Here is a 113162-nt window from a genome sequence, read left to right as displayed (position 1 = left end):
CGGAAGATCACGCCCGCGGCGAGCATCGAGATCGCCATCGGCATGAAGATGATGAGCTTGAACGCCGTCTTCCACTTGAGCTTCTCGAGCAGCACCGCGAAGATCAGCCCGAGGATCGTGCACGCGGCCGGCGCGACGATCACCCAGATCACGTTGTTGCGGATCGCCGTGAACGTCGTCTCGTTCGTGAACATCGTGACGTAGTTCTCGAACCCGACGAACTGCCCGTCGTCGCGCCCGAAGAACGAGCGGATGACCGTGTAGACGATCGGATAGACGACGAACGCGCCCAGCATCAGCAGAGCGGGGGCGAGGAACGACGCGGTGATCAGCGTCTTGCGCCACGACCCGGGTTCCTTCGGGGCGCGGCGGGGAGCGGGAGCCCGCTCCGCCGCCGCGGGGACGGTGACGGATGTCATCGGTCCGAGCCCGGTCAGTAGGCCGAGGCCGCGGCGTCCTCGAGCCGCTGCATCGTGCCCTCGACGTCATCCGGGTCCTGGTAGAAGCTGATCATCTCCTGCCAGAAGCCCTGCCCCTGTGTGCCGCCGAACGCGCTCGGCGTGAGGTCCGACATGTCGAACCGGAACGTCTCGGCGCCGGTGAGCGACTCGGCGATCTGGCGCGAGATGTCGTCCGGGTACAGCGACGTGTCCACCGCGTTGTTCGGCGAGGTCAGACCGCCGTTGGGCACCCACACCTCGGCGGCCTCCGGGCTCGCCAGGTACTGCATGAGGGCGTCCGTCGCCTCGTCGTCGGTGAACGCCACGGCGACGTCGCCGCCGCCCACCACCGACGGCGCCGAGTCGTTGATCGAGGGGAACTCGTAGAACAGTGCGTTCTCGCCGACCACCGAGTTGCCGTCGGACGTGATGTTGCCGGCCACGAAGTCGCCCTCGAACACGGTGCCCGCCTGCGGGTCGGCGCCGAACACCTCGGTCACGCTCTCGGGGAACGTGCGCTGGTCGCCGCCCGACTGCACGAGGTCGGTGCCCCACAGGGTGGCGAGCACCTCGAGCGCCTCCTCCACCGACGGATCCGTCCACGGGATCTCGTGGTTGGTGAGCTGGTCGTACTTCTCCGGGCCCGCCGTGCGCAGGTAGACGTTCTCGAACCAGTCGGTGAGCGGCCAGCCGACGTCGGCGCCGACCGAGATGCCCGCGTAGCCGGCGTCCGTCAGCAGCTGCAGCTGGTCGAGGAAGCCGTCCCAGTCCTCAGGCTCGGTGGCGCCCGCCTCGTCGTAGACGTCGGCGTTGTACCAGACGGTCGACTTGTGGGCGGCCTTGAACCAGACGCCGTAGAGCTCGTCCTCGACGGTGCCGAGGTCGACCCAGCTCTCGGAGTAGTTCTCCTCCACCAGCGCGGCCGTCTCGTCGCTCAGCGGCTGGATGGCGCCGTCCGAGGCCAGCGACTGCAGCAGGGCGGGCTGCCCGATCACGGCGACGTTCGGCGGCGTGCCGCCCTCGAGCTGGCCCTGGATGTAGGTGGGTCCGTTGTCGCCGAAGCTCGTGTAGTTGACCGTGGCGCCGGTGGCGTCCTCGAACGCCTGCAGCACCGCCTCGAAGTTCTCCTGCTCGGCGCCCGACCAGGCGGCGACGACGCTGAGGGTCTGTCCCGAGAAGTCGCCCTCGATGTCGACCTCTCCACCGCCTCCGCCGCCTTCGGATCCGCCGCTGCAGGCGGTGACGGCGATCGCCGTGGCGCCGAGGACCCCGGCCACGGTGAGCACTCGACGTGTGCGGTTAGCGAACATGACGTTCCCTTCGTCCTGCCACGGGCCGCTCGGAGCGCCGCAGCGCAGACGTCGCACGGCCCTGTGGTGCTGCTGTGGTTCACTCTCGAGCGTCACCGTACGCCCGATCAGCGGGACGGGGCAACGGGTTGCACGGCGCAGCGCAGGGCGTGTAAGGGAGGGCTCACCGCGCCCGCCCGGAGGCCCGCACGCGCGTCCGGACACGACGAAGGCCCCGGGATGTCCCGGGGCCTTCGCGGCTGTCGACCGCCGAAGCGGACGAGAGGTGGTTACTTCAGGGTCACCGTGGCGCCGGCGCCCTCGAGGGACTCCTTGGCCTTCTCGGCGGTCTCCTTGTTCGCGCCCTCGAGCACGGCCTTCGGGGCGCCGTCGACGAGAGCCTTGGCCTCGCCGAGGCCGAGCGAGGTGAGCTCGCGGACCGTCTTGATGACCTGGATCTTCTTGTCGCCGGCAGCCTCGAGGATGACGTCGAACGAGTCCTTCTCCTCCTCGGCCTCGGCCGGGGCGCCACCAGCGGCACCGGCGACGGCGACGGGGGCGGCAGCGGTGACGTCGAACTTCTCCTCGAACGCCTTCACGAACTCGCTGAGCTCGATGAGGGTCAGGTCAGAGAACTGCTCGAGGAGCTCCTCGGTGGTGAGCTTCGCCATGATGTATCTCCTAGATAGATGTGTGGTTTGTGGGATGAAACGCCGGCTGCTTACGCGGCCTGGGCGGTCTCGAGCTTCTCGCGGAGGGCGTCGATGGTGGCCGCGGCCTTGCCCATCGTGGCCTTCATCATGCCCGCAGCCTTCGCCAGCAGAACCTCGCGGCTCTCGAGCGACGCGTACGTGTTGACCTCGTCGGGGGTGAGGGCCTTGCCCTCGAACACTCCGCCCTTGATCACGAGAAGAGGGTTCGCCTTGGCGAAGTCACGCAGCGCCTTCGCGGTGGTGACGAAGTCACCGTGCACGAACGCGATGGCCGACGGGCCCTTGAGGTCGTCGTCCAGCGTGTCGAAGCCCGCAGCCTTGGCGGCGATCTTCGTCAGCGTGTTCTTCACCACGGCGTACTCCGCATCCTGACGGATGTTGTTGCGCAGCTCCTTGAGCTGGGCAACCGTCAGACCGCGGTACTCGGTCAGCAGGACGGCGTTCGAGTTCTCGAAAGACTTCGTGAGCTCGTTGACCGATGCATCCTTCTGCGCCATGGTCACTCCTTGGTGTGTACGAGATGCCCCACGGCGGTGGAGCACCGACCGAGCCCGCCCACGCATGGAAAAAGCTCCGGCGCAAGCGCACGGAGCTGAGTTTCCCGAATCCGGGAGAATCGTTCGTGACACCTGCGCGGGCCCCTGCGATGCAGTGCTTCGATCGATCTGCGCTGTGCGCGTCACGACGACCGGCGGTCTTCGGCTTCGCCAACTCTAACACAGCCACGACCCTCTCACCGCCGGCGAGGATCGGGGGGCCGACCGCGATCCGTCAGTCGGAGAGGGCGAGGGCGCGGAACATGTCGCGCTCACGGAGCCGGTCGCGGTTCGAGACCGCCGGCGCGAGTGCCGGCTCGTCCGCCGGACGCTCGACGCGCTTGCCCGTCGTGCGCTGATAGAGCTCGTCGATCAGGCGCGTCGCGAGGCGCACCAGCTGCGCGATCTCGCGGTCGTCCCGCTCGATCCAGGTCGACTTGGGCTCGTCGTGCACGGGCTCGAAGTCGCGGTGCTCCTCCCACACGAACAGCGTGCGCTCCGCGCCGAGCACGTGCTGCTGCCACCAGACCTGCCGCAGGTAGGTGCGCGGGATCGAGCGCCACGGCTTGTTGGTGGTCTTGATCTCGGCCAGCGTCACGCGCCCCTGCGCGTCGAGGCCGACCCCGTCGGGCGTCGCGAGATGACGCTTCTCGACCACGGCGTGGAACAGCGCGCTCGAGGGCAGGATGCCGTGGGTGCCCGCGATCCAGGCGGCGATCTCCGGCTCGCGTCGCCGCCCGTGGTCGGTGTAGGCGTTGCCCGAGAACCGCGACCCCATCAGCTTCTGGTCGACGGCACGGGCGATCGAACGCTCGCTCGCCGTCAGCGCGGCGACATCCGTCGCCGTGATGCCCCGGGCTCGCGCACGAAGCCACGCGACCCGGTCGCGGGAGTCCGCGAGGATCCGGGCCTGCAGTTCGGGGGTCACCCGTCGACCCTAACGCCGCGAGCGGACGCGCCCCGCGCCGCAACGCCGCGACACGCGATCCGCATTTGGTTGTCGGAAGTCAACGAAAGGCGTATAGTTGACCGATCACAACTTTTCAGCGCGTCGACGGTGCCGCGCCCACCGCCCTCCCGCAGGAAAGAGCTCCATGTCAGACCAGTCCACCGCTCCTCGGATGACGCACCGCCAGGTGCTGGAGGCCATCTCCGGCCTCTTGCTGGCGATGTTCACGTCGATGATGGCCAACACCATCGTCGGCACCTCGCTGCCGATCATCGTGCCGGATCTGGGCGGCACTCAGACCGACTACACCTGGGTCGTCACCGCCGCACTCCTCACCACGGCCATCTCGACGCCGATCTGGGGAAAGCTCGCCGACCTCACCGACCGCAAGGTGCTCGTGCTGGTCGCGCTGACCTTCTTCCTTCTCGCCAGCGCGGTCGCCGGCTTCGCCACGAGCCCCGGGATGCTCATCGGCGCCCGTGCCTTCCAGGGCATCGGCGCCGGCGGCGTCGCGGCGCTCACCCAGGTGATCATGGCCGACATCATCAGCCCGCGAGAGCGCGGCAAGTACATGGGCCTCTTCGGAGTCGTCATGGGCGTCTCGACCGTGGGAGGTCCCATCATCGGCGGCCTGCTGACGGACAGCATCGGCTGGCACTGGAACTTCTTCGTCGGCATCCCGCTCGGGATCATCTCGTTCGTCGTGATCGTCCGCACCCTCCGGCTCAGCCCGCGCGCGAACCGGAAGGTGCGCATCGACTACCTCGGCATCGTGCTGCTCTCGGTCGCCGCGAGCCTGCTGCTCATCTGGGTCACGAACGTGAAGGACTACGGCTGGGCCAGCACCGAGACCTACACGATGGTGGGCGGCGCGATCGTCGCGACCGCGCTGTTCATCTGGGTCGAGACCCGCGCCGCGGAGCCGGTGGTCCCGCTCAGCCTCTTCCGCAACCGCACCTTCACGCTCTCGGTGCTGGCGTCGATCTCCATCGGCGTGGCGATGTTCGGAACCGCCGTGTACCTCGGTCAGTACTTCCAGATGGCGCGCGGGTTCGACCCGACGGGCGCCGGCCTCATGACGATCCCGATGGCGGCCGGCATGCTGATCTGCTCGACGCTCATCGGCCAGCTGGTGACGCGCTACGGGGCTTGGAAGCGCTACCTCGTGATCGGCGCGATCGTGATGACCACCGGCAACGCGATGCTCGCGACCCTGACCTACGACACCAGCCTGATCCTCGTGGGCGTCTACATGTTCCTTCTCGGAGCGGGCATGGGCATGACGATGCAGAACCTCGTGCTGGTCGTGCAGAACACCGCTCGGCCCGAGGAGATGGGCGTCGCCAGCTCGGGCGTCAACTTCTTCCGGACGATCGGCGGCACCGCCGGCGTCGCGGTCATCGGGTCGGTGCTCGCCTCGAGCATGACCGACCAGCTCGCGCAGCGGAAGGACGAGCTGACCAGCGCGATCGCTGGGCTCGGAGCCGAGGGCGCGAGCATCGCCGAGCAGTTCCAGTCGGGCACGATGCCGATCACCCGCGACCTGCCCGCGACGGTGCAGGTGATCGTCGAGCAGGTGGCGGCGACCTCGATCGCTCACGCGTTCCTCATCGGCATCCCGCTCGGGGTGCTGAGCCTCGTCGCCATCGCGTTCCTGCCCAACATCCCGCTCGGCCGGAAGAACAACGCCGAGCGCCTGCAGGAGCAGGAGACGGACGCGGTCGACGAGCTCACCGCGACCGAGGCCGCGTTCGCGCGCGAGGGGGCGATGGCCGTCGCGTCGACGGGCGCGATCCCGATCGTCGGCGAGGCGCCGGGGCAGGACGCGCCGCGTACGGAGCGCAGGCCGTGACCGACGAGGGCCCGACGGAGCGCGAGCAGGCGATGCGCGCGGTCGAGCTGGAGTTCTCCGAGCTGATCGCGCAGGTGAGGCGCATCATCATGCGCAACGCCGACCGGGTCTCGCCCGGGATGCTGCCGGGCGCCTACAAGGTGTTCACCACCATCGCGGATGCCGGCCCGCTGACCGCGTCCGCGATCGCCGACCGGCTGATGATCGACAAGGGCCAGCTCAGCCGGACCGTCCGCGAGCTCGAGGACCTCGGTCTGGTGGCACGCACCCCCGACCCCTCGGACGGTCGCGCCCACCTGCTCGAGCCGACCGAGGACGGCCGGCGCCGGCTCGCGACCGCCCGCGCCCCGCAGGAGCACGGCCTGTCGCGGGCGCTGGAGAAGTGGGACGTGTCGGATGTGCGCCGCCTGGCCGACCTGCTGCACGCCCTCACGCACGAGCAGGTGCCCGGCGCCGACTGACTCCCGCCGCGCACCGTCGTCCCGCTGTCCGTGAGCGCCGCGAAGGCGCGATCGGGCGGCGGGACGCGTCGTCTCGGGCGATCGCCGCTTCTCGTCGGTGCGATCGAGAGTGTCTCTCGACGCCAACTCGATTGACTGGTTATATCAGCATCACAGTTTCGCCAGATTCTGATATTCCGATCTCTCGACCATGTTGGAGTCCTGATGCCCGCTCTGCGCACCCGCCCATCGACCGCTCCCACCCGCCGTGGCGCCAAGGTCGTCGCCATCACGAGCGCCGCCGCGGTCGCCGCGGTGGGCGTGACCCTGAGCCTCGCCGCCTGGACCGACAACGAGTGGCTCACGAGCGGCTTCGACGGCGACGATCCCGCCATCTCGACGTCGGCCTTCGAGGTGGAGCAGTACGCCTACCCCAGCACGGGCGGCTCGGCCGGCACCTTCTCGCAGCACGAGACCAGCGACGACGCGAACGTCGTGACGTTCTCGGTCGAGGCGCTCTCTCCCCAGGTGCCGAGCTACGGCCTCGTCGGCCTGCGCACGACGGCGGGTTCGCTCGGCGGCGCCCTCACCCTCCAGGCCGCCGACGACCTGCTGAACGCCGGCACCACGACCGACGCCGCCGCCGCTGCCCTGTTCGCGGCGACCGAGGTGACCGTGTGGACGTGGAGCGAGGCCGACTCGACGCCCGCGTTCGGCTGCGACGCGAGCACGTCGTCCCAGCCCGGAGTGACGCAGATCGCCGCCGGCGCCCTCGCCGCCGCGGCAGGATCCGCGTCGCAGGAGCTCGCAGCAGAGGGCGGGGACGTCCAGTACTACTGCTACCAGCTGCTGTTCGATGTGCCCGACGGCGCCGATCCCGAGGACTACATGGGCGTCGGCCTCGTGCCGGCGTGGGAGTTCACCGCCGAGTCCGACTGACGGGACGCGCGATGACCACCGTCCCGACGCGCGGGAGCGCGGACGGCGCGGAGCTGCGTGCCCGTCACCGACGTCGCCGCCGGCTGTGGCTGCCGCATCCGCGGGACGTGCTCGTGTGGCTGCTGGGCGCCGTCGGCCTCGTCTCGATCGCGTGGCTGCTCGCCTCCTGGCTGCTCGGCCTCCACCTCGTCGTGCTCACGACCGGATCCATGTCGCCGGGGATGCCGCCGGGCACCGCAGCGGTCGAGCGGACCGTCGCCGCAGCCGAGCTGCGCGTCGGCGACGTCGTGAGCGTGCCACGCGCGGGCGACGGCGAGGTCGTGACCCACCGCATCGTCGAGATCTCGTCGAACGGCGAGCCGGATCAGCGCACGCTGACGCTGCAGGGCGACGCGAACGACGGCCCGGACACCCAGCCGTACACGGTGTCCCGCGCCGGACTGGTCGTGGTCGCGGTGCCGGCCGTCGGCTACGTCGTGACCTTCTTGGGCTCGCCGGCCGGGATCACGCTTCTCGCCGTCCTGATCCCGGCCGGTGTGCTGTGGGTGCTGTGGCCGAGGCCCGCGCGCACATGAGCACGCCGGGCGGTCGCCGCTCGGGGCGTGCGCGACGGGCGATCGGCGCGGCGCTGCTCGTGATCTCGGCCGCGATGGCGATGTCGGTGTGGTCGGCGTTCTCGGCGGAGGCGGCGCAGTACGTCCCCGATCGGGACCAGGCCACGCCGGACCGGATGCTGTCCCTGTGGACGCAGGGTGCCCCCGAGGAGGCGCGCTCGCTCTCCCCAGGGGAGCCGGTGTCCTGGCTGATCCGGGCCGATCACGACGATCGCACCGGTCCCGCGACGATCGACGTGCAGCTGCGGAAGCAGGGGGCGCTCGTGGATCATCCGCGAGGCCTGTCGGTGAGCATCGAGCAGTGCATGGTCCCGTGGGCGGGCTGGGACACGGCGACGCCCTGGTGCCCCGCACCGGGTGGTGCGCTGACCGTGACCCCGGAGCACGATCTGTCCGAGGCGCCCAGCGATCCGATGCGCATGGGCGACATGGTCAGCTCGATCCCGCACTACTTCCGCGTCACCGCCGCGCTCGAGGACTCCCCCGCCGCGCGCGCGGACGCGTCCCTGCACGGGTTGAGCGCCGTCGTGGACATCGGCGTCACCGCGACCGGGGGCGGCGGGGCGACGTCGGAGGGCCCCGAGGAGGGCGACGGCCCGCCGGACGCGGGATCGGACGGTGCGCGGGATCCGGTCGGCCTCACGCCCACGGGAGGCGATCTCGGCGACGTCGCGAGGCTGCTCGCGCTGGCCGCCGCGGCGATCGCGGCCGCCCTCGGCGCGAGGCTGCTCCGACGCCGACCGGAGCCCGCGTCATGACCCGCCGCCGGCGATTCGCGGGCCTCGGCGGCGCCGTCGCCGCCCTGCTCGTCGTCCCGCTCACGACCAGCACGTCGCTGGCGGCCTGGAACGACGCCGAATGGCTGCGGACACCCGCGCTGACGACGACGACGGTCGATTGCAGCGCCGAGTCGGGGCTCGTCGCGGAGGCGTCCGCGCGTCAGGTCGGCGGCACGCTCCTCGGCACGGACCTCGCGAGCCTGGCGGAGGTGCAGGGCGTGGGGAACGGCGTCGACGGAGACGGCATCGAGTGGTGGGAGCCCAGCAGCGCGCACGACCTCGACCCCGCAGGCACGACGACGCACACCCGCTCCACGTCGCTGAGCGTCGCCGCGCTGTCCGGGGTGCCGCTCGTCTCGCTGCCGACCCTGAACGCCGCCGTTCCCGGGATCTCGGCGGGTGCGCTGGCGCAGTACTCGCAGGTGACGGCGGCCGGCGCGGCGATCGGTGCTACGGGCCTCGTCGCCGACAGATCGGGTGTGATCACCATCGGGCCGTACGATGCCACGCCTCCCGCGTCGTCCGCCATCAGCCTGAGCGGCGTCGTCCCGGCGATCGCCGGCGTCGCCGACGCGACGCTCACCACGGGCGCGGTCTCCGCCGTGTCGCAGGTGGACGGCTGCGCCCTTCTCGCATCCGAGCTGTGGGGCGTCGGCACCGACGAGGGCACGGTGCGTCGCGAGTACGACATCGCCGGCCTGGGCCTGACGGCCTCGGCACCCGCTCTGGCCGACCTCGTGCCCGCGGTGAACGGCGCCGTCACGACGCTCGGCACCACGGTGGGAGGGCTCAGCTCGGGCCTCACCGGCGCGCTGGGGTCGACCCTGACGACCGCCCTCAACGCGCTGAACCTGAACCTGCTGGTCGGGCGGGTGAGCGTGAAGAGCAGCTCAGCGCCGGCGGTCGTGCTGACCCCGCCTGACTTCTCCGCGGCGAGCGCGCTCCTCGGCGAGACCCGCGACTCTGCCAGTGTCCTGAGCCTGAACCCCGGCGGCGGGACCGTCTCGGCCGACCTCGCAGCGCTGCTCGGCGACGACGAGGATGGCCTCAACGGCCTCCCCCCGAACACGCTGATCGACGGGGCGGAGCTCGCGGCCCTCTCCGCCCGCACGACCGGCTTCGCGGACGACTGGATCGTCGCGGTGCAGGACGCGCTCACCTCGGCCGTGGCGCAGACCGGCCTGCGGATCACCCAGACGCTCACGCTGCAGGCGTGTCTTCTGGGGACCTGCGTCGACGTCGCGACGATCGGCATCGACGTGAGGGGGACGCTCGGGGCGCTCGCCGGGAACGACACCACCCTGGCCTCGCAGATCACGATCACCGCTCTCGGCGGTGTCAACATCTCGTCGCTCCTGTCGCCGCTGACGAACACGATCGTCGGAGCGATCAGCGCGGTGCTCGATTCGACCCTCGCCAGCGCGAGCGCGACGATCACCGCGCTCGGCCCGACGCTCGACGCCATCCTCTCCCCCGTGGCGATCGGCGTGGGCGGCCTGCTCACGGCGCTCGCCCCGATCATCTCGCTGCAGGTCAACCTGCAGCCCGACGTCACCGCGCCGAACCCGCCGCCCGCGGACGCGCCGTCCTATCGACCGGCCACCTCGACGGCCACCGCCGAGTACCTCGTCACCGCACTGCGCATCGGTCTGCTGAGCGACGCCCGCCTGACGTCCCTGTCGCTGGCGACGGCGACAGCCGGGCCCGTGTCGCTCGGGTCCGAGGGCTGACCGCCCCGTCCCGGCTCGACCAGCGGCCATCCGCGTGGATCCGTAGCACCGCCGAAACACTCGCGTGATGAACTCGGGATTGACTGTCGTACACGGGTCCGCGCCGCCGCGGCCCCGAACGATCGAAGGGGGACGACCGATGAGATTCCGGCCGCCACGCAGCACTGCCGTCGTCGCTCCGGCACAACCGGCCGTCCCGCCGCCGTCGCACATGCGAGCAGTGCTGTTCGACGCTCCGGGCGACCCGTCCGCGCTGCGCGTGGACAACGTGCCCGTGCCCGCGCCCGTGATGGACGAGGTGCTCGTCCGCGTGGTGGCGGCGGGCGTGAACCCCATCGACGCCAAGACCCGCGCAGGAGCGGGCGTCTCGCCCGGCATCGCCGCCTACCCGGTCGTGCCCGGCTTCGACTTCGCGGGAGTGGTCGTCTCCTCGCCGTTCGAGGCGCACCCGCTGCAGCCGGGCGCCGAGGTGTTCGGGATGGCCGCCGTGCCGCGCACGCCCGGGTCGTACGCGGAGTACGTCGTGGCCCCGTCGCATTCGCTCGCGGCGAAGCCGGCGGCCCTCTCGCATGTCGAGGCGGCGGGCGTGCCGCTGGCGGCCCTCACCGCCTGGCAGCTGGTCGTCGAGACCGCGCACGCCCACGAGGGACAGCGGATCCTGATCCATGCCGGCTCGGGCGGGGTGGGCCACTTCGCCGTCCAGTTCGCCGCGTACTTCGGCGCGCACGTCACGGCGACGGCGTCGGGGGCGAACGCCGCGTGGCTGCGCGAGATCGGCGCGCAGGTCGTGATCGACCACACCACCACGCGCTTCGAGGACGTGGTGGCCGACGTCGACGTCGTGATCGACCTGATCGGCAACGCGAAGGCACGCACCGGCACCCGCTCGCTCGAGGTCCTGCGGCCCGGCGGCCTGCTGATCGTCGTGCCGCGCGGAAGCTGGCCCGACGTCGCGATCGACGCGGAGGCGGCAGGCGTGCGGGCGACGACCTTCGTGGTGTCCCCCGACGGCACCGCGCTGGGCACCATCGCCCGCCTGCTCGACTCCGGCGCCGTGCAGGTGTACGTCGAGAAGGTGTACGAGCTGGGCGACGCCGCCGCCGCGCATCGCCAGCTGGAGGCCGGGCACACGCGCGGCAAGCTCGTGCTGCGCGTCTCCGACGGCTGATCGGCGCGGCCACACGGGCCGTGTCATCGGGCGCCTCGCCGACTGGCGCTGTCGGGCTCAGGAGGGCTCGAGCGCAGCGTGCGCCGCGCTGACGACAGCATCGCGGATGTCGGCGAGCAGCGGTGAGCGCAGGTTCCACTGCTGCCAGTAGAGGGGCACCGAGGCGCGTGGGCCGTCGAGACGCACCAGGCGACCGTCGTCGAGCGCCGCCTGGGCCTGCATCGGGGGAAGGAGCCCCCAGCCGAACCCGAGCCGCACGGCGGTGGCGTAGTCCTCGGACGCGGGCACGTAGTGCCGAGGCGGTCGCGACGGGTCGACGCCGCGACCGGTGAGCCACTGCGCCTGCAGGTCGTCGTTGCGGTCGTAGTCGACGACCGGGGCCTTCGAGAGCGCGTCCAGCGACGACCCGGCGGGCAGCCAGCGCTCGACGAAGGCGGGCGCGGCGACGGGCTCGTACACCGTCACGCCGAGCGGCGTGACCACGCACCCGGCGATCGGAGCCTGCTGCGAGGTGACCGCCGCGGTGACGGTTCCCGCCTCCAGCAGCTCCGCGGTGTGGTCCTGGTCGTCGCGGTGCAGCTCGAAGCTCACGTCGTGCGCCCGCATGACCGGCTGCAGCGCGGGAAGGAACCAGGTGGCGAGCGAGTCGGAGTTGACGGCGATCGGCACGCGCATCCTCCCAGGTCCCTCGAGACCGAGCTCGACCCCGGCTTCGTGTCCGAGCAGGGCGTACTGGCGCGCGAGGCGCACCACCACGGCGCCGGCCTCCGTGGCGCGGGCCGGCTTCGACCGGACGACGAGCACGCGTCCCAGCTGTCCCTCGAGCGTCCGCAGCCGCTGGCTCACGGCGGAGGGGGTGATACGCAGCATGCGCGCAGCTCCGTCCAGGCTGCCCTCGTCCACGACGGCGGCGACGGTCTCGGCGAGGTCAGGCGCGATCCACATGAAGCATTCCTAACACAGGCACAGAATCATGAACGTCGCTTTGGTGAAGTCGCGGACGGTCCGTAGCGTCGTCCCGTGCTCACCACCCTCGCCCCTTACCTGACCGCCGGCCTCGCCGGGCTCGGGCTGTGCCTGTCGCTGATCATCGCGCCGGGCGCGCAGAACATCTTCCTGTTGCGCATGGGCGTGCAGCGCCGTCACGTCGTCGCCCTCGCCGTGACCTGCCTCGTGAGCGACGCCCTCCTCATCACGGCCGGCGTCGCCGGATTCGGCGTGGTGGTCGAGCATCTCCCCTGGCTGTTCGAGCTCGTCCGCTGGGGCGGCGTCGCCTTCCTGACCGCCTACGCGCTCTCGGCGGCGTGGCGCGCGGTGCGCCCGAAGCCGGAGGCCATCCGGATCGAGGAGCCGGCCGCTCCGATGCCCGGCGCAGGCACCGTGACGGATAAGGCCGTCGACCACCGCGGCGGCACGGCCACGCTGACCCGGCCCGTCCGGGTGGCGACGCCCACGGCGACGCTGCTGCCGGCGATCCTCTCCTGCCTCGCGATCACGTGGCTGAACCCCCACTCGTACCTCGACACGGTGTTCCTGCTCGGCTCCGTGTCGGCCGGCTACGGCGACCTGCGCTGGGCCTTCGGCGCCGGCGCGATCGTGGGCAGCGCCATCTGGTTCGCCCTCATGACGCTCGCCGCACGCTTCGCCGCCCGCTGGCTCAGCTCGCCGCGCGCCTGGCGCGTGCTCGACGCCTTCATCGCGGTCGCGATGCTGGCCCTGGCCTGCGGCCTCGCGGTCGCCTGATCCCGCGCGGGGTAGCCCGCGATGAAGGAGATCTCCACAACGAAGGAGCGCGAAGAGCCAATAGCTCCTTCACAACGGATTTGCACGTCATCGTGGCGCGCTGTTGCCATCCTCGGCTGACGCGAACGGGAATGCGAAGGGGCCCCGCCAGATGGCGAGGCCCCTTCGTGCACTGCGTGTTACGCGATGACGTTGACGTCCAGCGGGATGCCGGGGCCGAACGTGGTCGACACGGCGCCCTTCTGGATGTAGCGACCCTTCGAGCTCGACGGCTTCAGGCGCACGATCTCGTCGAGCGCGGCCTGCAGGTTCGCGTCCAGCTGCTCGGCCGAGAACGAGGCCTTGCCGACGATGAAGTGCACGTTGGCGTGCTTGTCGACGCGGAACTCGATCTTGCCGCCCTTGATCTCCTCGACGGCCTTGGCCGGGTTGGGGGTCACGGTGCCGGTCTTCGGGTTCGGCATCAGGCCGCGGGGGCCGAGCACCTTGCCGAGACGACCGACCTGGCCCATGAGCTCGGGCACCGAGACGGCCGCGTCGAAGTCGGTCCAGCCGCCGGCGACCTTCTCGATGAGCTCGGCGCCGCCGACCTCGTCAGCACCGGCCGCGATGGCGGCCTCGGCCGCGGGGCCGTTGGCGAAGACGATGACGCGGGCGGTCTTGCCCGTGCCGTGCGGCAGCATGACGGTGCCGCGCACCATCTGGTCGGCCTTGCGCGGGTCGACCGAGAGCTTCAGCGCGACCTCGACGGTCGAGTCGAACTTCTTCGAGCCCGTCTCCTTCGCGAGGACGACGGCCTCGGTGGGCGTGTAGAACTTGCCGGCCTCGAGCTTCTCGACGGCGGCGGCGTAAGCCTTGGACTTGGTAGCCATGATCGTTATCCCCCTCAGTCCTCGACCGTGATGCCCATGGAGCGGGCGGTGCCGGCGATGATCTTCGAGGCGGCCTCGATGTCGTTCGCGTTCAGGTCGGGCTGCTTCGTCTTGGCGATCTCGGCGACCTGCTCCTTGGTGAGCTTGGCGACCTTGACCGTGTGCGGCGTGGACGAGCCCTTCGCGACGCCCGCTGCCTTCTTGATCAGCTCGGCGGCCGGCGGGGTCTTCAGGATGAACGTGAAGCTGCGGTCCTCGTAGACGGTGATCTCCACGGGGATGACGTTGCCGCGCTGCGACTCGGTCGCCGCGTTGTACGCCTTGCAGAACTCCATGATGTTGACGCCGTGCTGACCGAGCGCGGGGCCGATGGGCGGCGCGGGGTTGGCGGCGCCGGCCTGGATCTGGAGCTTGATGAGCCCCGTCACCTTCTTCTTGGGTGCCATTTCGATTCCTTTCGACGAACGGATGCCGGTTGCATCCGCTCTCCCGCACGCAGGATGACCCTGACGAGCGGTGTGGGACGTCCGCGCAGACAGGGCGCGAACCAAGCGATTCTAGCAGAGAAGACGGAGAGCCCGACCCCGAGGGGCCAGGCTCTCCGTCGTACCTCCTGAGGAGGTCAGACCATCTTGGTGACCTGGTCGAAGCTGAGCTCGACCGGGGTCTCGCGCTCGAACAGCGACACGAGCACCGTGAGCTTGCCGCTCTCCGGCTTGATCTCGCTGATCGTGCCGGGAAGACCCGCGAACGAACCCTCCTTGATCGTGATCGTCTCGCCGGCCTCGAAGTCGACCTCGGCGGGGATGACGCGCGGCGTCGCGGCCTGGCCCTTGGGGGTGCCGCTCTTCGCCTGAGCCTGCGCCTCCTTGACCTCGACCAGCGGCTTGAGCATGTTGAACGCCTCTTCGAAGCGCAGCGGCGTCGGGTTGTGGGCGTTGCCCACGAAGCCGGTCACGCCCGGCGTGTGGCGGACGACGGACCAGGTGTCCTCGTTGAGCTCCATGCGCACCAGCACGTAGCCGGGGATGCGCACGCGAGTGACCATCTTGCGCTGGCCGTTCTTGATCTCGACGACGTCCTCCATCGGGACCTCGACCTGGTAGATGTCGTCCTCGACCTCGAGCGTCGACTTGCGCTGCTCGATGTTGGCCTTCACCTTGCGCTCGAAGCCCGCGTACGAGTGGATGACGTACCACTTGCCCTCGAGCGAGCGCAGCTCCTGACGGAACGCCTCGTACGGGTCCTCGTCGGTCTCGGCGTCGGCCTCCGCGTGCTCGTCGCCGTTCACGTCCGGGCCGTCATAGGGCGGGATCTCCTCGGCCGCTGCGGCCTGGGCCTCCGCCTGCTCCTCGGCGGCGGAGTCGTTCAGCACCTCTGCGGCGGCCTCGACCTCGTCCGCCTCGTCGATGTTCAGTGCGTCGTTCACGATCGCGTCGGCCTCCGGGTCGTCGATCTCGATGTCTTCGTCGTCGCTCGCGTCTGCCGCGCCGTCCCCGCCGTCGACGTGCATCGCGGCATGCTCGGCGGCATCGCTGGCGTGGGACTCGGCGGAGAGGACGTTGCCCTCCTGGGCCTCGTCTTCCTCGCTCGACTGCTCGGCTGCCGGCGCCCAGTCGGCGTCGTCGACATGCTTTTCAGACACTGGCGTTCTTCTCTTCCGTTCACGCGGCGGATGCGCGTGCGCTCATCCGCGAGCCCGACGAGCGGGCGGTGCATCAGTCGATCAGGCCGGCACTCCGAAGACGACCGTCGCGACCCACGAGAAGACATAGTCGAGGCCGTAGACGATCCCCATCATGACGACGACGAAGCCGAGCACGACGGCGGTGAACTTCAGCAGCTCCGAACGGGTCGGGGTGACGACCTTGCGGAGCTCGGCGATGACCTGGCGGAAGAAGATCACGATCCGCGCGAAGAAGTTCGGCTTCTTCTCGCCGGTCGTCCCTGCCGCGACGTAATCGCCGCTCGCTGCGTCCTGGACCATTGACTGCCTTTCGTGAGTCAGCTGACGCTGACGCGCAGGGCGGACAGGAATCGAACCTGCAACCTGCGGTTTTGGAGACCGCTGCTCTGCCAATTGAGCTACCGCCCTAGAGACCTTGCGATCCCGGGATCCGCATCCGACACCACCCCTCCAGGCATGGCAAAAGAATGCAGACAACTGCTGCTCCAGTGTAGGGCATATGGGCACGTCCGCCGAACCGGGCGACGTCCCGGGGCGGGCGTCTCGCCCTGCTCGCCGCCCCGCATCCGGCGCCACCACGGGGATCGGCCGCCCGCGGCACGTGTCTTTGTATAGGCTCGTGTGTCGTCGAGGGAGGGTGACGTGAGCGGCGACGTCCAGCAGTTCCAGGTCGACCTCCGAGGCGTGGTGGACCTGCTGAGCCGGCACATCTATTCGAGCCCGCGGGTGTACCTCCGCGAGCTGCTGCAGAACGCGCGCGACGCCATCACGGCGCGCGGCGAGGTCGACGGCGGAGGCGGCACGATCCGCATCTCGCCGCTGACCGACGGCGCCGGCGAGTTCGTCCTGCGCGACGACGGCGTCGGGCTCACCGCGGCCGAGGTCGCGGAGCTGCTCGCGACGGTGGGCCGGAGCTCCAAGCGCGACATCTTCGATCTGCCCCGCAGCGACTACCTCGGACAGTTCGGCATCGGACTGCTCAGCTGCTTCATGGTCGCCGACACCATCGTGATCCGCTCGCGCAGCGCTCGCGGGGGCCCGGCCGTGGAATGGACCGGCAGCGCCGACGGCACCTTCCGCGTCGCGGAGCTCGACGACGACCTGCCCGTCGGCACGAGCGTTCATCTCGCGCCGCGGTTCGACCAGGACGACCTCCTGCGCCCGGCGGCGGTCCGCGAGCTGGCCGAGACGTTCGGGGAGTTCCTGCCGGTGCGGGTCGTGCTGGAGGCGCCCGGCGGCGACGTCGACCTCACGCGCCCCGCTCCGTTCCTCGACAGCCGCGCCGACCCCGACGCCGCGGTCCGATACGGCCGAGACCTGCTCGGCGCGGCGCCCCTGGACGTGATCGAGCTCGCCGAGCCCGCGACCGGGACGCGGGGCCTCGCGTACGTGCTCCCCTTCGCGCCGCCCCCGGGCAGCCGACAGGCCACGCGGATGTACCTCGGGCGGATGCTGCTGTCGGAACGCGCCGACGAGGTGCTGCCCGACTGGGCGTTCTTCGTCCGCGCCGTGATCGACTCGACGGGCCTCGCCCCGACCGCGAGCCGGGAGTCCCTCGTCGAGGACGTCGCGCTCGAGCGCGTGCGCGAGCAGCTCGGCGCCGGCATCCGCCGCTGGGTGCTGGAGCTCGGGCTGCGTGAGCCGCACCGTCTCGCCCAGTTCGTGGCGATCCACGAGGTGGGCCTGAAGTCGCTCGTACGGCACGACGAGGAGCTCGCCCGCTTCATCACCCGTTGGCTGAGCGTGGAGACGACGCACGGGACGCTGCGCATCGGAGACCTCGTCGAGCGCTATCCGCACGTGCGCTACGCCGAGACCGTCGACGAGTTCCGCCAGGTCGCCGGCATCTCCCCCGCCTCGGAGGTCCTGGTCAACGGCGGCTACCTGTTCGACGTCGACCTGATCCGGATGCTTCCAGAGCTCTACCCCCAGGTCACCGTCGAGCGGGTCGACGTCGTCGGCGAGCTGGACCGCCTGGATCCCCCGCCGCTGGACGACCGCGCCGCCGCGATCGCGCTCGAGGATCGGGCGGGCGGCGTGCTCTCGGCGTCCGGGTGCTCGGTGGTCGTGCGCACGATGGGCCGCGACCACCTGGCATCGCTCTACGTCGTGGACCCCGACGTGCTGCGCGCGATGGACCGCAGCCGCACGAAGGGCATCACCGGGTCGCTGTGGGGAGGCGTGCTCGACCGCATCGACGACACCCTCGGCGCGGACTCGGGGGACGAGGAGCCCGGCGCCCGGCTCTGCCTGAACTGGTCGAACCGCGTCGTCCGGGCCCTCACCGGCGTCCGCGACGAGGCGGTCTTCGCACGCACCGTCCAGCTCCTGTACATCCAGGCGCTGCTCGCCGGGCATCACCCGCTCACCGACGCCGACCGGACGCTCATGACCACCGCCCTCGCCGACCTCGTGTCGCTCTCGGCCGGTCTCGACGTCGACACCGTCGACGAGCCCCGCTGAGACAGACCCGGCCGCCGACGCCACGCGCCACCGCCCGACTCCCGCCACCCGACACGACCGCCCGACGCCGATCACCCGACAGCCGTCGCCCGACCCTCGAGGACTTCCCATGGCCCGCCCGAAGAAGCAGTTCGCCCAGCTCCTGGAAGAGATCGACCGCACGCCGTGGGGCCCTCAGGAGCAGGCCCTCGTGGCCGAGGCCGTGACGCTCGCCCAGGAGATCGGCGACGACCGCCTGGAGTATCAGGCCCGCATGCGGCAGACGGCGTCGGCGAACATGGGCGGCGTCACCGACGTCATGCTGAACTCGTTCGCGTGGTGCCTCGCCCGGCACGACGCCGACCCCGCCCGTTTCCCCCTCGACATCGGCAACGGCGGCGCCGACCTGATGTGGCAGTTCAAGTGGATGGCGTCGGCCCTGCGCTCGTCGCCGGCGTTCTCGCAGGACCAGATCGCCGCCGTCCTCGACGACATGGAGGATCACTACCGCAAGGCCGGCCTGGGACTGAGCGGCGTGCTGACCGCACGCTTCGAGGACGCGTGGGAGGCCGGCCGCATGGAGGACGCCGAGCGGCTGCGCGTGCAGCTCGAGGCGACGCCCCGTGACGACTACAGCCACTGCGACGCCTGCAGCCGCAGCCAGGTCGCCGGGTTCTTCGTGGACACCGACCGGGACGACGAGGCGATCCGCCTCGTCGAGGAGATGCTCGAGGGCGGCTTCTCGTGCGGCGAGGAGCCGGAGCACGCGCTCTCCCGGGTGCTGCTGAGCTACCTCCGCGCGGGGCGGCACGACGAGGCGAAGTCGGCCCACCTGCGCAGCTACCGCCTCGCCAAGGACAACGCCGACAACCTCGCCATCGTCGCGAACAACGTCGTCTTCTGCGCCGTCACCGGCAACGAGGCCCGAGCGCTCGCGCTCGTCGAGCGGCACCTGCCGTGGCTCACCCACGACGGGCTCAACGTCGACGCCCACTTCGCGGCGCTCTCGGCCTTCGCGTTCGCCCTCGACCGGGTGACGGAGGCCGGCCACGGCTCCACTCCGGTGCGCGGGGCCGACGCGACGGCCCTGCGGGGCTTCTTCGGCGACCACGACGGCGCCTGGTCGGCCGCCGAGCTCGCGGCGGCCGCATGGGCCGCCGCCGAGCGCATCGGCGCCGACTTCGACGCGCGCGACGGCGGTGGCGCGCACGCGCAGCGCCTGGAGCACCTTCGCGGGCTCGCCCAGGCGCGCTACGACGTGCCGATCCGCTCCGACGCCTTCGCCGCGCCGTCCGCGGCCCCCGCGCCGACCGATCCGGCCGAGTGGGCGCACCGGGCGATGAGCTTCGGGCAGTACGGCGCCGAGCAGGAGACCCTCGAGGCGCTCCCCCACGCACTGGAGATCGACGACCCCGCCCGGCGCGCGCAGCTGCTGTCGCTGCAGATCGGTCTCCTCGTCGCACGCGGCAAGGCCGACGAGGCGCGCGACCTGCTGCCCGAGCGCGGCGCCGAGCTGCGCAGCGCCGGCCTCGACGCGCAGGCCGACCTCGAGACACGGGCCGGCCTCGCCACCTTCGGCGCCGACGACGCGGAGGACGTCGCCACGCTAGACCGAGAGCTCGCGACCGGTGACGCCCTGCCCGCCTGGTCGCGCGGCGACCTCGCCCTGAGCCGCGCGGCGCTGCACCTGCGCGCGCAGGAGGCGGACGCCGCGCTCGACCTCGCCGAGCGAGCCGCCCGGGAGTTCTCCGCCGACGGCGACGCGCGCATGGTCAACACCACGACGCTCTTCGCCGTCGCCGCGCTGCTCGAGAAGGACGGACCGGACGCGGCCGCCGGCGTCGTCGACGGCCTGCTCTCGCAGGACGACGTGAGCCCCGGGCACCGCGCCCGCGCGCTCGAGGTGCGGGCGCGCATCCGAGGTGGCCAGGGCGACTTCGCCGCCGGTGCGGCCGACGCCGACGAAGCGTGCCGGATTCTGGCCGACCTCGGCGCGACGAGCGCCCTCGCCCCGTCGCACCTGCTCGCCGGAGCACTGTGGGAGGACGCGGGCGAAGCCGACCGGGCGGTCTCCCGCTACCGGCTCGCCGCACGCATCGTCACGCAGGACGGCGGGGACGCGACAGGCGTCGACTTCCGGCTGGGGCGTGCCATGCTCTCCGCGGGAGACGCCGCCGAGGCCGCCGAGCTGCTGAGCGACGTCCTGCAGCGGGAGGAGCAGTCGGACGTGCCCGCCGGATCGCGCGGGCTGACCGCCACGACCCTCGCACAGGCCCTCGCCTCATCCGGAGAGTTCGGCCAGGCCGTCGGCGCCTACGGATACGCGGCGGAGCTGTACGAGTCCGCGGAGCAGGGCGCAGACCAGGCCGTGGCGCTCAACGAGCAGGCGAAGATCCTCGCGCGGTTCGGAGAGGAGGACGACGCGATCGCGCTCCTCGAGAACGCGGCGGAGATCGTTCGACGGCACCCGGACGCGCCCGGCGCCGTCACCTCGGTGCTGCACAGCCTCGGACAGGCGTATGCCGGCCGCCGTGATGATCGGGCGTTCGTGCTCTTCGACGAGGTGGAGGCCGTCGCGCGCGAGCACGAGGCCACCTGGCTGCTCGCGGACGTGACGGACTCCCGCGCCCGCGCTCTGGCGACGCTCGAGCGCACCGACGAGGCGGTCGCGGCGGCGCTCACCGCGGCGGACGGGTTCGCCGCCCTGGGCGACCTCGGCTCGGCGGGCGGCTCCGAGCTGCTCGCCGCCCGGGTGCTCGCCGGTGCGCAGCGCGCGACCGACGCGGTGCCGGTGTACCGCTCGGTGCTGGAGCACGCCGCCGAGATCCCTCCGCTCCGTCAGGTCGCCGCCCTCGAGCTGGGCGACGTGCTGGAGGGCCTCGGCCGCACCGCCGAGGCCGCCGAGGCGCGCGCCCTCGCCGAAGGCTGAGCGCGACGCAGCGGACGACGCGGGCGCCGGCCCGGATGCCCCGGCTCCCGGAGGCCTCGTCGGTGACGACTCCTCGGGGAACGGGCGCTCACGCGACGACGTCGAAGTCGGCGCTGTGGGCGCCGAGGAAGTCCGCCACGTCGCGGGCCGCCCGCGCGATGTCGTCCCGCGCGTAGTGGCCGCGCTCCCACGCCGCGTAGAGCGTGCAGGTCAGCACCTGTCCCTCGTGCACCAGCGGACGATGGACGAGCCCGAACGTCGGGGGCTCGATCACGACCGCCGGCCCATCGCCCGCCGCGGCCCTCGCCTGCGCCACCGGGGCGTTGGCCGTGCGGGTCGCCAGCTCGAGCGACAGCCCCGCCGTCTCGGCGGAGTGCTGGACGGCCCGCCACACGGCCGACCCGAGGCCCGGGATGAAGAAGGGCCGCGCCAGGAGGTCCGAGAGCTCGACCTCGGTGCTGGTCGCGAACGGATCGCCCGACGGCACCTCGCACTTCACGGTGACCGCCGCGAGACGCATGCCCTGCAGGCCTCGGGGAGGCGGGCTCGTGTTCACCGCGAAGTCGGCCCCCAGACGCAGCCTGTCGTACACCTCGTCCGGCGGCGCGGAGACGACGTCGGAGATCGCCCCGCCCTCCGCGATGAACGGCGCGAGCACGAGCACGCCGGTCATCTCGGGGCACGCCACGACGAAGTCGCGCTGGCCCGCGGCGAGTGCGGACATCACGTCCGTGGCGCGCCGCGCGCGCTTGACGAGGTCCCGCGCGAGCGGCTCCAGGCGCTCCCCCAGCGGCGTCGGCATCATGCCGGCGCTGGAGCGCCGGAAGAGCTCGCCGCCGATCTGCGCCTCCAGGGCGGCCAGCTGCCGCGACACGGTCGGCTGCGTCCGGAACAGCCGCGCAGCGGCGGAGCTCACGGTGCCCGAGTCGAGCACGGCGACGAATGCCTCGAGCGCTGGCGGGGAGAACATGCACAGATCGTATAGCAAAGACGGTTTTTCGCATTGGACGCGCATCACCTCCGCGCCGCAGCATGGATGACACCCCACCCGCGGCGTCCGCCGCCCATCCGAGAGGACCCCCATGAGCGCTCCCCAGGCTCCCGCGACACCCGCTGCCCTGCGGCAGCGACGCTCCATGATCGGCGCCTTCATCGGCACAGCCATCGAGTGGTACGACTTCTACATCTTCGGCACGGCGGCGGCCCTGGTGTTCAGCCAGACGTTCTATCCCGAGATCGCGCCCGGCGCGGCCCTGCTCGCCTCCTTCGCCACGTTCTGGGTCGGCTTCCTGATGCGCCCCATCGGCGGGATGGTCTTCGGGCACTTCGGTGACCGGCTCGGCCGCAAGAACATCCTCGTGATCACGCTGGTCATGATGGGGGCCGCGACGACCCTCATCGGCGTGCTGCCCACATACGCACAGGTCGGCATCCTCGCGCCGGTCCTCCTCGTGGTCCTCCGCGGCGTGCAGGGATTCGCCGTCGGCGGCGAATGGGGCGGTGCCGTGCTGCTGTCCACCGAGAACGCCCGCAGCGAGAAGAAGGGCCTCGCCGGCGCCTGGGTCCAGCAGGGATCGCCCGCCGGCTCGATCCTCGCCACCCTGATCTTCCTCCTGGTCGGGCTGCTGCCCGACGAGCAGTTCCTGACGTGGGGCTGGCGCGTGCCCTTTCTGCTCTCGGCGCTCCTCGTCGTCGTCGGCCTCGTCATCCGCCTGAAGGTCGAGGAGTCGCAGGACTTCGAGAAGGTGCGCAGCCGCGACGAGGTCGCCAAGGCCCCCGTGCTGGTGGCCCTGCGCACGGCTCCCGCGCTGGTCGCCCTCGGCATGTTCGCGTCGGTCATGGGCATCGGCAGCGCCTACTTCTCCAACACGTTCCTGCTGTCGTGGACCACGGGATCGCTGGGGATCGACCGCCAGCTGATGCTGAACATCCTGCTCGGCATGGCCATCGTGCAGTTCATCTGGCAGCCCATCGCCGCGCGGATCTCCGAGCGCTTCGGCGTCGAGCAGGTCATGCTGGCCGGCCTCGCGCTGAACATCGTGATGGTCGTGCCGTACTTCCTCGCCATCAGCGCGGCGAACCCCGTCTGGATCGCCGCCACCCTGTATCTCACGATCATCGGCGGCACGGCGTACTACGCGCTGCTCGCGACGCAGCTCGCGGCCGCGTTCCCCGCGCACATCCGCTACTCCGGCATCTCGCTGTCGTACCAGCTGTGCGCGACCGTCTTCGGCGGGTCGACGCCGCTGATCGCACAGTGGATCCTGAACGCGACGGGCGGCAGCCCCTGGGGCGTGGCCGCGTTCTACGCCGGCCTGCTGCTGATCACGGTCGCCGGCGTGTGGGGGCTCCGCGCGGCCGTGCGCCGCCACGCGTCCGCCGCGCCCGAGCCGTCTGCTCAGCCGAGCCGCGCCTGACACCCGGACACACAGCACCCTCCCGGTGGCGTTCCGTGGTTCCCCGCGGAACGCCACCGGGCTTCACCCCCGTCACCCTCAGAGGAGAGAAATGCGCCTCGACGCGATCTTCACCAACGGCCGGATCCGCACGATGGATCCCGACCGTCCGCTGGCCCATGCGATCGGCGTGCTGCACGGCCGCGTCGTCGGCCTCGACGCGGACCTGGACGGCCTGCGGGCCGACCGGGTCGTCGACCTCGGCGGTCAGGCCGTGCTGCCGGGCTTCCACGACGCCCACCATCACATGTCGCTCACCGGTTTCCGCCTCGCCTCGCTCGACCTCCGTCCGGGCGTCGTGGACAGCCTCGACGCCCTGTACGCGGCCGTGGCCGAGCGCGCCGCGACGCTCGCGCCGGACGCGTGGGTGCGCGGATCCGGATACGACCAGAACTTCCTCGAGGGCCATCCCTCGGCGGAGGCGCTGGACCGCGTGTCCGGTGGACGCCCGGTGCTGCTGGAGCATGTGTCGGGGCACATGATCGTCGCCAACACGCGGGCGTTCGAGCTCGCGGGCTTCCCCGGGCGCGAGGACGTGCCCGACGTGCCCGGGGGGCACATCCCCCGCGACGAGCGCGGCCGCCCGGTGGGTCTGCTCCAGGAGCAGGCGATGGCCCGGGTCTACGAGCTGGTCAAACCGATGGCCCTCGAGGACGTGCACCACAACCTCGGCCTCGCGAGCGAGCAGGCTGTGAGCTACGGCCTCACCTCGGTGACGGAGCCGGGGACGGGCGAGATCCGGCTCACCGGCAACACGCCCGTCGACTACCACTCGTACCAGCTGGCGGTCGAGCAGCGGCAGATCCGCGTGCGGATGACGCTGATGCCCTTCATCAGCACGCTGCACCCCTACGCCGACCTGCCGGAGCGCGACTGGCTCGGCCTCGACCTGGGCATCCGCACGGGCCTGGGAGACGACATGCTGCGTGTCGGCCCCGTGAAGATCGTGTCGGACGGCTCGTTCATCGGCCGCTCGGCGGCGATGCACGACTGCTTCCATGGCGATCCGGGCAACGCCGGCGTCCTTCTGCACGAGCCGGAGGACCTCACCCGGCTCATCGTCGGCGCGCACCTGGCCGGATGGACGGTCGCGACCCACGCGATCGGCGACCGAGCGATCGGGCACGTGCTCGACGCGGTCGAGATCGCGCAGCGCCGGGCCCCGCGCCCGGGCGTGCGCCACCGCATCGAGCACTTCGCGCTCGCGACCGACGAGTACATCGAGCGCAGCGCGCGGCTGGGCGTCATCCCCGTGCCGCAGGGGGTGTTCATCTCCGACTTCGGCGACGGGATGGCGGCCGCCGTCGACCCCGCGAAGCGGGATCTCATCTATCGGATGCGGTCCCTCGCCGAGGCCGGCATCGTCCTGAACGGATCGTCCGACTCCCCCGTGTCCGATGCGAACCCGCTGGTCTCGATCCACGACATGGTCAACCGGCGGACGCGCTCGGGCGAGATCCTCGGGCCTCACGAGCGCCTCACCGCCGCCGAGGCGGTGCGCGCCTACACCTTCGGCTCGGCGTACGCCGTCGGCCAGGAGCGCGACAAGGGCACGCTGTCGCCGGGCAGCCTCGCCGACTTCGTCGCGCTGACCGACGATCTGCTGCAGATCGCGCCCGAGCGGATCCGCGATCAGCAGGTGACGGCGACCGTCGTGGGCGGCGAGGTCGTGTACGGCGACCTCTGACGACCTCTGACGACAGGAGGAGGGGCCCGTCCACGGACGGGCCCCTCCTCCTGTCGTCTCCGCTCAGGAGTTCGGCAGCAGCGTGTACTTCGTCGAGAGGTACTCGTGGATGCCCTCGGTGCCGCCCTCCCGGCCGACGCCCGACTGCTTGACGCCACCGAACGGCGCCGCCGCGTTCGAGACGACGCCCGCGTTGAGGCCCATCATCCCGGTCTCGAGGCGATCGATCATGCGGTGCCCGCGCTGGAGGTCCTCGGTGTAGACGTACGAGACGAGTCCGTACTCCGTGTCGTTCGCCATCCGCACGGCCTCGTCCTCGGTCTGGAACGTCGCGATGGCGAGCACAGGGCCGAAGATCTCCTCGCGCAGGATCGCAGACCCTGCCCGCACACCCGTCACGACCGTCGGCTGGTAGAACGTGCCGGGCCCGTCCAGCCTCTCGCCGCCGGTGAGCAGCTCGGCGCCGCGACCGGTCGCATCGGCGACCAGGTCGTCCGCCTTGTCCACCGCGTCCTGGTCGATGAGCGGGCCGATCTCGACCCCTTCCTCGGTGCCGCGGCCGACCTTCATCTTCCGCACGCGGTCGGTGATCCGGCTCGCGAACTCCTCGGCGACGGACTCGTGCACGATGAACCGGTTGGCGGCCGTGCACGCCTGGCCGATGTTGCGGAACTTCGCCTGCAGCGCGCCGGTGACCGCCTTGTCGAGGTCGGCGTCCTCGAAGACCACGAAGGGAGCGTTCCCGCCGAGCTCCATCGACACCCGCAGCACGCCCTCCGCGGCCTGGGCGATGAGCTTGCGCCCCACCTCGGTGGAGCCCGTGAACGACAGCTTGCGCAGGCGTGGGTCGGCGATGATCGGGGCCGCGACGCGGCTCGACGACGCCGACGTGACCACGTTGACGACTCCCGCCGGCAGACCCGCCTCGACCAGCAGCTGCACGAAGAAGAGGGTCGTCAGCGGAGTGAGCTGCGGGGGCTTGATCACCACGGTGCAGCCCGCGGCGAGCGCGGGGGCGATCTTGCGCGTCGCCATCGCGAACGGGAAGTTCCAGGGCGTGATGAAGAAGGACGGCCCGACCGGTCGCTGCGAGACGATCATCCGACCGGTCCCCTCGGGATTGGAGCCGTAGCGGCCCGCGATGCGCACGGCCTCCTCGCTGAACCAGCGGTTGAACTCGTTGCCGTACGTGACCTCCCCCCGCGCCTCGGCCAGCGGCTTGCCCATCTCGAGGGTCATCAGCAGGGCGAGGTCGTCGGCACGTTCGCGCACCAGCTCGAACGCGCGGCGCAGGATATCGCTGCGCTCGCGCGGCGGCGTGGCCGCCCACTCGTCCTGGACGGCGACGGCGGCGTCGAGAGCCCTGATGCCGTCCTCGGCGGTCGCGTCGGCCACCTCGGCGATGACGGCGTTCGTGGCGGGGTCGCGCACCTCGAAGGTCTTGCCCGCCGAGGCGTCGACCCACTCGCCGCCGATGAACAGCCGGGTCTGGACCGCCTCGAGGAGGGCGTTCTCTCTGTCGTCCATGTCGTTCTCCTTACGTCCGGGTTCGGTCACGACGCTACGCCGCAGCGAGCGCGCCGGCGACGACGTCCAAGCCCTCGTGGAGCAGCTCGTCGCCGATGACGAGCGGCGGGAGGAACCGGATGACGTTGCCGAAGGTCCCGCAGGTCAGCACGACGACGCCGGCCTCGATGCACGCACGGGCGACGGCGCCGGTGAGGGCGGCGTCGGGCGCGCCGGTGGCCGGGTCGACGAACTCGGCCGCGACCATGGCCCCGACGCCGCGGACCTCGCCGATGCGCGGGTCGGCGACCTGCATCGCCGTGAGGCGCTCGGTCAGGATCTCCCCGATGCGGCGGGCGCGTCCGGAGAGGTCCTCCGACTCGTAGACGCCGATCGTGGCCAGCGCCGCGGCGCATGCCACGGGGTTGCCGCCGTACGTGCCGCCGAGGCCGCCGACATGGGCGGCGTCCATGATCTCGGCGCGCCCCGTGACGGCCGCCAGCGGCATGCCGCCGGCGATGCCCTTGGCCGTCGTGATGAGGTCGGGGACGATGCCGAAGTGCTCGCTCGCGAACATCGCACCGGTGCGCGCGAAGCCGGTCTGCACCTCGTCGGCGATGAAGACGACGCCGTTCGCGCGGCACCAGTCGGCGAGCGCGGGGAGGAACCCGTCGGCGGGGACGATGAAGCCGCCCTCGCCCTGGATCGGCTCGATGACGATCGCGGCGAGGTTCTCGGCGCCAACCTGCTTCTCGATGTGCTGGATCGCCCGCCGAGCGGCCTCGGGTCCCGAGAGCGCGTCCCGATACGGGTACGACACCGGCGCGCGGTAGACCTCGGGGGCGAACGGGCCGAAGCCGCTCTTGTAGGGCATGCTCTTCGCGGTGAGGGCCATGGTGAGGTTCGTCCGGCCGTGGTACCCGTGGTCGAACGCGACGACGGCGGGGCGTCCCGTGGCCTTGCGCGCGATCTTCACGGCGTTCTCGACCGCCTCGGCGCCCGTGTTGAACAGCGCGCTGCGCTTGGCGTGGACGCCGGGGGTGAGCCGGTTCAGCGCCTCCGCGACGGCGATGTACTCGTCGTACGGCGAGATCATGAAGCACGTGTGGGTGAAGCGCGTCGCCTGCTCGGCGATGGCCGCCACGACCGCGGGATGCGCGTTTCCGACGGAGGTGACGGCGATGCCCGACCCGAGGTCGATGAACGAGTTGTCGTCGGCGTCGACGATGACGCCGCCCCCCGCCGCCACGGCGGCAATCGGCACGGAGTGGCCGACGCCAGCGGCGACGGCGGCCGCCTTGCGGGCGAGGATCTCCGCGGAGCGGGGGCCCGGGATCGACGTGACGAGGCGGCGCTCCTGCGGGAGTGCGGGGCCGCCGGCGGTGGGTGCGGGGATGGTCATGCGGCGAGCGTACGGCGGCGCGGCGGGCTCGGCATTCGCCCGAGCGTCTAAACTCACCATCAGATATCGCCCCTACGTACAACGAGGAGATCCGTGGCCGCGCTCGTCCCGCCGACGCTGGGTGCCCTGCTCGACCGGGCGGATCTCAGCCTGCGCGCGGTCGTCGGCGAAGAGCGTGGCCAGCGGTTGCGTTGGATCCACAGCTCCGACCTGCTGAATCCGACGCCGTTCCTCGACGACGGCGTGGCGCTGCTGACCACCGGGACCCAGTTCTCGCGACGAGCGGATGCGTCGGCGTTCGACACGTACGTCCGACGTCTCACCGAGCACGGCGTCGCCGCGATCGGCTTCGGCACGGACGTCGCCCGAGCCCGCGTGCCCGACGGGCTCGTCGAGGCGTGCCGCGCCGAGCGCATGCCCCTGTTCGAGGTGCCGTTCGGGACGCCGTTCATCGCCGTCATCCGCGCGAACGCCGAGGCGATCGCCGCGGAGGGCTACGCGCGGCGCAGCTGGGCGCTCGCGGCGCAGCGGGCGATCTCGCTGGCGGCGCTGCGGCCGGATCCGCTCGGCGCGGTGATCGCGGAGCTCGCCCGCCAGCTGGGCGGCTGGGCCGGCCTGTTCGACGCGACCGGCGCCCTCGCGCATGCCCGGCCGGCGCGCCTGCCGCAGGCGGTGTCGGCGGCACTGCACGAGCAGACCGGCGCGATGCTCTCGCGTGCGGTGCGCGCCGCCGACCTCCTCGACGTGGAGGGGCGAACGTTCTCGCTGCAGACGCTGGGACGCGGCGGGGAGCTGCGCGGGGTGCTCGCCGTGGAGGCCGCCGCGCTCGATCAGGAGGCCCGCGGGGTGGTGACCTCCGTCGTGGCGATGGCCGGCTTCGCGCTCGAGCAGAACGAGAGCCTCACGCTCGCGCGCGGCGCCCTTCGCGCCGGGGTCGTCCGCGCGCTGCTGGCGGGCGAGGTCGCCCTCGCACGGTCGGTCGCGCAGCCCGCCTGGGGCGGCCTGCCGGAAGAGCCCGCGCTCGTCGGCGTCACGTCGCCCGCGCCGGCGTCGCTGGCGTCGTTCCTCGAGCTGCGCGCCGCGCAGCTGTCGGGGCGGCTCTTCTTCGGCGAGCTGCCCGGCGGCGAGGGCATGCTGCTGATCGTTGACGGGCGCGCGGCGGGCACGCTCGACGAGGTGTCCGCCCGCGGCGGGGTGCGGATCGGCGTGTCCCACCCGGCCGACTACGCGCGTCTGGCCGCGTCCGTGGACGAGGCGCGCGTCGCCCGCGCAGCCGGGCGCGACGGCGTGGGCGCCATCGGCGAGGTGTCCGGAGCCCTGATGAGCGCCGTCGGCGAGGAGACCCGCGCAGCCGCACGCACCCTTCTGGAGCCGCTCGCGCGTCACGATCGCGCGCACGGCACGGACCTGATCGGCACGCTGAGGGCGTGGCTCGACGCCGACACCCGCTACGAGGACGCCGCCCGCACGCTGGGCGTGCATCGGCACACGCTGCGGGCGCGGCTCGCCGATGCCGAGCGCGTGCTGGGGCACGACCTGTCGTCCTTCGGCGCCCGGGCAGAGCTGTGGCTGGCGCTCGGCTCCACCCGATGAGGCGGTGACGACGCGATCCGCGAATCTCCTCCCCGACGGAACTCCCGCGTCTGACGACGCGTCCCGCTACGCTCGGTACCGTGACCGACCGCGCTCCGCTCTCCCGCAAGCTCTCCGCCATCGCCGAATCCGCCACCCTCAAGGTGGACGCCAAGGCGAAGGCCCTGAAGGCGGAGGGACGCGCGGTCATCTCGTACGCGGCGGGCGAGCCGGACTTCGCGACACCGGACTTCGTCGTCGACGCGGCGGCCGAGGCGCTGAAGGACCCCGCCAACTTCCGCTACACCCCCGCGGCGGGCCTGCCCGCGCTGCGCGAGGCGATCGCCGCCAAGACCCTGCGCGACTCGGGCCTCGAGGTGCCGCCCTCGCGCGTCGTCGTCACGAACGGCGGCAAGCAGGGCGTGTACCAGGCCTTCCAGGCCGTCGTGAACCCGGGCGACGAGGTGCTGCTGCCCGCCCCGTACTGGACGACGTACCCCGAGGCGATCCGCCTCGCCGACGGCGTGCCCGTCGAGGTGTTCGCCGGGGCCGATCAGGACTACAAGGTGACGGTCGACCAGCTCGAGGCCGCCCGCACCGACCGCACCACGGTGCTGGTGTTCGTGTCGCCCTCGAACCCGACCGGCTCGGTCTACACGCCCGAGGAGACGAAGGCGATCGGCGAGTGGGCCCTGGCCCACGGCATCTGGGTCGTCAGCGACGAGATCTACCAGAACCTCGTCTACGAGGGCGCGCGGGCGGTGTCGATCGTGGAGGCGGTGCCGGAGCTCGCGGAGCAGACGCTCCTGCTCAACGGCGTCGCGAAGACCTACGCCATGACCGGCTGGCGGGTGGGCTGGATGGTGGGCCCATCCGACGCGATCGCACTGGCGGCGAACCTGCAGTCGCACCTGACCAGCAACGTCAACAACGTGGCGCAGCGCGCGGCGCTGGCGGCGCTCTCCGGCTCACAGGTGGAGGCCGAGCAGATGCGCGCAGCGTTCGACCGCCGGCGGCGGCTGATCGTCGAGGAGCTCGCGAAGATCCCCGGCGTCGAGGTGCCGAACCCGCTCGGCGCGTTCTACGTCTATCCCGACGTCCGCGGGCTGCTGGGCCGCGAGTGGGCGGGTCGCACGCCGACCACGACGCTCGAGCTGGCCGACCTCATCCTGGACGAGGTCGAGGTCGCGGTGGTGCCCGGCGAGGCCTTCGGTCCGAGCGGCTACCTCCGCCTGTCGTACGCCCTCGGCGACGACGCCCTGCTCGAGGGCGTGCAGCGCCTGCAGCGCCTGTTCTCCTGAGCCAACGCGCCGAGAATCCCTCTTCGCGCCGAGAATGCCGGTGTCACCCGCATTCTCGGCGCGAAGTCGTATTGTCGAGCGTCAGAGCTCGACGCCGACGAGGACCGGCTCGGGCATGAGCACGATGCCGAAGTCGGCGGCGACCCTGCTCTGCACGAAACGGGCGAGCGCCGCGACCTCCTCGGCGGTGGCCCCGCCGCGGTTCGTCAGCGCGAGCGTGTGCTTGGTCGACAGCGATGCGCGCGAGGCGGGGAGGGCGAACCCCTTCGGCAGCCCGGCATGCTCGATGAGCCACGCGGCGCTGAGCTTCACCATGGTGGGCGCGTGGGCCGGCCGCGGCACGGATCCGTCCCACTGCGACAGCGGGATCACGGACACCGTGTCGATGGCGGGCGTCATCGGCCAACGGGGGCATTCGCCGGGAAGCCCGCTGGCCACCGCCTCGGTCACGATCGGGTTGTTGAAGAACGACCCCGCGCTGTGGGTGTCGTGATCGACCTCGTCGAGCACCATGCCCTTGCCGCGCCGGATGCGGAGCACGGTGTCCCGGATCCACGCCACCGAGGCCTCCGCCCCGGGGGCGAGGCCCAGCGCCGCCCGCAGGCGAGGATCGGCGACGGGACGCGGCTCGTGCCCCACGCGCTCGAGGTCGAGGGTGAGCGACAGCACCACCGCCGACCGTTCGGGCGCAGCGCCGTAGTGATGCTTGAGCACCGACGTGCGCGGTCCGAGCCCGAGCTCGGACGCCGGCACCGCCGAGACCTCGCCGGTGCTCTCGTCGATCAGCTCGACCTCGACGAGCGTCTGGACGATCTCCTGGCCGTAGGCGCCCACGTTCTGGATCGGCGCCGCGCCCGTCGTGCCGGGGATGCCGGACATCGCCTCGATGCCCGACAGGCCCTGTGCGACGGTCCAGGCCACCAGCTCGTCCCAGTTCTGCCCCGCCTCGACGCGGAGACGCACATACCCCTCGGGGGCGCCGGGCACCTCGGTGAAGCCCCGCGTGAGGATCCGGACGACGGTGCCGGCGAACGGCTCGTCACCCGGCAGCAGGTTCGATCCGCCGCCCAGCACGAGCCACGGCTCACCCTCCGACCACGCCTCCCGCAGCGCGCCGACGAGCTCGTCGCGCGTCGTCGCGTCGACCATGCGCTCGGGAGCGGCGCCGACGCGCAGCGTCGTCAGCCGCTGCAGCGGGATCGGCTCGATCTGCGTCATCGGTCGTCGCTCACGCGAGGCGGACGCGCACCTGCGCCTTGCCGAGCACGCCGGTGTCCCCGAACGTGACGGCCAGGTCGATGCGAGCGGTCTCGTCGTCCAGCTGCCCGACCTTCGCGGAGACGACGACGTCCGCGCCCGTCTCGGCGTCGACCACGACGGGCTTGGTGAAGTTGACCCCGTAGTCGACGATGCGCCCGGGATCCCCCAGCCACTCGCCGAGGGTGGCGACGGCGAGCCCCATGGTCAGCATGCCGTGGGCGATCACGCCCGGCAGGCCGACACGAGCGGCGACGTCGTCGCGGAAGTGGATCGGGTTGAAGTCGCCCGACGCGCCGGCGTAGCGCACGAGCGACTCGCGGGTCAGGTGGACCGTCCGCTCGGCGACCACGTCGCCGACGGAGAGCCCGGTCAGCGGTGCCGACGCGCTCATTCGTCTCCCCCGATCAGCAGCACGGACGTGGCCGTGACGACGTGGTCGCCGCCGCCGGCGGTGATCTCGGTCTCGCTGGTCACCATCGCCCCGGAGCCCATCGCGCGCAGCCCGGTGACGGTGAGGCGGCCCGTCAGCTCGTCGCCCGCGACGATCGGCCGCGACCACCGGAAGCTCTGCTTCGCATGGATCGTGCGCTCGAGCGCGATGCCCGAGTCCGGCTCGGAGAGCAGCTGCTGCAGCGTCAGGTCCTGGATCACCATCGCGAAGGTCGGCGGCGCGACGACGTCGGCGTAGCCGAGGGCGCGAGCGGCCTCGGGGTCGAGATGCTGGGGCGCGTCGGCGAAGACGGCGCGGGCGAACTCGCGCACCTTCTCACGGCCGACCAGATAGGGCTGCGTCGACGGGAACTCACGTCCGAGCAGTTCGGGGTTCACAGGCACCACCTGATCCTACCGAGCCCGCCGGACGCCCGGCTGAGCGCGTCCCGCGCGAGGGCAGAGCCGACGCTCGGCCGCGGCGGTAGACTCTCAGGCGTGTTCTCGGATCGGCGGACGCCCCACGGGGTGAAGGAGGTCGTCGGCGCTCTCCGCGCCGGCAGAGGCTGACGCGCGCCCTGCGCCTCCTCTCGGCTGCTCGCAGCCGCACGGCTCCGCCGTCCCCTCTCCGCCGCCCGCGGCGATCATCAGGGATGCCGCGCATCCCGTATCGACAGGACACCTCTTCCATGCTTCCCCTCACCGAGCGCGACATCCGCGCGTCCTTCCTCAACGCCAGCCGCAAGGAGGCCTCCGACCTCTCGCTGCCGCCGGGCTTCGCCGACCTCGCCTGGGACCGGCTGGAGTACCTCGGCTGGACCGACCCGAGACTGCCGCGGCGCTCCTACGCGATCGTGGAGCTCGAGTCGGGGCCGGCCGGCGTGCTTCTGCAGCAGGCGGAGCAACGCGTCATCGCCCGCGCGCAGTGCTCATGGTGCGACGACGTGACCCTCAGCAACGACGTGCAGTTCTTCTCCGCCCGCAAGGCGGGCCCCGCGGGACGCAAGGGCGACACGATCGGCACCCTCGTGTGCGCGAACTTCGGCTGCTCGGCCGTGGTGCGGCGCCTGCCCCCGCTGGCCTACGAGGGGTTCGATCGGGAGGCCGCCCGCGACGAGCGGATCCGGCGCCTCGGCGAGCACGTGCGCGCCTTCGTCCAGGCGCTGCAGGCCTGAGCCGACGCCTCGGTCCGCGCCCTCCTGCGGGCCGTCGGGGTCACTCGCCCCGGCGGCTCGCGCGGATGGCGCGCTGCGTCATCTGGACGGTCAGCACGACGAGGAAGATCACGAAGAGGATGTTGGCGACCTGCGGGTCGACGGCGTTCGCGACGACGGCGCCGAGCGGTGTCGTGACGCACGCGGCGATGCCGAGGCAGAGGCCGGCGGCGAGGTCGACGTTCTTGTGACGGATGTTCCCGATCGTCCCCGAGAGGGTCGTCGGGATCATCATCAGCAGCGACGTCCCCTTCGCCACGAGGTCGCTCGCCCCGAACAGCAGGATCAGCACCGGCACGACGATGATGCCGCCGCCGACGCCGATGAGCCCGGACATGATGCCGGTGATGAGCCCGGTGAACACGAGGGCGACGGCCGACCAGAACGTCAGCTCGAGCTCGGCGTCGCGCGACGGGACGATGATGAAGAGGCTGATCATCACCACGACGAGGAAGCCGACGAAGATCCAGCGCAGCAGGGGCTCGGAGAGGCGATGCAGCAGGCGGGTGCCGATCTGGGCGCCGACGACGGCTCCCGCCGCGAGCAGCAGCGCGGCGATCCAGTCGACGTCGCCGTTCACCGCATAGGAGATCACGCCGACCGCAGCGGTCGGGATGATCGCCGCCGAGGACGTGCCCGACGCGAGCTTCTGCCCGAACGCCGCCAGCATCACCAGCAGCGGCACGATCACGGTGCCGCCGCCGACCCCGAAGAGACCGGACAGGAATCCGGAGAGCAGGCCGATCGCGACGAAGGTCAGGATGGCGCGGGAGCCGCGGTTGCGCAGAGCGTTGATCATGCCGTCATCACCCCTCCACGCTAGCGCCCCCGCGCCCTGGTCCGCGGCGCGACCGGCGCACCGCGTCGGGAGTCGCGCGGATGAGAGCGGGCGGACGCGCCGTATATAGCGCCGCCGAATATATAGCGCCGCGGATTGTGGCGGGGAGGCCGGCCGTCGACCTACTTTCGTTGCCGACCACCGGTTGCCCAGGCTCGACCCGATCCGATCGCGAGGACGCGTTCGGAGAGCCGTCGCACACGGCGGTGTTTGTCGCGCCCCGAACCTGCCCTGGAAGGAACCTGCCATGCGCGCTGCGATGCCTCCGAGACCCGCCCTCCGGCTGATCTCGTCGATCCTGGTCGCCCTCCTGCTCGGAGGAGTCCTCGTCCACCTGTCCGCTCCGGCAGCCACCGCCGCGACCGCCGCCGGGGCCGACGGCCTCGTGCTCGAGGTCGTTCCGGCCGATGCCGCGGACGCCGCGGACGTCGTCAAGGGCTCGCCGTATGGCTTCGTCGCGACCGTGCGCGACGCGAACGCGTCCGGAACGTCCTTCGACTCGTATCTGCTCTACGGGGTGCCGGCCGACTGGACGGTCGCGGGCGTCGATCCGATCTCCACGGATCCGGTCATCTACAAGGTGCCCCGCGCGCAGGCCGCGTCGGGCGTGCGGATCGTCGCACCGGCCGACTTCGTCGGCGCGGGACCGACGCTGTCCGTCGCGCGGGAGACGCGCGGGCCGAACCTCGTGACCGACTTCGACGGAGGCACCTTCGACTTCATCGGGACGCCCGCGCCGCAGCTGCCCGCCTCGAACACGGGCTACGCCTTCCACGATCCGCGAACGCTCGTCGGCGCTCCGGGCCAGCGCTGCTGGAACCCGCAGTACAGCCCGTGCGACGGCCAGTACTCGATCTGGCCGACGGGAGACATCCACGGTCCCAGCCGTCACTACAACAACAGGTGGGCCGACCTGCGCAGCACGACGAGGCCGCTTGACGTCGCCACGAGCACGGTGTGCGCCGGCTCCACCGGTGCGGACGGGGGCCCGGACTTCTCGGGAACCGGCACCGGCAACGCGCAGCCGACCTTCCGGGTGCCGGAGCCCCAGGACGCCGGCAAGCTCCTCGTCGTCAACGGAGCGCAGGAGCAGCCCGTCGTGCTGCAGACCACCGTGTCGGGGCTGACACCGGGGCGGTTCTACTCCTTCTCCGGATACAGCGCCAACCTCGCCGCCGTGTCGGACGGCCGCAATCCCGTCAGGATCGGCTTCTTCATCGGCGAGGAGGCGATCGGCACGTCCCAGGAGATGCCGGCGCAGGACGGCTGCCTCAACACCGCCGGGTACGGCATGTGGACCGAGGCGACCAGCGTCTTCCGCGCGGATCCGAGCGGTTCGGTGACGATGACCCTGCGCAACGCGAGCGAGACGGGGTACGGCGGCGACTTCGCCGTGGACGAGCTGGCCCTCCGCGAGCTCGCGACCGCCTCGTTGCCCCTCGCCGTCGTGCCGGGGTCGGTGTCGTGGTCGAAGGTCGATCAGGACGGCGCGCCGCTGGGCGGCTCGTCCTGGACGTTGACGGGCCCGGACGGGTACTCGGCCGACTTCGCGGACGACGGCGGTCACGCCTGGACCGCCACCGATCTCGGCTGGGGCGACTACACCCTGACGGAGCATGCGCCGGCCGGGTACGAGGCGGTGCCCCCGCGCACGTTCTCGCTGCGAGACGGCGCGGCGACGCTCGACCTCGGCGCGGTACGGAACGTGCGTCGCGAGGGGGCCGTGTCGTGGGCGAAGGTCGACCAGGACGGCGAGCCGTTGGCCGGCGCCGCGTGGCAGCTCTCCGGCCCGGACGGCTACACCCGGACGCTCGGTGACAACGAAGAGCACGCGTGGAGCGTGGAGGGGCTCGCGTGGGGCGAGTACACCCTCTCCGAGACGGCGCCCGACGGCTACACGGCGGCGGCGCCGATGGTCTTCACGATCGATGCCGCCCGCCTGCAGATCGCGCTCGGCGACGTCGAGAACGCACGGGTCCCCGGCCGGCTCGCCTGGGCGAAGGTGGACGAGAGCGGCAGCCGTCTCGCGGGCAGCGTCTGGACGCTGACGCCCTCGTCCGGAGCGCCGCTCGACGTCGACGACAACGACGGGGCGCCGGGCTACGACGGCCCGGACACCGATCCGGCCGCCGGGTCGTTCGCGATCGCCGATCTGGCGTGGGGCGAGTACGAGCTCGTGGAGACTGTCGCCCCGGAGGGGCACGTGCGGGACGCCACGCCGCGGGCGGTGCGCATCGGAGGCGCCGCGACGGAGGTCGACCTCGGCGCGATCGTGAACGTCGCGGAGCCGGGCAGCGTCTCGTGGCGGAAGGTCGACGCCGCGACGTCGGAGCCGCTGGGCGGCACCTCCTGGACGCTGACCGGGCCGGCGGGAGACGTCACCGTGGTCGACGACCGCGTCAACGACGCCGACCCGGAACCGGGAGCCATTCGGGTGACGGGCCTCGCGTGGGGCGCCTACTCGCTGGCCGAGGCCGCCGCCCCCGACGGGTACGGTCTCCTGCCCGAACCGGTGGAGTTCGAGGTCACCGCGGCGCAGCGGGACGTCGAGATCGCCGCGGCCCTCGCCGACGAGCGCCTGGACGGGAGGGTCAGCTGGTCGAAGGTCGACGGCGACGGAGCGCGGCTCGACGGATCGCGGTGGGAGCTGACGGGACCCGACGGCACGGCGCCGGTCACCGTGACCGACGCCGACCGGGCGGACGACGGCGTCTGGACCGTCGACGGGCTCGCCTGGGGCGACTACCTGCTGACCGAGACCGCTCCCCCCGTCGGGCACACCGTCCTGGCGGAGCCGCTCGCCTTCACCGTCTCCGGCGACGCCCTGGCGATCGACCTCGGGCACATCGTCAACGAGCGCGTGGCCGGCACCGTCGCCTGGCGGAAGACGGACGCCGACGGGCGCGCCCTGGCCGGCTCTGTCTGGCTTCTGACGAACGGCGAGGGATACGCGATGACGGTCGCGGACGACACCGGCGAACCCGGCTACGACGGCGCGGACGACGACCCCGCGCCGGGAGCGCTGCGGGTGGCGGGGCTGGAGTGGGCCGAGTACACGGTGCGCGAGACGACGGCGCCCGAGGGGTTCGCCCGGACGGCCGAGACGTTCTCGTTTCCTGCGCTCACCGCGGGCGCGACCCACGCGGAACTGGCGGCGTCCGTCGTCAACACCCCGCTGACGGACGAGCCGGGCGAGCCCGGCGAGCCCGGAGAACCGGGCCAGCCCGGAGAGCCGGGAGACCCTGGTGAGCCCGGCGAGCCCGGCGAGCCCGGCACACCCGGGGAACCGGGAGAACCCGGCGACCCCGGCACACCCGGCGAGCCCGGCGACCCCGGCACACCCGCTGAGCCCGGCGACCCCGGCACGCCCGCTGAGCCGGACGACCCCGCCGAGCCCGGTCAGCCGGGAGCCCCCGGTACGCCGGACGCGCCCGGCACCCCCTCCACCGACATCGTGCCGGGCGGGGATCCGGACGCATCCGGGGACGCCGGCAGCCATCTCGCGGCGACGGGCAGCGACGTCCCGGCGCTCACGGCAGGCGTGCTCGCCGCGCTCGTCCTCGCCGGCGCCGGAGGCTCCATGCTGCTGGTCTCCCGGCACCGGGTGGACGGGCGGCGACGGCAGCGATGACCGGACGGCGGCCGGCGTCGTGAGGGGCGCGCAGCGCGTCGTGGCGGGTGACGGGCCGTCCTCGCGCGCGGAGCGCGCGCTCGAGGGCGCCCCCGACCGGCTCGTCGCCGCCCGCGCCGCCGACGGCGACCGACAGGCGTTCGCCGTGCTGATCCGGCGGTACACGCCGGCGGCGAGGGCCTATGCGAGGTGGATCGTGCCCCGGCCGGACGACGTGGACACCACCGTGCGCGCCGCGTTCGTCTCGGCCTGGCGCGGGATGCCCGGTCTGGACGATCCTGCCGCGTTCGAGGCCTGGCTCCTGCGGATCGTCGGCCTCGAGGCGACGGCGGGCTGGCGGGTGGAGCCCGCCGGAGCCGAGGTCGGCGAGCCGGCCGCGGCGCCCACGCCCCCTGCTCCCCCGCGCGGAGATGCACCGGCCCCGGCGGGCGTGGCCGACATGCGCGCGGCGCTGTCGCGGCTGTTCCCCGCCCAACGCGCATGCTGGGCGCTCCACGAGCTCGGCGGTTGTGGGGAGGAGGAGATCGCCGAGCAGCTGGGGATGCCGGCGGCGACGGTCCGTCGTCATCTCGCCGACGCGCGGGCGAGCCTCGTCCGTCGGCTGCACGGATGACGTTCGGCACCCGCGTCTCAGCCCTCCGGCGGGGCCGTCCTCTCCATGCAGATCAGCCGCTCCCGCGACTCCCAGGAAGGCACCTGGACGAATCCGAGGCCCTCGTACGCCCGGACCGCAGGCGTCCGCCAGTCCCACACCGAGAGCCGGACGACCCCGGCCGCGCGATCGACGCATTCCTGCAGCAGCAGTCGCCCGATGCCCGCACGCCGGAACGCCGGGTCGACCCACAGTCGCTTGATCTCCGCGGCCACCGCGTCACCGCATGGCTCCATCAGCACCGCGACGCCGGCGACCGATCCCGCCGCCTCGGCGACCACCACGACGGCATCGGCGAAGGCCGTCGCCGGGTCGTCCACCTCGGCCTGGTACCGGGGCGGGAGACGCCCGGCGCCGCCCGGCGCCAGACCGTGCTCGGCCTTCTCACGCTCGGTCTGCCGGAGGTAGTCCTCCAGCAGACGGGCGACGGCCCGAGCGTCGGCGGGGAACTGCGCGAGGCGAGTCGTCCCGGGCGGCATGCCCCCACCCTATGACCGCGGTCGCGTCACCAGTCGTGCACGGTCCCGTCCGTGAGGCGGTTCACCGGCAGGTACGCCTTCGTGTACTCGAACGCCGATGCCGCCTCCTCGTCCAGCTCGACGCCGAGGCCCGGCGTCTCGCCGGGATGGAGGAACCCGTCCTCGAGCGTGTAGGAGGTGCGGAACACCTCGAGCGTGTCCTTGTTGTGCGGCATGTACTCCTGGATGCCGAAGTTGTGGATCGCGAGGTCGAGGTGGAGCGCGGCGGCCATGCCGACCGGCGAGATGTCGGTCGGGCCGTGGATGCCCGACCGGATGCCGTAGATGGCCGCGAAGTCGAGCAGCTTGCGCATCGCCGTGATGCCGCCGGTGTGCGTGACGGCCGAACGGACGTAGTCGATCAGCCGCTCGGTGATGAGGGTCTGGTAGTCGTACACCGTGTTGAAGACCTCGCCGATCGCCAGCGGGGTCGTCGAGTGCTGACGGACCAGCCGCAGCGCGGTCTGGTCCTCGCCCGGCGTGCAGTCCTCCAACCAGAACAGATCGTACGGCTCGATGTCCTTCGCGAAGCGCGCCGCCTCGATGGGCGATATACGGTGATGCCCGTCATGGAGGATGCGCAGATCGGTGCCGAAGTCCTCGCGGATGCGGGAGAACACCCCCGGCATGTGCGAGAGGTAGCTGCGGGTGTCCCACGTCTCCTCCGTCGGCCGGACCGCGGCGCTCCCATCCAGGCTGCGCTTGGCCGGCTCGTAGTCGTACCGCACGCCGGGGCCGGAGGACGACACGCCGTAGATCTGACCGAGACCCGGCACACCGGTCTGCACCCGCACGGCCGTGAAGCCGAGCTCCCGGTAGCCGGTGATCGCGTTCGCCAGCGCCTCGTAGTCGGTGCCGGACGCGTGGGCGTAGACGCGGACGCCCGAGCGGCTCGCGCCGCCGAGCAGCTGGTAGAGCGGCACGCCGGCCTTCTTCGCCTTGATGTCCCACAACGCCATGTCGACGGCGGCGATCGCCGCCATCGTCACCGGCCCGCGGCGCCAGTAGGGACCGCGGTACAGGTACTGCCAGGTGTCCTCGATGCGGTCCTCGTCGCGTCCGACCAGCGTCGAGGCGACGTGGTCGCTCAGGTAGGACGCGACCGACAGCTCCCTGCCGTTGAGGGTCGCGTCGCCCCAGCCGACGAGGCCGTCGCTCGTGGTGATCTTCAGCGTGACGAAGTTCCTGCCGGGGCTGGTGACGATCACGTCGGCTCGTTCGATGCTCACTGGGTTTCCTCTCCTCGTCGGTGTGTGCGGTCGCGGGTCAGATCGCGTCGCGCGGGTCGGTCAGGTCGCGGCCGGCGACCTCGGGCATCCAGATCGCGGCGACGAGCGCGCACAGCGTGAAGAAGACGAGCATCACCACGATGGGGACGAACGACCCGGTGACCGCGGACACCCAGGCGGCGGCGATCACGGGGCCGGCGCCGGTCGCGGCGATCGCCGCGATCTCGCGGGCCATGGCCGTGTACGTGTAGCGGTTGCGCGCACCGAACAGCTCGGGGAGGGTGAGGTTCTCGAGCGACGCGAAGCTCATCACGGCGAGGTTGTGCAGCACCACGTAGCCGACGAAGACCTGCACGGTGTCCTTGCTCGCGATCATGAGCATCGTCGGCACGATCACGATGAGGGCGACGATCGCCCAGATCGTGTACATGCGCTTGCGGCCGAAGCGGTCTCCGAGCCAGCCGGACAGCGGCACCGTGATGAAGGCGACGAGGGACGAGACGATCACGGCGTTGACGCCGATCGAGCGGTCGAGCAGCAGCACGACGGTGATGTAGCTGATCAGGTAGGTCTGGATCATGCCGGAGTTGCCGGCCTGCCCGAAGCGCAGCAGCAGGGCGATGACGAAGGCCTTGACGGGCTTGCGGTTCATCGCCTCGAGCGTGCGGATGTCGCCGGTCTCCGTCGCGAGCTTGATGGTCTCGTCCCGCGACAGCGCCTGCCCGTCGACGACGTCGTCCCGCTCCTCGAAGACCGGGCTCTCCTTCAGGTTGAAGCGCACCCAGACCGCGAACAGCATGATGACCGCGCTGCCGATGAACGGGATCCGCCAGGCCCAGTCGATGACCTCCTGCTCGTTGAACGCGACCAGCAGGATCGCCCAGATCGCCGAGGCGAGCAGGGTGCCGCAGTTGGTGCCGAGCGCGACGAGGGAGGCGATGATGCCGCGACGCTTGGCGGGGGCGTACTCGGCGAGCATGACGCCGGCGCCGGAGATCTCGGCTCCCGCGCCGAAGCCCTGCGCGATGCGCAGCAGCACCAGGAGGATCGGCGCGAGCAGCCCGACCTGCGAGTACGTCGGCAGCACGCCGATCAGCGTCGTCGCCAGCCCCATGAGCAGAATCGTGTAGAACAGCACCTTCGTGCGGCCCTTCTTGTCGCCGAGGCGGGCGAAGAAGAACGCCCCGAGCGGACGGGCGACGTAGCCGACGCCGTAGGTGGCCATCGCAGCCACCACGGCCATCGCCGGGTCCTCGTCCGAGAAGAACAGCTCGGCGAACACGAGCGCCGCCGCCAGCGAGTACAGCTGGTAGTCCATGAACTCCAGCGCCGTGCCGAGCCATCCGGAGATCGCGGCCCTGACGAGGTCGCGCACCGATCGCTTGGTCGTGGGATCGTCGTGCGGCGTCGCCACACTCTGTGCATCTGACATTCGGATACTCCTTTGCACCGCATGCGTCGGGCGGGTGGCCCGGGGTCGTGTGTGTCGGTCTGTGGGTGGGCGGGTGTCGCGTCGGCGGCGCCTCAGAAGGCGAGGAGCACCTTGGACGAGACGCCCGAGTCGCGAGCGATCGCGAACGCCTCCGCCGCTTGCGCGGCGGGGAGGACGTGCGTGACGACCGTGTCGAGGCGGTCCGAGGCGGTCAGCAGCGAGATCGCGTCGTCGATCTCGGTCGAGAAGCGGAAGGCGCCACGAAGGGTGAGCTCCTTGGCGAGCATCGGAGCCAGGTTGACCTCGACGGCGGCGTTCGGCAACATGCCGACCTGCACGACGGTGCCGGCGCGCCGGACCGCTCGCACGGCCTGGGTGAGGGCGACGGGGGCGCCGGAGCACTCGAGCACCACGTCGTACGACTCGTCGTCGATCGCGTCCCGTCCGGCGACCGTCAGTTCGGTCGCGCCGAGCCGCGCGGCGCGCTCGAGGGCCTCCTCCCGCACGTCGCTGGCGGCGATCGTCTCGGCGCCGGCGTCGGCGACGGCCGCGATGACCAGCAGGCCGACCGGTCCCGCCCCGGTCACCAGCACGCGCTTGCCCGCGACGGCGCCGGCGAGGGAGACGGCGTGCAGCGCGACGGCCAACGGCTCCGCCAGCGCCGCGCGCTCCAGCGGCAGACCGTCGGGCAGCACCCGGATCATCCCCTCGTCGACGAGGAGGTACTCCGATGCGCCTCCCTGCCGATGAGGCAGGACGGCCGCGCTGCCGAGGTAGTCGCCGCCGGGGCGCAGCTGCGGCGGCAGCGGACGTCCGGGCGTCTCCGCGCCGTAGCGCGCGGGGTGGACCGTGACGGGCGTGCCCTCGGGGAGGCGTCCGGACGGATCGAGGTCGACCACCGCCGAGAGCTCGTGCCCGGGGGTCAGCGGCTCCCTGATCGTGTACTCCCCGTTCGCGCCGTGGAAGTAGTAGTGCAGGTCCGAGCCGCAGATGCCGACGTAGCGGACCCGGAGCCGCACCTCGCCCTGGGCGGGCTCGGGCAGGGCGGCGTCCTCCCAGCGGACGTCCTCCTTGCCGTGGATGGCGAGTCGCTTCATCGCAGGACCTCCCTCTGCTGTGCGGCCGCGGCGTCGGAGGCCGCGACCGCGTCGTCGATGGCGGCGCTCACGCCGTGGTGCACGATCGTGTCGATCAGCTCGCCGACCCGCGCGATGAAGTCTGACCGCTCGGCGAGCTCGAGCCCGAAGAGGTGCAGGTCGGCGATCGCGCGTCGCGCGCACTCCGCGCCGTCGCGCGCCGTCTGGGCGATGGCGGCGAACCGCGCGCGAGCGGGGTCGACCATCGACGCCGCGTGCGGGCCGGGGTCGAAGCCCGGCCTCGGCGCGACGCAGCACAGGTAGGCGGCCACGGCCAGCGCGATCAGGTGCGGCTGCTCGCCGCGCTCGAACGCCTGGGTCGCCGGCTCGGGGATACGCTGTCGCAGCTTCACCGATCCGTCGGTGCCGACCTGGGCGGTGCGGTGTCCCAGGGCGCTGTTGGCCCAGCGGCCGAAGAGCTGCTCCTCGTAGTCGCGCACGTCGACGCCGGCGGGCACCTCGACGGAGGGCTCGTACTCGCGACGCAGGATGGCGCGGGCGGCCCGCTCGATCTCGGGCATCGCGATGGCGCCGGAGATCGTCTCCGCGCCGCGCAGGGCGCCCAGGTACGCGATGAGCGAGTGTGTGCCGTTGAGCAGGCGCACCTTCAGCTGCTCGTAGCGACCGACCTCGTCGGTGAAGATCGCGCCCCCGGCCTCCCACGCCGGCCGCCCGGCGGCGAAACGGTCCTCGATCGCCCACATCGTGAAGGGCTCTGCGGGAACGGGCGCGGCGTCCCAGAAGCCGAGGCGGTGCGCGACGTCGTCGCGGAGCCGGTCGGTGGTCGCGGGCACGATCCGGTCGACCATGCTCGACGGGAACGCCACCGACCGCTCGAGATACTCCAGCGCGTCGGCGCCGGAGCGGTCCGGCAGCTCCTGGAGGAACTCGGTGACCAGGCGCCTGGTGTGCGCGCCGTTCTCGCTCAGGTTGTCGCAGCTGAGGATCGTCACAGGCTCGCCGCCGAGCGCCGCTCGCCGCTGCAGGCCCCGCGCCAGCTGGCCGATGGTGGTCAGCGGGCCCTCCCCCCGCAGGTCCGCGGCGATCTGCGGGTCGGCGACGTCCAGGTGCCCGGTCGCCGGCGAATAGCTGTAGCCGTTCTCGGTCACGGTCAGCGTGACCACCCGGATGCCCGGCTGCGCGATCGTCGACACGACCCGCTCGGGCTGCTCGGCGGCGACGAAGGCATCGGTGTGGACGCCCGGGACGGTGAGCGCGGTACCGCTCGGCGAGATCTCGGCCACGGAGTACAGCAGATCCTGCTCGCGCATGGCGTCGACGACGCCGCGCGATCGCGATGCGACGCCGACGATCCCCCAATCGCCGCCGTCGGCGGCCATCGCCGCGGCGGTGTAGACCGCCTGGTGCGCGCGATGGAAGTTGCCGAGACCGAGGTGCAGCACTCCGGCGGCGCCTGGGGCGCGGTGCTGCGGCACCGCCGCGGCGCCGAGGCGTGGCATCGACGGGTTCATCGGCGGTCTCCGGTCACACGGACCGCACGGGCGGTGGGATCGTCCTCGATCGACATGAAAGCCATTGTTGATACTTGTACAAGATTTGTCAAGTTCCTTTCATCGTCGGGGCATGGAGGATGATGTGGAGAGCCGAATCAGAGAAGGACGAGCGTGAGCGCCACACTGACCGACGTCGCCCGCGAGGCAGGAGTGTCGCTCGCGACCGCCTCGAGGGCGTTCAGCGAGCCGGGGCGGCTCGCCGACACGACGCTGAAGCGGGTGCTGCAGGCGGCGGCCTCCCTGGGCTACGACACGCCCAACGGCGGCAGCGCGGAGAAGACGTTCGGCGTCATCGTGCCCGACATGGCGAGCCCCGTCTACGCCACGCTGCTGAAGGGCATCCACGCGCAGGCCTGGAACGGCCGGCATCGCCCGGTGCTCTTCGACACGGACGAGGACCTGCACCGCGAGCGCGAGCAGATCCAGCTCGCGAGCAAGCTCGACGGCATGCTGCTCTGCTCGCCCCGCCTGCCCGACGAGGACGTCCGCGCCCTCGTCGGCTCCACCCCGGTCGTCGTGGTGAACCGCGTCATCGACGATCTCCCCTCCGTCGTGATGGACACCGAGCACGGCCCGCGGCAGGCGGTGGAGCACCTCTCGGCGCTCGGACACCGCCACATCGCGTACGCCTCGGGACCGCTGCGCTCGTGGGCCGACGTGCGCCGCAGCGACGCGATCGCCCATGCCTGCGAGTCGCTCGGCGTCCGCTTCACGCGACTCACGCACCATGCCGCGTCGATCCAGGGCGGTCGGGCGGCCGCGGCGACCGTGGTGGCGAGCGGCGCCACGGCGGTCATCGCCTACAACGACCTCGTCGCTCTCGGGGTGGACGCCGGCATCCGCGACCTCGGCCGAAGCTGCCCGGAGGACCTCAGCATCGTGGGGGTCGACGACATCGAGATGGCGTCGGCCCGCCAGCCCGGCCTGACCACCGTGCGCCTGGCGATCGGCCGCTGCGGGTCGCTGGCCGTCGAGGTGCTCCTCCAGGCGATGTCCGGCGCGACCCCGCCGCCCGTGGCGAGCCTCGACTCCCAGCTCATCGTGCGGGGCTCCACCGCCCCACCGCGCCCCTGAGTCGAGTTCTCCGACGCCCGGCAGCATCCCCCCGATGCCCCGCGTCCTGCGATGTGCAGGCGGGGCCAAGGATGCAGAAAGCCCCGGCCGAAGCCGGGGCTGATCTGGTGTTTCTGTAGCAGGAGCGGGGCTTGAACCCGCGACCTCACGATTATGAGTCGTGCGCTCTCACCAACTGAGCTACCCTGCCATCGCATCTCGGTCGCAAGATGCTGAGAGCCCCGAGTCAGGATTGAACTGACGACCCCTTCCTTACCATGGAAGTGCTCTACCACTGAGCTATCGGGGCATGCTGCCCGCGCCGGGGCAACCACACGAGGATATCACCCTCAGGGCCGTGACTCGAACCGAGCCGCGTCCCGCGCGCGTCTCACTCGCCGGCGACGTCGGCGACCGTGTCGTCGGTCGTCTCGTCACCGGTGTCGGCGACGATCGCCTCTTCCTCGTCCTGCGCGGAGTAGTGCGTTCCGGCGTGCTCCTGCAGCCACGGCATCGGGTCGATCGCCGTGCCGCTGGGCAGCCGCAGCTCAAAGTGCAGGTGCGCGCCGTACGAGCGTCCGGTGTTGCCGACGAGGCCGATGACGTCGCCGACCTCGACCTTCTGACCGTCGGTGACGCGGATCGAGTCGTCCTGCATGTGCGCGTAGTGGCTCGTGATCATCTGGCCGTCGATCACGTGGTCGATGTAGACGTTGTTGCCGTAGGCGCCGTACGAGCCGATGCGCACGGTGCCCTCGGCGATCGCCTGCACCGGCGCGCCCTCGCCCGGAGTGAAGTCGATTCCCTCGTGGAGGCGACCCCAGCGCTGGCCGAACGGGGACGACATGCTCGTACCGAGCACGATGGGCCACTGGATGTCGGCCGTCGGGTCGTTCTGGTACACCGCGTTCGCGGTGTTGATGCCCGCGACCTCCGCCAGCTCGGCGAACGTCGTCGTCTCGTAGCCGTTCGAGCGCTCGATCTGGGCGTTCTGCACCTCGGCGGGGGCGACGAAGGCCTGGATCTCCTCCTCCGTGCCGTCCGCCGCGATGCCGGTGGCGATGGTCACGCCGGCGGTGGCCGCCGAAGGGTCGGCCGAGGCCAGGGCCGTGAGGGGCGTGGTCATGCCGACGGCGATCAGGCCGACGGCGCCGAACGCACTGATCGAAGCGGCGATGGTCGCCACGCGGCGCACGCCCGACGGACGGGTGCGGCGAGGCGACGGGGAGACGACGCCACGGCGGCCGCGGCTCGACACGACACGCGTCTCACCGTCGGCGATGGGCGTCTCGCCCGTGAAGTTCAGCGCACGCGCGGCCTCGATGAAGAGGTCGACCGGCTCCTCGGGAAGCGGGATCTCGGGCACATCGTCAGCGGGCACATCGTCAGCGGCCACGGGGGTGACGGGCGCGGGCTCGACGATGGGGTCGGCGACGGGCTCGACGGCCTGCTCCTGCACGACCGGCGCCGCCGCCTGCTCCACGCGGCGGCGCGCGCGCCGCTGGGGCGCCGGGACGGCGACCTCTGCGCGCGGCTCGGGAGCGAGCTGGTGGAGGAGCGCAGCGGTGACGACCTCGGGGGCGGCGTCGGAGCGATGGGAAGCGTCGGGCTCGCTGGCGCGGAGCTGGCGTCGCGTCAGCGGCGCCTCGGATTCCGGGCGCACTGCTGCGACGCGACGTGAGCGGCGTGTGGACACGGGCTCAGCCGGGGGAACGTCGAAGGGCACAGACAGTCTTTCGGGTTGGCGCCGATTCTGGGGGGAGGTCGGCTCGTCAGAACGTTTCAGGCCGTCTCTCCGTCTCGGGTGACAGAGTAACGATTGGGTAAACACTAACGGCTTCGACCTGAAAGCGCCATGTGTCGTATTCCCGGTCGCCGGGATCGTTCGGGTCGCCCGCGCGCAGGCATCCGAGGACCGGCTCAGCCCAGTATCGCAGCCCGCAGGTCGTCATACAGCGCAGGACCCGCCACGACGGCGAGATGGCGGCCGAACCCGTCTGCGGCGAACCAGCCCGAGCGTCCGCCGGCCTCGTCGACCAGCAGCCTGCCGGCCGCGATGTCCCACGGCTTCAGCCCGCGCTCGAAGTACGCGTCCAGGCGCCCGGCGGCGACGAACGCGAGGTCGAGCGACGCGGCTCCGATGCGACGGATGTCCCGGGCCAGCGGCATGGCGCGGCCCAGCGTCTCGAGGTCGCCGGAGTGGGTGCGGGGGTCGTAGCCGAGCCCCGTCCCGATCAGCGCTCCGGCGGGCGCCTCGCACGTCACGGCGAGCCGCTGACCGCCCAGCCACGCGCCCTCGCCGGCGGCGGCGCGGAACGTCTCGCCCAACGCCGGGGCATGGACGGCTGCCGCCAGCGCACGCCACTCCCCCGGGTCGACCGGTCCCTCGACGGCCGCGATGCTGACGGCGTAGGAGGGCATCCCGAAGGCGTAGTTGACCGTGCCGTCGATCGGGTCGACGACCCAGGTGATGCCCGACGTCCCGCCGGCCTCCCCGGACTCCTCCCCGAGGAACCCGTCCTCCGGACGCGCCGCCGACAGCCGGTCGCGGATCAGCGCCTCGACCTCCCGGTCGGCCTCGGTGACGATGTCGGCGATGGTCGACTTGCTCGCCGCGATCGACACCCCCTCGCTGCGGCGCCGACGGGCGAGCTCACCCGCCTCCGTCGCGATCTCGACGGCGATGTCCTGGAGCTCGAGCGGCGACGTCATGCCTTCACGCTACCGTCGCCGCCGTGCGGTCAGCGCGGCGGCTGCGGGGCCTGGCCGTATCCCGGATACGTGTCGCCGGGCTGCACGTGGCCCTGCTGCGCGGGAGGGGGCGCCTGCGGGAACGACGGCACGCCCGTGTAGTACGCGTTCCAGTCGGGCGAGCCGTCGGGAAGGACGGGCAGGGGTGTCCGCCCGTCGGCGTAGGTCGGCCACGGCAGGAGCTGCTGCGGCGCCGACTGCGGGGCGGGCGCCGCGCCGGCGTAGCCGCCCGGAAGCGGCGCGGCCACCGCCTGCGGGTAGGCCCGCGGCGCCTTGGGGGCGAACAGCGCGTTGAGCAGCGGGATCAGCAGCGTGCCGACCACCACGAGGATCGCCAGCGCGACGACGAACCGCCAGTACAGCTCCGGATACTCGAACGTGTTCGGGAAGGCGAGGTAGAAGACGAGCATGCCCACGAGCAGCACCACGAGTGCGGTCGTGGTGATCGCGATGACCCGCGTGAACGTCGTGACGTAACGCTGATGGGCCTTCCAGCAGAAGTGCTGGTGCCAGACCGCCAGCTGCACGACGAGGATGACGAGGACGAACTCCCACACCCGCACGAGCGGGTCCTCGGTCCGTGCCCCGTACGTGGTGGGGATCTCGCGCAGCGGCGTCCAGATCTTCACGGCGCCGACGAGCAGCACGACGACCCAGCCGATCATGCTGGCCAGCACGAGCCAGCTCGGCCGGCGCTCTGCGACGCTGGCCTCGGCCAGCACCATGCCGGAGAAGCCGGCCAGCAGCAGGATCGTCAGGAACGCGCGGCCCACGATCGCGTTGCCCTCGGGGCCGATGAGCACCCAGACGACGCAGACGATCGCCGCGGCGAGCAGCGCACCGATCGCGATCCAGACCGCGCCTCGCAGCACCTTCGGCATCCCTGCGCCCCGTCGCTCGTCGCCGTCGCCGCCGCTCTGCGGAGCGGGCGACGGGTACGGCGTCTGCGGCTGCGGCTGCGGCTGCGGCTGCGGCTGCGGCTGCGGCTGCTGGGACACGTACTGCGGCGCCCCCTGATCCGGAATCGACATGCGGCTCCCTTCGCCTGTGCGCCCGACGGCACGTGCTCACATCCTGGCATGAGGCGCCGCCCGCCACACAGGTGTCCTGCCGCCTTGGAAGGCGGCGAGTCGGAGGCGCTCTCGGATGGCTCCGCGGCGGACCCGGGCTTCGGCACGCGGCCCCTCACCGTGAGGTTCGCCGCAGACGCCGAGAGGCCCGGTCCCTATGACGGGGCCGGGCCTCTCTTGCGGGTGGCAGGTGAGGGATTCGAACCCCCGAAGCATGACGCGGCTGATTTACAGTCAGCTCCCTTTGGCCGCTCGGGCAACCTGCCATGCGCACCCGACTGACTTTTTCAGCCAATCGGAGACGCGAGTGATCATGTTACCCGCCGCACGGCCTCCGCAGAAATCGCCGCGCATCGCCGGGTGTGCCGCTCCCTCGCCGCGGTGGGTTCACGCGGCCTCGTCGAGCACGCGGGCGACGAAGTCGTGCGTGCGCCGCTTGGTGCCGTCGATCTTCATGTCGACGCTCGCGCGGTACTCGCTCGGCGCGAGCGGCAGGGCGAGTCGCACGTTCTCGTGGCACGACAGGTCTGCGCAGATGTACGTGCCGACGCTGTCGCCGTGCGCGCCCGCGCTGCCCGCCTTGCGCGCGGTGAACAGCGACACCTGATTGCCGGGCTGCATCGTGCGGCAGATGTTGCAGAAGGCCGAGCGCGCCTGCGAAGAGCCCTCGGCGGCACGCAGCACGACGCCGGTGACCGCCCCGTCGATCTCGGCGACGATGTAGCCCCGCCCGCGCGAACGCGGGTCGCGCCACGCGAGGAAGTCGAGGTGGTCCCACTCGGTGAGCAGGAAGTCGTGCGGCAGCGCGATGAGGGTGGCCTCGGAGTCGTCGGCGTTGACGAACGACTCTCGCAGCTCGGATTCGGTGAGCGCTCGCATACAGCCTCTCGGATGTCGGTCTGTCAGGGCCGTGTCCGAGTCTACGAACAGACCGCCGCAGCGGGGGCGGCATCCTGCACGTCCTCGCGCCCCGCAGTAGGCTGGCCGGCATGGCCGACAGCAGCTTCGACATCGTCAGCAAGGTTGACAAGCAGGAGGCGGACAACGCCCTCAACCAGGCGCGCAAGGAGGTCGAGCAGCGCTACGACTTCAAGGGCACCGACGCCTCCATCGCCTGGAGCGGCGAGCAGATCCTGATCACCGCCAACAGCGAGGAGCGCGTCAAGGCGGTGCTCGACGTGTTCCAGTCGAAGCTCATCAAGCGCGGGATCTCGCTGAAGAGCCTCGAGTCGGGCGAGCCGACCGCCAGCGGCAAGGAGTTCAAGCTGGTCTCGAGCCTCAAGGACGGCATCTCGCAGGAGAACGCGAAGAAGATCGGCAAGATCATCCGCGACGAGGCACCCAAGGGCGTCAAGTCGCAGATCCAGGGCGACGAGCTGCGCGTGTCGAGCAAGAGCCGCGACGATCTGCAGGAGGTCATCCGGGTGCTCAAGGCCGCCGATCTCGACGTCGACCTGCAGTTCATCAACTACCGGTGATCTAGCCCGCTGACCTGGGGTTTTACGCCCTCAGTCCGCGGAGAGTCCGCAGAATTGAGCACAGTCCGCGCGAAGTCCGCGGCCGCGGCCCGCGTCTTGTCCTCCGCGGAGGGCCACAGGTGGGCGTACGTGTTGAGCGTGATCGACGGCTGAGCATGCCCGAGTGCGTGCTGCACGGTCACGACGTCGCAGCCGGCGGCGATCAGGCTCGAGGCATACGTGTGGCGCAGGTCGTGCAGCGTGACGTCGCCGAGCTTCGCCGCGGCGCGGATCGCGCGCCACTCCCCCGCGGCACTGTTCCGGTTCCACATGCGGCCGAGCTCCGTGACGAACAGCAGATCGTCACCACCGCCGCCCTCCGTCGCCAGGTGCGCGGACAGGATCCGGGTGAGCTCGTCGGGGACGGCGATCGTGCGTTCCTGGCCGTACTTCGGCGGGACGATCTTCGCGGCCTTGATGGTCGAGCCCTGCACCTGCTGCTCGACGCGGATTGTGCGGCGCAGGAAGTCGACGTCGCGCACGCGCAGCCCCGCGGCCTCCCCCAGGCGGAGGCCGGCGAACGCGCAGACGGCGACGAAGGCGCGGAAGGTGCCGGCGGCGTCGAGCGCGGCACGCAGCTGGTCGACGGTGAGGATCTGCATGGCGGCATCCGCTCGGCGTCGCCGGGGTGCACTCACGCCCTCAGAGGGGTTCGTGGCGAGGCGCCTGTCGGCCACAGCGGCGCGAAACGCCATGCTGACGTAGTTCAGGCGGGTCTTGATCGTCGACGGGCTCAGACCGCGTTTCTGCTCGGCCGCGACCCACGCCTGCACGTCGCTCTGACGCACCGACTTGATCGGCTTGTCACCCCACGGCACCGACTTGCACGCCGTCTCCGCGGCGTCGTGCGTGCCCTCAGTCCACGTCTGCCGGCTGCGCCACAGCTCGACCCAGGCCGTCCAGGTGATCTTCCCCGCACGCGGGTCCGCGTACTGACCCGTGACGATCGACGCCGTCTGCTCGTCCAGCCACCGCTGCGCGTCCCGCTTGAGCTTGAAGTGCCGGGCGTGCTCCCTGCCGCCCTCGTCCCGGTAGCGGGCGCGCCAGACACCGTCAGGCCTCTGTTTGATGCTCGCCATCGTCCGTGCCGCGCTTCGGGGCGGCGCGCTGAATCTCGCTTCGCCAGTGTTCGAGCAGGCCAGCAAGCTCTTCGAGGCCAGCTTCTTCCGGGTCCGATCCCTCGATCATCGCGACGGAGTGTTCGAGCGCATCCCACCTGTCGATCACGAGCACCATCTGCTCCCACGCGATCAGAACCGGGGAACGCCGCAGACCCATCTCCCTCAGCTCATCGTCGATTCGGCCGTCCGCACCGATCGCGAGCGACTTCTGCGCGTCGAAGATCTCCTGGACCAGGTTGCCGAACCGGTCTTCGACGTCGGAGACCTTGCGGTATCGCATCGTAAGTCCGAGCTTGTTCCCGTCTGACAGCAACAGGAAGATGCCCGAGTCGAGGATCTGACCGACATCCTCCGCTTCGGTCAATCGGATCGGCCGCTCCCCTCGCTCCACCGCGACCACAGTCGGCTGGGACCAACGGTGGCCTCGCTTTGCCATCAGGCGCGCCAACTCCGTCTGACTCATCGCCCCCCGGAGCCGCTTCAGATTCGCCCCGATCTCTGCATCACTCTTCGCCACGCCACCAAATCTATCAGAAATGAAGCAGTTGTTGATGGATCATTCCTGATATAGTCTCAGACTAAGTAGTGACTTAGGCATTCCTGATACGAAAGTAGGCATCTCCCATGTCCCACCCTGTGACCGAACCGCGTCCGCGGTTCTATTTCGTCCCGGAGGTCGCTAAGGAGCTCCGCCGTTCCGAGGGGGCCACCCGCTGGCTCATCCACAGCGGGGCTCTGAAGTCCTCGAAGCTCGCCGGGCGCCGTGTCGTGACGCAGGCGCAGCTCGATGAGTTCTTCGCATCGGCCTTCGAGGAGGCGTCCTGATGGCGAGACACGCGCAAGCGACCGTCCGGCGGAAGCACGAACGCCGAGACCCCGTCGCTCTGCTGCGCGAGGACCGCGGCGCCACCCCCGAAGACGAAAGTGCCCCCGCAGCCGTTGCAGCGGCTGACGAGGGCGAAGACCAGAACACCTACGAAGGAGAACCAATCATGGGACACGTTACCCCCACCCCCGATGAGACCGCCATCGCCGAGTACTGCGCCCGCATCCGCGCGATGCACGTCGCAGCCGAAACGCCGATCACCTCGCAGGACGATCCGCGCGTCGCGGAGCTCAGCAACGCGACCCCCTACCGGGACGAGGAGTGGATCCGCTCGTCGATTCCGGAGTTCAGCCAGAACCTCGCTGAGATGCACTTCGAGGACCGGGTCGCGGAGGTCACCGACGTGCCGCTCCCGATGCCCGCGTGGGCGAACGAGCTCGAGGTGTACGCCGGGGACTACCCGCACGTGCTGATCTCGTTCCGGAAGACCGTCCTGGACACCCCCGAGGGCCGCATCCGCGTCGAGCAGGCGTTCTCTGTCACCGTCGATGACGCGCTCGAACCGGACGGCGTCATCCCGGCAGGGAACGTCACCACCGAGACGACGAAGCTCCTCGTGGACACCACGCCCATGAAGGACATGCTCGCGACGCCGCTGACGCTGAGCCTGCTGGGCGAGGCCCTCCACACGGTCGCCGACGCCATGTCCAACGAGGCGGTGCCGCAGTGATCGCGTCCGTGCTGCCGCGGCGCTCGCTCGAGCCGGTCGTCGTCGACACCGACCGCGACGTGGTGATTCTGAGTCACCCCATCCGTGACGCCCGCCTCGACCCTGACCAGGCGCGAGCCCTCGCCGCGGCGCTGGTCACGGCCGCGAACCGGATCGACGACGTGCGGCCGCTGCGCCGGCGCACAGACGTCGACGACGAGCTGAGGGAGCGGGATGGCTGATGCACGGCTGCGATCGGAATGGCTCGGTCAGATGAGGTTCCTCGACCTGAGCGACGCCGCATGGCGTGTGTTCACCAGTGCCCTGATGTGGTCCGTCGAGAACGGCACGGACGGCGCCATCCCCGCCCGGCACCTGCGCTACCTGCACCCCGACGGCGTGCGAGACGACGCGAACGCCGAGATCACCGCCGCCGGCCTGTGGACGGCGACGGAGAACGGCTATCAGCTCGAGGACTGGGCGGGAGCGCTGGGCCAGTCCACGGCTCAGCAGATCGAGAGCTACCGCACGGGTGCCCGGGATCGTCAGCGACGGCGTCGTGAGCGGCAGAAAGCCGCCGAGGCGGCACCGGACACCACGGAGGGGGGTTCAGTGGCTCAGGCGGGGGCGGTCACACCGGACGTAGAGCGTGACGTCACGCGTGACGTCACGGCGAACGTAGGCCTAGGCCTAGGCAAAGGAAGAAGAGAAGAGGCACGCGCGCGCACGAGCACGTGTCGACGGCACCCGTCGTGGGATCACGACGAGCCCTGCATGGCCTGCAAGCGGGACCGTGAAGCCGCCGAGGCGGCTGCCGCGGTGAAGCTCCCGAGCACGATGAGCCCGCGCATCCTGGACTGCGGCCCGGGGAACCACACCCGTCTGCAGGACGGCACGTGCACCAGGTGCGAGAACCGCGACCCGCAGAGGGGCGCCGCGTGATCAGCGAAGCGTACGCGGATCTCGGCGGCGGCCTGGCGTCGCCCCCGCCTCGGCCGGTCCGGTCGCGCCTGGCGCCTCGGCCGTCGCAGCCGCACGCGCACGACTACGGCGCATCCGGGTACTGCGCCTGCGGGCTGCGGGACACGGGCGAGGTCGCGATCGGGTCGCCGGCGTGGGAACAGGCGAGGAGGGGCGCCGCATGACCGCGATCCTCCCTCCGGCGGCGCTGCGGTCCCGTCTCGGCGGCGCCCTGGTCGACGAGCCGACCGCCCGGTACACGCCGATGCGCGACGCGACCGCCGAACGGGACCGCCTCGATGCCGTCCTGACCGCCCACGCGCCCGCTTGCGCCGGAGATGACCGGTTCACCGCCGATCACCCCACCACGGCCGACGTCGACGCCATGGCGGCCGTATGCGCCACCTGCCCCGCCCAGGCCGCGTGCGACGACTACGCGGCCGCCGCACTCCCACCCGTGGGCGTGTGGGCCGGCACCCGATACCCCCGACGGGAGGCCACCCGATGACCCCCGCCGCGCTGGTCGCGCGCCGCAAGGGGGTGGTGAATCGACACCCCCTTGCGAGGGGGTCGCGAATCGCTACACCCTGCACCTCGCGCCCACGCGCGGGGCGTGGCGATGGGGTACGGCAGACGTACCCCATCCCCGCCAGGGGTGCCCGCTTACTGGGCGCCCACGCGTCGCGCACACGCGTGCGCCGCGGGGTGAAGGAATCCCACCCCATCGTCCCGATCGAAGGAGCCCACCCGATGACCGACCGTTCCTGCATCCGTGGCTGTGGCGTCCGCGGCGAGCACTACGCCTCGTGCCCCGCGTACGGGCACGAAACGCACGAGGCGTGCGACGGGTGCGTACCCAGGGAGGCGCGGGACGGGGCGCTGGTCTGCCACCGCTGCTATGGGCGCCTGTACCGCCGCCTCGAGCTCGTCCCCGACCTGCTCGAGCACCTCCGCACCATGGTCCACAACGTCGGCCGCGCGAAGGAGTACACCCACGTCCCCCGCGCCGGCCGCGGCGGTAACGGCAACGCCCCGGCATCGTCGGACATGCTCGACGCGTCCCGCGACCTTCTCACCAGCATCGGCGTCACCGACACCACCGCCAGCACCACCCCCGAGGAAACCCGCCAAGCGGCGGTCGGGCACGTCGGGGCGATCCTGGCCGGGTTCGACGCGATTGCCAACGATGCCGAAGCCTTCACCACCTGGTGGGCCGTCGTCATGCCCGTGGAACTGCCCGAATACCCGGAGTTCTGGACCGTCACCCGCGCCCTGGCCCGCTGGCCCCTCGAGGACCGCACCCGCCGCGCCTGGCACCCCTGTGCCGAGTGCGACCTGCTGACCGTCCTCATCCACCCACCCCGCCACCCCGGAGCCCCGGTCTGGTACATCTGCGAGTCCTGCGCCTTCCAACGCAACGACTCCGACGACGACGGCCTCTGGACCGAGGTCTACGAAGGAGCCTCACGATGACCCTCAAGCCCACCAACCACCCCGAGCTGCAGCGCGCCGCCGAGGGCGCCGTCCCCACCCGGCCCGCGAGGCCGGACGACGACCCCGGGGACGTGCTCGAGCTCGGCCGCGACTTCCACTACCTCGCCGAGGACGCCACCGGCGCCCTGATCCGCACCAACCAGCCACCGACCGGCCTGCCGACCCGGATCATCGTCGACGCCCCCGACCGCGGCTTCACGTTCCTCGCGATCCACGCCGTCACCGGGCGGCTGTACCAGGTCGAGGCACCGCAGGGCCGGTGCGCTTTCCCCGAGGAGGTGCGCTGAGCATGGTTAGAGACCTGTCAGACCCGATCCAGTCCCGCCGGCGCTCGCAGGACAACCTCCGGCGCAACAACTCCCGTACCCGCGCGCAATCCACGTCGGTCGACCGCGGCGCCTTCCGCATCAAGTCCGTGGAGGGCCTCGAGGTCGGCACCGCGGAGGATCCCACGGGGTCCGCGGTCGTCTACGGGAACCTGAAGGTCCTCGGCGAGCTGCTGCTGCAGGGCGACATGGATGTCACCGGCGGCGGTTCGATCACAGTCGGCGGGGTGGTCATCACCCCGGAGGGCGGCGGGCGGATCCGCATCGGGGCGAACATCGTTCTGGATTCGTCGACGCAACGGATCACGATCGGCACCGGGGTCAAGATCCGGGCGGCGTCCGACGGCACCGGCCGCATCGAAGTCGGCATCGGCGACGCGATGGTGTCCCTCGACAGCTCCTACGAGTCGCCGCGGATCAACCTCGGCAAGGTGCAGGTGCAAGCAAGCCCGGCCGGTGACGGACTGACGTTCACGATGGGCACGAGGGTCGTGTACTTCCACGACAACACCATCCGCATCCCCGGCCTCGCCTCCCCACCCGCCGACGCCACCGGCCTCCGGTACGCCGTGGTCGACAGCCTCGGCCGGTTCTGGGCAGCACCGACCGGCGGCCCCGTCCCCGGCGAACCGGGCAACCCCGGCACACCCGGCCTGCCGGGCGACAACCCCGCCGGCTACATCTACCCCGTCAACCCCGACGCGTGGCAGCTCGGCGACGACTTCGCCGCGCACGTCGCCCGCGGATCCCAGGAACCAGGGATCGACTGGTTCACGTCGTGGGGCACGCCCGTGTGGGCGCCCGGCGACGGAGTGATCGTCGACGTCAAGCCGACCAACTCTGACGCGACGGGCCGGTACGTGACCCTCGTCACCGACGCCGGCGACTGGTTCCGATTCCTGCACCTGTCGAGCTTCCCCGTCAGCCCCGGGCAACGCGTCTCCCAGGGCGACGTCCTCGCCTACACCGGCGGCTCCGGGTTCGGATCCGACGTCGGCTACGGCCTGCACATCCACGTGTCGTTCAAGCGCGGCTACACCGGCACCGGCTGGCCCGGCGCCAACGCCCTGGACGACCTCGGCGCCTACATGGCGGAGGCCGCCTGATGGGTACGCGCACGACGGCCGGGGAGCTGATCCTCGCGATAGCCGACGGCGACCTCACGAAGACGTCAGCGGTGCTGCGCCAGGCCGCGGAGGGCGGACAGGCGACGGCGTTGCTCGTGCAGCTGGCTTCCGTGGCGCACGAGTGCATGCGGATGGTCGCCGGTGACGACTGGCGGGATGTCCTGAACTACGCCCTGTTGGAGATCAGCCTCGAGGAGGACGACGGTGCAGACACCGAACGCGACTGACGACGTGCGAGAGTGGCGCCGCTACGCGGGGAACCTGCGGCAGACCTTGAAGCACGCGAACGCTCGTGCGCTGACGGCGGACCGGGAGCGGGCGCGCGGGGACCGTCTCGAGGTCAAGGTCGCGAGCCTCGTCGAACGGCTGCGCCGCAACGCGCGGCTGTTGGACCACCTCGAGGGGGATCTCGACGCGGGCGACATCCCCACGGCCGCGGACCGCCTCGCGCGACGCCGCACGGCGATCGACCGAGCAGAACGGAGCAAGCGGTGAGGGATCCGTTCGCTGGGCCGCCCAGGCGGTCCCTCGCTGAGCACCTCCGGCGCCCCGACGGGGTCCTCTATGCCGCCGACGAGGTCGCGTACCTCCATGGGCTCGCCAGGATCGACACGCCGGAGACCGAGGATCAAACGTCGGAAGCCAGCGCTACCATGGAAGGGCACGGGCGGTCATCCCCCGGCACTTCCGGCCAGGTCATCCGGCCATCAGCAAATAGCAGCCCCTCGCGTCGAGCATCTCCGCGAGATCACTCGCTGCAGCAGCCCAGCCCGGAAGGTGATGCCAGTGTCTAGCAAGATTTTCGTGGACATCCTCAAGGTCAACCAAGCCGCCCGCGACGTACACAGTCGCGCGGATGGCCGCGAGTACACACGCGACGAGCGACGCCTTCTGAAGCGCTACGACGCTCAGATGGGCGCCCTCCTCGCGCAGTGCCCTCCTCCCGCTACTCCTGGGCTGCTCCCCAACAAGATCGAACGGAGCAACTAACCATGTCCACCACCCTCCCCGAACTTCGCCTGAAGATGCAGCGGGAGCTCGCATCCGCCCGCGAGATCGCCGACGCTGCCACCGCCGCCAAGCGCGAACTCACGTCCCAGGAGAGCACCCGCGTCGAGCAGCACATGAAGGCGCACTCCGACGCGAAGCTCGCCTTTGACGTGCAGCGCGCGAAGGAATCCGACGAGACCATCGCCGCGCTCAAGGCGATCGGCGTCGACCTCGGTATCGGCGGACCGTCCGAAGAGGTCAAGGCCACCCCCACCCGCAAGGGACCGCGCGCGAAGGCGTGGGCCGAGAAGGTCACCGAGTCGATCGATCGCATGGGCAAGGCGGTCGGCGCCCCGGATGGCGTGAAGGCGCTGGTCTCGGGATCCATCTCGGTCCCGAACCTCCTCGACCAGGGCACCCCGGTCGAGATCGACGCCACCCGAACGACAGTCCTCGACCTTCTCGAGCGGGGCAACCCGCCCGGGGAGCGTCAGGGCAACGAGTTCAAGTACGTTCGGCAGACCGCGCGGCAGAACAACGCAGCGGCTGTCGCGGACCTGCAGCCGAAGCCGACGTCGACGTACACGTTCGGTGAGGTGTCCGACCGCTACCGGGTGTACGCGAACAAGACCGAGGACCTGCCGTACCGCTACCTCTCGGACTACTCCACGCTGATCGAGGTCGTCCGCACGCAGCTCGCCGAGGACACGATCCTCGCGATCGAGGCGGACGTCCTCTCCGGCGACGGCACGGGCGAGGGCTTCACTGGTCTGCTCGAGACGTCGGGGATCCAGGCCCAGGCCTTCACCACCGACATCCTGACGACCCTGTCGCGAGCGAAGTACAAGCTCATCGCGCAGGAGCTCGCCTTCGACGGCTGGGTTCTCAACCCGCAGGACCTCGAGCAGCTCGAGAACCTCCGTGAGAACGGCACGACCGGCGCGTTCCTGTTCAAGAGCCAGGCCGAGATCGCCGCCCGTCTCGGAGCACCGATCGCCGTCACCGCCGGCATCCCCGCCGGCACGGCACTCGTCGGCGACTTCTCCCAGGCGCAACTCATCCCGGTCGGAGACGACGAGCTCGTCGTCGACACCGGCAAGCGCACCACCAACAACTCGTTCCTGCTCATGTACGAAGGCCGCTACGGCTTCCGCGTCAAGAAGCCCGTGTCGTTCGTGCAGGTCGACCTCGAGGCGTAGCAGTCCGCCCGCTGACGCACCCGCTCCGCGTCGAACGTCATGCCTTCGCCATCCACGTTGATCGTGACGTTCGCCGCGGACGAGGCGCCCTGAGCCCGGGCCCGCTCCGCAACCTCCTGCGCCAAGCGCTCGTGCACCAAGTCCTGAGCACTGCTCATGATCTTGACGCGCGCCAGGCGTGTCCATCTGCTGGTCGCCCCACAGACGCGACGACAGCACCCCAGACGACCGATTAGCCCACCACAGCACCGAACACCCGCCCACGCCCCGCCTGCACCCTGGGGGCGTCGGAATCTCTAGGGATCGGTGCCCTAGGCAGTCCACCGGCAGTGATCTGTCCCCCTCCGGACACCTTTGTCCCATGTCACGCTGTCCCACCCCCTGCAGTGCCCCGTCCCGTGCGCGTGCGCCTGGCGGCAGGAATCCGCGGAATCTCGCGGTGACAGACGGTCCCGGAGGCGTGACGGACGGCGTGACGTAACGCGTGACAGGGTGGGACACAATGCGGGACAGGGTGGGACACATTCGGGTGTCCCACCCTGTCCGCGGCGGGCGCTCACAGTCCGCACAGAGTCCGCAGGATTCCCAACTCAGGCCTATCGACGTCTGCGATACACTCGGTCTAAATCCCCGGTTAGGCGACGAATCGCCATTGCACCCTATCCCCCGCAATTTCGCGAGCGCGATTCATCAACTACCGGTAAGACAAGACTCCGGGCCTGGCCGCTGACGGCCGGTGCCCGTCACCGAGCCCGCCCCCGAGCGGGACGATCGACGCGATTGGCGGAGGAGCGGCATGCACGCAGCGGACGTCTCGGCGAAGAGGTTCACGACGACGGCTTTCCGGACGGGCTACGTCATCGACGAGGTGGACGACCTGCTCACGCGCATCGCGGCGACGCTCGCCGGATACGAGCAGGGCGGTGCGGACGGCCCCATCACGGCCGAGCACGTCACCGGCCACCGGTTCACCTCGACGAGGTTCCGCTCCGGGTACGACCAGGACGAGGTCGACGACTTCCTCGACCAGGTGGTGGTCGCGCTGCGACGCCACGAGGAGCGCTAGCGTTCGCAAGCGGGCACCCTCCGAGTCGTCTCGGGCAGTCGGCGTCTAGCGATCGGCCGCGTTCTCGTGAGCGGCGCGAGGGTCGACCGTTCCGGTGCGTGCATAGTGCTGCGCGAGCCGAATGCATGCCTTCCAACCGGAGACGTTGGTCATCTTGCCGATGTACGCGGGGCCATAGAAGCGTTCCTGTCCCGCGTCGGCCGGCGGCGTGTTTCCTATCGCCCTCAGCCCACCGTGGACGAACACCTCGATGCCGGTGAGCGTGCGGTGGATGGGCGCGAGATCGCGGACGTCGTCGGCCGTGGGCTCGTATGTATCCCGCCAGGGCAGGAGGGCAGCCACCCAGCTCGCGCGGGCGCGCGGCTTGAGCTCGATGACCTGAAGGCATGTCCACCGCCCGCTCGGATCGGAGACCGGGACGAGGTCGCCGATGCGCAGTTGAGTGGCGCTAGTCGGACTATGCGGGTAGCCCGGTGACTGGCGAGGGATCATCGGGACCGCGCGTCTCATCTCCCTGGGTCGTACCGGATGTCTTCGAAGCTGGCTTCACCGGGGCGCCAGATCATGACGCTGTCGTCTGCGAAGCCGTTCAGCGAGGCGATCTCGAACCCCCAGTTCTCCTCGGGCTCCGGGTGAACGATGATCCGCCCGGATGCGAAAGCCACGACCAGGCCGATACCGGTCTGGTCCACGGTTCCGGTCACGACCTCGGGAATGAAGCTTCGCAGCGCGTCGGCGTAGCCCAGGTCCCCGTTCCGCCACCGCGAGCCCTCTCGCTCGACGGTGGGCAAGTAGTCGCAGTTCAGAGAGATGTTCCGGGTGGTGCCCTCATCGCCGTCGAACCAGAGCATCACGATGTCCATCGAGAACACGACGGCGTTCAGCCGACGCCCCGCCAGTCGCCCGAGTGCCTCGTTCGGGTCGTCGGGTGGGCGCTTCCCGCCTGCTGACGTCACGATTCCGGTCCGAAGGTCAGGCAGATGCGGCGCCCGCCGTCTTCAGCTTCGCGCTGATGGCGGCGAAGGCCCCGGACCAGCCGCTGCCCAGGGCAGCCGCCAAAGCGCTGGCACCGACCATCTGCCCTCCCGATCCGTCGACGGCGGCGAAGCCGAACCAGACGGCGGCGGCGCAGATGCCCACGATCGCGGCCACCGAGATCAGCCGCAGGGTCAGACGCAGCCGGGAAGTGTTCTGGTCGTGCATGTGTCCTCTTTCAGGTATCGCATCTTGCGGGCATCGTGCGGAGAGCCCGCAAACACACTTCATCAGGTTCGAGTGCCTCCGGCCTCCCCCGCAGGATGGATCTTGCTGCGCACGACGGCGAACGCCGGCCGGACGCCCGTGCCCCGCTGAAGGCCAGCGGCTCCTGCCGACGGCTCAGGGGGCGGGCACGCCCCCGCCGACGCTCCAATCGGGCTTGCCGCCCGCGGCGTTCGACGTGACGCTCGTGCCGAGGATGATGAAGCGTGCCTCCGACGCCGTCACCGGGCAGTGCTCCACACCGCGCGGCACCACGAACACGTCGCCCGGGCCGAGGACGACATCGCGGTCGCGGAGCTGCACGGTGAGATCGCCCTCGATGAGGATGAAGGTCTCGTCCTGGTCGTCGTGGTGGTGCCACGTCGTCGACCCTGTGCCCTTGGCGACCTTGATGAGGGTGCCGTTGGCCTCGGCCAGCACCTTCTGGGACCAGAACTCGGTGAGCCCGTCGAGGGCGTCGGTGAAGCTGACCTTGTCGTCCATGGGGGACCTTTCGACAGGACAATCGTCGCCCACGATGCCCGCGCCGGGATCGCGGAGGAGAGGTCCAACAGGCGATCGGTGGACACTCGGCCCGACGACGGGTGCCCGCCCGCGCCGTCGGGGGCGCTTTCTCACTCCCCGGGTCCGCCGATGTAGCGCGCGGTGAACAGATCGACGACGGTGACGACTGCCGCGACGCCCACGACGACGTAGAGGATGCGCGAGGCGACCGAGCCCTCGCCGAGGAGGCCGTCGACGACGTTGTAGTCGAAGACGCCGATCAGGCCCCAGTTGAGCCCTCCGATGATCGTGATGATCTTCGCAGCGATGAGCACGGCAGCCATGTGGACGTCTCCCCCGCCGGCCGCGTGTGGAAGCGAACCGATGTGCCGATCACAGACCACCCGCGGGATCGTGTCAAGGCCTGTGGACGATCCGTCCACGCGGGCCGTCGCAGCGCCCGATCGATCCTCTCCCGCGGGCGCGCGCCGCTAGAGGTCGTACAGGCCCCCGTAGGGGACCCCCAGGTCTCCCGTGTCCCGCTCGTCGAACTGAACGGTCTCGGTGGTGAACACCACCTGCGAGGCGGGCGTGACGATCACGCTCACGACGCGGTTGCCCACCTCCGTGAACTCGACGAAGCCGCCGCCGGCCCGCACGGCACCCTCCATGCCGGCGCGCAGCGATCGCGCGTCCTGGTCCTGGGCGAGGTAGTAGCTTCGGCCGTTCACGGAGATCTCCGTCCGCACCATCGTCTTCATGTCGCTCATCGTCCCGAGAGTAGCCACGGCGATCGCGGCCCGTACCGGGGTTGCGCCAGCGCACTCGGATCGGTACTGCGCGTGCATTGCGTCAGCGGGCTCCGAGGGACGAACGACGAGCTGTCAACCCCGGCGTGATCCGCGCGAGGGATCGCTACGGTGGGGCGCATGTTGACTCCTACCGGCCCGATGACCGCCGCGACGGGGATGGGGGTGGGGATGGGGATGGCCTCCTGGTTCCCGATCGTCTTCGGGGTGATCGCGGTGATCGTCGTCGCCGTGTTCGCCTACGTCATCTATGCGACGATCCGCAGCAGGCGGGCACTGCGTCGTGCCGGCCAGGACCCCGACACGATCCAGGCCGACCTCGCCGCGCGGGTGATGCAGAGCGATCTGCTGCGGCCCGCCGGGCGCAGCACGCAGGAGCGGCTCGCCGAGCTCGATCGCCTCCGCTCCTCCGGGTCGATCACCGCCGAAGAGCACGCAGCCGCCCGCGCGCGCGTGCTGGCCGAGTGATCGGCTCGGCCAGGCCCAGCGCCCCTTAGCGCCCGCTGTGAGATGGCGCGCGACCGTGACTCGTGTGGGCGGCGGCGCCTACGCTGGCTCCGGTGAGCCACCTGCAGACCATGATCCGTTCCGAGATCGCCATCGATGCCCGCAGCTACTACCTCGCACAGGACCAGGACATCCGGCAGCTGCGCGCACGCATCGAGGAGGCGGTCCAGGCCGGCGGCAGGTTCGTCGACTTCACCGAGGTCGGCAACCGTCAGGTGAGCGTGCTGATGACGGCCGCCACGCGCGTGGTGATCTCGTTGGAGACCGTCCAGTTCGACGCGCGCGACACGGGCGACCTGGGTGCGCCGTACGGCGGCATGTACGACCTCTGACGCGCTCCCACGAAGAGCGACGGGGCTCGTCCCATCACATCGGATTCCGTCAGCCCGCACAAAGGGCCGACTCAACCTGGTGTGCGATGATCCCCGCATGAGCACGATCGCCGGCCCCGTCTGCGAGCGCGGCTGAGGCCGCGGACCCACGCATGGACGCACTCGAACCGCTCGAGAAGAGCAAGCAGCTGCTGGCCGACGCGGTCTTCCAGTACCTCGGCGCGGCGATCATCGACGGCACCCTCGAGCAGGGCGAGCGCATCCGCGACGCGGAGCTCGCCGAGAGGCTCAACGTCTCGCGCATGCCGATCCGGGAGGCCCTGCAGCGGCTCGAGCGCATCGGCCTCATCGAGATGATGCCGAGCCGCTACACCCGGGTGACCGAGGTCACGGACGAGCTCGTTCGGGCCTCGCTGGTCTACGCGGGCTACAAGTGCGGCATCGAGATCCACGCCGTGCTCACCTCGATGACGGACGAGCAGGTCGCTGAGGCGCTGCGCCTGCTGGACGCCATGGACGAGGCCGTGGGCGATGTGGACGCGGCGATCGCCGCGAGGATCGCGTTCTCGCGCTACATCGCCTCACTGGTTTCCGAGAACGTCTACAGCCAGCACCTCAAGGACTTCGACCTCGCGCTCCGGCGCAACCTGCACCACGTCGGCCCCGTCGCCCCGGACGCGGAGCTGCACGACAACTACGCGCGCCTGCGCGAGGCGATCACCGCGCGTGACGCCGGAGCGGCCGAGCGACTCGTGCGCGCCCAGTTCGGCGTGTGAGCGGCGGAGTCCTCCGCCCCTCCCCGGCCTCGAGCAGCGCGGAGCCTCAGCCGCGCGGCCGGGATGCAGCGAACCCGCGCGCCCACCGGTCCAGGCGCTCGTAGGCGTCCACGCGCGCCTCGGGACGCGAGAGGAAGACGTCGTGCAGCGACCCCTCGATCCGCTCGACCGTGACGGACCTCCCCAGCCGCAGCGCCGCCCGCGCGATGTCGTCGACGAACAGGACGGTGTCCGACCGCGTGAGGTCGTCGCTCCATCGCGTCGGCAGCGTGCTGCGTGCGGAGAGAAGGACGCACACCGGCGCCGGGATGCCCAGCCCCTTCGACACAGCCGTGTGCCCCGCCAGGATCGCGTCGAGCCATCCGGCGTACACGGGGAAGCCGCCCACCGGGCGCCACGACGCGTCGATCGAGACCGGGTCTTCGGGATCGGCGGCCTCCTCCTGCGCCCGTGCGTAGAACCCGTGGTCGGTGACGCGGATGGCGTCGAGCGGCCGCAGCCGCGCGCGCAGCTCCACCACAGGAGACAGGGCGGCTCGCGCCACCGCGCTGAGCTGGAACTCCAGCCACGGGCTGTTGAGCACGAGCGCCGACACCTCCCGCGGGTGGCGCGCCGCCCAGAGGCTCAGCACCAGTCCGCCGGTCGAGTGGCCGAGCAGCACCAGCCGGCGCCCCGTCGACGGCCCGCGGGCGTCGAGGGCCGCACGGATGTCCTCGTCGTAGGTCTCGAGGTCGGCGACGTATCCCGGGGTCTGCCATTCGCGCAGGCTCCGGCCGTACTTGCGCAGGTCCAGCGCGAAGAAGCGCGCTCCGCGGTCCGCCCAGAACCGGGCGAGCCGACGCTGGAAGAAGTAGTCGGACCAGCCGTGCACGTACAGCACGTCGACGTCCTCGAGCAGACGTCGGGGTCGCCCCGGCCGACGCGGCGTCGGGAGGTGTCGCACGACCGTCGCGACGACCTCGCCCTCCTCGTCGGGGCGGAGCGGCAGCGTCAGCCGCTCGTAGCCCTCGCCGAGGACGTCGGTGACCCAGCCGTCTGACACCCGGCCAGCCTACGGCCCTACTTGACGGCGCCCGCCGTGAGACCGCCCACGATGTACTTCTGCAGGAACAGGAACAGCGCCACGACCGGCAGCGCCGCCATCACCGCGCCCGCGGAGAACGCGCTCCAGTCGGCGTAGCGGGGGTTGGAGACCAGCTTCGTCAGCCCCACCGCCAGGGTCTGGTTCTCGGTGTCGATCAGCACGACCGACGCCACCACGAACTCGTTGACCGTCGCGATGAACGACAGCAGCGCGACGACCGCGAGGATGGGCGCCACGAGCCGGAGGATGATCGTGAAGAACACGCGCACGTGGCTCGCGCCGTCGATCTTGGCCGCCTCGTCGATCGACTGGGGCACCGTGTTGAAGAAGCCGTACATCAGGTAGGTGTTCACGCCGAGCGCGCCGCCGAGATAGACGAGGATCAGGCCGAGGCGGCTGTTCAGGCCGATCGCCGGGAACCAGTCGCCGATCGCGCTCAGCAGCAGGAAGATCGCCACCACGGCGAGCAGCTGCGGGAACATCTGCACGACGACGATCGTGATCAGACCGAAGCGCCGGCCCGTGAACCGCATGCGCGAGAACGCATATGCGGCGAGCGCACCCAGGAACACCGTCGAGATCGCCGTGACGCCCGCGATGATCAGCGTGTTGCCGAACCAGGCCAGGAACGGCACCTTCGGATCGGTCAGGATGCGGACGTAACTGTCGACGCCGATCTGCGAGAACAGCGCGTTCGACCCGGTCAGCGTCCCCTGCGGGTTCAGCGAGCTCGAGATCACGAACACGATCGGCAGCAGCGAGAACGCGGTGACGATGACGCCCACGACGTGACGCCAGCCGAGATCGGCGAACCAGCGCCCGAGCGAGCGCCCCCGCGTCGATCGCTGCGGGACGGGGACATCCACGACGGTGGCCATCAGTTCAGCTCCTCGAGCGACTTGGTGCGGCGGAAGGCGATCACGGAGATGACCGCGACCACGACGAAGATGATGATCGAGTACGCGCTGGCGAGGCCGTAGTCACGCGTCTGCCCCGTGAACGCGACCTTGTAGACCATCGAGATCAGGATGTCGGTGTGCCCGACCGGGATCGGCGCGGCCGAGTCTCGCGGACCGCCGTCGGTGAGCATGTAGACGACGTTGAAGTTGTTGAAGTTGAACGCGAACGATGCGATCAGCAGCGGTGCGACGCTCACCAGCAGCAGCGGCAGCTTGATCAGCCGAAACACCGCCCACGGCCGCGCTCCGTCGACCGTCGCCGCCTCCTGCAGCTCGTCGGGGATCGACTGCAGGGCGCCGGTGCACACCAGGAACATGTAGGGGAAGCCGAGCCACAGGTTGACGATCAGGATCGAGACCTTGGCCATGATCGGATCGGTCAGCCACGGGATCGAGGCGCCCGCGAAGATCACCTGGTTGAGGAAGCCGAAGCTCTGGTTCATCATGCCCGCCCACACCAGGGCCGACAGGAACGACGGGATGGCGTACGGCAGGATCATCAGCACGCGGTAGACCGCGCGACTGCGCATGCGCGCGTTGTTGAACGTGATGGCGAGGAAGAGCCCGAGGAAGAACGTCGACGCGACCGAGATCAGCGCGAAGGCGAACGTCCACAGGGTGACGTAGACGAGCGGCCCCGCCAGACGCTGATCGGTGACGGCACGGACGAAGTTGTCGAAGCCGACGGTGATCTGCCAGCCGGGCATCAGCTGCGTTCCGTCGTCGGCGGTGAAGGCGCCGACCCCGGTGTCGCGATACACGACGCCGGTCTCGCCGTTCGTGAGGGTGCCGGCCTGCTCGTCGTACTCGAGCGCCGAGGTGTAGCGGTAGCCGCTGGTCCCGTCCGGTGTCCGGATGGCGCCGTCGTTCGGGTCCTCCGAGTACGGCACCGACAGGGCGGTGACCTCGTTCTGGCGCTGCAGCACCTGGGCGAACTGCAGGGTCGTCCACCCCGGGGCCGAGGCCGCCTTCGCGCCGTCGAACTCCGCGCCCTCGACCTCCTGCAACGGCTGCTCGGTCGTGCCGACCAGCGCCTCCCCCTCCGGCGTCGTGACGAGCAGGCCGAGCGCGCCGCCCTGCTCGACGACGGTGACGGGGTAGGTCGGCGAGTCGGGCACCCGCTCGAGCGCGGACGCCATGAGCGAGGCGACCGCCTGCTCCTTGGTGCCGTTGTGGCCGGTGCCGTAGTTGGTGAAGGCGACGTATCCCGTGTACAGCAGGACGAACACCTGGAACAGCACGAGGAAGATGACGCCCGGCGTGAGGTACTTCGCCGGCAGGGTGCGGCGGGAGAAGTAGATCCAGTTGACGAGTGCCGCGACGGCGACGACGATGCCCATCACCAGCCACTGCTCGAACCCGATCAGCACGAGCACGGCGTACACGGCGATCGCATCGACGACGCCGAGCAGCACCAGCTTCAGGACGAGCGGTCGGATGCCGCCTCCCGCCCGCTCGGCGAGGTCGTGCGCCTGCCGCTGCCGGCGCAGCCGCCTGCGGTCGGCGGCCGGGTCTGCGGTCGTGGTCTGGGTGTCGGTCATGGCTCCCTGCCCGTGCGGAGGATGTCCCCCCTGCCCGTCGGACGAGGTGCGCGGGCCCGCGCCGAGGCCGCGGTGCTCCTGCGCCTCGGCGAGGTCGGCGCTTCTGAGAGCGCCTCGCCCGCTCGCTCGACGAGCAGGGGGATGGGTTCGTCGTCCGCGATCAGCCGATCGCGCCCTGCACGTCCGACGTGAGCTTCTGCCACGTCGCGACCGGGTCGGCTCCGTTGATGATCTCGGCCTCGGCGATGCCCCAGTACTGCCACACCGCGCCCATCGCGGGAATGGCGGGCATCGGCACCGCCTCGGCGCCGACCTCGGCGAAGCCCGCGATGATCGGGTCGCTCGACGCGGTGTCCGCGGCGGCCGACAGCGCCGGGAGGACGTTCCCGGCCTCGAACAGCGCCAGCTGCGCGTCCTCGGTGCCGAGGTAGTTCACGAGGAAGTCGTTCGCCGCGACCTTGTTGTCGGACTCGGCGGACACGAAGAAGCCCTTGACGCCCGCGAACGGCGAGGCGGCCTCGTCGGTCGGGCTGGGCACGGTGTCGATCTGGACGTCGATGCCGGCGTCGATGGCCGCGCCCACGTTCCACGGTCCCGTCAGCCAGAACGCGGCCGTGCCGTCGAGGAAGGCCTGCTTGGCGATGTCGCCGTCGACGTCGGTGTTGAAAGCGCCGGTCCCGTTCTTGCCCTGCTCGCCGAGCCATGCGGCGAACTCCTCGCCTCCCGCGTTGCCGAGCTGCAGGTCGGTCGGGTCGTAGCCCTGATCGTTGGTGCCGAAGACGGGGGCGCCGAACGCGGTCTGGAACGGGTAGAGGTGGTACGGGTTGCCCTCGGCGCCCTGCTCCACGACGAACGGGCTGTCGAGCCCCGCGGCCTCGCCCTTCGCGATCATGTCGTCGAAGCTCGTGGCCGGCTCCGGCACCAGCTCCGCGTTGCGCAGCACGGCGATGTTCTCCACGGCGTACGGGAGCATGTAGACGGTGCCCTCGTACGTGGACGCCTCGAGGGCGACGGGCAGGAAGCCGTCGGCCGAGTCGCCGAGCTCCAGAGGAGCGACGACGCCGTTGGTGGCCAGCTCGCCGAGCCAGTCGTGCGCGCCCATCGTGATGTCGGGGCCCTCGCCGGTCGGCACCTGCTGGATGAAGTCGTCCTTGATGTCGGCGTTGTCCTTGCCGACGAGCTCCACCTCGACGCCGGTCTTGTCGGTGTAGGCGTCGGCGGCGGCCTGGAGCGCGTCCACCCTCTCGGCGTCGACCCACACGGTCAGAGTCGAGGTCGCTCCCCCGTCGGCGCCGTCCGTCGGCTCGCCGTCGGTGCCGCCCTGCGGCGCGGCCGACGAGCAGCCCGCGAGCCCCAGGGTCGTCGCGATCGCGAACGCCGCGACGAGGCGGCCCTTGCTGTTCACCCTCATTGGTGTAGCCCTTCTGTGATGGACCGGCTGCCCTGCCGGTTTCTGCAAGCGGTTACAGGTATACCTGCTTCACGACGATCCTCAAAACGGTGCATCCCGCTCGAGATCGGATCGTGACCCCGGTTGATCGGCGAGCGTACTGCAAGCGTTTCCAGTTCGTCCAGGGGTGCCCTAGAGTGGCGTCACATGACCCCCGTCAAGGACGCCGCGAGCACCGAGAGCGGCGCGTGGCACCGCTCCGCGGCCATCTACCAGATCTATCCCCGTTCCTTCTCCGACGCCGACGGCGACGGCATCGGCGACCTGCCGGGCGTCACCGCGCGCCTCGACGCGCTGGCCGATCTCGGCATCGACGCGATCTGGCTGTCGCCGTTCATGACGTCGCCGCAGAAGGACGCCGGCTACGACGTCGCCGACTACTGCGACGTCGACCCGCTGTTCGGCACGCTGGACGACTTCGACGCGATGCTCGCCGCGTCGCACGCGCGGTCCATCCGGGTGATCGTCGACCTGGTGCCGAACCACTCCTCCGACCAGCACCCCTGGTTCCAGGCGGCCCTCGCCGCCGCGCCCGGCAGCCGTGAGCGCGGCCGCTACATGTTCCGCCACGGGAAGGGCGAGCACGGCGAGGAGCCCCCGAACAACTGGCAGTCGGTGTTCGGCGGGCCGGCGTGGACGCGGGTGACCGAGGCCGACGGCTCGCCCGGGCAGTGGTACCTGCACCTGTTCGACTCGGCGCAGCCCGACTTCGACTGGGCGAACGACGAGGTGCGGGAGGAGTTCCGCCGGATCCTGCGCTTCTGGCTCGACCGCGGCGTCGACGGCTTCCGCGTGGACGTCGCCCACGGCCTCGTCAAGCACGACCAGCTGCCCGACTACACGCCGCCGGAGGACGCCGCGTCGATGGGCGGCGCCGAGCCGGTGCCCTACTGGGGCCAGGAGGGCGTGCACGAGGTGTACCGCGACTGGCGTCGCCTGCTCGAGGAGTACGACGGGGACCGCGCGCTGTGCGCGGAGGCCTGGATGCCGACCACCGAGGAGATCGCGCTCTGGGTGCGTCCCGACGAGATGCATCAGGCGTTCAACTTCAACTACCTGCAGACGGAGTGGGACGCCGGCCGGCTGCGCGCGGTGATCGACGACTCCCTCGCCGCGTTCGGCGCGGTGGGCGCCCCGTCGACCTGGGTGCTCTCGAACCACGACGTCATCCGGCACGCGTCGCGGCTGGCGCTCGGCGCGGACGCTCCCCAGGGCCACGGGATCGGGCCGCTGTCCCCCGGCAAGCCCGACCCCGTCGTCGGCCTGCGCCGTGCGCGCGCGGCGACCGCCCTGATGCTCGCGCTGCCCGGATCGGCGTACATCTACCAGGGCGAGGAGCTGGGGCTGCCCGAGGTGATCGAGCTGCCCGACGACGCCCGGCAGGACCCGACCTGGGCCCGTACGGCGGGTGAACGGTACGGTCGCGACGGCTGCCGCGTGCCGATCCCGTGGGAGGCGGACGCCCCGGCCTACGGCTTCAACGCGACGGGCGCCTCGTGGCTGCCCCAGCCGGACGAGTGGCGTCAGCTGGCGCGCGACCGCCAGACGGGAGACGCCGGATCGACACTCAGCCTGTACCGCGAGCTGCTGCAGGTGCGCCGCGCCCACGGTCTCGGCTCGGGAACGCTGACCTGGGCCGACGGCGCGCCGTCGGACGCCGTGGCCTTCCGCAACGGCGCCGTCACCGTGATCGCGAACACCGGCGCCGAGCCCGTCGTCCTGCCCGCGGGAGACGTGCTGCTGACGAGCGGGCCGCTCGCCGACGACGGCGCGCTGCCCGCCGACACGACCGCCTGGCTGCTCGCCCGCTGAGATGATCGACGGATGACGAGAGGGCGCGTGGCATGAGCATCGCGGAGGTGGCACGGCTCGCCGGGGTCTCGACAGCGACCGTGTCACGCGCCCTCTCCGGTCGCGGACACGTGTCGGCCACGGCACGCGAGCGTGTCGTAGCGGCCGCGCAGGAGCTCGGCTACGTCGTCTCGCAGGCCGCGTCGAGCCTCGCCAGCGGGCGCACACGGAACGTCGGCATCGTGCTGCCGTTCCTCAGCCGCTGGTACTTCACCTCGGTCCTCGAGGGGGCCCAGCAGCACCTGATGCGCTCCGGCTACGACGTGACGCTGTACAACCTCGCCGGCGACGGCGACGAGCGGCGCACGGTGTTCGAGCACTTCCTGCCGCGCCAGCGGGTCGACGCGGTCATCGCCGTGTCGCTCGAGCTCACCGAGACCGAGGTGACGCGGCTGCACACTCTCGGCAAGCCGTTGGTCGGCGTCGGCGGCCCGATCCCCGGGGTCCGCACGCTCGCGATCGACGACGTGGCGGTCGCCCGGCTCGCGACCGAGCACCTGATCGGCCTCGGGCACACCCGCATCGGCCTGATCGGCGGCGACGTCGCGTCGGACGCCGACTTCCACCTCCCCACCAAGCGCCGCCAGGGCTGGGAGCACGCCCTGCGCGACGCCGACCTGCCGATCGAGGAGCGCGTGGTCGCGAACGCCGACTTCACGGTGCAGGGCGGCTACCGGGCGGCGAAGCAACTGCTCGGCGCCCCCCTCCGCGATCGCCCGACCGCCGTCTTCGCCGCGTCGGACGAGATGGCGTTCGGCGCCATGCTCGCCGCGCGGGACCTGGGCCTGCACGTGCCGCAGGACGTGTCCATCGTCGGGGTCGACGACCACGACACGTCCGACTTCTTCGGACTCACCACGGTGGCGCAGTTCCCCCGCGAGCAGGGCGCCCTCGCCGTCGACATCCTGATGTCGCAGCTCGAGCCGGGAGGCGACGTCGCCGCGTCCGACACCCCCCTGCCCTTCGAGCTGCGTGTCCGCTCGTCCACGTCGCGACCGCGCGACTGACCGGGCCACGGCGCGGGCACGGGCCGACTCAGGAGCCGCGCTTGCCGATGCCCTTCAGCACACGGCCGACCGCCGATCCACGCCGTGACGTCGCCTCCCACTGCGACAGCGCGACCGCGAGCAGCAGCGCGAGCCCGTAGAACAGGTCGTTCACCCAGCGCGGCGATCCGGCCAGCTGCAGCCCCTTGATGCCGACCGCGAGCACGTACATCGCGACGATCGTGCCCCACACGTTGAACCGGCCGCCCTTGAACTGCGTGGAGCCGAGGAACACGGCGGTCAGGGCCGGCAGCAGGAAGCTCGGGCCGACCGTGGGATCGCCCGCGTTGATGCGGCTGGTGAGCAGCGCCCCGGCCAGCGCGGCGATCGCCCCACCGGCGGTCAGGCTCCACACGCGCAGACGCTCGACGCCCACGCCCGCCAGCCGGGCCGCCTCGGGGTTGTAGCCCGCGGCGTACATCCGCCGACCCGCCGGCGTGCGCTCGAGCACGTACCAGGTGACGCCGGCGACGACGAACAGGATGTACACCGGCACGGTGACGCCGCCCAGCTGGGTGGTGGCGATCAGCCGGTAGTCGGGACCGAGGTCGAGGATCTGCTGGCTTCCCGAGACCCAGGCCATTCCCGCGAGCAGGATCGAGCTCATGCCGAGGGTGGCGATGATCGGCTCGACCCGGAGCCGCGTGATGACGATCGCGGTCACGAAGCCGATCAGGGCGCCCGCCAGCACGACGACGGGCAGCTGGATCGCGATGGGCAGGCCGGCGCGCGACAGGAACCACGCCGACAGGATGGCCGAGAAGCCGACCTGCGCGCCGATGGCGAGGTTGAGCGAGCCGGCGACGAGCGGGATGAGGGCCGCGATCGCCGCCAGGCCGGTGAGCGCCTCGGCGTCGAGCAGCGAGCGCCACACGCCGGGCTGCAGGAACTTGTCGGGGATCCAGATCGCGAAGATCGCGAACAGCACGACGAAGATGTAGATCGCGCTGATGTTGCGGAAGGACAGGGCGCGCAGGATGTCGCTGCGGCTGGTGCTCACGGGGCCTCCTCGGCCGGCGGGGTGGGGTTCGGGTGGGACGTCACGCGAGGCCGTAGCCCTCGGCGACGAGACGGTGCTCGGACAGGTCCGCGCCGGTCAGCTCGACGGCGCCGCGTCCCGCACGCATCACGACGACGCGGTCGCACAGACGCAGCAGCTCCTTCGCGTCGGACGAGCTGACGAGCACGGCGGTGCCGCGTGCCGCGGCCCGCTCGACGGAGTCGTAGATCGCGGCCTTCGCGCCGATGTCGACGCCCTGGGTGGGCTCGTCCAGCAGCAGCACCGCCGGGTCGTCCCGCAAGGCGCGCGCCATCACGACCTTCTGCTGGTTGCCGCCGCTGAACAGGCCGAAGCGCTGCTCGGGCCGTGCGGGGCGCACGTCGTACTCGGCCAGGAGGCCGGCCGCCTCTCGCTTCTCGCGCCGCGCCGAGAGGGCGCCGAGCGGCCCGGTGAGCGTGCGCATCTGCGCCAGCGTCAGGTTCTCGCGGGCCGTCATGTCGCGCACCGCGCCGAGACGACCACGGTCGCCGGGCACGAAGGAGATGCGTCGACGCAGGCTGCGGGCCGGCGTGCGCCTCGGATAGGCGCCGCCCGCGACGGCGAAGGCCTGCGCGTCCGCAGGCGCGGCGCCGTAGAGCAGCGACGGCACGGCCTCGCGCCCTGAGCCGAGCACCCCGGCGACGCCGACGACCTCGCCGGGGTGCAGGTCGAGGTCCAGGTGCTCGACGGTCAGCCCGCGCAGCCCCCGTACGGACAGTGCGGGCTCCGCGTCCGGCCGTCGCGTGCCCTCGTGGGCGCCGGCGACCGCCTCGGCAGCGGACCCGGTGATGAGCTCCACGAGGCGGCCGTGGTCGAGGCCGGCCACCGGCTCGTCGGCGACCTTGCGGCCGTCGCGCAGCACGACCACGCGGTCGGCGAGGCTCAGCACCTCGTCGAGGCGGTGCGAGACGAAGACCACGCCCGCGCCCTCCGCCGCGAGCCGCCGCACCGCGCCGAAGAGCACGTCCACCTCGGTGCGGTGCAGCGACTCGGTGGACTCGTCGAGCACGATGACGTTCGCCGAGTGGGTCCAGCCGTCGAGCGCTCGGCTGATCGCGACGACCGCCCGCTGCGCCGGTGTCAGATCGCGCACGGCGACGTCGACGTCGAAGGCCGGTCCGAACCGGGCGATCAGCTCGCGGGTGCGGGCCCGCTCCCCCGCGCGGTGCAGCGGCGCGGCCGCCGCCGGCCCCGTGCCCTTGACCAGCGCGAGGTTCTCGACCGACGACAGCTCGCCGACGAGCGCGAGGTCCTGGTGGATGAAGTGCAGGCCGGTCCCGGAGGCGAGCGCCACCTCGCCTCCGTCCGCCGTGTAGACGCCGGCCAGCACCTTGACGAGCGTCGACTTGCCGGATCCGTTGTGACCGAGCACCGCGACGATCTCGCCGGGGCCCACGTCGAGGTCGACGCCGTCGAGGGCGACGAGGCTCGGGAACGCCTTGACGAGCCCGGTGACGCGCAGAAGGGGGGCGGCGTCTGGCATGGGGATGCTCCTTGAGCAGGGACGTGAGGGGTGCCGGGGAGGCCAGGGCGCCTCCCCGGCGGGGAGACCGGGGGCGTTCGGGCGCCCCCGGCGGGATCGGATCAGTCGGCGAGCCAGTTGGCGGCGAACAGGTCCTGGTAGTCGTCGATCGCGACGTATCCGAGCACGGGGTCCTCGGGGGCGTTCGACTGGTCGGTGATGCGCGTGAGCGTCGCGGCGCGGGTCTGCACGTCCGGCCACTCGTAGCTCTGGTCGCCCATCTCCCGCAGCAGCTGGTCGAGCACGGTCCACATCATCAGGTTGAGGTCGACCGAGAGCGTCGCGTCCTGCTCGCCGGCGGCGATCTGCTCGTAGTTCGGCGGCGCCGTCCACATCGCGATGCCGTCGACATCGAGCCCCGCGAGACCGAGCTTCTGCGGCAGGCCGATCTGCACCTCGTCGACCGCGGCCATGAAGTACTCCGTCGCCGGGTTGGCCTGCAGGTCGCTGACGACACGGTCCGCGGCGGTCGAGCCGAGCTCCGCGATCGGGATGTCGACCACGCGCAGCGTGCAATCGGGGCACAGCTCGGCGAGCTTGTCCTGCGCGCCCTCGAGCTCGAGCGCCGAGAACGGGAACTCGGGCACGTTGTAGAACACGTACTCCGACGCGCCACCGGAGCGGACGACGGCCGCCGCTGCCAGCACGCCGCCGTTCGTCGTCATCCATTCGGGTCCGTTGAACGCCTCGGGCAGCCCGTACTCCACGGTGTTCATCACCGATCCGCTCGCGATGGGGATGCCGGCCTCGTCGAGCTGGGCGATCTGCGGCTCGAAGAAGATCGGATCGAGCGTGATGTTGATGACGCCGTCCGGCGCGAGCTCGACCACCGTGTTCAGCGCCGAGTTGATGCTCTGGGCGTCGCGTCCCACCTCGACGCGCTCGAGCCGCAGCCCGAGCAGCTCCGCCGGTGCCTGCAGGTTCTGCCACATCACGGCGCTCACCGGAGTGCCGACGTCGAGGTAGACGACGTGCGTGCCCTCCTCCACCGGGGCGTCCAGGGGCTCGTCGATGAGCAGGCCCTTGTCGCCCTCGCCGAGCCAGGGCGCGAGGAACTCCTCGGCCGCCGCCACGTCGGCCCCTCCCGCGGCGTCATCGCCGGGGGCGGCGTCGTCGGGAGAGTCTCCGCCGCTCGAGCAGGCGGTGAGGGCGAGTGCCCCCGCCGCGATGAGGGCGGCTGATCGCAGCCCTCGCGTTCGTCGTCCGCGCATCGTCGCACGTCCTTTCGTGTCGGGTGTCGCTGTGTCGGGTGTCGCTGTTCCAGGTGTCGCGATGTGTGAGGTCGGGGCTCGTGGTGCCGGCCGTCGCGGTGCGGCGGCCTCGGTCCGCGACGGATATGTCGGCGCCGCCGGCGCTTCGTGTCACGCCGCGCGTTCGAGCGTCGTCAGAAGGGGTAGCGCTGGATGCTCGACTGCACGGTTACCCACTGCGTCTCGGTGAAGGCCTCGATGTTGGCCTCGTGGCCGCCGAACCGGGCTCCGGTGCCCGAGAACCCGGTGCCGCCGAACGGGGCCTGCGCCTCGTCGTCGACGGTCTGGTCGTTGATGTGGAGGATGCCGCTCGGGATGCGCTCACCGAGCTCGAACGCTCGGAACGCGTCGCCCGCGAGGATCGACACGGACAGCCCGTACTCGGAGGCGTTCACGAGGTCCACCGCCTCGTCGACGTCCTCGAAGCGCGTGACGGGTGCCACGGGACCGAAGATCTCGTCGGTGAAAGCGCGGTGGTCTGCGCGCACCTCGCCGAGCACCGTGGGCTGATAGAAGAGGTCGGTGTACTCCCCTCCCGCGAGCAGCCGCGCCCCGGCGTCCACCGTGTCGCGCACGATCTCGTGCACGTGGTCGCGCTGACGCTCGTCGATGATCGGGCCCAGCGGCGTGCCGGTGGCCGGGTCGCCCGCGGGCAGGGCCCGCGCCTTCTCGGCGAGCAGCGCCGTGTACTCGTCGTACACGTCGGCGTGCACGAGGTGCCGCCCCGTCGTCATGCAGATCTGCCCCTGATGCAGGAACGATCCCCACGCGCCCGCCGACGCGGCCGCCGCCACGTCGACGTCCGGCAGCACGATCATCGCGTTGTTGCCACCGAGCTCGAGATGCACCCGCTTGAGCAGACGTCCCGCCCGCTCGCCGATGACGCGACCGGCGGCGGTCGATCCGGTGAAGGAGATCACCGGCACGTCGGGGTGCTCCACGAGGGCCGACCCCACCTCCACCCCGCCGGGCACCACCGCGAACAGGCCCGCCGGCAGACCGGCCTCCTCGAGCACGGCCGCGAAGAACAGGCCGCCGGAGACGCTCGTCCGGGGGTCGGGCTTGAGCACGACCGCGTTGCCGAGGGCGAGCGCCGGCAGGATCGACCGCGACCCCAGGATCGCCGGGAAGTTGAACGGCGCGATCACGCCGACGACGCCCACGGCCCGGCGCCGGGCGAGGCTGAGCCGGGGATGCGACGACTGCAGGAGCTGGCCGTAGGGCATCATCGCGGTGGCGGCCGCCTGGTGGGCCTCGCTGGCGACCAGTCCCGCCTCGAAGGCGGCCTTGCCCTGGCCCGACCCGGCCTCGTCGATCAGCCACCGGGCGAGCACGTCGGTCTGCTCCTCGAGGATCGCGCCCGCGCGCCGGAGGACGGCCGCGCGCTCGACGGCGGGACGTGCGGCCCAGTCGCGCTGTGCGGCCGCCGCGCGGCCCACCGCGTCGTCCAGGTCGGCGGCGCTGCCGGCGCCAACCGTGGCCAGCGGCCGGCCGGTCGACGGCGAGGTCACCGTCGCGGTGCCGTCCAGCTCGGACCAGCCGCCGACGTAGCCGCGGCCGTCCCACTGCTCCTGTGCGAAGAACGTCATCGTCACTCCTGTCCCGCCGTCGTCCTCGACGGTCTCCGGAACTGTATTCACCGCCGGCGCGCGACGATCCGGCGTTTTGTGCACGTCCGGCACGGAGCGCATTGACCCCCTCGCACGGCGCGGATACGCTCACGGATCAACGTGGAGGCGAACGTGGAAGTTCTCGAGGCTGAGAGCGCCGACGGCTGGGAGTCGGTCGTGAGCGGCTGCTTCGTGCCGCTCCGATGCGCCGGGTTCGAGCCCGCCTTCGCCGGCCGGATGGAGCACGTCGCCCTCGACGACAGACTGTCGGTGTCGCTCGTGACCACGTGCGGCACGAGCGCGGAGCGCACGGCGCGCCTCGCGCGCCGAGCCGAGGCCGACGACGTGCACATCTCGCTGCAGCGGTCGTCGCACGGCACCGTCTCCGCCGACGGGCGTGCCACCTCCGTCCGCCCGGGGTCGGTGACGATCTACGCCACCGATCGGCCGTACTACCTCGACTACTCCTGGCGTGATCAGCAGCAGCACATCGTGCAGGTGTCGCGCACCTCGCTGGGGCTGCCGCCGCGCATGCTCGAGGCGGCGATGGCACGGCTCGCGGTGCCCGGCGGGGCGTCCTCGTCCTCGGCTCGGAACCTGTTCTCCTACGTGCGCGAGCTGCCCGACGGCCCCGCGTCCTCCCGGGTGGCCGACGTCACGCGCGACCTCGCGCGGGTCATGATCCGATCGTCCTTCGCCGACGGCGTCGTCGTGCCGCGCACGTCGGGCGGGCTGAGGCATGCGGTGAAGGAGTACCTGCGGCAGAACGCGACGCGCCCGGGCCTCGACATGGACCAGGTCGCCCGGCAGCACTTCGTCTCGCGGCGCCGGCTCTACCAGGCGTTCGAACAGGCCGGGCAGTCGCCCGCCGCCTTCCTCCGCGCCGAGCGCCTGCGGGTGGCCGCGCGACTGCTGACCGATCCGCGTCAGGCAGGCCGAACGGTCGAGCAGATCGGCTATGCCGCCGGCTTCGAGGACCCGACGACGTTCACCCGCGCCTTCCGGCGGGCGTACGGCTGCGCTCCGCGCGAGTGGCGCGCGGCAGGGGGCGCCTGACCGCAGCGGGCGGCGCCGTCGGTGCCGAGGGTGGTAGTCTCGGGAACGCGTCCGAGTCTCGGGCGCATCGTCGTGTCTCGACAGGGCGCGGAGCCAAGGCTCCTCGTGCCCAGGGCTCGCCGGACTTCCCGGCTGAACGACCCGATCATCCTGCCGCGGCGAACGGATCCGGCATCCGCCGAGTTCGCCCACCACCCGGCCCGCACCCGCCACGCCTGCGCGCGTGCGACCGGAGCACCCGAAAGAAACCCACATGACCTCTGCAGACCAGCAGAACTCTCCTTCCTTCGCCGACCTCGGCGTCCCCTCGATCCTGGTCGACGCGCTCGTCGCCATGGATCGCCCCACCCCGTTCCCCATCCAGCGCGAGACCCTGCCGTCCACTCTCGCGGGGCGCGACGTGCTGGGTCGCGGCAAGACCGGCTCGGGCAAGACCCTCGCGTTCGCCATCCCGCTCGTCGCCCGCCTGGCCGCCGCCCGCCTCGGCCGCCGGGCCGGCACGCCGACCGCGCTCGTGCTGGCGCCGACCCGCGAGCTCGCGACGCAGATCACGCGCACGGTCGAGCCGCTGGCCAAGGCCGCCGGCCTGACGGTGACCACCGTCTTCGGCGGCGTCTCGCAGAAGCCGCAGGAGGCGGCGTTCGCGCGCGGCGTGGACATCGTCGTGGCGTGCCCCGGCCGCCTCGAGGACCTGATCGGCCAGGGCGTCGTGCGCCTCGACCGGGTCGCCGTGACCGTGCTCGACGAGGCCGACCACATGGCCGACCTCGGCTTCCTGCCCGGTGTCACGCGCCTGCTGTCGAAGACCCCCGCCGACGGGCAGCGGATGTTCTTCTCGGCCACGCTCGACAACGGCGTGGACAAGCTCGTGAAGCGGTTCCTGACGAGCCCCGAGAACATCGCGATCGACTCCGCCGAGTCGCCCGTGCCGGACATGACGCACCACGTCTTCGAGGCGGCCGGCCCCGAGGCCAAGACCGAGCTCGTGAAGACGCTGGCGTCGGGCACGGCCCGTCGCATCCTGTTCACGCGCACCAAGCACCAGGCGAAGAAGCTCGCCCGCCAGCTCACCGCGGCGGGGATCCCGGCGGTCGACCTGCACGGCAACCTGTCGCAGAACGCGCGCGACCGCAACCTGGCGGACTTCTCGTCGGGCGCCGTGAAGGTGCTCGTCGCCACGGACGTCGCGGCGCGCGGCGTGCACGTCGACGGCATCGATCTGGTCGTGCACGTCGACCCGCCGGCCGAGCACAAGGCGTACCTGCACCGCTCGGGCCGCACCGCGCGCGCGGGCGCCTCGGGCGACGTCGTGACCCTCATGCTCGCGTCGCAGCGCAAGGACACCGAGATCCTGCTGCGTCGCGCCGGCATCGGCGTGAGGCCCCAGCAGGTGTCGACCACGAGCCCGGCCGTCGTCGCGCTGGTGGGCGAGGTCGCCGAGCGGGTCGCCCCGCGCGCCGGAGGCCCCGGGGTCGGCAACGCCCCGGCCGAGGGCTCGGTCGGCGGCGGCACGTCCCAGGGCGCGAACGCACGCCGCAAGCGCGCGGCCCGCGGCAACGGCGGCGGCGCCGGCGGCAACGGCGGCGGCGAGCAGCGCAAGAGCCAGGCGGGCCAGGGCCAGCGCCGCGGTCAGCGGCAGGGCCAGGGCGGCCAGCGCCAGGGCCAGGCCCGCACCGCGGGCTCGGCCCCGATGTACAGCACGTCCACGGGCCAGGCGCCTCAGCGTCCGGCGCACGGCGGGTCGGCGACTCCCGCCGCGCAGCCTCAGCGCCGCCGCGGCCCGCGCCGCGCGTCGGCGCCCGGCACCGCACGCTGACCCGAGGTCGCGCCCCCGCGACAATCCCTCCCTGCGCCGAGAATGCAGCGACCACGCGCATTCTCGGCGCAGAGTCGTATTCTCACGCCGGAGAGCCCGGCCCCTTGGGGACCGGGCTCTCCGGGGTGATGGCGGCTCAGAAGTCGAAGTCGCCGATGTTGTCCGCGTCGAACACGAACGGGTCGCCCAGCAGCACGACGCCGTCCTCGCCGACCTCGAACTCGCCGAGGTCGCCGGCTTCGAACGTGTCGCCGGCCTCGCCGGTGACCGTGCCGTCGACGAGCGCCTTGGCGGCGTACGCGGCGAGGTAGCCGAGGTCCTCGGGGTTCCACAGCGCGAACGCCGTGACCGTGCCGTCCTCGACGTACTCGCGCATCTGGTTCGGCGTGCCGAGGCCCGTGAGCGCCACCTCGCCCTTGTACTCCGAGGTCGACAGGTAGCGGGCCGCGGCCGCGATGCCGACCGTGGTCGGCGAGATGATGCCCTTCAGATCCGGGTGGGTCTGCAGGAGAGCCGCCGTCTGGTCGAAGGACTTCTGGTCGTCGTCGTCGCCGTACACGGTGTCGACGAGCTCGATGTCGGGGTGGCTCGCCTCGAGCTCGGTCTGCATGAGCTCGATCCACGCGTTCTGGTTGGTGGCGTTCGCCGACGCGGACAGGATCGCGATCTCGCCCTCGTCGCCGATCTGCTCGGCGATCAGGTCGACCTGCGCCTTCGCGATGCCCTCGGCAGTGGCCTGGTTGATGAACAGGTCGCGGCACTCGGGATCGGTGTCGGAGTCGAACGTGACGACCTTGGTGCCGGCCGACCGTGCCTCGTCCAGCGCGTCGCAGATGGCGCTGGGGTCGTTGGCCGAGACCACCAGGGCGTTCACGCCCTGCTGCGCCGCGGTCTGGATGTACGAGACCTGGGACGTGGGGCTGGCCTCGGTCGGTCCGACCTCTTCGAACGTGCCGCCGAAGTCCTCGACGGCGGCCGTGCCGCCCTTGCTCGACGTGTCGAAGTACGGGTTGCCGAGGTTCTTCGGGAGGAACGTGACCGTGATGGCGTCGCCGCCGTCGCCGCCCCCGTCGCTGCCGGCGTCGTCTCCTCCGGCGGAGCATCCGGTGGCGACCAGGGCGACGCCGAGCGTGAGCGCCGCCGCGCCCAGGAGGGCACGGGGCTTGCGGAATGTGAACATCTCTAACTTCCCTTCGTTGGTGAAGTCGTCGGTGACTGCATGGTGTGGGACTGCATGGTGTGGGACTGGGTCGGAGGTTCAGGTCTGGAGGTCGGCGGAGCTGCGGGCCGCCCGGAGGCGGCGCCGGCCGATCGCGGCGGTGCGGCGGGATCGCGCCCACGCGAGCACGCTCGCGGACACCACCGACAGCACGAGCAGGACGCCGGTGATGATGTTGATCACCTCTCCGCTGACGCCCGCGAGGCGGAGCGCGCTGCCGAGGGTGCCGATCAGCAGCACGCCCGCGATCACGCCGTGGAGCGCGCCGCGGCCGCCGAAGATCGACACGCCGCCGAGCAGGACCGCGGCGATCACCTGCAGCTCGAGCCCCGTGGCGTTGTCGCCGCGGGCGTTGCTGTAGAGCAAAGTGAAGTAGACGCCCGCGAAGCCCGAGACGGCGCCGCTGAGGACGAACAGCGTGAACTTGCTGCGCGCGACGTCGATGCCCGAGAAGTGCGCCGCTTCCTTGTTCAGGCCGATGGCGTACAGCGCCCGCCCGAACGGCGTCGCGTGCAGCAGCACGGCGAAGACGATCGCCAGGACGACGAACGGGATCATGATCGCCGGGATCGGCGTGCCGGGGATCGAGGCCTTCGCCAGGTCGGTCCAGAACTCCGGGAAGTCGGTGATCGCGGTGGTGCCGAGGAGCCCGACCGCGATGCCGCGGAACAGCGCCAGGGTGCCGATCGTCACGGCGAGCGACGGCAGGCCGACGACCGTCACGAGGAAGCCGTTGACCACTCCGCACAGCGCGCCGGCGACCACGGCGGCGAGCGCCGCGAGGGGGAACGGCAGACCGGCGGCCGTGAGCACGCCGGTGATGACGCTGGACAGGCCGAGGACGCTCGCCACCGACAGGTCGATCTCCTCGGTGACGATGATGAGCGTCATGGGGAGGGCGATCAGCAGGATCGGCGCGATGTCGCGCAGCAGATAGGTGAGCGTCAGCGGGCTGCCGAAGTTCCGCACCGACGACAGGGCGACGAGCACGACGACGAGGAGCAGCGCGATGATCGCGGCCTCACGGGTGAGGAGCCAGCGCCGCCAGGCGGGATGCGCGTGCGCGGGCGTGCTGGTGGTCACGACGCGGGTGAGCACGTTCTCGGCGGTCATCGCCGCTCCTCTCGCTGGGCGATGAGTCGTCGGTGCCGCCGGACCGCGAGGACGCGGTCGAGCACGATCGCACCGATGATCAGCGCGCCGACGACCGCCTGCTGCCAGAACGGGTCGATGCCGATGATGGGCAGCGCACGGTTGATGGTCAGCAGCAGGAACGCGCCGATCGCCGCGCCCCAGACGGTGCCGACGCCGCCGGCGATCGCGACGCCGCCGATGACCGCCGCGCCGATCGCCTGCAGCTCCCAGCCGTAGCCCGCGTTCGAGGCGACGGTGCCGTAGCGCGCGGCGAACAGCACGCCGGCGAAGCCCGACAGCGCGCCCGACGCCACGAAGGCGGTGAGGATGCGTCGAGTCACCGGCAGCCCGTACAGGTGGGCGGCGGCGGGGTCCGATCCGATCGCGTACAGCTCTCGGCCGGACCGCCGGGTGCTCAGGTACCAGCCCGCCGCCACGAGGACGATCACCGCGACGATCGTCAGGTACGGCAGCGACGCGAGCGGCCCTGATCCGATCTGTCCCGTGCCGAGGTCGCGGAACCCGCGCGGCAGGTCGGACGCGTTGATCCGGTCGCTGCCGGTCCACCACACGTTGACGCCTCGGTAGACGTACATCGTGCCGAGGGTGATGACGAGGGCGGGGACCTTCGCGTAGGCGACGAGCGCCCCGTTGACGAGGCCCAGCAGCGCGCCGAGCCCGAGACCGGCGGCGAAGACGAGGATCGGCGAGATGCCGGGGACGTCGACGAACAGGCGGCCCGTGAGGTAGGCGGTCAGGCCCACCACGGAGCCGACGGAGAGGTCGACGTTGCGGGTGACGATCACGATCGCCTGGCCGACAGCCACGAGCAGCAGCAGCGAGGGCGTGAGCAGCAGATCGCGCCACCCGTCACCCGAGAACACGAACGAGCGGTTGGCGGCGGTCGCGACGACCACCACGATGATCAGCGCGAGCAGGATGCCGGTCTCCCGCGCGGTGAAGAAGCGGGCCAGCGTGCGGGTCATCGCGCCGCCTCCGATCCGGCGTCGACAGCGGCGGAGTCGGCTGTGGCCGCGCGCATGACGGCCTCGGGCGTCGCTCCGTCTCGGTCGAACTCGCCGGTGATGCGGCCCTCGCGCATGACCAGCACGCGGTCGGCCATGCCGAGCACCTCGGGCAGCTCCGACGAGATCATCAGGATCGCCATCCCCTCCTGCGCCAGCTGAGACAGCAGGCGATGCACCTCGGCCTTGGTCCCCACGTCGATGCCGCGGGTGGGCTCGTCGATGATGAGCACGCGGGGGCTGGTGGCGAGCCACTTGCCCAGGACGACCTTCTGCTGGTTGCCGCCCGACAGCGTGCCGGTCTCGGTGTCGAGCGCGGACGTCTTGACCTCGAGCCGCGTCGCCCATTCCCTCGCGGCCGCGGTCTCGCTGGCCTCCCGGATGAGGCCCCACCTGGCCAGGCGCCCCCGGATCGCCAGGGCGGTGTTGCGGGTGACGCTCTGGTCGAGCACCAGCCCCTGCCGGCGGCGATCCTCCGGCACGAGGGCGAGCCCGCGGGCGGTGGCCGCGCGCGCGTCGCCGCGGGGCAGCGTGCGGCCGAGCAGCTTCACGGAGCCGGACTCGTACCGGTCGACGCCGAACACGGCGCGCGCGACCTCGCTGCGTCCGGCGCCCACCAGGCCGGCGAGGCCCAGGATCTCGCCGGCGCGAAGCGAGAACGACACGTCGCGGAACACGCCGGCCCGCGTGAGGCCGTTCACCTCGAGCACGGCGTCGCCGATCTCGGCGGGCAGCTTGGGGAAGAGATCGGTCACGTCGCGGCCGACCATCTGCCGCACGAGGTCGTCGACCGTCGTGTCGGCGATCGGCGTGGTCGCGACGTAGGCCCCGTCGCGCATGACCGTGACGGTGTCGCAGAGCGCGAACACCTCGTCGAAGCGGTGCGAGATGAACAGCAGCGCGCGCCCTTCGTCGCGAAGGCTGCGCGCGACGGCGAAGAGCCGGTCGACCTCGACGCCGCTGAGGGCGGCGGTCGGCTCGTCCATGATGAGCACGCGTGCATCGAGCGAGATCGCCTTGGCGATCTCGATGATCTGCTGGTCGGCGATCGAGAGGCCGTCGGTGACGCGGTCCGGGTCGATGCTCACGCCGAGGCGGTCGAAGATCCGACGGGCCTCGTCGCGCATCGTCCGACGGTCGATGCCGCCGAGCCGGCCCACGGGCTGGCGTCCCATGAAGATGTTCTCGGTCACGGACAGGTCCGGGAAGAGCGTCGGCTCCTGATAGATCACGGCGATCCCCGCGGCCTTCGACTGCGCGGTGCTGGTGAAGTCGGTCGCCTCGCCCGCGAGCTCGAACCCGCCGGAGTCGCGCTGGTAGAGTCCCGCGATGATCTTCACGAGCGTGGACTTGCCCGCGCCGTTCTCGCCGATCAGCGCATGGATCGAGCCCGGTCGCAGCTCGAGGCTGCCGGAGCGCAGCGCGACGACGGCGCCGAACGACTTGGTGACGTCGGTCAGCCGCAGGAGCGGCGCGTCGTCGACGGCGGATCCGTGCGACGCGGCGCCGACGGGCTCGGCGGGACCGGGGGCTGCGACATCCATGGCGCAGGACTCTCTTCCTCGAGGTTCCTATTTGAAACGGTTCAAACGGATGCTAGCGCACACCCGTCGAGCATCGTCAACGTCGCTGACGCGCGGGCGAATGAGAAAGCGCTTCCTCGGGCGAAACGACGCGCACCGAGGTTTTTTCGCCCTCCGCGCGGCGCGCGAGAGCCCGGCCCCCCGAGGGGACCGGGCTCTCGACCACCTGAGCGCGGGGCGCCCTACTCGGCGCGCGAGACCTTCACCATCTCGTCGCGGGGCACGACCTTGATGCGAGCACGCTCGTGCGGCGCGCCCAGCGAGATCTCGTGCTCGTCGAGGCGGTGCCAGCCCTCCAGGTCGGTCCAGGCGACGCCGCGCTCGGCGAGGAGAGCCGGGATCGCGTCCTCGGACGGGTCCTCGGGCTGCCACCATGAGCCCTGGTCGTTGACGAGGTGCTGGACGGTCTCCATCGCGTCCGACTTCGTGTGGCCGATCAGTCCGACCGGGCCGCGCTTGATCCAGCCCGTGGCGTACATGCCGGGGATCCGCTCGTTCGAGTCGTGCGAGATCACCTGGCCCTCGTGGTTCGGGATCACGCCGTGCTTCTCGTCGAACGGCACGCCCGGCAGCGGGGAGCCGAAGTAGCCGACAGCACGGTAGAGCTGCCCCATCGGCACCTCGCGCAGCTCGCCGGTGCCGGCCACACCGCCCTCGCCGTCCGGCGTGGTGCGCTCGTAGACGAGGGCCGCGACGCGCCCCTCGGAGTCGGTGCGCACCTCGACGGGCTTGGCCCAGAAGTGCAGGTGGAGGCGCCGCGAGGCGGTGCCGCCGGCGTTGTTGACCGAGTCGCGCTGACGCCACGACTGCAGGATGCGGTCGATGACCTTGACCTGCTTGTTCGTCTCGATCGCCGCGCGAGACGCGTCGTCGTAGTCGAAGTCCTCGTCGTAGACGACCATGTCGACGTCGCGCAGCTCGCCGAGCTCGCGCAGCTCGAGCGGGGTAAACTTCACCTGCGCGGGGCCACGACGACCGAACACGTGCACGTCGGTGACGGGCGACGCCTCGAGGATCTCGTAGACGTTCTGCGGCACCTCGGTGGGCAGCAGATCGACCGCGTGCTTCGCCAGGATGCGCGAGATGTCGAGCGCCACGTTGCCGTTGCCGATCACGCCGACGGACGGGGCGGTCAGGGGCCACGTGCGCGGCACGTCGGGGTGGCCGTCGAACCAGCTGACGAAGTCGGCCGCGCCGTACGACTCGGCGGCGTCGATGCCCGGGATCTCGAGGTCGGCGTCGCGCACGGCGCCGGTCGCGAAGATCACCGCGTTGTAGTGCCGCTTGAGGTCGTCGAGGGTGATGTCCTCGCCGAAGTGCACGTTGCCGAACAGCCGGATGTCGCCGCGGTCGAGCACCTCGCGCAGCGCGTTCACGACGCCCTTGATGCGGGGGTGGTCCGGCGCGACGCCGTAGCGGACGAGCCCGTAGGGCGCGGGGAGGTGCTCGAAGAGGTCGATCGAGACGTCGAACTGCTTCTCGGCCTTCAACAGGATGTCCGCCGCATAGATGCCCGCGGGCCCCGCGCCGACGATGGCCAGCCTCAGCTTGGTCATGACTTTCCTTCCCTGCCGATCGGAGATCGGGGTCCTATCGTGGTTCGAAGCCGCGCCCCACGGCGAACGCGTGGAGGTCGCGGGCCGGAGTCAGCTGCTGCGATCGACCAGCGACTCGGCGAAGCGCGTGAGCGCCTCCCGCACGCCGCCCCGCGGCAGCGGCTTCAGAGCCTCGGTCGCCTCGCGTGTCCAGCTCAACGCGAGCTCGCGCGTGCGCGCGGTGGCCTCGTGATCGCGCAGGGCCGCGAGCGGCGCGTCGAGGATCGCCGGGTCCTCGCCCTCGCCGATCCGCGCGACGCCGTCGTCGATGCGCCCCGTCAGCGCGCGGGCCTCGGCGTCGTCGGTGGCCGCCAGCAGCAGGTACGGCATGGTCGGCACCCCGGCACGGAGGTCGGTGCCGGGCACCTTGCCCGTCTCAGCGGGATCGGCGGCCAGATCGATGACGTCGTCCAGCAGCTGGAACGCCACGCCCACCTTCTCGCCGAACATGCGCAGCGGCTCGTGATAGCGCTCGTCGGCGCCCGAGAAGATCGCTCCGGCCTGCGCGGAGGCGGCGATGAGCGAGCCGGTCTTGTCGGCGAGCACCTGGATGTAGAACGCGATCGGATCGTCGCCGGGCTGCGCGCCCACGGTCTCGTGCATCTGCCCCAGCACGAGCCGCTCGAAGGTGTCGGCCTGCAACGCCATGGCCCGCTCGCCGAGCCGGGCCATGATCTGGCTCGCCCGCGAGAAGAGCAGGTCGCCGGTGAGGATCGCGATGTTGTTGCCCCACACCTGGTGCGCGCTCGCGACGCCGCGGCGACGGTCGGCGCCGTCCATCACGTCGTCGTGATAGAGCGACCCCAGGTGGGTGAGCTCGAGCGCCGTGGCGGCGTCGACCACCGCCGGGACGGCGCCTTCCCCCAGCTGCGCCGAGAGCATCGTGAGCATGGGCCGCACGCGCTTCCCGCCGGCCTCGTAGAGGTATCGGCTGGTGGCGTCCACGAGCGCGTCGGTCGAGTGCAGCTCTTCGGCGAGCGCCCGCTCGACCGAGTCGAGGCCGTCCTCGACGGCGGCGACGAGCCGCTTCGAGCCGGGGCCGGCGAACATGCGCTCGCTCAGGCCGAAACGGCTCGCCATGGAGGGGCTGGGGGTCACGCGTCCAGCCTACCGGCGGGCTCCGTCGCCTGCGCCGGCTTGACGCCGCGGTGCAGGGCCACGATTCCGAAGGAGAGATCGCGGTAGGCGACGTCCGCCCACCCGGCGTCGCGGATCCACGACGCGAGCGTGCGCTGGTCGGGCCAGTGCCTGATCGACTCGTTGAGATAGTCGTACGCCTCGGTGTTGGACGAGACCAGGCGCGCGACGCGCGGCAGGACCCGGTCGTTGTAGAACCGGTAGAGGCCGCGGAACCACGGCCGCGGCGGGTGCGAGAACTCGCAGATCACGAGGCGTCCGCCCGGCTTCGTGACGCGCAGCAGCTCGGCCAGCGCCTTCTTCGGCTGGCGGACGTTGCGCAGCCCGAAGGACATCGTCACCGCATCGAACTCGTCGTCGGCGAAGGGCAGGTCGGTCGCGTCGGCCTCGACGAAACTGAGGTTGCGGACCGAGCCGTGCCGGCGCCGGCCCTCGGCGATCATCCCCGGCGAGAAGTCGGCGGCGACCACCGCGGCGCCGCTGCGCGCGAGCGAGATCGCGGACGCACCGGTGCCGGCGGCCAGATCCAGGACGCGCTCGCCCGGCCGGGGGGCGACGGCGCGAGTGGTCGCGACGCGCCACAGCCGGTCGTTGCCGACGCTCAGCACGGTGTTCGTCACGTCGTACTTCGCGGCGACCTGGTCGAACATGCCGCTGACGCTGGCCGGGTCCTTGCCGAGGTCGGCACGGTTCGGGACCTGGGGATCGCGTGAAGTCACGCGCACAAGTGTAGGCGGCCGTGACTGCGCGCCCGCTGGCGCGCCGTCGCTCAGTCGGGCAGCTCCGCCAGGACGGCGAGCCAGCGGTCGGCGGTGGCGTCGTCGAACGGCGGGTCGAACGCGCGGACGCGGCCCTCGAGGTCGTGGGCGGTGCGCTCCAGCGCCTCGATCACGCGCGACGGGTAGCCGAACCGCACGCGGTGCTCCTCCCACTCGTCCTCGTCGTCGATGTACACGCCCCTCTCGTCCAGCCGGCGCACCACGTCGAGGTCCATGTCGATCGCCGTCGGCAGGCCGTCCTCGCCCCACCGCACCGCCCACGCGACGTCGATGTAGACGCGGGTGAGCTCAGGCGCGGCGTTGACGGTCAGCACGTAGTCCTCGCGCGCGTGCGGCAGCATCATCACGCTCGGCGAGCGCAGCAGCACGTCGCGCCCTGGCCGGAACGCGTGCGATCCCGCCGCCTGGCCGAGCCAGTCGCCGTGCTCGTCCTCGCCCAGGTACACGCACTCGTGCTGCCAGTGGGGCGATCCGTCCCATTTCCGCCAGCGGAAGACGATCGGGGTCCCGGCGGTATGGCGCATGCGCCGAGCCTATGCCCCGGTCCGGACGTCGCGGCCGGGCGGGCGAGGCCGGGGACCTCGGCGAGCGGACCCGGCGACGGCCGGAACTAAGCTGAGCGGGTGAACGATGCCTCTCTGCCGCGCCTGATCGTGGAGACACGGGAGGCCGACCCGGTCGAGGACCTGCTTCCGCTCACCGAGGCGGACAGCCCCCTGGTCTGGATGCGCCGCGGCGACGGCATGGTGGGAGCGGGGCGGGTCGTCGACCTGTTCGCGTGGGATCGCGACCGGCCCGCCGAGCTCGCGGCGATGTGGCGCGAGCTCGTGGCCGCCGCCTCCGTCGACGACGAGGTGCGGCTGCCGGGCACCGGGCTCGTGGGCTTCGGCGCGCTGGCCTTCGACGAGACGTCGTCCTCGCCGAGCACGCTCGTCGTGCCGCAGGTGATCGCCGGGCGCCGCGACGGGAGGGCCTGGATCACCCGGATCCGCGCCGCTGACGACGCCTTCGCCGAGCTGCAGCCGACCGAGTACGGCCCGCACTGGTCCGCGACCCTCGGGCCCGGGCTGATGGATCCGGCCGCCCACGGCGACGCCGTGCGGGCGGCCCTGTCGGCCATCGCGTCCGGCGAGCTGGGCAAGGTCGTCATCGCTCGCGACATCGCCGGAACGGTGCCGGAGGACGCCGACCTGCGCCGACTCGTGCGGTCGCTGGCGAGCGGCTATCCCGACACGTGGACGTTCGCGATCGACGGCATCGTCGGCGCGAGCCCCGAGACGCTCGTGACGGTGCGCGGCGGCGAGGTGACCGCGCGGGTGCTCGCCGGCACGCGGCCGCGCGGTGCCGACGCCGACGAGGACACCGCCATCGTGGCCGACCTCGCCTCCAACCCGAAGGACGTCGACGAGCACGCGTACGCGGTGCGGTCGGTCGTCGACGCCCTCCGCCCGCACACGTCGGCCCTCGCCTCGGCGGAGCAGCCCTTCACCCTCAAGCTGCCGAACCTCTGGCATCTCGCCACCGATGTCGAGGGCGTGCTGTCGGGGGGAGCGAGCGCCCTCGACATGGTGCAGGCCCTGCACCCGACGGCCGCGGTGGCCGGCACGCCGACGCCGTCGGCGCTGGCGGCGATCCGCCGGATCGAGCCGTTCGACCGCGGCCGTTACGCCGGGCCGGTGGGCTGGATCGACGCGGACGGCGACGGCGAGTGGGCGATCGCGCTGCGGTGCGCCCAGTTCGGCTCCGAGCCCGAGGGGCCGAGGACCGTCACCGCGCACGCGGGCGGCGGGATCGTCGCGGGCAGCGTGCCGGAGGCCGAGCTGCTCGAGACGCGGGTGAAGTTCCGTCCCATCGTCGACGCGCTGGCGTAGAGGCTCTCCTGCCCCCAGAACGGGTCGCGCCCGGCGCGGCGCGGCCCGGCGCCTCACACCTCGTCGAGGAACGACAGGTAGGGGTTGCGCAGCCGCCGCTCGGGGTCGAGCTCGCGGGCCAGCGCCGCGAAGTCGCCGAGCCGCGGCCAGAGCTCGGCGCGCTGACGCGCGTCCAGCGTCGAGAGCTTGCCCCAGTGCGGACGCGCCGAGAAGGGCGCGAGCGCCGCCTCGATCTCGGCGACGACCGCCTCGACCGCCGGCTGATCCGGCTTCCAGGTGAAGTGCAGCCCGACCGCGTCGGTGCCGTAGGCGGGGCTCAGCCACAGCCCGTCCGCGCGCATCGTGCGCACCTCGGTGACCTGGATGAGCGGCGCGATCCGGTCGGCGAGCCCGCGCAGCGCGCGGATCGCCGCGACCGCGTGGCGGCGTGGCACCAGGTGCTCCGACTGCAGCTCGGCGCCCGCCGAGGGGGTGTGGCTCAGGCGGAAGTGCGGCAGCCGGTCGAGCCACCGCCCGGGCTCGCCCAGCTGCGGCGTGCACGCCGCGGGCGAGACGCCGTCGAGCATGTGCACCGGACCGGCGGCGGCAGCCGGGGCTCCCGGAAGCTCCGGCGCATCGGCGTCGCGTGACTTCGTCCACACCTGGTCGACGACGTCCGGATCGGCCCACCGCAGGAACAGGCTCACGCTGTAGGCGGCTCCGGTGACCGCGTCGAGATGCGCCAGCGCCGTCTCGAGCGGCAGCCGCTCGTAGACGCGCTGGCGGACCTCGAACGACGGCTCGATGTCGAGCGTCAGCGACGTGACGATGCCCAGGGCGCCGAGAGACACCACGGCGGCGTCGAACGCGGCGTCTCCGCGGCGCAGGCGCAGCACCTCTCCGCCCGGCGTCACCAGCTCGAGCGCCGCCACCGCGGACGACAGCGTGCCGACCCCGTCGCCCGAGCCGTGCGTGCCGGTCGCGACGGCGCCCGCGACCGAGATGTGCGGCAGAGACGCCAGGTTCGACAGCGCCCACCCCTCCGACTCGAGCGCCTGCGCCAGGTGGCCGTACCGGGTGCCGGCGCCGACCGTCACCGTCCGCGCCTCGGCGTCGACCGTCGGCGCGGCGGTGAGCCCGGCGGTCGAGACGAGCGTCCCGTCCGTGTCGGCGATCAGGCTGAACGAGTGCCCCGTGCCGAGCGCCCGCACCGGGCCCGGCGAGGCGAAGACATCGCGGACCTCGTCCATCGACGTAGGGCTGACGATCCGCGATGCACGGAAGCGGACGTTGCCCGCCCAGTTGACCAGCTCGGTGTCGGACATCAGGACTCCCCTCCGGCGGCGACGTCGCGCGCCAGTCTCTCCCCGGCCGCGCGCAGCCAGCGCACGGGATCCGACAGCGCGGCGTCGGCCGATCCCGACAGCGCCGTCAGCGAGATCACATCGATGCCGTCGGTCTCGGCGTCGTCGTCGACCCTGCCGGCGACGACGGCGACGCGGGCGCCGGCCGACGCGCCGAGCTCGACGACGAACGACGGCGTCTTGCCGCCGGCCGACTGCCCGTCGTACGACCCCTCGCCGGTGATCACGACGTCAGCGCCGTGCACGGCTCCCGTCAGGCCGGTGAGCTCGGCGATCTCGGCGGCACCGCCGACGAGCCTCGCTCCCCAGGCGAGCAGCCCGAAGCCGGCCCCGCCCGCCGCGCCGGCGCCCGGCGTGTCCGGATCGGCGGGCAGCAGGCCCGCGAGCCGCTCGAGCCCCGCCTCCGCGCGTTCGATCCCGCCGTCGTCCAGCCCCTTCTGCGGGCCGAACACGCGCGCCGCTCCCTCGGGGCCGGTGAGCGCGTTCGTCACGTCCGTCAGCACCAGGACGCCGCCGTCCGGCACCGCGCGCAGGCGGGTGAGGTCGGCCTTGCGCAGCTCGTCCAGTCCGGCGGCCCCCGGCGGCACCGACACGTCGTACTCGTCGGTGAAGCGCGCCCCCAGCGCGGTGAGCAGCCCGATGCCGCCGTCGGTGGACGCGCTCGACCCGATGCCGAGGACGAGCCGCGAGACCCCGTGGTCGAGGGCGGCCCGGATCGCCTGACCGAAGCCGATCGTCGAGGCGTCGCGACCGCGCAGCCCGCCGGTGAGCAGCTCGATGCCCGACGTCGAGGCGAGCTCGACGACGCCCGTCCCCCCGGGCAGCGCATCGTCGGGCGGCAGCAGCAGCCACGACGCGTCGACGGGAACCGCCGCCGGCCCGGTGACGCGCAGGGGCATCCGTCGAGCGTCCGGCACGGCGGCGGCGAACGCCTCGAGCGTGCCCTCTCCCCCGTCGGCCATGGGCCGCAGCTCGATGTCGGCCGACGGCTCGACCGTCCGCCAGCCGTCGGCGAGCGCCCCGGCGACCTCACCGGCGGCGCACGTGCCCTTGAAGCTGTCCGGGGCGATGACGACGCGTCTGCTCATCCCGCCATCCTCTCGCACGACGGACTCGCCGGCTGTCGCCTCAGAGGGTCGCGGTCAGGCGGGCCTTCTCGGCGTCGACGTCGAAGGACGCCACCGGCCACTGCGGATCGATCTGCTCGAGCGTCTCCAGGAGGAGCTCCTGCACCGCGAGGCGGGCGTACCACTTGCGGTCGGCGGGCACCACGAACCACGGAGCGTCGTCGGTCGAGGTGCGGCGCAGCACGGTCTCGTACGCCGCCATGTAGGCGGGCCATTGGGATCGCTCGTCGACGTCGCCGGGGTTGTACTTCCAGTGCTTGTCCGGGCGCTCGAGCCGGTCGAGAAGGCGCTTCCCCTGCTCCTGGGGCGAGATGTGCAGCATCACCTTGATGATCCGCGTGCCCGACTCGGTGAGGCGGCGCTCGAAGTCGACGATCGCCCCGTAGCGCCGCTCGATCTCCTCGGGCTCGGCGAGGCCGCGCACCCTTCCGATCAGCACGTCCTCGTAGTGCGACCGGTCGAACACGCCGATCAGCCCGGGGCCGGGCACCCGCTTCTCGATGCGCCACAGGAAGTCGTGCGCGAGCTCGTCCTCCGTCGGCGCCTTGAACGCCGCCAGCTGGATGCCCTGAGGGTCGACGCCGCCGACCACGTGACGCACGATGCCGCCCTTGCCGGCCGAGTCCATCGCCTGCAGCACCAGCAGCACCGAGTCGCGTGCCGTCCCGCCGCGGCTGGCGGCGTAGAGCCGCTCCTGGTACTCGGCGAGCTGATCCAGCCCGGCGGCGAGGTCCTTCTCGCCGTCCTTCTTCCCGCCGCCGTATCCGGGCGTCGACGCCGGATCGAGGTTCTCGAGCCGGAAGCCCCTGCCGACGCGCAGCGCCGTGAGCGCGTCCTCGGTCCATCGGGCCTGGCTCTTCGCGGTCATGCCGCACATTCAACCATCCGCCGTGCCGGGACCGTGTGGTCGGCGCGACCCGTGTCGGGCAAGCGGCACCGTAGGCGCCGGGCGAGACCGAGATCGCCGCGCGAGACCGGGGCCGCCGTGGCCGGTCTCGCGCGGCCGTTCCGGTCTCGCGCGGCCGACCCGGTCTCGCGCGGACCCGGGTGTGCGGGTGCGGGTGCGGGTCAGCGCGGCAGCGGGACCTCGATGACCCGGCGGGCGCCGGGCGTCACGAGCGCCTGGTCGAGCGCCGAACGGGTCGTGACCCGGGTGTGCTCCCAGCCGTAGGCGCGGGCCAACGACGCGAGGTCTGCGGTCTGAGGGGTGAACTGGACGCGGGTCATGTCCTCCGCGCTCGCCACCCGGGCGACCTCGAGCCCGTCGAAGATCGTGCCGCCGCCGTCGTTGCCGACGACGATCTGGACGCGCGCGGCGTCCTCCGAGTCGGGCAGCAGCAGCGCGCCGGCATCGTGCAGGAACGCGAGGTCGCCGAGAAGCACCCTCGTGACCCCGGGGCGGCCCTCCGCCTGGCTCGCCAGCGCGATGCCGGTCGCCGTGGCGATCGTGCCGTCGATGCCGGCGAGGCCGCGGTTGGCGTGCACGGGCACGCGCTTGCCGGGCAGCACGGCGTCCGCGACGCGCACGAGGCGCGACGACCCGAAGACCAGGCGGTCGTGCGGCCAGGTCGCCGCCCACACCGCGGCGACCAGCTGCTCGCGGTCGAGCGGACGGCGGACTGCCGCCAGCTCCGCGCCCACCGCCTGCGAGCGCGTGCGCGGATCGTTCGAGCTCAGCCCCGCCAGGTCGGGGGCGGGCGCGTCCAGGTCGACGGCGTGCGCTGCCGAGGCGCGCATCCACGCGCCCAGCCACTCGCGATCGGGGTCGCCCGCCGCGATCGACAAGGCGTCCGCGTGGACAGTCGCGTGGTTGAGGTCGAGTCGCTCGCCGGGCCCCGCCACCGCGATCACCTCGACGTCGTCGCGCGACAGCAGCGCGGTGACCTCGCGCGACAGCGTCGGATGTCCGAGCACGACGGCGCGCTCGATCCTGCCGCCCAGCCGGGAGTCGCGCAGCAGCGTGCGATAGCCCTGCACGACGTGACGCCCGAAGCGCGAACCGCTCACGATCTCGGCGATCAGCGGCCACCCGCCGAGGTGCGCGAGCTCCTCGGCTTCCGGCCCCGCGTCGGCGCCGGCCACCACGACCGTGCGCATCCCCTGCGTCAGCACGAGCGGGTCCCCTGCCGCCGGAACGGGGGCGGGCGCGCCGACGCGGATCTCGCCCGCGGCGAGCCAACCGGGCAGGGACCCGGCGAGCGGCTCGCGATAGGGCAGGTTCAGATGGGCGACTCCCTGCACCGGCCCGAGCGCGACCCGCGCGAACGCCTCCGCGGCGACGGCACGCACACGATCGGTCTCGCCGTCGGCGCCCTCCGGCGTCGGCAGGTCCTCGGCGAAGAGCACGTCGCGGAACAAGCCGGGCTGGGACGTCGTCTGGTTCGCACCGATGCCGCGCAGCTCCGGCGGCCTGTCGGCGGTCAGGAGCAGCAGGGGGACGCCGGCGTGACGCGCCTCGAGCGCTGCCGGCATCAGGTTCGCCACGGCGGTTCCGGACGTGCAGATCACCACCGCGGGAACCCGCGTCTCGCGCCCGATGCCGAGCGCGGTGAACCCCGCCACCCGCTCGTCGATGCGGACGTGCAGCCGGATGCGGCCCGCGCGCTCGAGCGCCGCGGCGGCGAGCGCGAGAGCCTGCGACCGAGAACCCGGGCTGACGACGACATGCCGGACACCGGCGGACACCAGCTCGTCGAGCAGAGCGGCCGCGGCGTCGCTCGCGGGCGACGCCAGCGCGCCGTCGTCGACGGTCACGTCAGCGGGCTCCGCCGCGGGACCCGCCCTCGGGACCGAGCCCGTCCGGGTCCTGTCCCTCGTCGTCGCCGCGCGCGTCGAGGTCGTCGTCCTCCGCGTCGAGGCGCGCGAGCTCCTCCTCCAGCTGCCGGATGCGCTCGTCCTGATCGCTGACGCCGTGCAGGGTGCCGAGGAAGCTCGGGTCGTCGTCCGGGGCGACGACGCGGCCGGCCGGCTCGCGCCGCGCACGACCCAGCACGAACCACAGCAGGCCGCCGAGGACGGGGATCAGAACGACGATGGCGATCCAGGCGCCCTTCGATACGCCGCGGTGGCGAGTGGGGGCCTGCACCGCGCAATCGACGATGCTGAAGACCCAGAACACCACGGCGGCGATGCCGAGGACGATCAAGAGGCGAGCCACATGATCATCCTAGGCGCGCCCGCTGTGCAGGGGATGTGCACCGGACGTCAACCCGGCGTGCATGCCTCGTGCACCCGGCAGGGCCACAGGTCGCGCTCTTAGAATCGACGCGTGAAGAAGTCGGCCGGCCTGTCGTTCCTGCTCTACTCTGTGCTGCGCCTCGCGGCCTTCCTGGTGCCGTTCGGGCTGATGATGCTGCTGCCGGCGTTCCAGGAGCTGTGGTGGCTCGCCGCGGTGTTCGCCGCCCTCATCGGGCTGAGCATCTCGATCCTGTTCCTCCGCCGTCCCCTCGCCGACATGTCGCAGACGCTGGCCGAGCGACGCGACGCGGCCCCCACGAAGTCCGCCCGCGAGATCGACGACGAGATCGAGGACGAGGCGAACGAGGCCGCGATCCGCGACCAGTCCTGACCGCTCTCAGCCGACGAACGCCCAGAACAGGAAGCCCGCGTACCCGAGCGCCGTGAGCGACGTCAGGCTCAGCGCGGTGACCAGCTCGCGCGGCTCGCGATACGCCCACACGATGACGATCGCGGGCGCCGCGGCGAGCAGCGCGAGCGACGCCATCCAGGCGATCGGGTAGAACAGCGCCAGGTACCACGTGATCGCGAACGCGACGAAGACGAACGCCGTGTAGAGGATCTGGGTGCCGCGGCGGCCGATGCGGACGCTGAGCGTGCGCTTCCCGACCCGGCGGTCCTGATCGATGTCGCGCAGGTTGTTGGCCAGCAGCACCGCGCAGGCCAGCAGTCCCGCGCCGATGGCGCCGAACCAGGCCGCCTGCGGCAACGCGAGCGCCTGCACCCACGTCGTGCCGAGCGTGGCGACGAGGCCGAAGAAGACGAACACGAACACCTCGCCCAGGGCGTTGTACCCGTAGGGCCGCTTGCCGCCGGTGTAGTACCAGGCGGCGACGATGGACGCCGCTCCCACGGCCAGGAACCACCACTGCTGCGTGCGGACGGTGATGGCCAGCCCGGCGAGCGCGGCGATCCCGAAGAACACGAACGCCGCGACCAGCACGCTGCGCGGCGTGACGCGACCCGACGCCGTGAGCCGGGCCGGTCCGACGCGGTGGGCGTCGGTGCCGCGGACGCCGTCGCTGTAGTCGTTGGCGAAGTTCACGCCGATCTGCAGCGACACCGCCACGACGAGGCACGCGAGCGCGATCACCCAGTGGAAGACGTGCGTCGCGAGGATCGCGGCCCCGGTGCCGATGACGACGGGGGCGACGGCGAGCGGCAGCGTGCGCAGGCGCGCAGCGCCGATCCAGTCGCCGACCGTGACCGGGCGCGCGACGGTCGCCGCCGCGCGCGTGCGCTTCGCCGGATTGCCGCTGATCCCTCGGGTGCTCTTCGACTTCGCCACGATCCCCGATCCTAGGACGAGACACGACGGCAGGGCTCGCCGGGTGGCGTGCACGGCCCACGACCGCGCCCCGGTCAGCGCTCGGCGACCAGGCGCTTCAGGGCGACGCGGTCGGGCTTGCCGGACGACAGGCGCGGCACCTCGTCGAGCAGCAGGATGCGCGCCGGGCGGGCAGGGGCGCCGATCGCCCCGGCGGCCGAGGCGCGGGCGGCAACGAGCGCGCCGTCGGGATCGGAGACGTCGGCGCGCGCGGCGACCACGACGGGCACCTCGCCCCAGCGCTCGTCCGGCGCGGCGACGACGACGGCGCCGGACAGTCCGGGCACGTCGCGCACGACGCGCTCGACCCGGTCGAGGGACACGTTCACACCGCCCGAGACGATCACGTTGTCGACGCGTCCGGTCACTCGCACGACGCCGTCCTCGACCGTGCCGGCGTCACCCGTGCGGTACCAGCGCGTACCCTCGGCATCGCGCACGAAGACGCGGTCGGTCAGCTCCGGGTCGTCCAGGTAGCCGTCGGCGAGGGTCGGCCCCGCGATCCGCAGCTCGCCGCCGGTGTCCGCCACGCGCGTGCCGTCGAGCGGCACGCCGTCGTACACGCATCCGCCGGCCGTCTCGCTCGATCCGTACGTGCGCACGATGCGCGCGCCGTGCGCGGCCGCCCGCTCGCGCAGCGCCACGGGCAGCGCCTGGCCGCCCACCAGCACCGCCTCGAAGGACGCGAGCGCGCGGCGCACGCCGGCGTCCTCGTCCGCGGCGTCGACGAGGGTCTGCAGCTGTGCGGGAACGAGCGACGTGTAGATCGGCACCCGCTCGCCGCCGCGCGACGAGTGCATGCCCGACACCACGTGCGCGAACGCCGCGGCCGAGAACCGGCCCGACAGGATTGCGGGCTCGGTGCCCTGCACGAGGGAGCGCACCAGCACCTGCACGCCCGCGACGTACGCAGCCGGCAGCGCCAGCAGCCACTGGCCGGCGCCGATCCGCGCGGCCGTCGCCAGCGCGCTGGAGGTGAGCGCCGCGCGGGACAGCTGCACGCTCTTCGGCACGCCGCTCGACCCGGACGTCGTCACCACGACGGCGGTCCCGGGGCGCACCTCGCCCGGCTGCAGGCGCCCCTCGGCCCCGAGCGCGACCGCGGGGCCCGCGCCGAGGGCCGCCCGCAGGGCGCGCAGCACGTCGCGGGGGTCGTCGCCGGCCAGCGGTTCGAGCCTCATCGTCTCGACGGCCGCCGGGTCAGAAGTGCCAGGGGTAGGGAGACCAGTCCGGCTCGCGCTTCTCGAGGAACGCGTCCCTGCCCTCGACCGCCTCGTCCGTGCCGTAGGCGAGGCGGGTGGTCTCGCCCGCGAACACCTGCAGGCCCGGCAGGCCGTCGTCGACCGCGTTGAACGCGAACTTCAGCATGCGGATCGCGGTGGGCGACTTGGTGAGCACGGTGCGCGCCATGGCGATCGCCTCGCGCTCGAGCTCGGCGTGCGGCACGACGCGGTTCACGGCGCCCATCTCGTACATGCGCTGAGCGGAATGCTCCTCGGCGAGGAAGAACACCTCGCGCGCGAGCTTCTGCCCGATCTGGCGGGCGAAGTACGCGGAGCCGTAGCCGGCGTCGAACGAGCCCACGTCCGCGTCTGTCTGCTTGAAGCGCGCGTGCTCGGCGCTGGCGATAGTCAGATCGCAGACCACGTGCAGCGAGTGCCCGCCGCCGGCGGCCCAGCCGGGGACGACGGCGACGACGACCTTCGGCATGAAGCGGATGAGGCGCTGCACCTCGAGGATGTGCAGCCGGCCGGCGCGTGCGGTGTCCCCGACCGAGCCCTCCTCGTCCGAGTACTTGTAGCCGTCGCGGCCCCGGATGCGCTGGTCGCCGCCCGAGCAGAACGCCCACCCGCCGTCCTTCGGGCTCGGGCCGTTCCCGGTCAGCAGCACCACCCCGACCCGCGGATCCTGCCGGGCGATGTCGAGGGCGCGGTACAGCTCGTCCACCGTCGCCGGGCGGAACGCGTTGCGCACCTCGGGGCGGTCGAAGGCGATGCGCGCGATCCGGCCGTCCTTCGAGACGTGCGCGGTGATGTCCTGGTAACGGTCCGCCCCGGGCGCGGCATCCCACTCGTCGGGGTCGAACAGGTCGGACACGAAGGAGGCGCTCACCCGACCAGCCTATTCCGCCCGGTTCTCAGCCGTTCTTCGCGTCGCGCCATGCCAGCCAGCGCTGCACGGCGCCGAAGTCGATGTCGGGCCCGGAGACGCCGAGGGTGAACAGCCGGACGCCCGCGTCGAAGAGCGCGTCGGCGTCGCCCTCGGTGCGGCTCTTCAGCTCGTTGGAGATCACGAGGTCGGCGGTGTCGCGCTGCTCCTTCTCGGCGTGACGGGCGATCACGTCGAGCTTGTGCGGCAGCTCCTCGGGCGAGACGAAGCTGTGCCAGTAGTCGGCGTGACGCGCGACGAGGCGCAGCGTCTTCTGCTCGCCCTTGCCGCCGATCAGGATCGGGATGTCGCGCGTGGGCGCGGGGTTGAGCCGGGGCCAGCGGGCCTCGATGCGGGCGAGTCCCGCCGCGAGGGCGTCCAGCCGGGAGCCGGCCGTGCCGAACTCGTAGCCGTACTCGTCGTAGTCGCGCTCGAACCATCCCGAGCCGGTGCCGAAGATGAACCGGCCCGTCTCGCCGCCCTTCTTCGAGATGTGGTCGATGGTGCGGGCCATATCGGCCTGCAGGTCGGCGTTTCGGTAGCTGTTGCAGTTCACCAGCGCGCCGAACTCGACGCGCTCGGTCTGCTCGGCCCAGGCGGCCAGCAGGCTCCAGCCCTCGAAGTGCGTGCCGTCGGGGTCGCCCGAGAGCGGGTAGAAGTGGTCCCAGTCGAACAGCACGTCGACGCCCATGTCCTCGAGCCGGGCGACGGCGTCGCGGATGACCGCGTACGACGCGTGGTGCTGCGGGGCGAGCTGGACACCGAGGCGGACGGGAATGTCGGTCGAGAAGTCAGGCATGGCGTCAGGCTAGCGGCGGGGAAGCGCGCCGGGGCCGGATCCCGTCGATCCGGTGCGCGGGGATAGAGGGCAGCGGGGCAGGATGGGCACATGGACGCGCAGCTTGCAGACATCCTCGGTTCGGTGCGGGTGGTGTCGCTGCCGCTCGCGACGCGGTTCCGCGGCGTGGACCACCGCGAGGCAGCTCTGTTCGAGGGCCCGGAGGGCTGGGCCGAGTTCTCGCCCTTCCTGGAGTACGGCGACGCCGAGGCGGCGACGTGGCTCGCTGCCGCCATCGACTTCGCCTGGGCCCGGCAGCCCGCCCCCGTGCGCGACGCGATCCCGGTGAACGCGACCCTGCCCGCCGTCGAGGCCGAACGTGTGCCCGACGTCCTGGCGCGCTACGACGGATGCCGCACCGTCAAGGTCAAGGTCGCCGAGCCGGGTCAGGAGCTCGGCGACGATGTCGCGCGCGTCCGGGCCGTTCGCGCCGCGATCGGCCCGGAGGGCCGCATCCGCCTCGATGCCAACGGGGGGTGGAACGTCGACGAGGCGGAGCACGCCGCGCACGCGCTGGCCGAGTTCGACCTCGAGTACCTCGAGCAGCCGTGCGCGACGGTCGACGAGCTGGTCGAGCTGCGCGCGCGACTGCGGCGCTGGGACCTGCCGGTGGCCGCCGACGAGAGCGTGCGGAAGGCGCAGGATCCGGTCGCGGTCGCGCGGGCGGGCGCCGCCGACCTGCTCGTGGTGAAGGCGCAGCCGCTCGGCGGTGCGCGGCGCGCGCTCGAGATCGTGTCGGAGGCCGGGCTCCCGGCGGTGGTGTCGAGCGCCCTCGACACGTCGATCGGGCTGTCCCAGGGGGCGACGCTGGCGGCGGCGCTGCCCGACCTGCCCTATGACTGCGGGCTCGGCACCGCCTCGCTGCTCGCGGCCGATGTGGTCGCCGAGCCGCTCGTCCCGCGCGGGGGCGCGATCTCCGTCGGCCGCCTCGTCCCGGACGGCGCGCTGCTCGACGCGCATGCCGCCCCTCCGGGGCGCCGCGACTGGTGGCGCGAACGGATCGCGCGCTGCCACGCCGTGCTCGCGGCGCGCGCCTGAGCTCAGCTCGCGTCGAGCAGCAGCAGCTGCACGATGCGCCCGACCTCGGCGCCGCGCAGCTCGGAGAGCTCCTCGTCGCTCACGCCCGCGATCGCGGCTCGGGCAGACACGTCCGACCACACGGCGAGGATCATCCGCGCCGCGTCGTGCGAGGGCACGCGCAGCGAGAGGCACTTCGTCGTCCTGATCTCCTCGATCAGCTGCACGACCTCGCCGACCATCTCGCGCTCCTGCGCCACGTAGGCGGCCGCGAACTCGCGGTCGCGCATCGCGTGGATCGTGATCTCCTGCATGAGCAGTCCGCTGAGGCGGTCGTTTCCGATCGCGTCCAGGATGTCGACGATCGCGGCCGTGTCCTCGGGGTCGATGTGCAGGCCTTGTCCGCCGTTGATCTCGTCGATGCGGGCGCGCACGGCCGCCACGCGGTCCTGCGCGACGTGCTTGGCGAGCTCAAGGAACATCTCGTCCTTCGACTCGAAGTTCGAGTAGAAGGCGCCGCGGGTGAAGCCGGCGCGCTCGCAGATGGCCTCGACCGACGCCTCGCCGAGGCCGACCTCGGCGAAGACCTGTGCGGCGGCGTCGAGCAGACGCGCACGCGTGTTCTCCCGGCTGCGGGTCCGCTCACGTGCGGAGGCCGGCGCGTTGGCGCTCGTGTCGGTCACGGCACCCCTTCCGCTTCATATGAAACGCCCAGACAGGCGGCTTGCTCAGCTCGCTCTAACGATACACACTTGTATCGGATACAGCGTTGTATCGAAATTCGTCGTTCCCCCATCGGAGGCGCCTGTGTCCACCCTGCTCTACACGCTCGGCCGCTGGTCGTTCCGCCACTCCTGGCGCGTGCTCATCGGATGGCTCCTCATCCTCGCCGCCGTCGGCGGCGCAGCCGCGGGGCTGAACAAGGGCTTCGACAACTCCTTCTCCATCCCCGGCACCGAGGCCCAAGAGGGCCTGTCGCAGCTCAACCGCACCTTCCCGCAGGTGTCGGGAACGAGCGCGCAGTTCATCGTCGTGGCCGCCGACGGCGACGACGTGACCGACGCCGCCTACCGCGACCCGATCGAGGACATCGTCGCGGAGCTGGAGGACGTCGACGGCGTCTCGAGCGTCACGTCGCCGTACGACGAGATGGTGACCGGCATGGTGTCGGACGACGACACCGCCGCGATCACGCGCCTGCAGTTCGAGGGCACGATGACCGACATCACCGACGACGACAAGGAGGCGCTCCACGAGGTCGTCGACGGGCTCATCGACGAGCTGCCCGATGGTTCGCAGGTGGCCCTCGGCGGCGAGCTGTTCGCGACCGAACTGCCCACGATCACCCTGACGGAGGCCGTCGGCGTCATCATCGCGCTGCTCGTCCTGATCGTCACGTTCCGCTCGTTCGTGCTCGCGGGTCTGCCGTTGGGCGTGGCGCTCATCGGCGTCGGCGTCTCGATGCTCGGCATCCTCGCGGCCACCCAGTGGGCCACGGTGTCGGCGACCACGCCGATGCTGGCGCTGATGCTCGGCCTCGCCGTCGGCATCGACTACGCCCTGTTCATCGCCGCGCGACATCAGGACCAGGTGCGCGACGGCATGGACCCGGAGGAGTCCGCAGGTCGCGCGACCGGCACCGCCGGCTCCGCCGTCGTGTTCGCCGGCGTCACCGTGCTGATCGCGCTGGTCGGGCTCGGGTTCGCGGGCATCCCCTTCCTCACCACGATGGGCATCGCGGCAGCCGTGGCCGTCGCGGTCGCCGTGCTGATCGCCGTCACCCTCACCCCGGCCGTGCTGGGCTTCGTGGGGCACCGCGCGACCGGCCGCGCGCCGCGACCGCGCCGCGCGCGCAAGGGCCGGGAGGCGACGCCGCGTCGCGGCTTCGCCGCCCGCTGGGTCGGGGGCGTCACCCGCCACCCGATCGTCACGACGGTCGCGGTGGTGCTCGGGCTCGGGCTGCTGGCGGCGCCCGTGGGCAGCCTGGCCCTCGCCCTGCCCAACGCCGGCGTGCTGCCGAAGGACAACGAGGCGCGCATCGGCTACGACCTCACGTCAGAGCACTTCGGAGCCGGCTTCAACGGCCCGCTCATCCTGACCGGCACGATCGTCACCTCCACCGATCCCGTCGGCCTCATGGACGACCTGAAGGAAGAGGTCGAGGCGATCGACGGCGTCAAGGAGGTCGCCCTGGCGACCCCGAACGAGACCGCCGACACCGGCATCGTGCAGGTCGTGCCCGAGACCGGTCCGGACGACCCCGCGACGAGCGATCTGGTGCGCGAGCTGCGGTCGCATCACGACGAGTGGCTCGACGAGTACGGCATCGATCTGAAGATCACCGGATCGACCGCGGTCGGCATCGACATCTCCGACCGCCTGGGCGCGGCGCTGGTGCCGTTCGGGATCTTCGTCGTCGGCCTGTCGTTCATCCTGCTGATGATCGTGTTCCGCTCGATCTGGGTGCCGTTGAAGGCGGCGCTCGGCTACCTGCTGTCGATCCTCGCCGCGTTCGGGGTCGTGGCCGCGGTGTTCTCGTGGGGCTGGGGCGCCGACCTGCTGCACGTGACCCGCACGGGGCCCATCATCGCGTTCATGCCGATCGTCGTGATGGGCGTGCTGTTCGGCCTGGCGATGGACTACGAGGTGTTCCTCGTCTCCCGCATGCGCGAGGACTTCGTGCACGCCGCCCGCCGGCTCGGAGCCACCCGCGACGTCGCGGTCGACGCCGTGCGCTCGGGCTTCACCGCGTCTGCCCGCGTGGTGACGGCGGCGGCGGTGATCATGTTCGCCGTGTTCGCCGCGTTCGTGCCCGAGGGCGACTCCAATCTGAAGCCGATCGCGCTCGCGCTGGCCGTGGGCATCGCGGTCGACGCGTTCGTGGTGCGGATGACCCTCGTGCCCGCCGTGATGGCTCTGCTGGGAGACAAGGCCTGGTGGATGCCGAAGTGGCTCGACCGGCTCCTCCCCCACTTCGACATCGAGGGAGAGGCCGTCGAGCGCGAGCGCGCCCTGGCCGACTGGCCGGAACCGGCCAGCACCGCGGTGGTCGCCGCGGAGGGGCTCGAGGTCGCCGCCGACGACGTCGTGCTCGCGTCGGGCGCCACGTTCCGTGCCGAGCCGGGCGAGGCGCTGGTCGTCACGTCGGCCGACCCGCGATCCGCCCGAGCGGTCGGGCTCGCCGTCGCGGGTCGCACCCCCGCGAGCGACGGGCTGCTGCGCGTGGCGGGGCATCTGCTCCCGGGACGCGCGGCATGGGTGCGCACGCACGTCGGCCTCGCCCTGCTGGGTCAGGGCGGGCCCGGATCCGACGAGCCGGCCCGCGCGGTCAGGCTCGCCGCCAGAGGCGGCACACGGCTGCTGGTAGTGGACGGCGCCGATGCGATCGACCCCGCCGAGCGCGACCAGGTGGCCGCCGTCCTGCGCGACGCGCGACGCTCCCTCGAACCCACCCCGCTGACCGTCGTGCTGACGGGATCCGACTCCGGCACGATCCGCGGGCTGCTCGCCGACGCGGGCTGGGATGACCCCCGCTCCGTGTCCGTCGGCACCTCCTCCCCTTCCTCGACCGCCCACGCCCTCTCCGAGGTGAACGCATGACCTTCCTTCAGACCGGCATCGAGCGCGCCCGCAGCGCGAAGCCCGTGACCTGGCTCACCCTCGTCGGCGTCCTGCTGCTGCCCGCGCTCGTGGGCGGAGTGCTGGTCGCGGCGCTCTACAACCCGACCGAGCGGCTCGACAACATGACCGCGGCGATCGTCAACCTCGACGAGCCGGTCACGATCCAGGACCAGTACACCCCGCTGGGGCGCCAGCTCTCGGCGGGGCTCGTGGAGGGCTCCGACGACATCGACAGCAACCTCACGTGGGTGCTGTCGAACGAGGAGGACGCGGCGGAGGGCCTGGACGACGGCACCTACCAGGCTGTCGTGACGATCCCCGAGGAGTTCTCCGCCGCCGCCACGTCATCGGGCCAGAGGCTGTCAGGCGAGGACGAGGAGCCCGAGCAGGCGACGATCCAGGTCGTGACCGCGCCCGACGCGCGACTGGTCGACCAGGCGATCACCGATCAGATCGCGTCGGTCGCCACCGCCTCCATGGGGCAGATGCTCTCGGAGGCGACGCTGTCGAACGTGCTGATCGGCTTCACCACGCTCAACGAGCAGCTGGGCGAGGCCGCCGACGGCGCCTCGCAGCTCGCCGACGGCGCCGGCGAGGCGCGCGACGGCGCGACCTCGCTGGCAGACGGAGCCTCGCAGCTCGCCGACGGCGCGGGCCAGCTGGGGACCGGAGCGGGATCGCTCGCCGACGGCGCCGGCCAGCTCGCGAGCGGTGCCGGGGAGCTCTCCACCGGCGCCTCGGGCGTGGCGGACGGCGCGGCCGAGCTCGCCACCGGCGTGAACGGCGTCGCAGACGGCGCCGGCGGCCTCGCGGGCGGCGCCTCGCAGCTCGCCGACGGCGCGGGCCAGCTGTCGGGCGGGGCGAACGAGCTCTCCGGCGGTGCGGCCGACCTCGCCGGCGGCGCCTCGGGTGTGGCCGACGGGGCCGCCGGGCTCGCCGACGGCGTCGGCACGCTCGCGAGCGGCACGCGCGACGCCGCGGCGGGAGCCACGGAGATCGCCACCGGCCTCGAGAACGGCGCGGCGACGATCGAGCGCGACGGTCTGGTGCCCGCGGAGCTCACCACGGGCGCGGCAGGCGTCGCGGAAGGCGTGGCCGGGCTCGCGACGGGGCTCGACCAGCTGTCGCAGCAGTGCGCGGCGGCCGGCGGCGCGGAGCAGTTCTGCGCACAGCTCGCCGCGACGGCCGGCGGAGCGACTGACCTGTCGGGCGGGGCGACCCAGGTCTCCGACGGCGTGGGAGCCCTCGCCGCCCAGCTGCCGGCCGGCATCGCCACGCAGCTGCGGACCGCGGCGGCCGGGGCGGGTGAGCTCGCCTCGGGCCTCACGCAGCTCGCCGACGGCGGGGACGAGGCGGCGGCCGGGGCGGGTGAGCTCGCGTCCGGCGCCGACCAGCTCGCCACGGGCGCCACCGCGCTCTCGTCGGGTGCCGGCGAGCTCGCGTCCGGGGCGAGCGGCCTCTCCGACGGCGCGGGCGAGCTCTCGGGCGGCGCCTCGCAGCTGGCCGATGGCGCGGCTCAGGCCGCCGGCGGCGCCTCGCAGCTGTCGGACGGTGCCGGCCAGCTGGCGACCGGCGCGAGCGGTCTGGCGACCGGGACGTCCCAGCTCGCCAGCGGCGCGGGCGAGCTGAGCACGGGCGCCGGGTCGCTCTCCACCGGCGCGGGCGAGCTGGCCGACGGCACGTCGCAGCTCGGCTCGGGCATCGGCGAGCTCTGGAACGGCACGCGCGAGCTGGCGAGCGGCCTCGACGAGGCGACCGAGCAGATCCCGACGTACACCGAGGACGAGGCGGATGACATCGCCACCGTCGTCGCCGACCCGGTCTCGGCCTCGTCCGGCACGGGCGTGACGATGTTCGGAGCGTCGGCGATCCCCCTGCTCGCCGCGATCGTGCTGTGGTTCGGCGGCCTCGCGACGTTCGTGGCGCTGCGCTCGGTCACGGCGCGAGCGCTCACCTCGCGGCGCGCCTCGGTGCTGCTCGCGGGCGGCGCGCTGCTGCCGGCCGCGCTGGTCGGCGCGGTGCAGGGAGTGCTGGTCGCGGCGGTGATCCAGGCGGTGGGCGGCTACGAGGCGGGCACTGCCTGGACGCTGTTCGGCCTCTGCGCACTGATCGGCGTCGCGTTCGCCGCAGTGCACCAGGCGCTGGTCGCCGTGCTCGGCGGCGCGGGCCGTTGGGTGGCGGCGCTCGTCGGGGCGGTCGCGCTGGCGACCGGCATCGTCTCGACCCTCCCCGGCTGGCTGTCTCAGCTGTCGGGCGCCCTTCCCACGGCGCCCGCGTACCGGGCGCTGCTCGGTGCCGTGACGGATGCCGGCGGCACGGGCGGTGCCGTCGCCGGGCTGATCGTCTGGGCTGTGCTGGCGTTCATCGTGACGATCCTCGCGGTCGCGCGGCGGCGCACGGTGTCGACCAAGGCGCTGCTCGCCGGCTCCCCCGCCTAGCCGGCACGCGAGACGGCCCGGTCCCTTTCGGGGCCGGGCCGTCTCCGTCGATAACAGCGAGCGATTCGCGCCGAGGTTCCATGCTCTGACGACGGGAATGCCGCCTTCCACGGATGAATCCCGACGGGACTGTCCGAAGAAGACGGCATCTCCGTGCCAGGGCGCAGCGCGCCCGAGGCGGGTCAGGCGGCGACGGCCTCGCGCTCGCGCTCGGGCTCGGCCACGCGCCGGCGCGCGAAGCGCTTGAGAGCGACGACGGCGAAGCCTCCGACGAGCACGCCGGCGATCAGCGCCACGGCGAAGCCCCAGAGCGGGTCGATCGCGAAGAACACGAAGGCGCCGCCGTGCGGGGCCTTCGATCCGACCAGGAACAGCATGCTCAGGAAGCCGGTCACCGCGCCGCCCAGCATCGAGGCGGGGATGACGCGCAGCGGGTCCGCGGCGGCGAACGGGATCGCGCCCTCGGAGATGAACGACAGTCCGAGCAGCCAGGCCGCCTTGCCGTTCTCCCGCTCGGGCGCGCTGAACCCGTCGCGGTCGAGCACCGTCGAGGCGAACGCCATCATCAGCGGCGGCACCATGCCCGCCGCCATCACGGCCGCCATGATGTAGTACGGCACCGGGTTGCCCTCCGATGCGGCGCCGAGGCCCGCCACGGCGAACGAGTACGCCACCTTGTTGATCGGCCCGCCGAGGTCGAAGCACATCATCAGGCCCAGGATGATGCCGACCAACGGCAGGAGGCCCGAGGCCGCCAGCCCGTTGAGTCCGTCCGTGAGGGATCCCATGAGGGCGGCGATCGGCGCCCCGAGGAACAGCACCAGCAGTCCGCTGGCGAACAGCGATCCGAGCAGCGGGATGATGACCACCGGCATCAGGCCGCGCAGCCACCGCGGCACGGTGAGCGAGCCGAGCCACCAGGCCGCGAGGCCGGCGAGCAGGCCGCCCACGATGCCGCCGATGAAGCCCGCGCTGGTCAGCAGCGCGACGGATCCCGCGACGAAGCCCGGGGCGATGCCGGGACGGTCGGCGATCGCGAACGCGATGTAGCCGGCGAGCGCGGGCACGAGGAAGCCCATCGAGATGCCGCCGATCGAGAACGACACGGCGCCGAGGTACTGCAGCAGCCCGCCCTCGGGCAGGTTCCACAGCGCGTTCTCGACCGCGATCTGGTTCGCCACGGCATCGATCCGGTACCCGCCGAGCAGGAACCCCAGCGCGAGCAGCAGGCCGCCGCCCGCGACGAAGGGGATCATGTACGAGACGCCGGTGAGCAGGATGCGCTGGATACGCGCCCCGAACGACTCCGCCTGCGCGGGGCCGCGATCGGACGCCGCCGCGCTTCCGCTCACGCGCTCGGCTGAGGGGTCGGCGGCCGCAGCGGTCGCGAGCCCGAGCAGCTCGGCCGGGTGCTCGATGCCCGCCTTCACCGCGCGGCGGATCACCGGCTTGCCCGCGAACCGCTGGGGCTCGCGCACGTCCACGTCGACCGCGAACACGACGGCGTCGGCCGCCGCGATGATATCCGGGTCGATTGCGGCGTACCCGCTGGAGCCCTGCGGCTCGACGTGGAAGTCGACGCCGGCCTTCTTGGCGGCCGCGGCGAGCGCGTCCGCGGCCATATAGGTGTGGGCGATGCCGGTCGCGCACGCCGTGACGGCCACGATGCGCGCCGGCCGGCCGTCGACGAGCAGCGCGTCTCCCCCGACCGGGGCGGACGACGCGGCCGGGGCCGCAGCCGGGGCCGAGGTCGCCCCGGCGGGCGCCGGCTCCGCCGCATCGGTCTCGCCGATGGCCGAGCGGACGATCCCGACGACCTCCTCGGCGTCGCCTGCGCCGCGCAGCGCCGCGAGGAAGTCCTCGTCCATCAGGTTGCGGGCGAGCGACGACAGCACCGCGAGGTGCTCCTGCGCCGCGGTGTCGGGGGCGGCGATCATGAAGACGATGTCGCTCGGCTCGTCCTCGGCGCCGAAGTCGACGCCGGGTGCCAGCCGGGCGAAGGCGAGCGATGCCTGCGTGACGACCGCGCTCTTCGCGTGCGGGATGGCGATGCCGCCCGGCAGACCCGTGGCGTCCTGCTGCTCGCGCGCCCAGGCGGCGTCGTAGAGCGCGTCGGCGTCGGTGGCTCGTCCTTCGGCGACGAACCGCGCCGCGAGAGCGCGCAGCACGCTCTGCTTGTCTGGCCCGAGGTCCTCGTCGAGGCTCACGAGCCTCGCGGTGATGGTGGACGGGGTGGTGGTGGACACTTCTCCTCCTCGAGGGTGTGGCGGGTGCGCCGGGGCCGGAGCCACCGGCGACGCGGGTTCAGTTCAGGGGGCGAACGGGGATGTCCCCGGCGGGAAGATCGGCCGGGGTGGCGAGCTGGGTGCCGGGCAGCGCCGCGGTCGCCGAACCGTGACGGATCGCGGAGCGCAGCCTCGCCGCGGCGTCGCCGCCGGCGAGGTCGGCGAGCAGGTACCCGGCGAGGGCGCTGTCTCCCGCCCCGACGGTGCTTCGCACCTCGGTGGGCGGCGGCGTCGCGATCCAGGCGCCGTCGGAGTCGGCGAGCACCGCTCCCGCCCCGCCCAGCGTCACGAGCGCGGCGCGCACCTGATGCGGCACGACGGCGTCGACGAGGCCGCGCACCGCGTCCGGGGCGGACGCGACGTCTCGGCGCATGCCGGCGGCGATCCGCGACGCCTCCTCGGCGGGCAACGGGCGGAGGGTGCGCATCAGCCCGATCACGAGGTCGATCAGCTCGTCGTCGTTGGGCTTGACGAGGTCGACGGCCCCCGAGGCGACCGCCTCGACCAGCGCCTGGCCGGAGGTGTCGACGGCGATCCGCGGCGGCCGCTCGGCACGGGCGCGCACGGCGAGCGCGACGTCGACGTAGAAGTCCGACGGCACGCCGGGCGGGAGCGATCCGCACAGCGCGAGCCAGGCGGCGCCGTCGCAGGCGGCGACGACCGCGTCGATGAGCTCTGCGGTCTCGGCGGCCCCGACGCCGGCACCGGGCAGGTTGACCTTGGTGGTCTCGCCGTCCGCGTCCGTGATCGCCAGGTTGACGCGGGCGTGCCCGGCGATCGGCACCGCGCGCACCGGCAGGTCCTCGAGCAGCGCCGCGTACGGGTCGTCGACGGCGAGGGGCAGCACGGCCGTGACGGGGGCTCCCGCGGCGGCGAGCACGCGGGCCACGTTGACGCCCTTGCCCCCGGCGTCCTCGCGCGCGGAGCGCGCCTGCTGCACCTCTCCGGGGACGAGAGGCTCGTCGAGCAGGATGGTGCGGTCGACGGCGGGGTTCATCGTGAGCGTGACGATCATGCGACCCATACCTCCACGTCGGCGACGGCCAGCGCGTCGGCGAGCGCGCCGCTGGGCGCGGCGTCCGTCACGAGCACGTCGACCTCGTCGAGGCCGGCGAACCGCCGCAGCGACTCGACCTCGAACTTGGTGCGGTCGGCGAGCAGCACCACCCGCCGGGCGGCGCGGACGATGGCGCGCTTGACATCGGCCTCCTCGGGGTCGGGGGTGCTGGCGCCGAAGCCGGCGGAGAGCCCGTTGACCCCGACGAACGCGATGTCGGGCCGCAGCGCGTCGATCGCGGCCACGGTGCCGGCGCCGACGGCCGCGCCCGTGACGCCGCGCACGCGTCCGCCGATCGTGGTGACCTCGGCCACGCCCGCGGTGGTGAGTGCCGCGGCGAGCACGACCGAGTGCGTCACGACGCGGATGTCGGCGCCCGCGCGAGCGGGCAGCAAGTCGGCGAGCGCGGACGTCGTGGTGCCGGCGTCCAGCAGCACCGAGCCGGTGAACGAGGCCCCGAGCGCGGCGATCGCGCGCTCGGCGATCGCGCGCTTCGCGGCACCGCCGCGGGCGAGGCGTTCGCGCAGGTCGGTCTCCGCGGCGCTGCCGCGGTCGGAGGCCACCGCTCCCCCGTGCACACGGCGCAGGGCGCCCGCGTCCTCCAGCACCGCGAGGTCTCGGCGGACGGTCTCGGTGGTGACCCCGAGACGCTCCGAGAGGTCGGCGACTGCGACGCGCTGCTCGTCCTGCAGCACGCGCTCGATGAACTCTCTGCGCTCCGTCGCGTACATGGCCCTCCTCGTTGCCGGACAAGGAGAAGATACAACCGATTCCCACAGAAAACAACACAGTCGAAGATTCGGAGCCGACCCGCGTCGTCCGGCGACGCGGGTCGGCGTCCGAGCAGCAGAAAGGCGGGCGGCCCCACCCACACCGGCTAGG

At 71.9% G+C, this 113162-nt stretch carries 105 protein-coding genes, 4 tRNA genes and 2 pseudogenes (1 of these 111 cut by a window edge); 44 read left to right on the top strand and 67 right to left on the bottom strand.

The window, feature by feature from the left end; all coding sequences use genetic code 11:
- The 5 genes from K5S26_RS00760 to K5S26_RS00740 all read right to left on the bottom strand — a co-directional run.
- Positions 1 to 419 carry the 5' portion of an ABC transporter permease subunit gene (locus tag K5S26_RS00760; RefSeq protein ID WP_221855068.1) on the bottom strand. It extends 943 nt beyond the left edge of the window, so 419 of the gene's 1362 nt are visible here — the first part of the coding sequence; its start codon is at positions 417 to 419; the stop codon falls past the left edge of the window.
- A gap of 14 nt (positions 420 to 433) precedes the next feature.
- The gene (locus K5S26_RS00755; RefSeq protein ID WP_221855066.1) at positions 434 to 1750 is read right to left on the bottom strand and encodes an ABC transporter substrate-binding protein; all 1317 of its coding nucleotides are present in this window, start codon (positions 1748 to 1750) and stop codon (positions 434 to 436) included.
- Positions 1751 to 2019: 269 nt separating this feature from the next.
- The gene (gene rplL, locus K5S26_RS00750) at positions 2020 to 2400 is read right to left on the bottom strand and encodes a 50S ribosomal protein L7/L12 (protein WP_221855063.1); all 381 of its coding nucleotides are present in this window, start codon (positions 2398 to 2400) and stop codon (positions 2020 to 2022) included.
- Between the two features lie 50 nt (positions 2401 to 2450).
- Positions 2451 to 2939 carry a 50S ribosomal protein L10 gene (rplJ, locus tag K5S26_RS00745; protein WP_221855061.1) on the bottom strand — a complete coding sequence of 163 codons (489 nt, stop codon included), beginning with the start codon at positions 2937 to 2939 and terminating at the stop codon, positions 2451 to 2453.
- A 274-nt stretch (positions 2940 to 3213) separates the two neighbouring features.
- Entirely contained in the window at positions 3214 to 3906 is a 693-nt protein-coding gene (locus K5S26_RS00740; protein WP_221855059.1) for a YqaJ viral recombinase family protein, read from the bottom strand.
- A 166-nt stretch (positions 3907 to 4072) separates the two neighbouring features.
- Between K5S26_RS00740 and K5S26_RS00735 the strand changes: the two genes are divergently transcribed.
- From K5S26_RS00735 to K5S26_RS00705, 7 genes are all read left to right on the top strand, one after another.
- The gene (locus K5S26_RS00735; protein WP_221855057.1) at positions 4073 to 5779 is read left to right on the top strand and encodes an MDR family MFS transporter; all 1707 of its coding nucleotides are present in this window, start codon (positions 4073 to 4075) and stop codon (positions 5777 to 5779) included.
- Positions 5776 to 6240 carry a MarR family winged helix-turn-helix transcriptional regulator gene (locus K5S26_RS00730; protein ID WP_308122709.1) on the top strand — a complete coding sequence of 155 codons (465 nt, stop codon included), beginning with the start codon at positions 5776 to 5778 and terminating at the stop codon, positions 6238 to 6240. The genes K5S26_RS00735 and K5S26_RS00730 overlap by 4 nt, the downstream gene beginning before the upstream one ends.
- Positions 6241 to 6444: 204 nt before the next feature.
- On the top strand, positions 6445 to 7158 hold the full coding sequence (locus K5S26_RS00725) for a hypothetical protein (RefSeq protein WP_221855055.1): 714 nt from the start codon (positions 6445 to 6447) through the stop codon (positions 7156 to 7158).
- Between the two features lie 11 nt (positions 7159 to 7169).
- Positions 7170 to 7733 (top strand): signal peptidase I, encoded by a 564-nt coding sequence (locus K5S26_RS00720; protein ID WP_221855053.1) that lies wholly within the window; start codon positions 7170 to 7172, stop codon positions 7731 to 7733.
- On the top strand, positions 7730 to 8530 hold the full coding sequence (locus tag K5S26_RS00715) for a hypothetical protein (protein WP_221855051.1): 801 nt from the start codon (positions 7730 to 7732) through the stop codon (positions 8528 to 8530). The genes K5S26_RS00720 and K5S26_RS00715 overlap by 4 nt, the downstream gene beginning before the upstream one ends.
- Positions 8527 to 10281: a choice-of-anchor G family protein gene (locus K5S26_RS00710; RefSeq protein ID WP_221855049.1), complete on the top strand. Its 1755-nt coding sequence runs from the start codon at positions 8527 to 8529 to the stop codon at positions 10279 to 10281. The genes K5S26_RS00715 and K5S26_RS00710 overlap by 4 nt, the downstream gene beginning before the upstream one ends.
- Positions 10282 to 10420: 139 nt before the next feature.
- Positions 10421 to 11449, top strand: a complete 1029-nt coding sequence (locus K5S26_RS00705; protein WP_221855047.1) for an NADP-dependent oxidoreductase — start codon at positions 10421 to 10423, stop codon at positions 11447 to 11449.
- A gap of 57 nt (positions 11450 to 11506) precedes the next feature.
- Here the strand turns inward: K5S26_RS00705 and K5S26_RS00700 are convergent, their stop codons facing one another.
- Positions 11507 to 12394: a LysR family transcriptional regulator ArgP gene (locus tag K5S26_RS00700; RefSeq protein ID WP_221855045.1), complete on the bottom strand. Its 888-nt coding sequence runs from the start codon at positions 12392 to 12394 to the stop codon at positions 11507 to 11509.
- A 75-nt stretch (positions 12395 to 12469) separates the two neighbouring features.
- Here K5S26_RS00700 and K5S26_RS00695 point away from each other — a divergent pair, with 75 nt between their 5' ends.
- Entirely contained in the window at positions 12470 to 13192 is a 723-nt protein-coding gene (locus K5S26_RS00695; RefSeq protein WP_308122708.1) for a LysE/ArgO family amino acid transporter, read from the top strand.
- A gap of 179 nt (positions 13193 to 13371) precedes the next feature.
- Here K5S26_RS00695 and rplA read toward each other — a convergent pair whose 3' ends face one another.
- The 5 genes from rplA to K5S26_RS00670 all read right to left on the bottom strand — a co-directional run bounded on the left by rplA (position 13372) and on the right by K5S26_RS00670 (position 16159).
- Complete coding sequence (gene rplA / locus K5S26_RS00690; RefSeq protein WP_221855043.1) at positions 13372 to 14064, bottom strand: 50S ribosomal protein L1; 693 nt, start codon at positions 14062 to 14064, stop codon at positions 13372 to 13374.
- 14 nt (positions 14065 to 14078) lie between these two features.
- Entirely contained in the window at positions 14079 to 14510 is a 432-nt protein-coding gene (gene rplK / locus K5S26_RS00685) for a 50S ribosomal protein L11 (RefSeq protein WP_221855042.1), read from the bottom strand.
- 176 nt (positions 14511 to 14686) lie between these two features.
- Complete coding sequence (nusG, locus tag K5S26_RS00680) at positions 14687 to 15709, bottom strand: transcription termination/antitermination protein NusG (RefSeq protein ID WP_221855041.1); 1023 nt, start codon at positions 15707 to 15709, stop codon at positions 14687 to 14689.
- Positions 15710 to 15790: 81 nt separating this feature from the next.
- Positions 15791 to 16051 (bottom strand): preprotein translocase subunit SecE, encoded by a 261-nt coding sequence (secE, locus tag K5S26_RS00675; protein WP_221855040.1) that lies wholly within the window; start codon positions 16049 to 16051, stop codon positions 15791 to 15793.
- Between the two features lie 35 nt (positions 16052 to 16086).
- A tRNA-Trp gene (locus tag K5S26_RS00670) sits at positions 16087 to 16159 on the bottom strand.
- A gap of 234 nt (positions 16160 to 16393) precedes the next feature.
- On the opposite strand from K5S26_RS00670, the gene K5S26_RS00665 reads away from it, so the two are divergent.
- Entirely contained in the window at positions 16394 to 18214 is a 1821-nt protein-coding gene (locus K5S26_RS00665; RefSeq protein WP_221855039.1) for an HSP90 family protein, read from the top strand.
- Positions 18215 to 18323: 109 nt separating this feature from the next.
- The gene (locus tag K5S26_RS00660) at positions 18324 to 21122 is read left to right on the top strand and encodes a hypothetical protein (RefSeq protein WP_221855038.1); all 2799 of its coding nucleotides are present in this window, start codon (positions 18324 to 18326) and stop codon (positions 21120 to 21122) included.
- Positions 21123 to 21210: 88 nt separating this feature from the next.
- Here K5S26_RS00660 and K5S26_RS00655 read toward each other — a convergent pair whose 3' ends face one another.
- Entirely contained in the window at positions 21211 to 22092 is an 882-nt protein-coding gene (locus K5S26_RS00655) for a LysR family transcriptional regulator (RefSeq protein ID WP_221855037.1), read from the bottom strand.
- 112 nt (positions 22093 to 22204) lie between these two features.
- Here K5S26_RS00655 and K5S26_RS00650 point away from each other — a divergent pair, with 112 nt between their 5' ends.
- Entirely contained in the window at positions 22205 to 23539 is a 1335-nt protein-coding gene (locus K5S26_RS00650; RefSeq protein ID WP_221855036.1) for an MFS transporter, read from the top strand.
- A 91-nt stretch (positions 23540 to 23630) separates the two neighbouring features.
- The gene (locus K5S26_RS00645) at positions 23631 to 25265 is read left to right on the top strand and encodes an amidohydrolase (protein ID WP_221855035.1); all 1635 of its coding nucleotides are present in this window, start codon (positions 23631 to 23633) and stop codon (positions 25263 to 25265) included.
- Positions 25266 to 25328: 63 nt separating this feature from the next.
- Here the strand turns inward: K5S26_RS00645 and K5S26_RS00640 are convergent, their stop codons facing one another.
- Positions 25329 to 26792 (bottom strand): NAD-dependent succinate-semialdehyde dehydrogenase, encoded by a 1464-nt coding sequence (locus K5S26_RS00640; RefSeq protein WP_221855033.1) that lies wholly within the window; start codon positions 26790 to 26792, stop codon positions 25329 to 25331.
- Between the two features lie 34 nt (positions 26793 to 26826).
- Complete coding sequence (gene gabT, locus K5S26_RS00635) at positions 26827 to 28173, bottom strand: 4-aminobutyrate--2-oxoglutarate transaminase (protein ID WP_221855031.1); 1347 nt, start codon at positions 28171 to 28173, stop codon at positions 26827 to 26829.
- 93 nt (positions 28174 to 28266) lie between these two features.
- On the opposite strand from gabT, the gene K5S26_RS00630 reads away from it, so the two are divergent.
- Positions 28267 to 29766, top strand: a complete 1500-nt coding sequence (locus tag K5S26_RS00630; RefSeq protein ID WP_308122707.1) for a PucR family transcriptional regulator — start codon at positions 28267 to 28269, stop codon at positions 29764 to 29766.
- Positions 29767 to 29846: 80 nt separating this feature from the next.
- Positions 29847 to 31046: a pyridoxal phosphate-dependent aminotransferase gene (locus K5S26_RS00625; protein ID WP_221855029.1), complete on the top strand. Its 1200-nt coding sequence runs from the start codon at positions 29847 to 29849 to the stop codon at positions 31044 to 31046.
- Between the two features lie 81 nt (positions 31047 to 31127).
- Here K5S26_RS00625 and K5S26_RS00620 read toward each other — a convergent pair whose 3' ends face one another.
- The 3 genes from K5S26_RS00620 to K5S26_RS00610 are packed head-to-tail and all read right to left on the bottom strand — an operon-like array spanning position 31128 to position 33140.
- Entirely contained in the window at positions 31128 to 32264 is a 1137-nt protein-coding gene (locus K5S26_RS00620) for a UDP-N-acetylmuramate dehydrogenase (RefSeq protein WP_221855027.1), read from the bottom strand.
- Positions 32265 to 32274: 10 nt separating this feature from the next.
- On the bottom strand, positions 32275 to 32697 hold the full coding sequence (locus K5S26_RS00615; protein WP_221855026.1) for a MaoC/PaaZ C-terminal domain-containing protein: 423 nt from the start codon (positions 32695 to 32697) through the stop codon (positions 32275 to 32277).
- On the bottom strand, positions 32694 to 33140 hold the full coding sequence (locus K5S26_RS00610; RefSeq protein ID WP_221855024.1) for an FAS1-like dehydratase domain-containing protein: 447 nt from the start codon (positions 33138 to 33140) through the stop codon (positions 32694 to 32696). The genes K5S26_RS00615 and K5S26_RS00610 overlap by 4 nt, the downstream gene beginning before the upstream one ends.
- Positions 33141 to 33424: 284 nt before the next feature.
- On the opposite strand from K5S26_RS00610, the gene K5S26_RS00605 reads away from it, so the two are divergent.
- Entirely contained in the window at positions 33425 to 33910 is a 486-nt protein-coding gene (locus K5S26_RS00605) for an FBP domain-containing protein (RefSeq protein WP_221855022.1), read from the top strand.
- Positions 33911 to 33950: 40 nt separating this feature from the next.
- Here the strand turns inward: K5S26_RS00605 and K5S26_RS00600 are convergent, their stop codons facing one another.
- On the bottom strand, positions 33951 to 34748 hold the full coding sequence (locus K5S26_RS00600; RefSeq protein ID WP_221855020.1) for a sulfite exporter TauE/SafE family protein: 798 nt from the start codon (positions 34746 to 34748) through the stop codon (positions 33951 to 33953).
- A 286-nt stretch (positions 34749 to 35034) separates the two neighbouring features.
- Between K5S26_RS00600 and K5S26_RS18915 the strand changes: the two genes are divergently transcribed.
- Positions 35035 to 38418 (top strand): SpaA isopeptide-forming pilin-related protein, encoded by a 3384-nt coding sequence (locus K5S26_RS18915; protein WP_221855018.1) that lies wholly within the window; start codon positions 35035 to 35037, stop codon positions 38416 to 38418.
- 19 nt (positions 38419 to 38437) lie between these two features.
- Entirely contained in the window at positions 38438 to 39031 is a 594-nt protein-coding gene (locus K5S26_RS00590) for an RNA polymerase sigma factor (RefSeq protein WP_221855016.1), read from the top strand.
- A gap of 17 nt (positions 39032 to 39048) precedes the next feature.
- Here the strand turns inward: K5S26_RS00590 and K5S26_RS00585 are convergent, their stop codons facing one another.
- The 5 genes from K5S26_RS00585 to K5S26_RS00565 form a co-directional block, all read right to left on the bottom strand.
- A complete protein-coding gene (locus K5S26_RS00585; protein WP_221855014.1) occupies positions 39049 to 39549 on the bottom strand; it encodes a GNAT family N-acetyltransferase in 501 nt (166 codons plus the stop codon).
- Between the two features lie 26 nt (positions 39550 to 39575).
- Positions 39576 to 40817, bottom strand: coding sequence for a D-mannonate dehydratase ManD (gene manD, locus K5S26_RS00580; protein WP_221855013.1), 1242 nt, complete (start codon positions 40815 to 40817; stop codon positions 39576 to 39578).
- A gap of 37 nt (positions 40818 to 40854) precedes the next feature.
- Entirely contained in the window at positions 40855 to 42249 is a 1395-nt protein-coding gene (locus K5S26_RS00575; protein ID WP_221855011.1) for an MFS transporter, read from the bottom strand.
- A gap of 92 nt (positions 42250 to 42341) precedes the next feature.
- A complete protein-coding gene (locus tag K5S26_RS00570; protein ID WP_221855009.1) occupies positions 42342 to 43346 on the bottom strand; it encodes a zinc-binding dehydrogenase in 1005 nt (334 codons plus the stop codon).
- The gene (locus K5S26_RS00565) at positions 43343 to 44845 is read right to left on the bottom strand and encodes a mannitol dehydrogenase family protein (RefSeq protein WP_246603402.1); all 1503 of its coding nucleotides are present in this window, start codon (positions 44843 to 44845) and stop codon (positions 43343 to 43345) included. The genes K5S26_RS00570 and K5S26_RS00565 overlap by 4 nt, the downstream gene beginning before the upstream one ends.
- A 165-nt stretch (positions 44846 to 45010) precedes the next feature.
- On the opposite strand from K5S26_RS00565, the gene K5S26_RS00560 reads away from it, so the two are divergent.
- Entirely contained in the window at positions 45011 to 45973 is a 963-nt protein-coding gene (locus K5S26_RS00560; RefSeq protein WP_221855005.1) for a LacI family DNA-binding transcriptional regulator, read from the top strand.
- 116 nt (positions 45974 to 46089) lie between these two features.
- On the opposite strand, the gene K5S26_RS00555 is transcribed toward K5S26_RS00560, so the two are convergent.
- From K5S26_RS00555 to K5S26_RS00525, 7 genes are all read right to left on the bottom strand, one after another.
- Positions 46090 to 46163, bottom strand: a tRNA-Met gene (locus K5S26_RS00555).
- 27 nt (positions 46164 to 46190) lie between these two features.
- Positions 46191 to 46262, bottom strand: a tRNA-Thr gene (locus K5S26_RS00550).
- 81 nt (positions 46263 to 46343) lie between these two features.
- The gene (locus K5S26_RS19095; protein WP_221855003.1) at positions 46344 to 47615 is read right to left on the bottom strand and encodes a M23 family metallopeptidase; all 1272 of its coding nucleotides are present in this window, start codon (positions 47613 to 47615) and stop codon (positions 46344 to 46346) included.
- 257 nt (positions 47616 to 47872) lie between these two features.
- A complete protein-coding gene (locus K5S26_RS00540) occupies positions 47873 to 48664 on the bottom strand; it encodes an inositol monophosphatase family protein (protein WP_221855001.1) in 792 nt (263 codons plus the stop codon).
- 29 nt (positions 48665 to 48693) lie between these two features.
- Complete coding sequence (locus tag K5S26_RS00535) at positions 48694 to 49734, bottom strand: hypothetical protein (RefSeq protein ID WP_221855000.1); 1041 nt, start codon at positions 49732 to 49734, stop codon at positions 48694 to 48696.
- Positions 49735 to 49957: 223 nt separating this feature from the next.
- Positions 49958 to 50039: transfer RNA gene (locus K5S26_RS00530), tRNA-Tyr, on the bottom strand.
- A 121-nt stretch (positions 50040 to 50160) separates the two neighbouring features.
- Positions 50161 to 50652, bottom strand: a complete 492-nt coding sequence (locus tag K5S26_RS00525; protein ID WP_221854998.1) for an FBP domain-containing protein — start codon at positions 50650 to 50652, stop codon at positions 50161 to 50163.
- Positions 50653 to 50762: 110 nt separating this feature from the next.
- Here K5S26_RS00525 and K5S26_RS00520 point away from each other — a divergent pair, with 110 nt between their 5' ends.
- Positions 50763 to 51251, top strand: coding sequence for a YajQ family cyclic di-GMP-binding protein (locus K5S26_RS00520; RefSeq protein ID WP_221854996.1), 489 nt, complete (start codon positions 50763 to 50765; stop codon positions 51249 to 51251).
- Here K5S26_RS00520 and K5S26_RS00515 read toward each other — a convergent pair.
- Both K5S26_RS00515 and K5S26_RS00510 read right to left on the bottom strand, forming a co-directional pair.
- A complete protein-coding gene (locus tag K5S26_RS00515; protein ID WP_246603401.1) occupies positions 51242 to 52369 on the bottom strand; it encodes a tyrosine-type recombinase/integrase in 1128 nt (375 codons plus the stop codon). The genes K5S26_RS00520 and K5S26_RS00515 overlap by 10 nt on opposite strands.
- A complete protein-coding gene (locus K5S26_RS00510) occupies positions 52344 to 52928 on the bottom strand; it encodes a helix-turn-helix domain-containing protein (RefSeq protein WP_221854994.1) in 585 nt (194 codons plus the stop codon). Before K5S26_RS00510 ends, K5S26_RS00515 begins: the two co-directional genes overlap by 26 nt.
- Before the next feature lie 107 nt (positions 52929 to 53035).
- Between K5S26_RS00510 and K5S26_RS00505 the strand changes: the two genes are divergently transcribed.
- The 13 genes and pseudogenes from K5S26_RS00505 to K5S26_RS18520 all read left to right on the top strand — a co-directional run.
- Positions 53036 to 53236 carry a helix-turn-helix domain-containing protein gene (locus tag K5S26_RS00505; protein ID WP_221854992.1) on the top strand — a complete coding sequence of 67 codons (201 nt, stop codon included), beginning with the start codon at positions 53036 to 53038 and terminating at the stop codon, positions 53234 to 53236.
- 167 nt (positions 53237 to 53403) lie between these two features.
- Positions 53404 to 53967, top strand: a complete 564-nt coding sequence (locus tag K5S26_RS00500; RefSeq protein ID WP_221854990.1) for a hypothetical protein — start codon at positions 53404 to 53406, stop codon at positions 53965 to 53967.
- The gene (locus K5S26_RS00495; protein WP_221854988.1) at positions 53964 to 54188 is read left to right on the top strand and encodes a hypothetical protein; all 225 of its coding nucleotides are present in this window, start codon (positions 53964 to 53966) and stop codon (positions 54186 to 54188) included. Before K5S26_RS00500 ends, K5S26_RS00495 begins: the two co-directional genes overlap by 4 nt.
- Positions 54181 to 54888, top strand: coding sequence for a hypothetical protein (locus tag K5S26_RS00490; RefSeq protein ID WP_221854986.1), 708 nt, complete (start codon positions 54181 to 54183; stop codon positions 54886 to 54888). The genes K5S26_RS00495 and K5S26_RS00490 overlap by 8 nt, the downstream gene beginning before the upstream one ends.
- Positions 54889 to 55087: 199 nt before the next feature.
- A complete protein-coding gene (locus K5S26_RS00485; RefSeq protein WP_221854984.1) occupies positions 55088 to 55414 on the top strand; it encodes a WhiB family transcriptional regulator in 327 nt (108 codons plus the stop codon).
- Positions 55415 to 55656: 242 nt separating this feature from the next.
- Positions 55657 to 56379, top strand: a complete 723-nt coding sequence (locus tag K5S26_RS00480; RefSeq protein WP_221854982.1) for a hypothetical protein — start codon at positions 55657 to 55659, stop codon at positions 56377 to 56379.
- On the top strand, positions 56376 to 56687 hold the full coding sequence (locus K5S26_RS00475) for a hypothetical protein (protein ID WP_221854980.1): 312 nt from the start codon (positions 56376 to 56378) through the stop codon (positions 56685 to 56687). Before K5S26_RS00480 ends, K5S26_RS00475 begins: the two co-directional genes overlap by 4 nt.
- A gap of 2 nt (positions 56688 to 56689) precedes the next feature.
- Positions 56690 to 57832, top strand: coding sequence for a M23 family metallopeptidase (locus K5S26_RS00470; RefSeq protein WP_221854978.1), 1143 nt, complete (start codon positions 56690 to 56692; stop codon positions 57830 to 57832).
- On the top strand, positions 57832 to 58080 hold the full coding sequence (locus K5S26_RS00465) for a hypothetical protein (RefSeq protein ID WP_221854976.1): 249 nt from the start codon (positions 57832 to 57834) through the stop codon (positions 58078 to 58080). The genes K5S26_RS00470 and K5S26_RS00465 overlap by 1 nt, the downstream gene beginning before the upstream one ends.
- Entirely contained in the window at positions 58058 to 58348 is a 291-nt protein-coding gene (locus K5S26_RS00460) for a hypothetical protein (protein WP_221854974.1), read from the top strand. The genes K5S26_RS00465 and K5S26_RS00460 overlap by 23 nt, the downstream gene beginning before the upstream one ends.
- Before the next feature lie 497 nt (positions 58349 to 58845).
- Complete coding sequence (locus K5S26_RS00455; protein WP_221854972.1) at positions 58846 to 60042, top strand: phage major capsid protein; 1197 nt, start codon at positions 58846 to 58848, stop codon at positions 60040 to 60042.
- Between the two features lie 796 nt (positions 60043 to 60838).
- Positions 60839 to 60934 (top strand): annotated as a pseudogene (locus K5S26_RS18525) (DivIVA domain-containing protein); the annotation flags it as partial.
- A gap of 45 nt (positions 60935 to 60979) precedes the next feature.
- Positions 60980 to 61093 (top strand): annotated as a pseudogene (locus tag K5S26_RS18520) (DivIVA domain-containing protein); the annotation flags it as partial.
- Between the two features lie 60 nt (positions 61094 to 61153).
- Here K5S26_RS18520 and K5S26_RS00445 read toward each other — a convergent pair.
- From K5S26_RS00445 to K5S26_RS00420, 6 genes are all read right to left on the bottom strand, one after another.
- Entirely contained in the window at positions 61154 to 61600 is a 447-nt protein-coding gene (locus tag K5S26_RS00445) for a hypothetical protein (RefSeq protein ID WP_221854968.1), read from the bottom strand.
- Positions 61601 to 61614: 14 nt separating this feature from the next.
- Entirely contained in the window at positions 61615 to 61971 is a 357-nt protein-coding gene (locus tag K5S26_RS00440) for a hypothetical protein (protein ID WP_221854966.1), read from the bottom strand.
- A gap of 109 nt (positions 61972 to 62080) precedes the next feature.
- Positions 62081 to 62311 (bottom strand): hypothetical protein, encoded by a 231-nt coding sequence (locus K5S26_RS00435; protein ID WP_221854964.1) that lies wholly within the window; start codon positions 62309 to 62311, stop codon positions 62081 to 62083.
- Positions 62312 to 62485: 174 nt separating this feature from the next.
- Positions 62486 to 62851 carry a cupin domain-containing protein gene (locus tag K5S26_RS00430; protein WP_221854963.1) on the bottom strand — a complete coding sequence of 122 codons (366 nt, stop codon included), beginning with the start codon at positions 62849 to 62851 and terminating at the stop codon, positions 62486 to 62488.
- Between the two features lie 131 nt (positions 62852 to 62982).
- The gene (locus K5S26_RS00425) at positions 62983 to 63195 is read right to left on the bottom strand and encodes a DUF378 domain-containing protein (RefSeq protein ID WP_221854961.1); all 213 of its coding nucleotides are present in this window, start codon (positions 63193 to 63195) and stop codon (positions 62983 to 62985) included.
- Between the two features lie 147 nt (positions 63196 to 63342).
- Positions 63343 to 63621, bottom strand: a complete 279-nt coding sequence (locus K5S26_RS00420) for a hypothetical protein (RefSeq protein WP_246603400.1) — start codon at positions 63619 to 63621, stop codon at positions 63343 to 63345.
- Positions 63622 to 63780: 159 nt separating this feature from the next.
- Here K5S26_RS00420 and K5S26_RS00415 point away from each other — a divergent pair, with 159 nt between their 5' ends.
- The 3 genes from K5S26_RS00415 (at position 63781) to K5S26_RS00405 (ending at position 65275) form a co-directional block, all read left to right on the top strand.
- Positions 63781 to 64128, top strand: coding sequence for a DUF2630 family protein (locus K5S26_RS00415; RefSeq protein WP_221854959.1), 348 nt, complete (start codon positions 63781 to 63783; stop codon positions 64126 to 64128).
- A 92-nt stretch (positions 64129 to 64220) separates the two neighbouring features.
- Complete coding sequence (locus K5S26_RS00410) at positions 64221 to 64499, top strand: hypothetical protein (RefSeq protein ID WP_308122706.1); 279 nt, start codon at positions 64221 to 64223, stop codon at positions 64497 to 64499.
- 152 nt (positions 64500 to 64651) lie between these two features.
- On the top strand, positions 64652 to 65275 hold the full coding sequence (locus tag K5S26_RS00405; RefSeq protein ID WP_221854958.1) for a GntR family transcriptional regulator: 624 nt from the start codon (positions 64652 to 64654) through the stop codon (positions 65273 to 65275).
- 46 nt (positions 65276 to 65321) lie between these two features.
- On the opposite strand, the gene K5S26_RS00400 is transcribed toward K5S26_RS00405, so the two are convergent.
- From K5S26_RS00400 to K5S26_RS00385, 4 genes are all read right to left on the bottom strand, one after another.
- Positions 65322 to 66317 carry an alpha/beta hydrolase gene (locus K5S26_RS00400; protein WP_221854956.1) on the bottom strand — a complete coding sequence of 332 codons (996 nt, stop codon included), beginning with the start codon at positions 66315 to 66317 and terminating at the stop codon, positions 65322 to 65324.
- 17 nt (positions 66318 to 66334) lie between these two features.
- Positions 66335 to 67237 (bottom strand): sugar ABC transporter permease, encoded by a 903-nt coding sequence (locus K5S26_RS00395; RefSeq protein WP_221854954.1) that lies wholly within the window; start codon positions 67235 to 67237, stop codon positions 66335 to 66337.
- The gene (locus K5S26_RS00390) at positions 67237 to 68859 is read right to left on the bottom strand and encodes an ABC transporter permease subunit (protein ID WP_221854952.1); all 1623 of its coding nucleotides are present in this window, start codon (positions 68857 to 68859) and stop codon (positions 67237 to 67239) included. The genes K5S26_RS00395 and K5S26_RS00390 overlap by 1 nt, the downstream gene beginning before the upstream one ends.
- Before the next feature lie 160 nt (positions 68860 to 69019).
- Positions 69020 to 70270 (bottom strand): sugar ABC transporter substrate-binding protein, encoded by a 1251-nt coding sequence (locus K5S26_RS00385; protein WP_221854950.1) that lies wholly within the window; start codon positions 70268 to 70270, stop codon positions 69020 to 69022.
- Positions 70271 to 70456: 186 nt separating this feature from the next.
- On the opposite strand from K5S26_RS00385, the gene K5S26_RS00380 reads away from it, so the two are divergent.
- Both K5S26_RS00380 and K5S26_RS00375 read left to right on the top strand, forming a co-directional pair.
- Entirely contained in the window at positions 70457 to 72121 is a 1665-nt protein-coding gene (locus K5S26_RS00380) for a glycoside hydrolase family 13 protein (protein WP_221854948.1), read from the top strand.
- Positions 72122 to 72153: 32 nt separating this feature from the next.
- Positions 72154 to 73167, top strand: coding sequence for a LacI family DNA-binding transcriptional regulator (locus K5S26_RS00375; protein WP_221854946.1), 1014 nt, complete (start codon positions 72154 to 72156; stop codon positions 73165 to 73167).
- Positions 73168 to 73195: 28 nt separating this feature from the next.
- Here the strand turns inward: K5S26_RS00375 and K5S26_RS00370 are convergent, their stop codons facing one another.
- The 4 genes from K5S26_RS00370 to K5S26_RS00355 all read right to left on the bottom strand — a co-directional run bounded on the left by K5S26_RS00370 (position 73196) and on the right by K5S26_RS00355 (position 78708).
- Positions 73196 to 74206: an ABC transporter permease gene (locus tag K5S26_RS00370; RefSeq protein ID WP_221854944.1), complete on the bottom strand. Its 1011-nt coding sequence runs from the start codon at positions 74204 to 74206 to the stop codon at positions 73196 to 73198.
- Between the two features lie 40 nt (positions 74207 to 74246).
- Positions 74247 to 75728, bottom strand: coding sequence for a sugar ABC transporter ATP-binding protein (locus K5S26_RS00365; protein ID WP_221854942.1), 1482 nt, complete (start codon positions 75726 to 75728; stop codon positions 74247 to 74249).
- A gap of 101 nt (positions 75729 to 75829) precedes the next feature.
- Positions 75830 to 76978: a sugar ABC transporter substrate-binding protein gene (locus K5S26_RS00360; RefSeq protein ID WP_221854940.1), complete on the bottom strand. Its 1149-nt coding sequence runs from the start codon at positions 76976 to 76978 to the stop codon at positions 75830 to 75832.
- 173 nt (positions 76979 to 77151) lie between these two features.
- Positions 77152 to 78708: an aldehyde dehydrogenase family protein gene (locus tag K5S26_RS00355; RefSeq protein WP_246603399.1), complete on the bottom strand. Its 1557-nt coding sequence runs from the start codon at positions 78706 to 78708 to the stop codon at positions 77152 to 77154.
- A 51-nt stretch (positions 78709 to 78759) separates the two neighbouring features.
- Between K5S26_RS00355 and K5S26_RS19090 the strand changes: the two genes are divergently transcribed.
- Entirely contained in the window at positions 78760 to 79683 is a 924-nt protein-coding gene (locus K5S26_RS19090) for an AraC family transcriptional regulator (RefSeq protein WP_221854938.1), read from the top strand.
- Positions 79684 to 79936: 253 nt separating this feature from the next.
- Positions 79937 to 81499 carry a DEAD/DEAH box helicase gene (locus K5S26_RS00345; protein ID WP_221854936.1) on the top strand — a complete coding sequence of 521 codons (1563 nt, stop codon included), beginning with the start codon at positions 79937 to 79939 and terminating at the stop codon, positions 81497 to 81499.
- A gap of 136 nt (positions 81500 to 81635) precedes the next feature.
- Here the strand turns inward: K5S26_RS00345 and rhaS are convergent, their stop codons facing one another.
- The 8 genes from rhaS to K5S26_RS00305 all read right to left on the bottom strand — a co-directional run bounded on the left by rhaS (position 81636) and on the right by K5S26_RS00305 (position 90495).
- The gene (rhaS, locus tag K5S26_RS00340; protein WP_221854934.1) at positions 81636 to 82679 is read right to left on the bottom strand and encodes a rhamnose ABC transporter substrate-binding protein; all 1044 of its coding nucleotides are present in this window, start codon (positions 82677 to 82679) and stop codon (positions 81636 to 81638) included.
- A gap of 78 nt (positions 82680 to 82757) precedes the next feature.
- Positions 82758 to 83831 (bottom strand): ABC transporter permease, encoded by a 1074-nt coding sequence (locus K5S26_RS00335; RefSeq protein ID WP_221854932.1) that lies wholly within the window; start codon positions 83829 to 83831, stop codon positions 82758 to 82760.
- Positions 83828 to 84838 carry an ABC transporter permease gene (locus K5S26_RS00330; RefSeq protein WP_221854930.1) on the bottom strand — a complete coding sequence of 337 codons (1011 nt, stop codon included), beginning with the start codon at positions 84836 to 84838 and terminating at the stop codon, positions 83828 to 83830. The genes K5S26_RS00335 and K5S26_RS00330 overlap by 4 nt, the downstream gene beginning before the upstream one ends.
- Positions 84835 to 86421 carry a sugar ABC transporter ATP-binding protein gene (locus tag K5S26_RS00325; RefSeq protein ID WP_221854928.1) on the bottom strand — a complete coding sequence of 529 codons (1587 nt, stop codon included), beginning with the start codon at positions 86419 to 86421 and terminating at the stop codon, positions 84835 to 84837. The genes K5S26_RS00330 and K5S26_RS00325 overlap by 4 nt, the downstream gene beginning before the upstream one ends.
- 221 nt (positions 86422 to 86642) lie before the next feature.
- On the bottom strand, positions 86643 to 88016 hold the full coding sequence (locus K5S26_RS00320; protein WP_221854926.1) for an FAD-dependent oxidoreductase: 1374 nt from the start codon (positions 88014 to 88016) through the stop codon (positions 86643 to 86645).
- A 90-nt stretch (positions 88017 to 88106) separates the two neighbouring features.
- Positions 88107 to 89135 carry a polyprenyl synthetase family protein gene (locus K5S26_RS00315; protein ID WP_221855958.1) on the bottom strand — a complete coding sequence of 343 codons (1029 nt, stop codon included), beginning with the start codon at positions 89133 to 89135 and terminating at the stop codon, positions 88107 to 88109.
- A gap of 14 nt (positions 89136 to 89149) precedes the next feature.
- On the bottom strand, positions 89150 to 89911 hold the full coding sequence (locus K5S26_RS00310) for a demethylmenaquinone methyltransferase (protein ID WP_221854924.1): 762 nt from the start codon (positions 89909 to 89911) through the stop codon (positions 89150 to 89152).
- A gap of 50 nt (positions 89912 to 89961) precedes the next feature.
- Entirely contained in the window at positions 89962 to 90495 is a 534-nt protein-coding gene (locus tag K5S26_RS00305) for a DUF402 domain-containing protein (protein ID WP_221854922.1), read from the bottom strand.
- A gap of 99 nt (positions 90496 to 90594) precedes the next feature.
- On the opposite strand from K5S26_RS00305, the gene K5S26_RS00300 reads away from it, so the two are divergent.
- Positions 90595 to 91842: an isochorismate synthase gene (locus K5S26_RS00300; RefSeq protein ID WP_308122705.1), complete on the top strand. Its 1248-nt coding sequence runs from the start codon at positions 90595 to 90597 to the stop codon at positions 91840 to 91842.
- Positions 91843 to 91895: 53 nt separating this feature from the next.
- Here K5S26_RS00300 and K5S26_RS00295 read toward each other — a convergent pair whose 3' ends face one another.
- The 5 genes from K5S26_RS00295 to K5S26_RS00275 form a co-directional block, all read right to left on the bottom strand.
- Entirely contained in the window at positions 91896 to 93146 is a 1251-nt protein-coding gene (locus K5S26_RS00295) for an FAD-binding protein (protein WP_221854920.1), read from the bottom strand.
- Entirely contained in the window at positions 93146 to 94273 is a 1128-nt protein-coding gene (locus tag K5S26_RS00290; RefSeq protein ID WP_221854918.1) for a glycerate kinase, read from the bottom strand. The genes K5S26_RS00295 and K5S26_RS00290 overlap by 1 nt, the downstream gene beginning before the upstream one ends.
- A gap of 40 nt (positions 94274 to 94313) precedes the next feature.
- A complete protein-coding gene (locus K5S26_RS00285) occupies positions 94314 to 95180 on the bottom strand; it encodes a polyphosphate kinase 2 family protein (RefSeq protein WP_221854916.1) in 867 nt (288 codons plus the stop codon).
- 200 nt (positions 95181 to 95380) lie between these two features.
- Entirely contained in the window at positions 95381 to 97066 is a 1686-nt protein-coding gene (menD, locus tag K5S26_RS00280) for a 2-succinyl-5-enolpyruvyl-6-hydroxy-3-cyclohexene-1-carboxylic-acid synthase (RefSeq protein WP_221854914.1), read from the bottom strand.
- Position 97067: 1 nt separating this feature from the next.
- Entirely contained in the window at positions 97068 to 97469 is a 402-nt protein-coding gene (locus tag K5S26_RS00275; RefSeq protein WP_221854912.1) for a PLD nuclease N-terminal domain-containing protein, read from the bottom strand.
- Positions 97470 to 97580: 111 nt separating this feature from the next.
- On the opposite strand from K5S26_RS00275, the gene K5S26_RS00270 reads away from it, so the two are divergent.
- A complete protein-coding gene (locus K5S26_RS00270; RefSeq protein WP_221854910.1) occupies positions 97581 to 97880 on the top strand; it encodes a DUF4229 domain-containing protein in 300 nt (99 codons plus the stop codon).
- Between the two features lie 6 nt (positions 97881 to 97886).
- Here K5S26_RS00270 and K5S26_RS00265 read toward each other — a convergent pair whose 3' ends face one another.
- From K5S26_RS00265 to K5S26_RS00250, 4 genes are all read right to left on the bottom strand, one after another.
- Positions 97887 to 98837 (bottom strand): 1,4-dihydroxy-2-naphthoate polyprenyltransferase, encoded by a 951-nt coding sequence (locus K5S26_RS00265; RefSeq protein ID WP_308122704.1) that lies wholly within the window; start codon positions 98835 to 98837, stop codon positions 97887 to 97889.
- A gap of 74 nt (positions 98838 to 98911) precedes the next feature.
- Entirely contained in the window at positions 98912 to 100057 is a 1146-nt protein-coding gene (locus K5S26_RS00260) for an AMP-binding protein (RefSeq protein WP_221854908.1), read from the bottom strand.
- A gap of 19 nt (positions 100058 to 100076) precedes the next feature.
- Entirely contained in the window at positions 100077 to 100988 is a 912-nt protein-coding gene (locus K5S26_RS00255) for a 1,4-dihydroxy-2-naphthoyl-CoA synthase (RefSeq protein ID WP_221854906.1), read from the bottom strand.
- Positions 100989 to 101013: 25 nt separating this feature from the next.
- Positions 101014 to 101823 (bottom strand): LLM class F420-dependent oxidoreductase, encoded by an 810-nt coding sequence (locus K5S26_RS00250; RefSeq protein WP_221854904.1) that lies wholly within the window; start codon positions 101821 to 101823, stop codon positions 101014 to 101016.
- 90 nt (positions 101824 to 101913) lie between these two features.
- Here K5S26_RS00250 and K5S26_RS00245 point away from each other — a divergent pair, with 90 nt between their 5' ends.
- The gene (locus K5S26_RS00245) at positions 101914 to 102900 is read left to right on the top strand and encodes an o-succinylbenzoate synthase (RefSeq protein ID WP_221854902.1); all 987 of its coding nucleotides are present in this window, start codon (positions 101914 to 101916) and stop codon (positions 102898 to 102900) included.
- Between the two features lie 2 nt (positions 102901 to 102902).
- Here K5S26_RS00245 and K5S26_RS00240 read toward each other — a convergent pair whose 3' ends face one another.
- Positions 102903 to 103562: a TetR/AcrR family transcriptional regulator gene (locus tag K5S26_RS00240; protein WP_221854900.1), complete on the bottom strand. Its 660-nt coding sequence runs from the start codon at positions 103560 to 103562 to the stop codon at positions 102903 to 102905.
- A 124-nt stretch (positions 103563 to 103686) separates the two neighbouring features.
- On the opposite strand from K5S26_RS00240, the gene K5S26_RS00235 reads away from it, so the two are divergent.
- Together K5S26_RS00235 and K5S26_RS00230 are read left to right on the top strand one after the other, a co-directional pair.
- Positions 103687 to 106479: an MMPL family transporter gene (locus K5S26_RS00235; RefSeq protein WP_221854898.1), complete on the top strand. Its 2793-nt coding sequence runs from the start codon at positions 103687 to 103689 to the stop codon at positions 106477 to 106479.
- On the top strand, positions 106476 to 108938 hold the full coding sequence (locus tag K5S26_RS00230; protein ID WP_221854897.1) for a YhgE/Pip domain-containing protein: 2463 nt from the start codon (positions 106476 to 106478) through the stop codon (positions 108936 to 108938). The genes K5S26_RS00235 and K5S26_RS00230 overlap by 4 nt, the downstream gene beginning before the upstream one ends.
- Positions 108939 to 109120: 182 nt before the next feature.
- Here the strand turns inward: K5S26_RS00230 and K5S26_RS00225 are convergent, their stop codons facing one another.
- Genes K5S26_RS00225 through K5S26_RS00215 form a run of 3 tightly spaced genes read right to left on the bottom strand, consistent with a single transcriptional unit; the run spans position 109121 to position 113011 of the window.
- A complete protein-coding gene (locus K5S26_RS00225; protein WP_221854895.1) occupies positions 109121 to 111184 on the bottom strand; it encodes a PTS fructose transporter subunit IIABC in 2064 nt (687 codons plus the stop codon).
- A gap of 58 nt (positions 111185 to 111242) precedes the next feature.
- Complete coding sequence (locus tag K5S26_RS00220; protein ID WP_221854893.1) at positions 111243 to 112238, bottom strand: 1-phosphofructokinase family hexose kinase; 996 nt, start codon at positions 112236 to 112238, stop codon at positions 111243 to 111245.
- A complete protein-coding gene (locus tag K5S26_RS00215; protein ID WP_221854891.1) occupies positions 112235 to 113011 on the bottom strand; it encodes a DeoR/GlpR family DNA-binding transcription regulator in 777 nt (258 codons plus the stop codon). Before K5S26_RS00215 ends, K5S26_RS00220 begins: the two co-directional genes overlap by 4 nt.
- Between the last annotated feature and the right edge of the window lie 151 nt (positions 113012 to 113162).

The sequence above is a fragment of the Microbacterium marinilacus genome, from assembly GCF_019753765.1.
Taxonomy (GTDB): Bacteria; Actinomycetota; Actinomycetes; order Actinomycetales; family Microbacteriaceae; genus Microbacterium; species Microbacterium marinilacus.
The sequence above is the reverse complement of the archived record's forward strand: the minus strand, read 5'-3'. Positions and strand labels throughout refer to the sequence as shown.

Excerpts from the sequence above, each read along its gene's own strand:
- rplL (WP_221855063.1), bottom strand. The coding sequence starts at position 2,400 with ATGGCGAAGCTCACCACCGAGGAGCTCCTCGAGCAGTTCTCTGACCTG.
- K5S26_RS00645 (WP_221855035.1), top strand. The coding sequence starts at position 23,631 with ATGCGCCTCGACGCGATCTTCACCAACGGCCGGATCCGCACGATGGAT.
- K5S26_RS00490 (WP_221854986.1), top strand. The coding sequence starts at position 54,181 with ATGGCTGATGCACGGCTGCGATCGGAATGGCTCGGTCAGATGAGGTTC.
- K5S26_RS00755 (WP_221855066.1), bottom strand. The coding sequence starts at position 1,750 with ATGTTCGCTAACCGCACACGTCGAGTGCTCACCGTGGCCGGGGTCCTC.
- K5S26_RS00375 (WP_221854946.1), top strand. The coding sequence starts at position 72,154 with ATGAGCATCGCGGAGGTGGCACGGCTCGCCGGGGTCTCGACAGCGACC.
- K5S26_RS00320 (WP_221854926.1), bottom strand. The coding sequence starts at position 88,016 with ATGACCAAGCTGAGGCTGGCCATCGTCGGCGCGGGGCCCGCGGGCATC.
- K5S26_RS00445 (WP_221854968.1), bottom strand. The coding sequence starts at position 61,600 with ATGATCCCTCGCCAGTCACCGGGCTACCCGCATAGTCCGACTAGCGCC.
- K5S26_RS00305 (WP_221854922.1), bottom strand. The coding sequence starts at position 90,495 with ATGCGCCATACCGCCGGGACCCCGATCGTCTTCCGCTGGCGGAAATGG.
- K5S26_RS00500 (WP_221854990.1), top strand. The coding sequence starts at position 53,404 with ATGGGACACGTTACCCCCACCCCCGATGAGACCGCCATCGCCGAGTAC.
- K5S26_RS00475 (WP_221854980.1), top strand. The coding sequence starts at position 56,376 with ATGACCCTCAAGCCCACCAACCACCCCGAGCTGCAGCGCGCCGCCGAG.
- K5S26_RS00480 (WP_221854982.1), top strand. The coding sequence starts at position 55,657 with ATGACCGACCGTTCCTGCATCCGTGGCTGTGGCGTCCGCGGCGAGCAC.
- K5S26_RS00335 (WP_221854932.1), bottom strand. The coding sequence starts at position 83,831 with ATGACCGCCGAGAACGTGCTCACCCGCGTCGTGACCACCAGCACGCCC.
- K5S26_RS00435 (WP_221854964.1), bottom strand. The coding sequence starts at position 62,311 with ATGCACGACCAGAACACTTCCCGGCTGCGTCTGACCCTGCGGCTGATC.
- K5S26_RS00215 (WP_221854891.1), bottom strand. The coding sequence starts at position 113,011 with ATGTACGCGACGGAGCGCAGAGAGTTCATCGAGCGCGTGCTGCAGGAC.
- K5S26_RS00505 (WP_221854992.1), top strand. The coding sequence starts at position 53,036 with ATGTCCCACCCTGTGACCGAACCGCGTCCGCGGTTCTATTTCGTCCCG.
- K5S26_RS00380 (WP_221854948.1), top strand. The coding sequence starts at position 70,457 with ATGACCCCCGTCAAGGACGCCGCGAGCACCGAGAGCGGCGCGTGGCAC.
- K5S26_RS00620 (WP_221855027.1), bottom strand. The coding sequence starts at position 32,264 with ATGACGCAGATCGAGCCGATCCCGCTGCAGCGGCTGACGACGCTGCGC.
- K5S26_RS00295 (WP_221854920.1), bottom strand. The coding sequence starts at position 93,146 with ATGTCCGACACCGAGCTGGTCAACTGGGCGGGCAACGTCCGCTTCCGT.
- K5S26_RS00600 (WP_221855020.1), bottom strand. The coding sequence starts at position 34,748 with ATGATCAACGCTCTGCGCAACCGCGGCTCCCGCGCCATCCTGACCTTC.
- K5S26_RS00325 (WP_221854928.1), bottom strand. The coding sequence starts at position 86,421 with ATGGATGTCGCAGCCCCCGGTCCCGCCGAGCCCGTCGGCGCCGCGTCG.
- K5S26_RS00720 (WP_221855053.1), top strand. The coding sequence starts at position 7,170 with ATGACCACCGTCCCGACGCGCGGGAGCGCGGACGGCGCGGAGCTGCGT.
- K5S26_RS00345 (WP_221854936.1), top strand. The coding sequence starts at position 79,937 with ATGACCTCTGCAGACCAGCAGAACTCTCCTTCCTTCGCCGACCTCGGC.
- K5S26_RS00655 (WP_221855037.1), bottom strand. The coding sequence starts at position 22,092 with ATGTTCTCCCCGCCAGCGCTCGAGGCATTCGTCGCCGTGCTCGACTCG.
- rplJ (WP_221855061.1), bottom strand. The coding sequence starts at position 2,939 with ATGGCGCAGAAGGATGCATCGGTCAACGAGCTCACGAAGTCTTTCGAG.
- K5S26_RS00330 (WP_221854930.1), bottom strand. The coding sequence starts at position 84,838 with ATGACCCGCACGCTGGCCCGCTTCTTCACCGCGCGGGAGACCGGCATC.
- K5S26_RS00285 (WP_221854916.1), bottom strand. The coding sequence starts at position 95,180 with ATGACCGCGAAGAGCCAGGCCCGATGGACCGAGGACGCGCTCACGGCG.
- K5S26_RS00385 (WP_221854950.1), bottom strand. The coding sequence starts at position 70,270 with ATGAGGGTGAACAGCAAGGGCCGCCTCGTCGCGGCGTTCGCGATCGCG.
- K5S26_RS00260 (WP_221854908.1), bottom strand. The coding sequence starts at position 100,057 with ATGAGGCTCGAACCGCTGGCCGGCGACGACCCCCGCGACGTGCTGCGC.
- K5S26_RS00515 (WP_246603401.1), bottom strand. The coding sequence starts at position 52,369 with ATGGCGAGCATCAAACAGAGGCCTGACGGTGTCTGGCGCGCCCGCTAC.
- K5S26_RS00615 (WP_221855026.1), bottom strand. The coding sequence starts at position 32,697 with ATGAGCGCGTCGGCACCGCTGACCGGGCTCTCCGTCGGCGACGTGGTC.
- K5S26_RS00585 (WP_221855014.1), bottom strand. The coding sequence starts at position 39,549 with ATGCCGCCCGGGACGACTCGCCTCGCGCAGTTCCCCGCCGACGCTCGG.
- K5S26_RS00455 (WP_221854972.1), top strand. The coding sequence starts at position 58,846 with ATGTCCACCACCCTCCCCGAACTTCGCCTGAAGATGCAGCGGGAGCTC.
- K5S26_RS00715 (WP_221855051.1), top strand. The coding sequence starts at position 7,730 with ATGAGCACGCCGGGCGGTCGCCGCTCGGGGCGTGCGCGACGGGCGATC.
- K5S26_RS00415 (WP_221854959.1), top strand. The coding sequence starts at position 63,781 with ATGTTGACTCCTACCGGCCCGATGACCGCCGCGACGGGGATGGGGGTG.
- K5S26_RS00220 (WP_221854893.1), bottom strand. The coding sequence starts at position 112,238 with ATGATCGTCACGCTCACGATGAACCCCGCCGTCGACCGCACCATCCTG.
- K5S26_RS00565 (WP_246603402.1), bottom strand. The coding sequence starts at position 44,845 with ATGCCACGCCTCGGCGCCGCGGCGGTGCCGCAGCACCGCGCCCCAGGC.
- K5S26_RS00420 (WP_246603400.1), bottom strand. The coding sequence starts at position 63,621 with ATGAGCGACATGAAGACGATGGTGCGGACGGAGATCTCCGTGAACGGC.
- K5S26_RS18915 (WP_221855018.1), top strand. The coding sequence starts at position 35,035 with ATGCGCGCTGCGATGCCTCCGAGACCCGCCCTCCGGCTGATCTCGTCG.
- K5S26_RS00660 (WP_221855038.1), top strand. The coding sequence starts at position 18,324 with ATGGCCCGCCCGAAGAAGCAGTTCGCCCAGCTCCTGGAAGAGATCGAC.
- K5S26_RS00525 (WP_221854998.1), bottom strand. The coding sequence starts at position 50,652 with ATGCGAGCGCTCACCGAATCCGAGCTGCGAGAGTCGTTCGTCAACGCC.
- K5S26_RS00705 (WP_221855047.1), top strand. The coding sequence starts at position 10,421 with ATGAGATTCCGGCCGCCACGCAGCACTGCCGTCGTCGCTCCGGCACAA.
- K5S26_RS00395 (WP_221854954.1), bottom strand. The coding sequence starts at position 67,237 with ATGGCCACCGTCGTGGATGTCCCCGTCCCGCAGCGATCGACGCGGGGG.
- K5S26_RS00535 (WP_221855000.1), bottom strand. The coding sequence starts at position 49,734 with ATGTCGATTCCGGATCAGGGGGCGCCGCAGTACGTGTCCCAGCAGCCG.
- K5S26_RS00250 (WP_221854904.1), bottom strand. The coding sequence starts at position 101,823 with ATGCCTGACTTCTCGACCGACATTCCCGTCCGCCTCGGTGTCCAGCTC.
- K5S26_RS00465 (WP_221854976.1), top strand. The coding sequence starts at position 57,832 with ATGGGTACGCGCACGACGGCCGGGGAGCTGATCCTCGCGATAGCCGAC.
- secE (WP_221855040.1), bottom strand. The coding sequence starts at position 16,051 with ATGGTCCAGGACGCAGCGAGCGGCGATTACGTCGCGGCAGGGACGACC.
- K5S26_RS00520 (WP_221854996.1), top strand. The coding sequence starts at position 50,763 with ATGGCCGACAGCAGCTTCGACATCGTCAGCAAGGTTGACAAGCAGGAG.
- K5S26_RS00640 (WP_221855033.1), bottom strand. The coding sequence starts at position 26,792 with ATGGACGACAGAGAGAACGCCCTCCTCGAGGCGGTCCAGACCCGGCTG.
- K5S26_RS00575 (WP_221855011.1), bottom strand. The coding sequence starts at position 42,249 with ATGTCAGATGCACAGAGTGTGGCGACGCCGCACGACGATCCCACGACC.
- K5S26_RS00650 (WP_221855036.1), top strand. The coding sequence starts at position 22,205 with ATGAGCGCTCCCCAGGCTCCCGCGACACCCGCTGCCCTGCGGCAGCGA.
- K5S26_RS00430 (WP_221854963.1), bottom strand. The coding sequence starts at position 62,851 with ATGGACGACAAGGTCAGCTTCACCGACGCCCTCGACGGGCTCACCGAG.
- K5S26_RS00360 (WP_221854940.1), bottom strand. The coding sequence starts at position 76,978 with ATGCGCGGACGACGAACGCGAGGGCTGCGATCAGCCGCCCTCATCGCG.
- K5S26_RS00470 (WP_221854978.1), top strand. The coding sequence starts at position 56,690 with ATGGTTAGAGACCTGTCAGACCCGATCCAGTCCCGCCGGCGCTCGCAG.
- K5S26_RS00290 (WP_221854918.1), bottom strand. The coding sequence starts at position 94,273 with ATGAGCAGACGCGTCGTCATCGCCCCGGACAGCTTCAAGGGCACGTGC.
- K5S26_RS00570 (WP_221855009.1), bottom strand. The coding sequence starts at position 43,346 with ATGAAGCGACTCGCCATCCACGGCAAGGAGGACGTCCGCTGGGAGGAC.
- K5S26_RS00315 (WP_221855958.1), bottom strand. The coding sequence starts at position 89,135 with ATGGCGAGCCGTTTCGGCCTGAGCGAGCGCATGTTCGCCGGCCCCGGC.
- rhaS (WP_221854934.1), bottom strand. The coding sequence starts at position 82,679 with ATGTTCACATTCCGCAAGCCCCGTGCCCTCCTGGGCGCGGCGGCGCTC.
- K5S26_RS00700 (WP_221855045.1), bottom strand. The coding sequence starts at position 12,394 with ATGTGGATCGCGCCTGACCTCGCCGAGACCGTCGCCGCCGTCGTGGAC.
- K5S26_RS00355 (WP_246603399.1), bottom strand. The coding sequence starts at position 78,708 with ATGCGCTCCGTGCCGGACGTGCACAAAACGCCGGATCGTCGCGCGCCG.
- K5S26_RS00425 (WP_221854961.1), bottom strand. The coding sequence starts at position 63,195 with ATGGCTGCCGTGCTCATCGCTGCGAAGATCATCACGATCATCGGAGGG.
- K5S26_RS00405 (WP_221854958.1), top strand. The coding sequence starts at position 64,652 with ATGGACGCACTCGAACCGCTCGAGAAGAGCAAGCAGCTGCTGGCCGAC.
- K5S26_RS00390 (WP_221854952.1), bottom strand. The coding sequence starts at position 68,859 with ATGACCGACACCCAGACCACGACCGCAGACCCGGCCGCCGACCGCAGG.
- K5S26_RS00710 (WP_221855049.1), top strand. The coding sequence starts at position 8,527 with ATGACCCGCCGCCGGCGATTCGCGGGCCTCGGCGGCGCCGTCGCCGCC.
- K5S26_RS00440 (WP_221854966.1), bottom strand. The coding sequence starts at position 61,971 with ATGGACATCGTGATGCTCTGGTTCGACGGCGATGAGGGCACCACCCGG.
- K5S26_RS00605 (WP_221855022.1), top strand. The coding sequence starts at position 33,425 with ATGCTTCCCCTCACCGAGCGCGACATCCGCGCGTCCTTCCTCAACGCC.
- rplA (WP_221855043.1), bottom strand. The coding sequence starts at position 14,064 with ATGGCTACCAAGTCCAAGGCTTACGCCGCCGCCGTCGAGAAGCTCGAG.
- K5S26_RS00540 (WP_221855001.1), bottom strand. The coding sequence starts at position 48,664 with ATGACGTCGCCGCTCGAGCTCCAGGACATCGCCGTCGAGATCGCGACG.
- gabT (WP_221855031.1), bottom strand. The coding sequence starts at position 28,173 with ATGACCATCCCCGCACCCACCGCCGGCGGCCCCGCACTCCCGCAGGAG.
- K5S26_RS00725 (WP_221855055.1), top strand. The coding sequence starts at position 6,445 with ATGCCCGCTCTGCGCACCCGCCCATCGACCGCTCCCACCCGCCGTGGC.
- K5S26_RS00230 (WP_221854897.1), top strand. The coding sequence starts at position 106,476 with ATGACCTTCCTTCAGACCGGCATCGAGCGCGCCCGCAGCGCGAAGCCC.
- K5S26_RS00735 (WP_221855057.1), top strand. The coding sequence starts at position 4,073 with ATGTCAGACCAGTCCACCGCTCCTCGGATGACGCACCGCCAGGTGCTG.
- K5S26_RS00245 (WP_221854902.1), top strand. The coding sequence starts at position 101,914 with ATGGACGCGCAGCTTGCAGACATCCTCGGTTCGGTGCGGGTGGTGTCG.
- K5S26_RS00365 (WP_221854942.1), bottom strand. The coding sequence starts at position 75,728 with ATGCCAGACGCCGCCCCCCTTCTGCGCGTCACCGGGCTCGTCAAGGCG.
- K5S26_RS00485 (WP_221854984.1), top strand. The coding sequence starts at position 55,088 with ATGACCGCGATCCTCCCTCCGGCGGCGCTGCGGTCCCGTCTCGGCGGC.
- rplK (WP_221855042.1), bottom strand. The coding sequence starts at position 14,510 with ATGGCACCCAAGAAGAAGGTGACGGGGCTCATCAAGCTCCAGATCCAG.